Origin of the sequence: Staphylococcus sp. FSL W8-1270 (assembly GCF_038007165.1) — a bacterium.
GTDB classification, from domain to species: Bacteria; Bacillota; Bacilli; order Staphylococcales; family Staphylococcaceae; genus Staphylococcus; species Staphylococcus hominis.
In genome coordinates, this window is record NZ_JBBOWQ010000001.1 from 57,672 (window position 1) to 173,014 (window position 115,343).

Below are 115,343 nucleotides of genomic sequence, written 5' to 3' on the forward strand. Positions count from 1 at the left end.
GTTTATAATGGCTTATCAGGATTATTATATATAGAAGATAGTAAAAAGAATAATTATCCTAGTAATTATGGAAAAAATGATTTGCCTATAATAATCCAAGATAAAACATTTGTATCTAAAAAATTAAATTATTCAAAAACGAAAGACGAAGATGGCACTCAAGGTGATACTGTTCTTGTGAACGGAATAGTAAACCCCAAACTGACAGCAAAAGAAGAGAAAATACGTTTGAGACTTTTAAATGGTTCTAATGCTCGAGATTTAAATCTTAAGCTAAGTAATAATCAAAGTTTTGAGTATATTGCTTCAGATGGCGGTCAATTAAAAAACGCTAAAAAATTAAAAGAAATTAATTTAGCTCCTTCAGAGAGAAAAGAAATAGTAATAGATTTATCTAAAATGAAAGGCGAGAAAATCAGTCTGGTCGATAATGATAAAACTGTAATTTTACCGATTAGTAACAAAGAGAAAAGTTCTAACAAAGGTAATACACCAAAAGTAAGTAAAAAAATAAAATTAGAAGGTATGAATGATCATGTTACCATTAATGGTAATAAATTCGATCCTAACAGAATAGATTTTACACAAAAGTTAAACCAGAAAGAAGTATGGGAAATTGAAAATGTCAAAGATAAAATGGGTGGTATGAAACATCCTTTCCACATCCATGGAACGCAATTTAAAGTTTTATCTGTGGATGGTGAGAAACCTCCAAAAGATATGAGGGGTAAAAAGGATGTTATATCTTTGGAACCTGGACAAAAAGCTAAAATAGAGGTTGTATTTAAAAATACTGGAACATACATGTTTCACTGTCATATACTTGAGCATGAAGATAATGGAATGATGGGTCAAATAAAAGTAACAAACTAATCAATAGGGAGATTTTAATATGATGAAAAAAGATAAAGACACTAATGACCAAAAAAGTGAGAATCATATGAAGCATAATGATGAAAGTAAAGTTCCTGAAGATATGACATCGACTAATGAGGGTGAATTTAAAGTAGGAGATAAAGTAACCATTACAGCAGGGCATATGCCAGGTATGAAAGGTGCAGAAGCTACTGTAAAAGGTACGTATAAAACATATGCCTATGTTGTAAGTTATAAACCCACAAATGGAAATGAAAAAGTAAACAATCATAAATGGGTCGTAAACGAAGAGATCAAAGATGCACCTAAAGATGGATTTAGTAAAGGCGATACTGTTAAATTAGAAGCAAGTCATATGTCTGGTATGAAAGGTGCTACAGCCAATATAGATAACGTGAAAAAGACGACTGTTTACGTAGTTGATTACAAATCCAAAGATAATGGTAAAATCATTAAAAATCATAAATGGATGACAGGAAATGAACTGAAAGCACGATAAAAATCTAGTTCTAGATTGAGAAATAAATAGATATAAAGATATCCTCCTTAATCAATAATTTAAATAACTTATTATTGTTAAGGAGGATATCTTTTAGTGTGTAAATTAAAAAGAATTTTAGAAGAATAACATTTATCAAAAAACTGTTCATTACCTTATTAAATGAAATTATATAATTAAAAACCGCATCATTAACCGATACGCAGACGCTTATCATAAGTGATGCGGTTTTTCAGCAAGTTTAGAACAAATGAGACAAGAATTAGAAGAAAAATATATCATATTACTTAAAATATGTTACTTCATATCAGATTGATTAGCTTTCAATTCACATATATGATTAAGCAACAACCCCCTAAGCTATAATAAGTTTAGGGGGTTATACAATCATAAAAATGTATCAAAAGAGTAAACAATTTTTCAATCATTTACCAAAGTGATCTAGTTCGTTTCATATTACTTAATATTCATTTATATTTAACTTCATTTCTAATTGATGAATGAGATGAGTAATCAGTTCATTATTAGGAGTTTCGATACCTAATGATTTACCATAGTCCACAATTTGACCATTTAAGTAATCTATTTCAGTTAAACGACCATGATTATAATCTTGATGCATTGAAGGATAGTGTAAACCTTGTGCATGATCAGGATAAGCTGCTTCAATTTTCGAGATTAAGTCGTTAATATGAATATCTACATTTTTAGCATGTGCTACGTCGACAATTTCTTCAATGATTGGGCGTATCATTGCTCTAGAATGATCATAAGCGCCCAATTCACCGATTGTTTTATCTAATATCGTGCACAATGGATTTAAAACACTGTTAAGCGTAGCTTTAGACCATATCGCTTTAAATACATCATTACTGATAGTGGCATTTAAATGGGCTTGATTTAAGATATCTGCAATTTCTTGAGTACGTGGGTCTTTTTTACCATCAGCACGTTGAAAGTCAATTGAACCTTCACCTTCTAATAGCAATTGACCTGGACCACGTAATCCAGCTGTCCACATTGTTACGGCTAAGAAAATTTGTGATTTTGGAACAAATTGTGATAGACGTTCGTCATGGCCTAAACCATTCATCATACATAAGATGGCAGTATCCTCGCTAATTGCTCCCTGATTTTTTAAAGTTTGCATCATTTGTTCAGATTGCATTGATTTTGTCAAAAGTACAATAATATCATAGGTTTGATTGACCTCTTCAGGGAATGTGGCATGCATTTCAACAGTATAAGTATCATGTTCAGTTTGAACTTCTATTCCTTTTTCATTTATTCGATGAACATGATCTTTCCAGTAATCTATTAATGTAACATCTTGTCCACTTTGTTTTAGGTAAGTACCAATACGGCTTCCCATTGCACCCGCACCAGCAATTGCAATTTTATTAGCCATACTTAACACTCCTTATTTTCTTTATATAGTATGTATTTTCACACAGACAATTTTTTTAAACTTTTTTTACCTCGTGTTCATTTATTTTGGAATACAAATATGCATCAAGTAAAAATATATGTTCTATTAAATCAATAGTGATAAGGATAATTTTCAAATCATTACGTGTATAGTTTATTGAAAGAAGAATATAAATGTAATAAAAATAAATCCTGATACTTAGTTTCATTTAAATACGTTAGTATCAGGATTATAATTAGCACGAAAGTTATATTAGACTTTTAGATATCGTTTTAAGCCAATCATATTCATCGTAGTAAATATGATAATGAAAACAAACAGTCTTAATTTTTCACAACATACTATTCGCAATCATAATACGCAAATATCTTCTCGTAAACTATAAATGATGACCCTTAAATTATTCGTCGTGTTTAAGCACACGAGTCATTTCTTCAATCTTGCCGGCATGTAATGGAACATGGAAGGCATTTAGTACTAATAATTCATTGAGTGTTTGGCAACCAGCAACGGGTTCGTTAAGTTCTTGTGATAATTGTTCATCCGTTAGTTTGCGCGCACGTTCAGGAAGTGTTTTTAAGTTTTCTTTAATCGTTTCGATTGATGGAACATCTTGTCCTTCCCAGTTAGCAGGGCTAGATCCGTAACCAAATAGTTTAGTATATTTAGCGATATCTACGGCATTTTGACCACCTATTGATAAAGCAGAATCGAAAATCGTTAAAACGTGTCCAAATTGCCAATGTAACGTATTTGGAAAAACATCATTTTCTTTATCTAATACGTGTTCAACATTCCAATTATCATATACAGATAGTAAATGATTTACACCTATATCAATTACATCATAAACTGTTTTATCATTCATTTAAGTTTCCTCCTATATTTAAAAAGTGTATTACTAAAAGCCTACCCGTTAAAAATTAGTCACAAACACTATGATTAGAAGTACCCGTTTTATTTACTGTATAGCACAAATGGATGTAAAGAAGATGAAGACTAGACAAGTATCGAAGCTATATTACTGAAAAAATGTTATTAAAACTACAATAATAAATATTTATAGCAGAGAGACCGACAACATCATCTCTTCAATTTCTTAGAAGGTAACTTAAACTAGTCATCCTTAGCTCGTTTTGTTCTCTCGTCTTCTATTCTTAAAATGGAGAAATTTCTTAATCATAGCATCAAAATAATGTAAAAAAAGAGTGGAATAGAATGTATTTTAAATTCATCGTCCCACTTCACTAAGTTTAGTAAGAAGAACTGGGATTGAAAAAAGCTTAGCACAAGCGCATTTTCAACTCAGTCATCGACTGTTAACATATTAAAAATGCCCAAGACACTTAATAATGTCCTGGGCTTTTTTATCTATTTGTTCAAGAAGTTACGTATATATTTCTTGTTTATTTATATAGTCATTATTGTGGTTTTAAAATAACTTTAATATTGTTATCTTTTTTCTGATCGAAAATATCATACGCTTGTTTTGCTTCTTCTAAAGGCATAGTATGCGTTATAATTTCTGTTGGATCAAACACTTCATTTTTAATCATTTCATATAATTTTGGCATTTGATGAATAACTGGTGCTTGACCACTTTTTACTTGAACATCTCTATTAAAAATTAAATCTACTGGAAAATTATCTGCAGGTGTAGCATAAATACCAGTTAATTGAATGGTACCAAATTTTCTTACTGATTCTGCTGCTGTAATAATTGGACTAATATTACCGCGTTGTGCTGAATTTGAACTCATCTCTAAATCATCTTGAGCGACTTGTCCATCCATTCCCACACAATCTATCACAACATCTGCACCGCCACGTGTAGTTTCACGAAGTAATTTTCCAATATTATCTTCTTTAGAAAAATTATACACTTCAACACCATTGAATTTTTTCGCATGGTTTAGTCTATGTTCCACATTATCAATGGCAATCACACGTTCAGCACCTTTTAATTTAGCAAATTTTTGTGCCATTAAACCGATTGGACCACAACCTAGAACAATAACAGTATCACCAGATTTTACGCCCGCATGTTCTACACTCCAATAAGCTGTTGGGACAACATCAGATAAAAATAATACTTGTTCGTCTTTCAAATCACTATCTGGAACTTTGAAAGAAGAGAAGTCAGCAAATGGAACTCTTAAATACTCTGCTTGTCCTCCCCAGTGGTTCCCGTGCATGGCACCAAAACCGAAAAGTCCACCATTGTCCATTTTCCAATTGGCAGGGGATGGGTTAGAGTTGTCGCATTGAGACTCCATATGGTTATTACAATAAAAGCAGTCACCACAACCGATGTTAAAAGGTATAACCACTCTATCCCCTTTTTTTAAAGTCTTAACGTCTTTTCCCACTTCTTCTACAATTCCCATTGGCTCATGTCCAATAACAAAGCCAGGATCCATAAATAAATCGCCTTGATGATAAAGATGTAAATCAGAACCACATATACCTGAAGCGGTTATTTTAATAATTGCATCTGTTGATTCTTCTATCGTTGGATCGTTTACTTCACGAACTTCCATATTTTTATGACCTTGATAAGTAACTGCTTTCATTAATATCGCCCTCCTCCTGCCAATCTACCCCTTGTAACACATTATAAACTCTGAAGAGTCATATATTATGTTTAGATTAGGTAGATATGTTCGAATTAGAGGTTATTTTAGTAGAAAGGATATAGACGCATCGATGCTGCATTAATTTATGGAAATGAAGAAAAAGTAGGGAAAAGTCTTATAATAACAGGACTTAAACTTGAAGACGTATTGATCACTACTAGACGATGTTGATCGAGACAATGTGGAAAAAAAGATCATTAATCATTAGACGATCTTGATTTAGATTATTTGGAGTTATATGTAGTACACTAACCAGATACAAATGAGGTGGTAATGATTGATACATGAAAAAGGATAAAAGATTGATATCAATTAGGAAAAATTAAAATATTGGAGTCAGTCACTTTAATAGAGAAATTTTGCTTTAGAAAATGTACATAATGATTAGCAATACTATTGAAGAAGATAAAAAAAGAGATTATACCATCCGTATAATCCCCGTAGATACATAATATATAATTGAACTCCCAACTCATACATAGTCTTTCTCCTAAGGCCATTATGCGACTATTCGTTTTATTTGTCTATGTTCAAATATATTAATAATAAAAAATGAGTATAACATTTATATAAACGTGTGCATTGTTTTTATACTATCTGCCTAGTTAGACCATGAGAAATGACATACTTAATCAAGGCCATAAGCAAATTTGATTTTATATAGTTCATGGTCACTTAAATGAAATTCATTAGTATGGAATACATATTTGCCAAATATATTTTTAGCTTCTTTAGGTGAGATAATATATTCATTTTTTAATTTTTCTAACTCTTGAGCTACACTTGTTGCAAAATTATATTGATCATCACGTGTGTGATAATCATTAAAACCGTTTTCTGATTGTTTTATTAAGTTTTCTACTTGAGTTGAATATTTATTATTTCTTGATAATCTAGATTTTCTAAGTCTCTCTAACGTTCTTATCGCTTTAGCGTATTTATCTTCGATTGCTTTGACTCTATTTAATGTTTTTAATGAAGTTCTATTTGGTGTAACGCGAGGTGATGAATCATAAGCATATTTATCTTCAATTGCTTTTAAAGTTTCATTAAATTTATCTGTAGCTTGATCTTCATTGTTTTGACTTGCTCTATTTAATTCACTATATGCATTTTGTATCTCTAATTGCTTGGCGACTTCTTTTAAATATTGTGTTAATTCATTCATCTAGATAAACTCCTTTATTTAATTTTCTTTATTAAACATTTTCTTCATTTGTATATATATATCACTTAATACATATAATAAAACATTATGATTTAATTATAAATTGTTTAACAAGATATAATTATTTAGTATTAAGACCATTATATATATTAAATGTAAAAAAACGATAACAATAAATATTAAATATTGTAAAAAGTATAGTTGGAATCTATAACTGATGAACCATTTATCTTAAATAGTGAGAGAAAGACTAACAAAGACTTAATATAATAGTTAAGTAATAAAAAATGCCCACATCTCATGAGCATTTTCATTATTACATTGTACTGATATCAATAACAAAACGATATTTAACTTTAGATGCCAACACTCTTTCGTAAGCATCATCAATATCATCTGCTGTAATTAATTCAATTTGTGGGACGATATGATGTTCAGAACAGAAATCTAACATTTCTTGAGTTTCTTTAATACCACCGATAGCAGATCCAGCAAATGAACGGCGATGACCAATTAAATTAAATACTTGTAAGGATACTGGCTCAGCTGGAGCACCAACATTAACGAGTGTACCATCTAAGGCTAATAATTTAAGATAGTCATCTATGTCTAATTTTGCACTTACAGTATTAATAATTAAGTCAAATGAACCAGCAAGTTCTTTAAAGGTTGATTCGTCACTTGTTGCATAATAAGCTGAAGCACCAAATTTTAAACCATCTTCTTTTTTATTTAATGTACGTGATAACACAGTCACGTTAGCACCCATCGCATGTGCAATTTGAACTGCCATATGTCCAAGACCACCCATACCAATGATTGCTACATTCTTTTTACCTTCATAGGCTTTCCAATGGTTTAAAGGTGAGTAAGTTGTAATCCCCGCACATAGTAAAGGAGCAGCAACCTCTAAACTGATATTGTCAGGAATACGTAATACGAAATCTTCTTGTACAACAATATGTGTTGAGTAACCACCTTGTGTTTTCTCACCGTATTTGTCAGTACTTGCATAAGTACCTACATTTCCATTTAAACAGTATTGTTCTTCGTCATTTTTACAGTTTTCACATTCACCACAAGAATCCACCATACATCCAACGCCTACACGGTCGCCCACTTTATATTTAGTGACGTCAGGACCGACCTCTTTAACAATACCTGCAATTTCATGACCTGGTACGAGTGGATAATCGACAGGGCCCCATTCTTCTCGAGCAGTATGGATATCAGAGTGACAGATACCTGCATATTTAATCTCTATTAATACATCATGTTTATCTAAATCACGACGTTTAATTTCAGTAGCGAAAAATTCAGAATCTGGGCCATTTACAGCTCTTGCTTTTACATTCATCATAGTCATTTCCCCTTATACATATAAGATAGAATATACGCGTTTGTATTATTCTTCATATTGACAATAGAGATCTAGATTAATTAAGTCAACATATTGAGCTCAATATGTATAGCACAAGGTGATTTTAAACTAATCGTTGTCAGTCATATTTCAATGACTTCATATTAGAAAGGAAAATAAAAACAGATAAATAGACTTTTAATAAAAATGTAATTATATTGATAACATATTGAGGGACATCCAAGAGACAGCTCTGATAAATATAGAAGTGGAAGAACAAACGATGAACATTGGTATTATTGGGGCAACAGGTAAATTAGGAATTAAAGTATTAGATGAAGCACAACAACGTGGACATGAAGTAACTGCGATTGTAAGAAATGTTGCTAAATTAGATGCTGCTAAAGATGTTAAAGTGATTGAAAAAGATGTATTTGATTTAACTTCAGACGATATTAAAGATTTAGACGTGGTAGTCAATGCATTTGGCGCGCCATTAGGTGAAGAAGAAGTGCACGTTGAAGTAGGACGCATATTGATTAACATATTAAAAGATGTAGATACAAGAGCCATTATTGTAGGGGGTGCTGGTAGTCTATTTGCAGATGATACGCATACTATACGTGTTATGGATACACCAGATTTCCCAGAAATAGTGAAACCAACAGCTAAAGGATCAAGTCGTAACTTACAAGACTTACAACATGCTGAAGGAATGATTTGGACTTTTATTAGTCCATCAGCGGAATTTGACTTTGAAGGAAAACATACAGGCACCTATATGTTAGGAAAAGATCAATTATTATTTAATAGTAAAGGTAATAGTTATATCAGTTATGCAGATTTTGCTATTGCTATAGTAGATGAAGCTGAAAATAAAGCGCATATTAATGAACGTTTCACAGTTGTTGGTGAAGAAGAATAATAGTGACTCTAGATGACCTTTAGGAGAAATAATTAAAAAGGTCAATCTAAATTAAAAGTAATTAGCCAAAATATAATGGTAGCCATAAAAACATTAAATGAACTGTTTAAAGAATGTCCTCCTATGTATCTACATGATGGTATTTAGGAGGATATTTTAGTGTGTGTCTACATTATTTTGTTTTTTAATAATAGATTCATAACTTATTAATTATAGAAAAAGTAGGGTATTAAATATAGGAAGACTTTAAAGGAGAGAATGATGATTAATATTAAAAAAGTTACAAGAATTGTATTACCTTTAGCAGGTGGAATGGTTATTGGGAGATTAACAGCTAAAGCTCAAAATGATTATAAACATTATGAAAAACCACCTTTTTCACCTCCAGCTAAAGTATTTCCAATTGTATGGCCACTACTTTATACCTCAATGGGAGTAGCTTATCAATTATCATATGCGCATGCAGCTCATAAAAGAGAGAAACAGTCTATAACACGTGCTCATTATGCACAATTAGGATTGAATTATGCGTGGACGATACTTTATTTCAATTTAAAACTGAGAAAGACATCTTTAATTGAAAGTTATGTATTACTTGCAGCTGGTAATATTACTGCACATCGTTTTTATGCATCTAATAAGTATGCTGGTTTATTAATGTTACCTTATGTCATTTGGTTAAGTTACGCAAGTTATTTAAATGGAGGTAATTTAATCTTAAATGAAGATCAACCAGGTTATACTAGAGATTAACACTGAGTGACATGTATGACAGAATATATAGTAGGATATATTAAGTGACAGTAGGAGATTAATTTTAAGTATTATTCTTTTATAAATTATGTAAAAAAAGCACAAGCACGTATACATACATGCTTATGCTAAAATTTATGTTTAAACAGGGACAACATTTGTTGCTTGTTCGCCACGTTGACCTTCAGTGATGTCAAACTCTACTTTTTGACCTTCTTCTAAAGTTTTATATCCATCAGTAGCGATACCTGAGAAGTGAACAAACACATCGTCACCGTCTTCTCTTTCGATAAATCCAAACCCTTTTTCTGCGTTAAACCATTTAACTGTACCGTTATTCATATAGAATACCTCCAAGTGCTTTTGCACATCATATTTGTAACAAATTCATAAATTAAAAGAGAATATTCTATAAAAATATACTACAATCCAAAATACGAGCTTTTATTACGTGAAACCAACTATACACCTTTTGAATGAATAAGTACAGCATTATTTTGAAATTTAGCATAATTTCTTTTGGAATTATAAAAATACATAGATAACAAGACTAAGATTTATAATTTATTAAGATCGTTATTTTACATATATCGAATAAATATATGTAAAATGAATGCTACGGTGGCGAAACATCTAAGATTTTAATTACTTTTTAATATATCCTAAATTGCCACCAACAGTTTCATAAAAATCAAAACGCATGCCTGATTTGATAACTGAGCCATTTAAATCTTTATCTAAAACTGTAAGAGCTAATTTTCCATCAGGTAAATTCTTTGTTATAAATTGAACAGTATATTCTTCAGATTTAAAACGATGTTTCTTAATATCTAATACGATGAATTGAGTTGGATCTTTTCGATGTTTTACTTCTAGATACTTTAACTCAGAGTTTTTAGAAAGTATTTTTAAGAACACCTTATCATTCTCTTGAGAGATTTTTAGTAATGTAGGATGCATTCTTTTTTTGTAATGTGTTCCTTTAAACGAATAGTAATATATATCGTTTTTCTCATGAAGCGGCTTATCATCTTTTTTAAGATAGAATTTAACAAAACTGATAATGTCTTCTTTATTCCCCTCACGTATTAGTTTGATGGCTTGTCGGTTTAAATCATCATCTGCATAGTCTAAAGCATCGAAATGTTCATCTACCATATGAATGATATTTTGAAAAATAGGAAGTAACTCATTTATGTTTTTAATAAAGCCTTTTTTATAGAATTTAGCTTCTAAAACATCTTTATTAATAATACGATATAGTAAATTAGGCATTAATTTATTATTTTTATATTTACTCATTAAGTGACGATAGGCTTCACCTTGCCATTTCATACGATTAATATGTGTTGATTTTTCTGATTTTACTAAAGAAATATTATCGTCGTAACGGTTAGCACAATAAACCACATCTTGTGTTGTACTAATACGTTTAGTATTGAAAAAGACTTCTGCGAAAAATTGTAAATCTTCTCCAAAAATCATTTCTGGAAATTGAATATGATTCTTTTTAATGACGCTAGCTTTAATCATACGACCAGCAGGTGCTAAATGATAAAATGATTTTCTAAAGTGTTTTAAATCTACTTTATTATATGCAATTTTAGATAGAGCAACGCCACTTCTAGCTATGCGATCACTATGCACATATTTTGTTAAGCCTGTAGCATAGTCTGTATTGTTTGTTTTTAAAAGTGTATATAACTTTTCTAGAGCATCTTCAGGTAACCAATCATCACCGTCTATAAACATGATGTACTTTCCCTTACTTAAATCAATAGATAAATTTCGTGGTTTCGCAGGTGTACCCGAATTTTGATCTAATTGAATAAATTTGTAATTAGAAAAACTGTCTATTTTTTTAGAAACAATATCAACGGTTTGGTCAGTAGAACAGTCATCCACCACGATTAATTCAAAATCTCTCATATCCATCGATTGTTTTAAGACACTATCTAATGTTTTATTAATAAATTTTTCTTTGTTATACGTACTAATTAATACACTTACTTTAGGCCTATGATTGATTTCTTTACTCTTTATAACCTTCATTTTTATACTCCTTTAATTAGTAATCTTTTTGATAATCTAATGTATTTTAAAAAGTAGTTAAAATACAAATAATAATCTAATTATATTTAATATAATCAATTTTTTCTATCGTTATTTATTGTAATAATCTAATTATAGATTATGTTATATATTTTGTTTTTAAGTATTAATATATCTATTATCATCACAATAATCTTTAATTATCTATAAAAATACCTAAATTAGGTAATTATGATATATATGAGATTAGAAAATAAAATGAACTCTGATTTATTTATAGGAAATGCGAGCGTTCTCAAAGAAACTCAAAAATGTTATAATTACAGTTGAAAACGATTCCAACAAATTGTTATTTGATATAGCTATTTAATTATTGAATTAAATGACTATATCAAGTAATAAATAGGAGAGATAGAAATGAAAGATACAGATCAAATACATACTAAAAATACTGAAGAACAAGGTATTACGCTACCCTATTTAAAAAAAGCAGTTATTTTTTCTATTACATTTGGTTTCTTCGGAGTAAACATGGCATTTGCACTTCAATCAGCAATGATGGGAAGAATATTTCAAACGCTCGGCGCCGATCCTAATAATTTAGGTTGGTTTTTTATTTTGCCGCCATTAGCAGGAATGATTGTACAACCACTTATTGGATACTATTCTGATAGAACTTGGACTAGATTTGGACGTCGGATGCCGTATCTTTTAATTGCTGGTCCCATTGGAGCGATCGTATTAGTCCTACTACCTAATGCAGGTTCGTTTGGATTTGGATATGCATCACTTATGGCGTTGTCATTTGGTGCAATCATGACGTTACTTATGGATTTGACGTCAAATGCGTGTATGCAGCCCTATAAAATGATTATTGGAGATATGGTAAACGAAAAACAAAGAGATATGGCCTGGTCATGGCAACAAATCTTCTCAAATTTAGGTGGTATTATTGCTACACTATTACCATTTTTACTAACAATTATGGGAATGAGTAATGTAGCGCCTAAAGGGGAAGTACCGATGACAGTAAAAATAGCTTATTATATTGCAGCAGCGGTATTACTCATTGCTTCTATTTGGACGGTTCTTTCCGTTAAAGAATATGAACCTAAAACATATAACTATTATCACGGCATTTCAGATGACAATAGGAATGAGAAATTAAATTTATGGCAACTGTTAAAAACTGCGCCTAAACAATTTTGGCAAATTAGTGTAGTTCAATTTTTTAACTGGTTTGCATTAATGTATCTCTGGACGTATTCAACAGGTGCAATAGCAAAAAATGTATGGAATGCGACAGACCCTTCTTCAGCAGGATATCAAGCAGCAGGGAACTGGTATGGTGTGTTATACTGTATACAATTTTTAAGTTCAGTTATTTTTGGTTTTGTCATTGCAAAATCTAAACCCTCTCAAAGAAAATTTTGGTATAGTTTTGGATTAATTTTTGGTGGGTTAGGTCTTATTTCAATGTTCTTTATTCATAACCAATGGTTACTCATTATTTCATTTATATTTATTGGTATTAATAACTTAACGATGAATACTCAACCATTTACACTATTAACCGAAGCAATTGATGGAGAAAATTCAGGTGCTTATCTAGGTTTATTTAATACAAGTATTTGTCTACCACAAATTGTCGCTTCTGTAGTAAGCTTTGCACTTTTCCCACTATTAGGAAGTTCAATGCCTGCGATGTTATTATTTGCAGGAATCATGATGCTTCTGGGTGCAATCTCAGTTAAATTTATTAACGCAAAATTTGAATGAAATACTAAAAAATTTATTTATAATGTGTAAGAGCGAAAAATAATTTTTCGCTCTTTTTTTATAAAAAACTATCAGCAATGTTTCATAAACAATATAATGATGTCATTAAAAGTGTAATACCTTTAAGGAATATCAAACCTTGAAGTATAGGTGAGGACATACGCGGTAAATCACTCGCCATAGAAAAGTTATATCATACATCATTCATTTAATTCATATTGACAATCTTAAATATCCCTGTACAATTTAAATCGTAATAGTTACGATTTAAAAAGGAGAGATACAAATGAGTAAGATACCTGTAACTGTATTAAGTGGTTATTTAGGCTCAGGGAAGACAACGTTACTAACCATATTTTAAATCATCGAGAAGGTCGTCGTATTGCAGTCATTGTAAATGATATGAGTGAGGTCAATATTGATAAAGATTTAGTTGCTGATGGTGGTGGAATGTCTAGAACAGATGAAAAATTAGTTGAACTATCTAATGGATGTATTTGTTGCACGTTACGTGACGATTTATTAAAAGAAGTTGAACGACTCGTACATAAAGGCAATATTGATTATATCGTTATTGAATCTACAGGCATTTCTGAACCAGTACCTGTAGCGCAAACGTTCTCGTATATCGATGAAGCGATGGGAATAGATCTCACTTCGATTTGTCGTTTAGATACGATGGTTACGGTCGTTGATGCGAATCGATTTGTTAATGATATTCATTCTGAAGATTTACTTGTGGATCGTAATCAAGGTGCGGATGTGACAGATGAACGTTCAATTGCGGATTTATTAATAGACCAAGTTGAATTCTGTGATGTACTTGTATTGAATAAAACAGATTTAGTTACAAATGAAGCGCTAGATAAATTAGAACATATACTTAGAACATTACAACCAGATGCAAAAATAATTAAAACAACGCAGTCTCAAGTAGATATTAATGATGTCTTAGATACAGGACGATTTGATTTTGAAAAAGCTAGCAATTCTGCAGGATGGATTAAGGAGCTAACAGAAGGCGGCCATGAGGCACATACACCGGAAACTGAAGAATATGGTATGAGTTCGTTTGTCTATTCAAGACGATTACCGTTTCACGCGAAACGTTTCAATGATTGGTTAGAACAAATGCCTCAAAACATTGTTCGTTCAAAAGGTATTGTATGGCTTGCGCAATATAACGAGGTTGCGTGTTTACTGTCACAAGCAGGATCGTCATGTAATATCAGCCCAGTTACATATTGGGTTGCATCAATGCCTAAAGAAAAACGTGAAGAGATACTTGCTCAACGTCGTGACGTAGCGGAAAGCTGGGATATTGAATATGGGGATAGAAATACACAATTTGTCATTATTGGTACCGACTTAGATCAAGAAAAAATCGAAAAAAAACTCGATGAATGCCTGCTAAATAGTAGCGAAATGAATTCTGATTGGTATCAACTTGAAGATCCTTATCATTGGAAAATAAGAAAACCTTAAGAAATAATGGATATTAAACAAGTTATGATGATAAAAATATGTATTACAATTTTCATATAAACATCATATTACTTTTCGTAATATAGTATTGCAAGCGCAATCTAATACTAAAACGACCAAACCTTATTATAATTACAGTAGACAATCATAATGGAATAAAAGTATATATATAATTCTCACAAACAACATTATAGTATTGCTTTTTATACTGAAAACGATAAAGTTTAAAATATTTGATTGGTCATTTTTTAGTTTCATACAACAAGAGATTAATAAAATTAAAGAGGAAACGACGAGATTATCGTCACTTCCTCTTTTTTTTATGGCATCATTAATTTAATACCTCTAATGATATTTTTTAAAAATAGCACAAGTGCCCATATAAAGAAAAGAACTGCGATGAGGATTGCAATGATCCAACCGATACCGCGTTCACTATTTACAAAAGCCGGGGAAATAGATAGGGTTACTAATCCTAATACCACCATAACCCAACTCATGATGTGATTGAATAACGCATTTCTAGCATGGGTCGAAGCTGGTGGTTGTGCGACGATCCATACAATAAGTGGAAATAATACTGGTGCAAAGAAGACACTTAAATAGCTAATGCCTCCTAAAATATCATTTTCTCTATAGTTTTCATTTGGCATATCATGATCACCTCAATTCTATAAAAACATATAATAAAATAAATAGTAAGTAAGATATTCTAAAATTACAACACTGTAAGTTAGTATAAGGTTGATGTTGAAAATAGTTAATTAAATATTTTGATGAATATAGCATATAAATGTATTAAATTGTACAATATTAATATATTAACTTTTAAAAGGTGGATATTATGCGGGAATTTTTAAATCTGTTAGGGGCATTACTAACAATGATCATTACATTTAGCATTTCAATTTTATTTAGTTTCTTAATACCTTTAATGGTCGAAGGAAATATTTTAAACATGGAGAAATTAAATCATCCGACATTTATTATGTTGTGGATTATTTTTAGTGTTATATTCAATATTATTATTCTTATTTTAGCTTTTTCAATGATTCAGTTTAGTAGTGACTTTGTAAATAAAATGAAATTAATGGCGATGTTAACTTTTTTTGTAATTATTAGTTATGCAAGCTTTAGTCATATAGATATGCAAGCTTTAACTGATCATTTAACATTAACGAGTTCTAAACATACCCGAGAGTTATCAATCAAACTTTTACCATTTGTTTTAACGATATCATTAGGATGTTATAGCGCTATTTTATCCTACTTACAGTATCAAATTGATAGCGAAGAACGTATGATATAAATTTTGAAAGCGCTTTACATATTAATACTAATTTTTTTGAAATAGTGCTAAAATAAAGATGAGAACAGATAAGGGGGAGATTAAAATGTTATCATACAAAAACATTTTAATTGCAGTTGATGGATCAAACGAAGCAGAATGGGCCTTTAATAAAGCCGTTGATGTAGCAAAACGTAATGATGCAAAGCTCACAATTGTGCATGTGATTGATACGAGAACGTATACCGCGTATGAAGTGTATGCATCTCAATTCGATCCGTCTAAAGAGTATTCTGAGAAGTTACTTGAAGGCTATAAAGAACTCGCTGTTAAAGAAGGCGTGACAAATGTAGAAACACGACTTGAACTTGGCCCACCGAAATTACTCATTCCTAAAAATTTAGCAAATGAATTGAATGTTGATTTAATTATGTGTGGTGCTTCAGGATTAAATGCAGTCGAACGTTTTATGATTGGTTCGGTATCAGAAGCGATTGTACGTCATGCCCCATGTGATGTATTAGTTGTACGTACTGAAGAAATTCCAGAAGACTTTGAATCAAAAGTAGCAACCCCAGCATTTAGAAGACGATATTTTGAAAGTTCAGAGCATAAGTAATGACGACTTAATATATGACTTCATTCTCACGAAGCAGTGAGAATGAAGTTTTTTATTCTGGAATAAAGCAAATGATTATTTCAGATAATATATAAAATATGGTATCATTTTTATTTAAGTGTCGTGTTCTAAATAATAGCACGCAATCATTTAAAAATCTAAGTATAAAAGGAGTATTATATCAACATGAGTCAAATGAAACAACTGTTTATTAAATTTATTGAACCATTGACGAAGATAGAATTTTATCAAAATTTACTAGCCAATATTTTAATTATTGTTGCTTATATCTTATTAGGTATGATTGTTATTGCAATTTCTAGAAAAGTAGTAACGAAATTTTTTAAAGTCAATGAGAAGAAGAAGACACGCTATAAAATTAAAAGAAGTGAGACACTTTCAACACTTGTTCAAAACTTAATTAGTTATGTTGTTTGGTTTATTGTTCTTACATCGGTTCTCTCTCGTTTTGGAATTAGCGTCTCAGCTATTTTAGCTGGGGCTGGTGTTGTTGGTTTAGCAGTTGGTTTTGGTGCCCAGACTGTTGTAAAAGATATCATTACCGGCTTTTTCGTTATTTTTGAAGGACAATTCGACGTCAGCGATTATGTTCAAATTAATTCGTCAGGTGTAACGATTGCAGAAGGGACAGTACAAACAATAGGTTTACGATCTACACGTATTCAATCTGATACTGGAGAAGTGTATACCTTACCTAATGGAACAATTAGTGAAATTGTAAACTATTCTAAGACAGATGTATCGCCCCTTATTACAATTCCGATTTCTCCAAATGAAGATTATGACGTTATTGAAAAAGAATTAAAAGCTTTCTTACCAACATTAAAAGATAAATACGATATGTTCGTTGCTGCACCTGATTTACTTGGTTTAGATAGTATTGATGGTAATGAAATGGTAATTAAATTATTAGCTCATGTTAAACCAGGCATGCATTTTCCAGGCCAACGTTTATTAAGAAAAGAAATTATAAGTTACTTTAACGATGTAGGCATTCATACGCCTAAACCAACACTTGTGAAATTAGAAGATGAAGAAAAATAAACAAATGTTTATCATCATAGGTTTTTAAAATTTTTTCATAAGTTTTTTATAACAACTTTTAATGATCAAAAAGTTATTTAATTATCATCATATAAACGGATAAATAATTAATGATTTCTAATTATTTAAGATTTGCCTACATTACACTTTAGGTGTAATATCAAACTGTAATAAATAGAAAGGGATGATAAGTAATGTGGGTGAAAGACTTTTATTATGATGGTAATGCGTACATCAATAAAAATGTATGGGAGTACATGTGTAAAGATAATGTGACGTTTGATAAAGCCGTTGAGGCACTTAATTTAAATTATAAAGATGCGGTTGCGAATGAGAGGGACATTCCAAATTTAGACATCGAGAGAAAAAATATTGTAACAAGTGACTTTTGGTAAGCATGACTATATCAATAAACAGCAGTTACTACGTCAAATACGTAGTAACTGCTGTTTTATTATGTTCTATACTTAAATTGTTCAATCGCATTTTTAATGTCATCTAGAACACGTTGGAATTCTGACCCATCTTTTCCGGCTGGGTCATCGAAGCTCCAATGTTCTTTTTTAACACCTGATGGCATAGTAGGACAATGCGCATCAGCATGACTGCATAATGTGACTACTAAGTCTGATTGTTTTAAAATAGTATCATTAATTAAATCCGAGGTATGATTTGAAATGTCGATACCACTTCTTTCATTGCTTTAATGGCTTTAGGATTAACACCTTGTGTTTCAAGACCTCCGGAATATACATTCCATTCATCACCTAAAATTGCTTTTCCAAAACCCTCAGCCATTTGGCTACGACAAGAATTCACTGTACAAATAAATGGTTTTTTTGGTCATGATAAACCTCTCTATCTATAAAATGAATCTGACTTCATTTTACACTAAACCTAACCATTTCCAATACGTTAAGCTAAATAAAATCACAAGAATATAACCTATAATAGTGAGAGGAATACCTGATTTTAAGAAATCTTTAACCGTAAATGTATCCGTACCGTAGGCTAACATATTTTGTGGTGCACTCACTGGTAATAAGAATCCAAAGCTAATTACAAATTGTTGTATTAAAACAAAGCCGATAGAATGATCGCCTAACTCTAATGTTGATGTTAATGAAATAAATACGGGTATCAATGCAGAGGATAAGCTTGTTGCACTCGCAAAACCTAAATGAATTAAAATATTGAATAATGTAATGAGTGCAATCGTTGCGATAATTGGTAACCCTTTTAGTCCCATTAACCCAAATGTTTTATCACTGAGCCATTGGGCAGCGCCTGTTTTAAGTAAGACGTTACCAAGTGAGATGCCTACACCAAAGACGATAATTGTCCCCCATGGAATTTTCTTTTCAACGCCTTTCCAAGTAATCACACCGATTTTAGGCATTAGCATCATACCTAATGCGATTAGCGTAACACTTGCTGAATCGATAGGGTGAAGCACTTTCTCGGTAGACCAAAAGATCAGTAATAAGATAGAAATGACAATGAGTCGCCATTCTCTAGCACTCATTGGACCTAGTTCGTTTAAGTCATGTTTAATCAATTCTTTACCACCTTCGATGGCATCTCGTTCAGGTGGCATCACTTTCATCATAATGAAATATAAAGCAATGGACATCAGTATAGACCATGGTGCAGCGTATAAAAACCATTCACCCCAAGACACATTATAACCTAAGTTTTGATTAATGAAATTGATAGCGACGATATTTTGCGCAGCGGCAGTTTTAATACCGATATTCCAAATCGATACAGCTTGTACGGATGTAATAATAAGAAGTGATGCTAGTTTACTATCTTTACTCACTTTAAAGGCTGCAATCATTCCAAGTAAAATGGGTACGACAGCACCAGCACGAGCCGTAGCAGAAGGTACAAAAAAGGCTAATACAATTGATACTAAAATTGCACCGATAACAATATGTTTTGTTTTATTTCCTACAATTGAAAGGACATAAAGTGCTAGTCGTTTATGAAGATTGGTTTCTTGCATGGCAACTGCTAAGAATAAAGCGGCGGTCACAAGTGCCACTGCAGAAGTAGAAAAACCACTAAATGCGAGACTCAGAGCATTGTTTGTTCCTAATAATTCGCTTCCCTTAAGAATGGTGTCTCCACTTTTAGGATGACCAAGTTGTTCTGATAGATGTTGAACAGGACTAAAGCCAAGTAACAATATAATAAGCCCTAAAATTAAAGTCGCTGAAACTGGATAAGATACTGCTTCAGTAACCCACATGATTACGGCAAAAGCAAGAATGGCAAGTGCTGCTTTAGCCATGACCGGTAAGCTACTTGAAGTAGGTAGTAATAAAATCATTACTAATACGATAAAACTAATCACAATCCATAATGGTTTATATCCTTTATTTGATTTCTCTTTGTTAGATTGATTAGTGATTTGATTCCCCTTTGTCATTATTATCGTCTCCCTTAAAATAGTTACATTATTATTTTAACAAGAAAACGCTTTATTTTAGGAGTTACATTTTAAAATACACAAAATTTTCAAAAAACTATTATTTACAGTTAATAATCATAGAAATATTGAGATGAAAAAGAGCGAAACACTGAATTCAATGGGAATTCTGTTTCATTCTGTTACTTATATATTAAAGCCGTCCGAAACCATTTTCCTTAATATTGTTAACTTGATCTAAACTAATAGTTTGTTCTTGAGGTTCAGTAATATGGATATGTTGATCATCTTTAATTTTATCTATAGCAATATATTCTCCACTCATTGTTTCAGGCATTACTTTACTTTTGCTATTAAATGTTTCAATAATGCCTTATTTATCTAGAAGAAATTTTTTCATAATAAAAATCCTTTTATAACTTTCGGTCCTTTTTCTGACTGTAGTAAAACAACAATTATAATTATTTAGTAATTTTTATTTTTTAATCGCCCATTGACAATTTCGGTATGAAATGCGATTATTAAAACGTAATAATTGCGATTTAGGAGAGAAGAAAATGATTAAGAAAAGTTTAATGTTAGTCTTCATCAGTATTTTAACGTTGTCACTTGTAGCTTGTGGAACATCCAATAGTGGTAGTGATAAAGATAAAAAATCAGAGAACAATGAAAAGCTTGAGGTAAAAACGACAGTATATCCACTGAAATCTTTTGCTCAACAAATTGGTGGTAAATACGTTCATGTTGAATCAGTCTATCCGAATGGAATGGATCCACATACATATGAGCCGAGTCAAAAACAAATGGTCGATATTGGTAAATCAGATTTATTTGTATATACAGGGGATAATCTAGACCCAGTCGCTAAAAAAATTGCAAATGCGATGAATGATAAAAATAAAACATTATCATTAGAATCATCTTTAAATAAAGCCGATTTGTTAAAAGGCGAAGAGGATGAACATGAACACGGTGAACACGAAGAACATGGCGAGCACGAAGAACATGAGCATCATCATGGTAAATATGATCCTCATGTTTGGTTAGATCCTGTATTAAGTCAACAATTTGCGAAAGATATAAAGGATGAATTAGTTAAAAAAGATGCTAAACATAAAGATGACTATGAAAAGAATTATAAAAAATTAGTTAGTGATTTGAAGGATTTAGATAAAGATATGAAATGTGCTGTTAAAGGTCAAGAAGGTAAAACAGTATATATTTCACATGATTCTATTGGTTATTTAGCTGATCGCTATGGTTTTAAGCAAGAAGGAATCGAAAATATGAATGCTGAAGAACCAAGTCAAAAAGATCTTACAACTATTGTAAAACAAATTAAAGAGGATAAGGTAAACTATATCCTAGCTGAAGAAAATGTGTCGAATAAAGTTGCAGACACGGTTAGAAAAGAAACACATGCAAAAACAATTTCATTTTATAATATGGGTTCTCATACTAAACAACAAGATAATGACAGTAATACGTATCAATCATTTATGAAGAAAAATATTAAAGCTATTGAAAAAGCTTTAAAAAATGAATCTTAAAATTAAAGTATATTAAAGTAAAGAAGTAAGATATGAAGATCAAGTAAATTCTATCTTACTTCTTTTTTATAGGCTTCCTTTTTCAAAAAAAAGTGGTATATTAAATTTAAATAATATGTAGGGCATTATTTATTATTTTTATGAAGTAAGGGTTTATCACTAATAGATTGGAAGGAGACAGCGTCATGAATATTTATAGACTACGTTACCAACACCATAAAGACATTGTAGATGACAATATTTTAACGGTATTTGTATTGGCCAAAAATGAAGAAGATGTAAGGAAATTTGCGAAAACGGTAAATTACAAAGTTGAAGATGTTAAACATACAACATATGAAGCTTATGAAGAAGCTAAAGCAAAAGGTGAAACATATCGCCTTGAACATGCAGATACATATATTAGCTAAGTCTGTATAACTAAAAATTATATAATTAAGGATAAATATCGATGAGTATAAGGTTACACTTAAAACTTCTTTTTGCATAAAAAATGAATGTAATCATGCAAAGAGAAGTTTTTTTATATATTATTATCTAACTTTTTTAAAAATTCTAAAGAAATTGATTTTAAAAAAATGTATAATATCTATTATGACTTTAAGAGGGAAACGAGGAAAGACAATGAAACAGAAACTTACATTTAAAGAGAATCTCTTTATTGGGTCGATGCTTTTTGGTTTGTTCTTTGGAGCAGGAAACTTAATTTTTCCACTTCATCTAGGGCAAATGGCAGGCGCAAACGTATTACTTGCGAATTTAGGATTTTTAATTACAGCAATCGGTTTACCATTTTTAGGAATTATTGCGATTGGTATTTCTAAGACGAATGGTGTATTTGCAATTTCTTCACGCGTAAGTAAAATTTATGCATACATATTTACGATTGGTCTTTATCTTGTTATTGGACCCTTCTTTGCTTTACCAAGACTTGCAACAACATCATATGAAATTGCTTTTTCACCATTTGTTTCTCCAAGCAGTGGAAAATGGATTTTACCTGTCTTTAGTATGTTGTTCTTTATCGTAGCTTGGTTTTTTGCACGTAAACCCTCTAAAATCTTAGACTATATTGGCAAGTTCTTAAATCCAGTCTTTTTGATTTTATTAGGTATCGTGGTCGTACTTGCATTGATTCACCCAATGGGCAGTATAAGTCATGCACCAATAAGTCCTGACTACAATAAGAGTGTATTATTAAAAGGTTTTATCGATGGGTATAATACATTGGATGCACTGGCATCACTAGCATTTGGCATCATTATTGTAACGACTATTAAAAAATTAGGTATTACAAATCCTAATGATATTGCTAAAGAAACAGTGAAATCGGGGGCCATTAGCATTATTGGCATGGGTGTCATCTATACACTTCTTGCAGTAATGGGAACAATGAGTCTTGGAGAATTTAAAGTAAGTGAAAATGGGGGCATTGCCCTTGCACAAATTGCCCAACATTATTTAGGTGATTTCGGAATTATTGTTTTATCACTTATTATTATTGTGGCGTGTTTAAAAACGGCAATTGGTTTAATTACAGCTTTTTCAGAAACATTTACAGAACTATTTCCTAAAACGAACTACATTGTATTAGCCACTATGGTTAGTGTATTGGCGTTTATATTTGCGAATGTCGGATTAACAAAAATTATTATGTACTCATTACCCGTATTAATGTTTATTTATCCATTAGCCATTACACTGATTTTACTAACCTTAGTAAGTCATTTATTTAATAATTCGCCAATTGTGTACCGCTTTACTACATTATTTACAGTGATTGCTGCATTTTTTGATGGTATTAAAGCGAGTCCAGAACCTTTTGTGAAAACGAACTTCGCACAATCATTAATCGGTTTTGCTGAGAATTATTTACCATTCTTTGATATTGGTATGGGATGGATTGTCCCAGCATTAATTGGATTTATTATCGGACTTATTGTCTATAAAGTTCGTGGCAACAAACACGAAGTTCAAGCATAATTAAGCCATTTACTATAAGCTATAAGAAGTTGAAATCATACGATCTTATAGCTTATTTTTTTATATATTTAAAGGTATAAATATATTTATAAAATGCATTAAAATGAAGATAATAATAATTTTGAGGAGAAATAAAGATGGACTATAAAATAGATAAAACATGGGCAATCTTTTATAAAGCCTTAGCTCATAAATTGTTAGAATATCAAAATTGTCGTGATCAATTGATTGAGAAAATACAAGAACTTTATATTAACACTCAAATCAATATGCCTAAATTAGAAATTAATAATGAAATGATAGATATGGATCCATTTACTGTGTTTGGATTATTTAATAAGAGTTCTATGACTAAAAAAAATAGAATTAAAATTATAGAAGAAATGGCCAAACTATTTGATGTGAAAGCAGATATACCACAAAATTTTGATGGTATTCCGACAGTGATGAATTTACGTGCTACATTTTATAATTTTAAGAATGATCGTGAAGCACAAGATATTGAAAATTTATGGTCGTTGTTTGAAATTGCTTTATTGTATTCAGCAGATAAAAGTGAAGATAATGAAAATAACTTTAAGAGAAAATTTAATCAAGTGATGGCTCAGCCTGGAATCGGTATGGGTAAGTTAACCAGTGGATTATTTTGGATTGATTCTGACACATTTGCCAATTTAGATTCTCGAGCGATTTGGTATATTTTTGAAGAAAGCGAAATCAGTACAAAGTATATCAATTTTGAGGTTAACTTAAAACAATCATTAACTGCGACCACGTATTTAATGATGATTGAAAAATTAAAATTATTTTTAAAAGAGGATAACTATTTGAATGATTTTATTGATTTAAGTTATGAAGCATGGCGCAAATCAAAGGAAGTCAAGCAAAGTTCAAAAGTAAAAGATATCGATGCAGATAAGGATTTAGAAGTCGTGAATTATTGGATTTATTCTCCAAAACCACAAGATGTTGATTTTGCTTCTTTTATTGAGAATGGAGAAATGTCTATTGGATATAACGAGTTAGAAGATTTCTCGAAATATGCATCTAAAGAAGAGATTAATCAAAAATTACAACAATTGAACCATAATCAGCATCATTATATTCATACGGTTAATGCCATATGGGAATTTAGTAAAGAAATGAAACGTGGGGATATTGTTTATGTGAAAAAAGGACAGACTGATATTGTAGGATGGGGCGTTGTTTCATCCAATCATCAATATAAAAATGATAAAAATATCATTCAGCTTGTTTGGAAGGAGAAAGGAAACTGGAAGATTCCAATCAAAACATTAAATAAGACGCTCACTAAAATTACGCCATATAGTGAAACGATTCGGAAATTTAATGAGTTATTTTCAGTTGAACATTCTGATGGAGTGGTTGCTACACAAACGACTTATCCCATTTATACAGCAGAACAATTCTTAGACGACGTATTTATGAATGAAGAAGACTATGACACGCTTGTGCAATTAATTAGAAGAAAAAAGAATGTCATCTTACAAGGGCCACCAGGCGTAGGTAAAACGTATGCAGCGAAACGATTGGCTTATTCAATGATAGGTGTTAAAGATAAAGAACGTGTGAAACTTGTACAATTCCATCAAAGCTATTCATATGAAGATTTTGTGATGGGTTATCGTCCTACTGAAACTGGCTTTGAATTGCGTACCGGTGCGTTTTACAATTTTTGTAAGCAAGCAGAAGAAGATAATGAGAAAGACCATTTCTTTATTATCGATGAAATTAATCGTGGCAATTTAAGTAAGATATTTGGTGAGTTGTTTATGTTAATTGAAAATGATAAGAGGGGAATGGAAATAGAATTACTCTATGCAGATGAGAAATTCTGTGTTCCAGATAATGTTTATATTATTGGTATGATGAATACAGCAGATCGAAGCTTAGCCATGCTTGATTATGCACTACGACGTCGATTTGCATTTTTTGATATGAATCCTGCCTTTGAAACCATACAATTTAAACATTATCAAGAAAATTTAAAAAATCCACAATTTGATGCATTAATTGATACAATTCAAGCACTGAATGTCGACATTCGAGATGAGGATATGTTAGGTGAGGGGTTCGTTATTGGCCATAGTTATTTCAGTAATATGGTTGATGTCACAGAGTCTGAATTATCAAATATTATTGAATTCGAAATGATACCATTATTAAAAGAATATTGGTTTGACGACCCTTCAAAAGTGGATAGTTGGAAGGTACGTTTAAGGGAAGCGATTCAATGATTAACATTCATAATATTTATTATATGTTGTCTTACGCGTTTACAGTTTTGAATAAGAAAGGCTATCAACATATAGCAACAGAATCATTTAATAATGTGGCAGATTTATATAGTGCGCTCTTGATTAAAGGCGTATCGAGTCAATTAAAATATGGTCTTCAACATGACTATTTAGAACACAATGACTCGCTTAATGTGATACGAGGAAAGATTAATGTCACAGCATCCATACAACAAGGAACAATGATGCATAAACAGTTAAATTGCACGTATGATGAATTTTCAATTAATACGTATATGAATCAAATTTTAAAAACAACAATGCTTAATGTTCTAAAATTAGATATTTCGCGCACACGTAAAAAAGCGTTAAAACGACTGCTGATATATTTTGAACAAGTAGATATATTAGATTATCGACATATTGATTGGCAGTTACGATTTGATCGTCATCACGAAACATATCGTATGTTAATGGCTATTTGTTACCTTGTTACGCAAGGACGAATTCAGTCAGAAAGAAGCGGTTCAAGAGAAACGATGATGTTCGAAGATGAACAACAGATGGCGCGTTTATATGAACGGTTTGTTAGGGCTTATTATAAAAAGGAATTTCCACAGTTAAAAGTCACCGCGTCTCATATTCCATGGGCCACTGATGATGATTATCGTCACATGTTACCGACAATGAGAAGTGATGTCATGCTCACTTATGGGAAACAATGTTTAATTATTGATACAAAGTATTATACGTCGACGTTACAACAGTATTTTGATACAAGAACGATTCATTCTGGAAATTTATATCAAATATTTGCGTATGTAAAAAATGAAGCATTTCACTTAAAATCGAAACAGATAAATGTTGCGGGGATGTTACTGTATGCGAAAACGGATGAACAACTTGTACCTGATAATACGTTTCAGATGAGTGGCAATACGATTAGTGTCAAAACATTGGATTTAAATCAAGATTTTATTCATATTGCTAAACAACTAGATGATATTGTATATAATTATTTTAAGATATAAAATAGTTAGTAGATATTGTAAAATTTCAACAATTCATATACGATATATGCAAATTAAAATGACAATTTTGACTTATAACAAAGGGGTTAATGACAATGAAACACATGCATTTATCTGTTTTAGCTTATAGTACAGGTCTACATCCTGCTTCTTGGAGACTACCACATTCATATGTTGAAGAAGTTGGAGATATTGATTTTCAAATTAAGTTAGCAAAATTAGCTGAAAAAGGTAAACTGGATGCTTTCTTCTTAGGTGATGGTCAATATATTTCTGGAGAAGAAACGGGACATATTTCTTATTATTTCGAACCACTAACGGCGCTTGCTGCAATTTCACGTGAAACACATTCAATTGGTTTGATAGGTACCATTTCTTCTTCTTTTTATGAACCTTATCTTGCAGCACGTATGCTTTCAAGTTTACATCAAATATCTCATGGGCGTATTGGGGCAAATATTGTAACATCTCAATTTGATTTAGAAGCACAAAACTATTCGATGCAAGCTTTACCACATCTTGAAAAACGATATGAACGAGCAGATGAATTTATCAATGTAATGAAAAAATTATGGGAGTCATTTACGGTAGAGGCTATCGTTAATCACAAAGACTCAGGGATTGGCTTAAATCATCAGTATATTCATCCACTTCATTATCAAGGAAAGTATTTTCAAGTTGCCGGAGCTATTAACATTCCAACACCAAAATATGGTCGACCACGTTTATTTCAAGCAGGAACTTCCATTCCAGGGCGTGATTTAGCAGTACGACACGTGGATGCTATTTTTTCAATTGCATGGAATTTACAAGATGGCCAACAATTCAGACAAGACATTCATCAACGTGCCATGGAAGCAAATCGTCAACCACCTCTTGTATTACCAGGTCTCACCGTTTATGTTGATGAGAATGAAGAGGATGCTTATAAACTTAAGCAACAATTAGATGATATGATTCCACTTGAAAAACGCAAAAAACAATTATCTAAAGCCATTGGTCTAGATATAAGTGAATGGAAACTAGATGAAGTCGTACCATCATTACCACCTTATGATGCGTTAGAGAAAAAAGTTGTAAAATCTGTGTATGAAGCTGTACAGCGTGCTGTTATGACCGAACACCTTACCTTACGCGATGTATTAGATCGATTTGGTACTTGGGTAGGACATAAAACGATAGTGGGAACACCGGAACAAGTAGCGGATGAAATGATTGAATGGTTTGAAAAAGAAGCGTGCGATGGTTTTATGTTAATGTCACCAACATATCCAAATGCATTTGAAAAATTTATCGATTTAGTCATTCCAGTTCTTCAAGCGCGTGGCGTGTTTAGAAAAGAATATGAAAGCCATATGTTAAAAGACCATTTAAATATAAATACAGAGAAACTATAATTAAGCTTCTCTTTTATTTAATAGATATCATGAAAAAAGACTTCCTCCATTAGGGGGAAGTCTAAAATGTTCTTTATATTATTCCATTTTAACTTTCGCTTTGTCTGATTCTTTTTTATATTTTTGATACATAATCCAAAGAATAATTGCCCATACGGGTATAAATAATACTCCAATTCTAGTTGAACTGTTAATTAATAAGATAATAAAGATAAATGCGAAGAAAGCTAGAATCGCAAATGCCATATATTTTCCGCCAGGCATTTTGAACTTACTATCTTTGTGTAATTCAGGATTACGTTTGACATAATTTAGATAGGCAATCATGATAAGTGTCCAAATTAAAATATTCAATACTGTTGAAAATATCGTAATTTGAACGAACACTTTTGTTGCATCTTTAAATACTGCATTTAAAATAACTGAAATACTTAATAAGCCGCATGTAACTAAAATAGCATAGTGAGGTACACCATGTTTATTTGTTTTATGCAAGAATGGTGGGCCTTGTTTACGACCTGCTAAACCGTACATTGTACGACTATTTGCGAAAATACCACTATTACATGATGAAGCAGCTGCTGTTAAAACGACAAAGTTAATAATACCGGCAGCAAATGGAATACCAATCAGGCCGAATAATTTTACGTAAGGACTGTCTGCTGGGTTTAGTTTATCCCAAGGTACTACAGACATGATCACTGCTAATGAGCCAATATAGAAAATTAAAATACGCGCAGGTACATTGTTAATTGCTTGAGGAATCGTTTTGTGTGGGTTCTTAGTTTCCCCAGCTGTAATTCCAATTAACTCAATACCAATAAATGAAAAGATAGCCATTTGAAATGCCATCAAGAAACCTTGAATACCATTCGGGAAAAATCCACCTCTAGACCAAAGGTTCGTTACGCTTGCTTGTCCATATGATGTTTTCATTCCAAGCACAATCATCACAATACCAACAATGATTAAGGCTACAATTGTTATCACTTTAATAATTGACAGCCAGAATTCTAACTCTCCAAATAGCTTTGCACTGAATAAGTTCAAAGCGACTAATACTAAGATAGTAAATGCAGCTGTTAGCCAGTTTGGTACTGTAGGATACCAATACCCTACATATTTCGCTACTGCAGTTACCTCAGCCATACCTGAGATAATCCAAGTTAACCAATACGTCCATCCGACCATAAATCCAGCAATTGGTCCAATATAATGATGGGCGATATCGCCAAATGATTTAAATCCTAAGTTTGATAACAATATTTCACCCATTGCTCTCATAAACATAAATAATACAAAACCGACAATAACATAAGTCAATAAAATAGACGGTCCGGCTAAATGTACAGATTCACCTGATCCAAGGAACAGTCCTGTACCAATTGCGCCACCAATAGCGATAAGTTGAATATGTCTATTACTCAACTCTCTTTGCAGTTTATCTTCTGCCATAATTTTCTTCCCTTTCATGAGTAACCTTATGACTGAAACTTTATGACTGAATCCAATACCCTTTGTTATAACATAAATAATTTTTCTAAATTTCAAATTATTTATTTGTTAAGGTTAAGGATACCCTATTTAGTTATTGTTAATCAAATAATAGTCTAATAGATAAATGTTAATACATTATTAACTATAATTAATAATGTATTAAATTGAGTGTTTTTTTAAATCTATAAGCAAATTACTTCTATTTATTTTCAATTTATTTAATAATCTAGGTTACGTAATTAAAATATGAAAGTAGGAAAATGAATGAACGATTTTAACGAAATATTGGAAAGTAGAAAATCTGTGAAAGGATTTGATCCAAATTATAAAATTCCACATGAAGAAATGAATGAAATCATTAGCAAGGCAACAAAAGCACCTTCATCAGTGAATATGCAGCCGTGGCGTTTTGTTGTTGTAGAAAGTGATGAAGCGAAAGCAAAATTACGTCCATTAATTCGTTTTAATACGTCACAAAATGATACATCATCAGCGATGATTGTTATTTTCGGTGATTTACAATGTTATGAGGAAGGCGAGTTTATCTATAACAAAGCGGTTGAGGAAGGACATATGCCTCAAGAAGTAAAAGACCAAATGTTACCTTTTGTAATGGATACTTACAAAAATAGTTCACGTGAAGTTATGAGTGACATCGTAAAAGTGGATAGTAGTTTAGCTGCGATGCAATTAATGTTAGTTGCAAAACAATATGGCTATGATACGAACCCTATCGGTGGTTTTGAGCATGACAAAATTGGCGAAGCATTCGGATATGATTTAGAACGTTACGTTCCAGTGTTAATCGTTGCGATTGGTAAGAAAGAAAAAGAACCTCATACATCATATAGAATGCCAGTTGATAAGGTAGTAGATTACCAATAATTAAAGTTTAATATAAAATATCAAAAAATATATTTTCATAAACGATTATAAAAGAAAGTTCTTTAAATAAAAATTTATGGGAATATATTTTTTCTTTAAAATGATTAATTCTTTTATAAATGGGAATAACTAACTGTATCCCGTAATAAGGAAACAATGTACATAACAATGTATTTACGATACCAATCTATATCTAGGAGAGATAAGTATGGATCAATCAAATGAAAACAAAAAACAACAACAATTAGATGCTCTAAGAAAAAATAATGATGGTACAGCAATGACTACAAATAGTGGTATGAAAGTAAGTGAAGATGAACATTCACTGACAGTAGGGGATAGAGGTCCGACTTTACTAGAAGACTTCCACTTCCGTGAAAAAATGATGCACTTTGACCATGAACGTATTCCTGAACGTGTGGTACACGCACGTGGATTCGGTGCACATGGTGAATTCCAAGTGTATGAAGATTTAAGTGAATATACAAGTGCTGACTTCTTAACACACCCTGAAAAAACAACACCTGTATTTGTGCGTTTCTCTACTGTACAAGGTTCTAAAGGATCTCCAGATACAGTACGTGACATTCGTGGTTTTGCTACTAAATTCTATACTGATGAAGGTAACTTCGATTTAGTGGGTAACAACGCACCTGTATTCTTTATTCAAGATGCAATTAAATTCCCTGACTTCGTACATGCGTTAAAACCAGAGCCACATAATGAAATGCCACAAGGTGGTTCAGCGCACGATACATTCTGGGATTTCATTGGTCAAAACCCTGAATCTATGCACGCAGTATTCTGGGCAATGAGTGATAGAGGGATTCCTAAAAACTTCCGTCAACAAGAAGGTTTTGGTGTACACACATTTAGACTTGTAAATAAAGAAGGTCAATCTTACTTTGTTAAATTCCACTGGAAACCTAAACAAGGTTTAGAAAGCTTAGTATGGGATGAAGCACAAATCTTACATGGTAAAGACATTGATTTCCATCGTAAAGATTTATATGAATCAATTGATAAAGGCGACTATCCTGAATGGGAATTAGGCTTACAAATTATCAAACCTGAACAAGAATTTGACTTTGATTTTGATATTTTAGATCCAACTAAATTATGGCCAGAAGATCAAGTACCTGTGAAAATTGTTGGTAAAATGACGTTGAACCGTAATGTAGATAACGTCTTTGCAGAAACTGAACAAGTTGCGTTCCACCCTGCACATATTGTTCCAGGTATTGATTTCTCTAATGACCCATTATTACAAGGTCGTTTATTCTCTTACACAGATACACAAATTTCTCGTCTTGGCGGACCAAACTTTAACCAAATTCCTATTAACCGCCCAGTTGCAGACGTTCATAATAATCAACGCGATGCAATGCATCAATCATATATTCATCAAGGTCAAACAGCCTACCATAAAAATGGCTTGAACAATAATGACCCTCATACGACACCTAAAGAACAAGGTGGTTTCGAGCATTATCATGAAAAAGTAGAAGGTTATAAAGTACGTCAACGTAGTGATAGTTTCAAAGATTACTATACTCAAGCTAAATTATATAAAAACAGCTTAACTGAAGCAGAACAACAACATTTAGCTGATGCATTTTCATTTGAAATTGGTAAATGTAAATCAACAGAAGTAAAACAAAATGCTGTTAATCAAATTAATAAAGTTGATCGTAAATTAGCTGAATACGTAGCAAATAATGTAGGTGTAGAAGTTCCGGCAGAAAACGAAGAAGTGCAATCAGATGCTAAAGATAGCCAATTAACATTAGAAAAATTTGATATCCCACTAAAAGGACACTCTGTAGCAGTGCTTGTAAATGGTGATATTAGCGCTGAAACATTAAAATCATATGCAGAAGTATTTGTTAACAACGACTTAAACTATGCATTTGTTGGACAAACAGCTAAAAACCTTAATGATGACGAAATTGGTATTACTGAAACTTATAGCACAGCAAGTTCAACAGTATTTGATAGTGTAATCGTTCTTTCAGACGGTAAAGAAATGTTACCGACTGCGATTGACTTTGTTGAAATGAGCTATAATCATAAAAAACCTGTTGTAATCACTGAAGAAGCGAAAAATGTATTACAAAGTAATCGTATTGATTTAGATGCGCCTGGTGTTGTAGTATCTAGCGAACCACAAGCTATCCTTGACGCATTCAAACGTTACAGATATTTCGATAGAAAATAATGAATGATTTTTTGAAAAAGCCTGAGACATAATGTGTTGTCTTAGGCTTTTTTAATATATTGGCAGTCGATGATTGAATTGAACATGCGTTTGTTCCAAATTCTTTTCAATCAACACAAGTTGGAGATACGTTACTGGAGTGGACGATAAATTCAAAATGAATGCTGTCTTGCACTCTTTTGAGTAAGGAGGAGATATGATGAATCGAGGTATTAATCATATTGGTCTTACGGTTCCTAGTATTGAAAAAGCCACTGCTTTTTTTAAACAGGGACTAGATGGAAAAATTGCATATGATAGTCAAACTAAAAATGATGAACCAAGAGGTGGCGAATATGTCGAGCATATCTTAGGGCTAGAAAAAGGAACTTCAATTATTCATAAACGCATGATGGTGTTTGGTTGTGGTCCTAATATTGAAATGTTTGAATTCCAACACGCTCAACAACATGAACCACAATCACTACAAGATATAGGTTTTACACATATTTCTTTTTATATTGAAAGTGACGAATTTGAACATGTATTAGAACGTGTCAAACAGGCAGGAGGAGAGCCACTATCTGAACCACATTCTAATACAAAATATGAGAATACAGAGAATAATAAAACCGTTTATATTCGAGCGCCATGGGGAAGCTTAATCGAACTTCAAACTGTACCTAATGGTTTTTATTATCCAAAAGATAGTGAAGCGAAGGTATTTATTCCTAAAAGTAACGATGAGTAATAAAATGGACGCAGTAGTGCATTACATTTTTCGACAGTGACGATTTTGTGTACATTTTCTAGAAACAGGGTAATAAACTAGAAAGCCTATCAAATGGCTTAATGACAGTTTAAGGGAGTAGAACAAATGATTGATATTCAAATTCAAAAATGTGACTTAATTGAAGTCATTGGATCAATAATCAATGAAAAAGTCGAAGTTGACAATCAAGATGCATGTGAATATTTAGCGACTGAAATTGTGAATGGATTAGAAAGCTACAATAGTGAAGAAACTCAAGCAAATAATTTATTAGGATTGAATAGTGCATTACGTCATGAAGTCAAAGCTTCTAACCACTCTAAAAAGATCACACTTTCAGCAAATGAAGAAGCATTCTCGTCAAACGATAATAATGTAGATGTACGTTCATCTAACTAGACTGAAAAACTTACAGCACTTTATGACATCATGTTCTTACAAATCTTACATAATAAAAAGCACTTCCTAACGAGTGAAAATGTCTTCATCTCATTCGGAGGTGCTTTTATTTATATGAAATTAGAAAAATAATGCTTTAACTATTCTGAAGAAAGAACCAAGTAATTGAAAGACATCACCAGACATTAGACAACCACCTTTCCGCAAAAAATTATATTAAGCTTCGTTAGTTGAAGTTAGCGCTTCTGTTTGAACTAAATCATCTGCTAAATCATACCAAAACTGTTGTAGTTCTTCTCTTGAACGTTTTGTATCTGTACTGTCTTGACCTACAAAATCGACATGATCCCAGTCGTGTTTAGTAGGTGTTACTTGCCAAATACCTTTTTGATTTGTATCAGTTGCTTCTGTATAAGCTTGATTGAAAGGATGTTGAGATGAAATCACAGATACAAGACCATCATTTTCTCTCCATTCTTTTTCAGTAGCTTTACCAATCACATTTCCTGTCACTGTGAATGGTAAGAACATATTATAGTCTGCTTTTTGTTTTCCTATTAAAGTCGGATGCGTTGCCTCAGCTGTATACGTTTTATAAACGATATTTGGATTAAGTGATGTTTTGCGGTTAAGATCTGTCGCGCCATCACGTGTTAAATCATAAAAACCATTATCTTTAGATTGCCATAATTTAGAGTTTTTAACGCGTAAAAGGTAAGAGATGTAGCTTTCACCAGGTTGTTGTTTTAGACCCCATTGAGACAAACCGAAGTCTACACGTGAATTTTTATTACCTAATCGTTTACCTAAATCAAAAACCACTTGACGAACAAGTGCTTCATTTCCTAATTCATCTGCAGCGTGGGTACCATTATGCGGTGTGCCTAATGTTGTAATTGAAGAAACCATATTATCGTGTCCACCTTGTAGTAAAGGAGAAATGTCACCACCATGTGTTTTTTGGTATTCAATTTCTTCTTGACTACCATTTCTTAATAATTCTTCTAATTGACGAACAGTTTGTCCTCCCATACTATGACCAACTAGATGCACTTTTTGACCAGGTTGCCAATCTTTATAAACGCCTTCGTATGTTTTACCATAGCGTTCATGTCCATATCTTTCTGCATGTGCAGCACCATAATCTACAGTACCACCTTTAATATAGTAATAAAGTTCAACGGCACGGTCATAGTTACTACCAAATGCACTGATACTTGCTTCATAAGCGTTATAACCATTTTGTTCTAAATCTTGACGAATGTTTAATTTATCGCCGCCCCAATAATGTGATAAAACATTAGGATTGATATCATCAGTAAATCCATTAAAACCATGAACAAGAATGATTGGATCTTGGTTTTTGTATTGACCTTGTTTAGCAACTTTATTGGTTTGATCTTTTGTTTCTGTCGTACCTTGCTGTTGAGATGTATTATTTGTTGTTGCTACTGCATTATTAGCTAATGTCTCTAAGCCAGCCTGTGAATTTTTTTGATCTTTAGCATCTTTATGTCCAACAGTTTCATTTGTTGTACCGTCAATTGAGATCGCTTCATCTTTAGTGTTTAAAGTATTCACTGTAGGTGCAGCAGGATCTGTAGGTTGTTTAGCTGTCACTGTTTGTTTTGTTTCAGTTGTGTCTACAGTATCGTTTGTTTTTCCAGTAGATGGTGCCTCTACGTCATTATTTTTTATTGCATCCTGATTTACATTTGAATCTTGTTGAGTTTTTGATGGTGTTAATTCTTTACTCTCTGTTAGAGGTGTTGACTGAGATGTTTTTGTTGAATGACTGTCAGTTGTTTTTGAAGTATTGTCTTTTGTAGATGATGTGTTGGTTTCAGCAGTCGTTGTTTGAGTTGTTGTTTTCTCTTCTGTCGGACTTTCATTTGTCACGTTTTCTGAAGAGTGAGCTTGATTTTTAGTAGTTGATGTTTCAGTTGTGTTATCTTTTTTATCTGAGGCTAGTGTGTCTTTTTGAATTGTGTTTTTAGTCGATTCTTGTGTTTCAAGAGAAGGTTGCTCCTCTTTAGTTGAAACTGATTCAGGGTCATCAGAAGATGTTTTTGTAGTTGATGCTTCTTCAGTTTCAGCTACTGAATGTTTTGTAGATTGATGAGTTACAATGTTGTCAGTTGTTCCTTCATTAGTATTTAATTGATCAGTGCTATCTTTAACTTGAGTTGAAGCTTTGTTTTCATTATGTAAGCGTTGTGCTTCATTTTCATTAGTTACTGATTGAGATGTAGAAGTAGCTTGTTCGTCAGATTGAACATTGTCTTGTTGTGTTTCTTGATTATCAGATTGTTTTTTATTATCCCCAATAGATTGTGCTACAGCTGATTCAGGATTTCCCTCTTCCTGATGTGTTTCTGCTGCCTGTGCAGCACCGCCTCCCATAAATAGCAATGTTGCTACTAAAATGGATGATGCACCCACACTGAATTTACGAATACTGTATCTGTTTTCACTTTTTTTCATAAATAGCACCTCTATTAATTGTTTTTTGTTATAAAATATATAGATTAAATAAAAATATTAATTATTGAACGTGGAATAAATCCAAAAAGTTTACTAAATATCGCTTTAATATTTTCCAAAGTAACCATCCTTTCTTAACCGACAATTTAGAAAGCGTTTACAAATGTGATGAAAAATTGTCGTATGTAGAACAGAGCTACATACGAGATTTAATCATCAACGTTGTCTATTGAATGTAAATAGATAGTAACGCTATATGAAAGCATTGTCAATAATCTGTCACAATTACATAGAGTAAATATACATTTTAAGAGTATATGAAATTGAAATGTGTAATAACATCGTAAACTAAGGAGCGAAACCCTAATAAAGTAAACTGTTCCTTAAAAATCATTACTTGTGTGTATTCAAATGTAACTCGGGGTTTTTAGGCGAACGAGGTGGTGTAATACGTCTCCCTTTTCCAAGAGACATTTGAATAATCGATGATACTAACATAATCGAATTGAAAATAATCATTAGTAGAAATACTTTATGATCAGCATCAATAGCAATATCTTTTATACGCTTAATATAAATTGAAGTGTTTGTAATATTTTCTGTATAAACAGATTGTGTTCCTTTTTGAATATTATATTTAATCAGATAGGCAATCACTGGAACAAGAAATGCTGCCGCGTAGTTACGTATTGTGTGCATCGTTTGAGAACGCTGACCAGCTTGAAGTAAATCGCCATCTAATAATGTTGCCATAGCACCACTTACAAGTGTCATACTTGCACCAAAACCAAGTAGGAAACCTTGAATGTAAAGTAAATGAATATTTACGATATCATGTAAAATCATCCAATGAACACTGACATAAAGTAACGCTGATGAGCCTAATGTGCCTAAAACACCAGCTCCTACTGCACTATAGATAAACATTTTAATCAATCCTGTCACAATGACACCTATGAAAAAGAATAAATAAAAGTGTAAAGATATAGTGAAAGGTAATTTTAAGATTCTAATTATATACACATTAATTCCTGCAATACCACATAATAAGGCTAAATGTGAAGATATAGCCATTGTTGCACCAACAAGTGGTTTCTTTGTTAATAACGTTTTAAAGTGAACAAATGGATGTTTTGCTTCATGATTAAAGACTACAAAATTTACAATGAATAAAATTGCTATAATTAGGATAGGCCAGACCCAGAGAGACCCGTACCCTTTTTGTGTAAGCATCCCCATCGGTAGCGTAAGAGCAATCGTACTAAGAACTAATGAAATAATCATAGGACGACTAATATGAATAGGTTCAGAATGTTGATATTCTTCTTTTGTTAAGAATATTGAACCTAAAATAAGACATAAGATAGCTGAAATAATATTAATAATAAAGATCCAATGCCAACGATCTAATTCTAAAGATAGACTACCTGATAGACCTCCCAATGCATTTGCGCCAAATAAACCTACAATAACCATTAATAAGAATACATTGCGGTATTGTTTAGGGAAATTGAGAAAGAGTTTTGGTAAAAGTGTGAAGAATAAAACGCCGGTACTTAAACTTTGTAACCCTTTAGCAATAGATAAAATAATTAAGTCGAAGGAAAAAAGCCCAATAATCGAGCCGATTAAAAATAGAGTTACAAAGAATAAAAAATTACGTCTAAACCCGAATTTGTGTGTCAATGTATGTCCAAGTGGCACGCCAAGTGCAAAGGCAAAGTTAGCAATCACAGAAGGTATAATGAGATATTGAGAACCTATACCAAATGATGTTTGTAAAATACCTTGATTTAAACTATAAGCCAAATTTGAAAAATATTGTGAACCAATGCCGAAGATAGTTAGTATGCCAAGTATTGATATTTCTAGCATTTTTCCTTTTTTAGATGACCAAAAGTCCATTTTTTTCACTCCGATATATGAATATGGTGTATCGTCATTTCGCAACTTAACTATTGTACTCTTATAAATGGGAAAAATAAATAAGAGTGTCTTATATATAAAATATGAAATAAAAAGAAACCTAAGAATTTAATCTTAGGTTTCTTAGATAGCGGAGGGAGAAGGATTTGAACCAACGCGAGCTAAAAGCTCCTACTAACCATAAAATGGTTAGCCTCTTAAGCCAGGCTTGAGTATCCCTCCATGATTTTACTTTAATACTATACTATATATTTTGAAGTTTGTAAAGAAAAATATTTTTTATGTAAATAATTTATAAATGTACATTAAAGTTAAAAATAAATTGTTTTATAAAAAAGACGCATACTGTCCTTTGTTTGTTTTATAATATTGATGTACATATTTTATTTTAAACATAAAACCAATTCATTTTTAAATGAAAGAAAGCAGGGGACAAATTAATGCTAAAATCTAAATTTGGTAAATCATTAGTAGCGAGTGTCGTTATTGGTGCCAGTGTACTAGGATATTCTGCCCAACATCAAGAGGCTAAAGCTGTAGAAACCAACTATTATTATGACGGGATACAAAGAGGATCATATCAAGCGTATTTAAAAGCGAAAAAAATTAGTAACAGCAGTATTTCAATCCAACGCTATCCAAATGCCTCACAAAATAATTTAAAGGCGATTGGCCGTGTATCTAATTTAAATGGCTGGAAAAAAGGCTCTCGCGATGCATCTGTAAGAAAGCAAGATTCTATGGGAACAGGAACAGTGATTGGGGCACATACATTTGTAACCAATGCACATGTTATCGATGATCAATATGGTCGTGCAGCGGCTCCGAAATATATTAAATTTCAAATGAATCGTGATGGAAGTCGTATGCCATATGTTTTCCAAGCAACAGAAGTGATTAAAGTACCACAATATGATATTGCAGTGGTTCACACAAAACAAAATATGTCTAAATATGTGAAACCAGTTAAAATTGCAACGGATTCAGAGATTAAACAATTGAAATTCAATTCGCCACTTTATTCATTAGGATATCCATGGCAATATAACGACAACACAAAAGCGTATTTTAATAAACTTCGTGTAACTCAATTCTCAACAAATGGTACAGAGATTCAAACGAAAGATATTTTTAGATCAGGTGCTTCAGGCTCACCAATGTTAAATAGTACATTTACAAAAATGTATGGCTTAAGAACATATGGATATAACTTAATGGGTGGTTCAACGGATGCTTATGCTAAACAAGAAATGTCTGGTGGCGAATCGTTTAAAGGATATGCTGGTCGTTTCGTACGTCAACATATTAAGTAATTAATATAAAAAGTACATGCTTTAGATAATGAAGTGTGTACTTTTTCATAACGACATACAGTGTCTGTTTAATATTGTAAGTTAAGGTATATATTTTTTTATTTTAAAAGGAGCGAAACAAATGAAGAAACATTACTTAGCTATCGGCGCTATAACGGCGACAACTTTACTTGCAGGTTGTGATTTAGGAGATATGATTGGGCTCAATAATTCTAGTGAAAAATCAGAACATACGACATCACAAAGTAACCAATCATCAAATAAAAACACTTCAGATAATGATAACAATAATACCCAACAAGATAGTAATAAAAGTTCAAATGATAACAATCAACAAGAAAATAAAACAAATAGTAATGTCGACAACTTATCTCAAGCTGAAAAAGTAGCGTTAGCTTTAAATGATCCTTCAGTGTCAGATTATGCTATTAACGCAAATGAATTAAGAAATCATAGTTATCTTGAACAAGGAAATGTGAGTAAAATTCATAAAAATATTGATACATACAAACTAGCTTCTATGGATTATCCTATTAATGGTTCACCATCTGGAATGGTATTTTACAGCGCATCTCCTTCGAGAGGAGCTTTTGTAACAGTTATTGGAGTAAGTAACGATAAAGTACTCGTGGCAGGTACACAATACGATGCAAACTATCAACAATTAAGAGATAACGGTAAAGAATTGGATGTAAGTACATTATATGATAAATATAATAATTCTGATTATGAAGAAATAGCAAAACAAATAGTATTTGCAGGAAGTCAAAGATCGTTAAATACTGATTCTGACGAATCTTCATCTACTGAAAAGGTAACACGTGCAAATGTCATTGATAAGGTAGAAGATTATGAAGGTCATCAATTAGATACAGAGACGTACACATATAAAGAACCAGAACAAGATGAAAACGGAGATTGGGGATTCTCAATTTTAGATAAAAATGGAGATTTAGTTGGCTCATATATCGTTACTTCTGACGGCATAGTGACAAAATATGATGAACATGGAGATCCAATTGATTAATAAAAAGCAACAGCTGATTTTAATGGTCAGCTGTTGTTTTCTGTGTAAGTACGTTTAATTTCATCTAAACGCTCAATAAAACTATCGATATATGATTCCGGAGCAATAATTTTTGCTAAAGGAGCAAGTTGATAAGCAATGTAATAAGCATCAAACCGTGTGCAATTTACCCATGCCAAAATGGTGTCTTCATTACGTGAAACAATCTCTTTAATTGAAAATTGTTGTTTAAATTGATTCCAAATGGTTGTACTCATTTCAAATAATACTGCATTATTCGCGAAGTCTTTAGAAAATTTTGTATCTAGAACGTGTAAGGATTGTATCGATTTCAAAGAAACGGTATGTATTTTATGTTGAAATTCGTAAGTAAACCAATAATCATAATGCATATACAAAATAGATAATGGTTTAATAGTCATTTTGTTATGATCTACTTCAATACGCACCCTATGTTTATTGACGATGGCTTTTTGAAGGTCCATTAATATTTTTCCAGGAAGTAAATCATCACGTACTTTGAATTGATGTAACATCGTCATCAAAATATGTTTATCTTCTATTCTGACAGACGACATCGCATGTAGGAAAAATTTGTAAATATCGTAATGAAGAATAGGTGTGAGACTTTGTAACTTAATGAGTAAACTTAGTACACCAAGACTTTGTTTGTTCGTAGTATCATGGGTGAGTTCATAACCACCTAATTGATAATTATAGACAATTTTAGTATGATTGCTTCTCCAAAAATGACTTTCATAAAAAAATGTATTAATTGTATTAATATCACGTTGAATAGATTTTTTGCTGACATTTGTAAAGCGATCTAAGTCTTCTTGAGTGACAACATGACCATTTAATAATAATGTCAAAATATTAAGTATACGTGTTGCTTTATCCAAAGATATATCTCCCTTTTATTAAAGTGAAAAAATTTTCAAAAATAATGATATAGCTTGTAATAGAGTTTGTTACTATATAATTTGACAAAATATTAATAGTTAAACATTGATTTTAACATTAATATTGAATGGATAAAGAATGGTGAGACCGTAATAATGCATAAACTGTATCTAACGATGGCGTAGAGAGGTGATGTGTTCTAGCCTTACGGTAAATAAAACCTTGAATTGCTTCTACTTCAAGGGGCTGATGATTTATAACATCATAATACATACTTGTCCCCATATGATCTGGATAACCAGCATAGATATGCATAATATCTTCAACAATCGTGTCGGGTAATGTAATACCTTCTGCCATAGCGACTTGTTTACCTTCTTCTAATAAGCGTGTGCATAATTGATAGACTTCTGAAATTTTTAAAATTTGTGCAGTGTTGCCACCTAAAGCAGTAATCGAATTAATACCAAGATTGACAAGTAATTTATACCAAATCGTTGTTTCTATGTGATCTTCTAATATAAGTTCTATTTTAGTATATTCTAAATAGCGTTTAAGTTGTTCAGTCCGATGATCATGCTGAATATGCAAACGGGAATCTCTGAAATGGGTCACTTCATCGTCTTTTTTCTGTCCACTAATATAGACCACAGCTTGGTAGACATGTTTAAATGGTAAAGTTGAACGCAAACCATATCCATTTTGAGCTAAGATAATCGTTGTCTCATCATGAGTAAGACGGTTTAAGTCTGGAACTAAAGATTCAAGTTGATGCGTTTTGACTGCCACGATAATCACATCGAAGGAGTTAGTCATAGACTTAATATCTTTAACAATGACATGTTGATTTGCAGGTTGAAAGTGAATGGACTTATTTGTTCTTCCAAGTAATGTGATATGAGGTAATACTTGTTGTAATTCGTAGGCAATCGTCGTACCTACAGCGCCTGGTCCAATAATCGCAATACGCATTTATAACTTTCCTTTCTTTAAAATATTACATATAATTATACGTGATATTATTGAGATAATGTTATAGGAGATCGATAAAATAATGAAAAATTTGTCAAAACTTATGGAAATGAAGCAAAATGGTACAAAAATTTCAATGGTTACAGCATACGATTATCCCAGTGCAAAACAAGCGCAACAAGCCAATATTGATATGATTCTAGTTGGTGATTCGCTAGGAATGACAGTTTTAGGTTATGATACAACCATTCAAGTTACTTTAGATGATATGATTCATCATGGTAAAGCTGTTCGTCGAGGCGCCGATGATACATTTATCGTTGTAGACTTACCTATCGGAGCGGTAGGCGTAAGTGCGGAACATGATTTAAATCATGCGATAACGTTATATCAACAAACCAATGCGAATGCATTAAAAGCAGAAGGTGCCCATTTAACTGACTTCATTAAAAAATCGACACAAATGGGTATTCCAATTGTTGCACATCTTGGTTTAATGCCACAAAGTGTCGGTGTTATGGGTTACAAGTTACAAGGTGGTACAAAAGACGCAGCAGAACAACTTATTCGTGATGCACATGCCGTTCAAGAAGCAGGTGCAGTGGCGTTAGTATTAGAAGCTATTCCAAGTGACTTAGCTGGATTAATTAGTAAACAATTAGACATTCCAGTTATTGGTATTGGGGCAGGTAAAGATACAGACGGACAAGTATTGGTGTATCACGATATGTTAAATTATGGCGTAGAACGTTATGCTAAATTCGTAAAACAGTTTGCAGATTTATCTGTAGGCATTGATGGTATGAAGCAATATGATAAAGAAGTGAAAGCAGGAGCATTTCCTGCAGAAGCACATACGTATAAGAAAAAAGTATTAGATGAGGTTAATAAAAATGACACAAGTAATTAATACTGTAAAAGAGATGCAAACAATCGCACAACGCATAAAAGCGTCTGGTCAATCAATAGGTTTCATTCCAACAATGGGTGCGCTTCATGAAGGACATTTAAGTATGATGCGACGTTCAGTTGAAGAAAACGATGTGACAGTCATTAGTGTATTTGTAAATCCATTACAATTTGGACCTAATGAAGATTATGATGCATATCCTCGCCAAATTGATAAGGATGTTTCTTTAGTTAAAGCTATTCATGTCGATTATGTATTCCATCCTTCCGTTGAAGAGATGTATCCAGATGAATTAGGCATCACATTAAAGGTGGGACGTCTAGGGGAAGTCTTAGAAGGCCCACAACGTCCTGGACATTTTGATGGTGTCGTTACAGTAGTTAATAAATTATTTAATATCGTAAGTCCTAATAAAGCCTATTTTGGTAAAAAAGATGCACAACAATTAGCAATTATTGAGAAAATGGTAAAAGATTTTAATCATCCTATTGAAATTGTCGGCGTCGATATAGTACGTGAAGACGATGGACTGGCGCGTAGTTCTCGTAATGTGTATTTGACTGATGAAGAACGTAAAGAAGCGGTTCATCTAAGTAAAAGTTTAAAATTAGCCAAAGACATGTATGCAGAAGGTGAACGTCGAAGTCATATACTTGTAGGTGCAATAAAAACATACTTACAAGAACATACAAGCGGTCATATCGACGAAGTCGCAATTTATAGTTATCCTGAACTTGAAGTTGTTAATGAAATAAATGGTCAAATTTTTATTGCTTTAGCTGTCAAATTTTCTAAAGCACGTTTAATAGATAATATTATTTTAGGGAGTAAATAGAGAAAATGATTAGAACAATGATGAATAGTAAAATTCATAGAGCACGTGTCACAGAATCCAATTTAAATTATGTAGGAAGTATCACGATCGATGCCGATATTTTAGATGCGGTTGATATTCTTCCAAATGAAAAGGTTGCTATTGTAAACAATAATAATGGAGCACGTTTCGAAACATATGTGATTGCGGGTGAACGTGGTAGTGGAAAAATTTGTCTCAATGGTGCTGCATCTCGCTTAGTAGAAGTAGATGATATTGTTATTATTATGACTTATGTACAGTTGGACGAACGTGAATTAATCGATCATGCACCTAAAGTAGCGATTATGAACGAAAATAATGAAATAATTCAAATGATTCATGAAAAAGAAAATACAATAATTAAATAATGAAGTGAGCGTGCAGTCTTAAAGAGATTATTTTGGAAAGACTAGCACGCTTTTTATATATTAAGAGTATAGAGTTATGAGTTTTTTAGAAAGTTTTGATGCATAGTGATGTTATTATGGGAAAAATAAGAGGAAAACCATCAAACGAAATAAGAATATTAAGAGGTTTTATATGTGTTTATTCTAATTAACGAAGGGTAGATACGAGTAAAGGTAAATAAAAGGGATGATAAAAATGAATTATATAAAATATTTAGAATCAAAAGATGGAACTAAACTCTATACAAAAGTTAATGAAGTTAAAGAAAGTAAAGCAAATATTATAATTGCACATGGTCTTGCAGAGCATCTAGACCGTTATGATGAATTGGTCGCGTTTTTAAATGAGCATCATTATAATGTCGTTCGTTTTGATCAACGTGGTCATGGGCGTTCTGAAGGTAAGAGAGTATTTTATAGTCATGTGGATGAAATCATTGATGACTTGGATAGGATAATTAACTACACTAAGGAGAATTATAGTGGAAGAGTATTTTTAATCGGACATAGTATGGGAGGTTACGCGGTAACTTTATTTGGTACCAAATACCCTAATAAAGTAGATGGCATTATTACTTCTGGCGCACTAACGCGCTATAATAAAAGTACATTCGGAGAGCCAGATAAAAATATTTCAGCAGATACATATGTCAAAAATGAACTGGAAGACGGTGTTTGTTCTGACGAAGAAATTATCCAAAAATATAGAGATGATGATTTAGTCGCTAAAGAGATTTCTATAGGCCTCATATTTACCCTGATGGATGGTATTGCCTATCTAAAAGAACATCCAAGCCATTTTATAGATCCAGTACTCATCTTACATGGTAAAGAAGATGGTCTCGTAAGCTATAAAGATTCTATCGATTTATATAATGAAATTGCTTCTAAGAAAAAGTCTCTGTATATTTATGAAAATTTACAACATGAAATTTTCAATGAGTCGTCATATAATCAAAGTATTTTTAGAGATATCATTGATTGGTTGGATAGTAAAAATAGATAAAATATGATGTTTGACGTGAAACAATGAAGTTAATATTAAAACAACCATGAGTAGGAGTATTCTCACTCATGGTTTTTAATTGACTAATAATATGTGTGGCGAAGTTATTTTAATCCTACATATTCTTCTAAAGTTTTACCAGATTGATATACTTTGGTTGCAGTATCTTTTCCTAAATAACGTAAATGCCATGGTTCGTATTGATAACCAGTAATTTTTTCTTTTCCTTTAGGATATCTCACGATAAAGCCGTATTTATGTGCGTTTTTCGCAATCCATTGCCCTTCTTTTGTTTTTCCGAAACTTGCATATAAGTTTTTATCTGAATTAACGCCACCGATGTCAAATGTAAGACCTGTTTGATGTTCTGAGTAGCCAGGACGTGCGCTATATTTATCTGCAGCTTTTTTACCATCGCGTGCAGCATAACGATTGTATAGTTGAACTTGAGTAGGATAACTTCTGTAGCCACTCATTTTGTATAAGTTAATACCCTCTTTTTGTGCAGCACTAAATAATTGTTGTAAGGCTTGTTGGGCTTTTGGATCTTCACCAGGATTATAATTTGAAGGAAGACCTATATTTTTATTTACAATTAAAATACCATCGATATATGTACGACCCTCTTTAATAACTTTTTTATGTTTTTGTTGATTGTCATCACTTTTATTAGTTTGAGATGTTTGTTTAGTATTATTTTCATTTTCATCATTACTATGTGAGCAAGCTGAAAGTAATAAAGCGCTTGTCATTAGGACTGCAGAGAATTTTTTCATGCTTAAACTCCTTTAAATTTTAATTACTATAAACAATAATGAAACATTGTACACAGTGTAACATAGTTTTTTAATTATATAAGATACAACTTTTATGAAAAAATGGTATTTTAACAAAATTTATATTTATCTTCCTCTTCAAATAATGTATAAATAATGTATAGTATATTAGTAAAATAAGAAGAATGTATGAGGGGCCAATAGATGAAAAAATTTTTATTTTTGGGTAGTATCATGATGATGTTATTAGCTGCTTGTAGTACGCATGAATCTTCAAAAGAAGATAATAAATCAAAATCAAATCAAAATAACGTTCAAAAAGCTAAAAAGAACGAATCAGATAAAAAAGATGAAACGTCATTAACCAATACGTCTAAATTATCAACGAAAGAACGATTAGCATTAGCATTCTGTATTGATGGTGTCGATCAATATACATTGACTAAAAATGAAATTCTAACTGGAATTTATGAATATAGATTACCTACGGGCAAACATAATTATAAATTAGTTGATTTTACATTGGTTAAAGTGAAACAACCAGTAAAACATGCACCAAAACATATGCAGTTCTTTACGGTTTATCCAGATAAAAGTACCTATCAAGCGCTAATTGGAGTTAATAAAGATACAGTTTATGTAGGACGTATGCAAAAAGGTACATTGGATTATAACGATTTACTTGATAAAGGAAAAGAAGCTAGTTTAGAAGAAGTATATAAACATAATAAAGATAATAAAGCTTTACCAGAACTTATAAGTAAAATGCATATTTCAAACTCGTTACCTGATAGTGCTAATGATAATGGGAATCCGTTAGCTTCAAATGATTTAGAAAAATCTGGTAGTGTCAATACGCGTTATCGTAACGAAGTGTATCAATTAATTTCTGATTTTGATGACGTAGAATTAAAAAAATCAGGTTATTTATGGGATGATGTCAAAATGACAGATCATAATGGTAACTGGATTGTGAACTATCGTAACAAAAAAGGCGAGATTCTAGGTACATATAGAATGAAACACGGAAAAATTCAAAAATTAGATGAAAATGGCAAAATGGTAAAAGAAGAAAAATAAATGAATTGTTAATAAAACGTTGTGAGATGTTTAAATTAAGACATTTTACAACGTTTTTCTGTTTATTATGATACGATGAATAAGATTGTAGGAGGTTCGGAGCAAATGAAATATAAAAATACAACATTTCATTTTTCAAGGAATACATGGCAGTATTTAAAGTATAAAAGTGGTGATGATAGATGATGACTTTTTTAGCCATTACCATTTTTGTACTCACATTAATTTTTGTAATTTGGCAACCCAAAGGATTAGATATTTCGATTACTGCTGTTATTGGTGCAGTTGTAGCACTTCTGACGGGCGTAGTAGGATGGTCAGATGTTATGGAAGTGACGAGTATAGTATGGAATGCAACGCTAACATTTGTGGCTATTATTCTTATTTCACTTATTTTAGATGAAATTGGCTTTTTTGAATGGGCAGCACTTCATATGGTAAAGGCATCTCAAGGCGATGGACGAAAGATGTTTATTTTCATTATGATACTTGGAGCGATAGTAGCAGCATTTTTTGCGAATGATGGGGCAGCACTTATTCTCACTCCTATAGTATTAGCAATGGTACGTCACTTAGGTTTCAAAGAAAAGATGGTATTTCCATTTATTATCGCCAGTGGCTTTATTGCGGATACTACATCCTTACCGTTTACAGTGAGTAATTTAGTAAATATTGTTTCAGCAGATTATTTTAATATTGGATTTATAGAATATTTAAGTCGTATGATACTTCCAAATATATTTTCATTAATCGCAAGTATTGTTGTATTGTGGCTTTATTTTAAAAAGGCAATGCCAAAGCAAGTGGATATAACAAAAATGAAGGCACCTCAATTAGTTATTAAAGATGCTTCATTATTCCGTATATCGTGGTTCGTATTAGTTTTATTACTTATAGGTTATATGATGAGTGAGTTTGTTCGTGTGCCTGTCTCTATTATTGCAGGTAGTATTGCTTTTATTTTTCTTATTTTAGCGGCGAAATCGAATGCCGTTCCAGTTAGAAAAGTTGTAAAAGGCGCACCATGGAATATTGTTATATTTTCACTGGGAATGTACTTAGTTGTCTTTGGTTTGAAAAACGTGGGAATCACTCATGTGTTAGGTCATATATTTTCAAATATCGCGCATCAAGGTTTATTTACTAGTATTATGGGTGTTGGTTTTATCTCAGCTATACTCTCTTCAATAATGAATAATTTACCTACCGTACTCATTGATGCGATTGCCATTCATCAATCAGCAGTTACTGATGTACTCAAAGAGGGAATGATATATGCTAACGTAATAGGTTCAGATTTAGGACCTAAAATTACACCGATTGGTTCTTTAGCTACATTGTTATGGCTTCATGTTTTAGCTCAAAAAGGAATTAAAATATCATGGGGCACCTATTTTAAAACAGGTATCGTTATTACCCTTCCAGTTTTATTCATGACCTTACTAGGTTTATATTTAACATTAAAATTGATATAGACAGACTTATTAAAAAGAAGCCAAAAATGATATGATTTTTGGCTTTTGTTATATAAAACAAAAAGTTTAAAATTATTAAAAATGTAATATTATCATTTTTGTTTAAATAGGTTATGATAAATTATATATATTTTGATTTTTGATTCATATGTAATGAATAACAAGGGGATGACATAAATGAAAAAGAATAAAACTGGAAAGTTTAAACTAGAAATGCCGCACACCTATGCAATATTAATGTTGATTATAGTAATTTCCTGGTTACTTACTTATATTATTCCTGCTGGAGAATATGCGAGAGAAAAGAAAAACGGACAAACCATAGTTATTCCTGGTACCTATCACACAGTATCTTCAGAACATCTAAATTTTTTGAATATATTTAGAGCTGTCCCAGAAGGATTGATTAGTGGGGGAGAAATTGTTTTTTATGTATTTTTAGTGGGTGGCGCTTTTGGAATTGTCCACAAAACAGGTGCTTTTGAAAATGGTGTAAATAAAGCTATGAGAGTTTTGGGAAAAGCCAACTTTTTAATGATCCCACTAACGATGATCATCTTTTCAATATTAGGTTTTACAATAGGTTTAGCTGAAGAAACTATTATATTTGTTCCCATTGGTATTATTATTGCTCGTACCTTAGGTTATGATGCATTAACCGGTGCTGCCATGGTTATTTTGGGGGCAGCTAGTGGTTTTAGTGGGGGCATGTTAAATCCTTTTACAGTTGGGGTGGCTCAAACAGTTGCTGAACTTCCAATGTTTTCAGGTTGGGGCCTTCGAACTATCATATATCTTTTTATATTAGCAACGGCCATTTCAACTGTAATGTTATATGCTAGTAAAGTTAAAAAAGATAAAACTAAAAGTATTGTGTATCATTTAGAAAAAGAAGAAGGACAAGTTGATCAAGATCTCGATTATCAACATTTTAGTAAAAAACAAGCATTTAGTTTAATGATTATTATGGCAACTATCCTCTTCAATATATTTGGTATTTTTAAATTTGGATGGAGTTTCAATGAAATGAGCGCTAATTTCTTATTTGCAGGAATTTTAGCGGGCTTAGTAGGTGGCTTAGGGTTTAATGGTACGTTTGATGCTTTAGTAGATGGAATGAAAAATATTCTATTTGGAGCAATGATTGTTGGTGTCGCAAAAGGAATTATCGTACTGTTAGAAAATGGGAAAATCATAGATACCATTGTTCATGCATTGACGACCTTATTATCAGATGTACCAACGTCATTAGTGATTATAGCTATGTTTATTTTACAATTCATTCTTAATTTCTTTATTCCATCAGGTTCGGGTCAAGCATTAACGACGATGCCTTTAATGGTTCCTATCTCTGATTTGTTACATATTAATCGTCAGCTTACTGTCTTAGCCTTCCAATATGGTGATGCAATAAGTAATATTCTATTTCCTACATCAGCAATTTTAATGGGAGCTCTAGCTGTAGGTAAAATTTCTTATACTGAATGGTTGAAGTTTGTATGGAAACCTATATTAATATGGATAATTATATGTAGCGTTGCTATGTCTATTGCTTTAGTAATAGGATACTAAAAAAATAAGGTAAGACTGACGGTTGTCTGAAGTTAGTGAGATGGATGTCTTGAAAATCTTGTGAAAATAACGAAAGAGCGTGTGTTCATGTTAAATGAGCGCACGCTTTTTTTTATACATTAACCTTTTGATGAAGTACTGTTTTGATAACGACCATGTACAAAGAAATATAAAATCATTGCAATAATAATTAGACCTGCCATTGCAAGATATAAATAGCGATAGCCCATAAATGGAATGAGTAGACCTAAAATGAAAGGACCCATGCCTGCACCAAAGTCCACAAAGATATAGAACGTTGATGTAGCTAATCCCATCTTACTAGTGGGTGATTGTTGAATGGCAATGGCTTGTGCAGTTGGAACGATGGTTCCATAACCAAAGCCAATAAATGCTGCAGATAGTAATAGTAAAAATGGAGAACTTACTATACTTAAAATAGCTAATCCTATTGCAAAACTTAGAAGTACAGGATACATGACTTTATTTTCGCCAAAATGATCATAAATCTTTCCAGTGAATGGACGTGTCACAAAGGTCACAACTGCAAATACAATAAAGAAGAAACTAGATGCAGTAACTAAATGTAACATTTCACTGTATATTGATAAGAATGAAAGTACACTTGCATAAGCAATTCCTACTAAGATGACGACACATGAAATAGGCAATGCTTCTTTTTGTAAGAAAGCACTGAGACCTTTAGGACGTGATTGTTCTTCAGTAACTATGTCATGATTCATCGGTAATTTTTTAATTAATAAAGTAAAACTAAATGAAACGACAATGCTAATCAAACTGATGCCAAAAATTGAAGAAAATCCTAAATTATTATTTAATACTAGTCCTAAGAATGGGCCAAAAGCGGAAGCAAGCGTTACGCTTAAACCGTAGTAACCGATACCCTCACCTTTACGTTCTTCTGGAATTAATCTAGAAGAAATCGTACCCGTTGCTGTTGAAGAGAAACCAAAGGCAATTCCATGAATAAAACGAACGAACATCAAAATAAGAATACTATGAATTGTAAAATATAAAGCGATAGCTATAATAGAGCCAATGACACCGCCAATGAGCACATTCTTAGGTTGCAGATGATCGATGATTCTTCCAGCGCCTAATCTTCCAGCTAGCATGCCAATGATAAATACACCAGCTGCTAATCCGCCAATACTTTCTGAAGCATGGTACGTTTCGATTGTGAATTGTGTAATTGTCACAATAAGCATGTAGTGAATTAAATACATAAATAAATTCACAATCGTTACAAAGATAAAGTCTTTTGACCATAAACGTTGCGACATGTTTAACCTCCTCTATTTAATCCTATTTATCTTAATTTATACTTAATTATTATAATATTAGCTAGACTTAATGTATAATTAGAATAATTTAATTTAATATAAGTAAAACTAATATAAGGGAGGAGAACATATGAATTTTGAACAGCTAATATATGTTAAATCAGTATACGAACAAGAATCAATGATTCGTGCAAGTGAACTGATGCATATTAGTCAATCTGCCATGAGTCAATCGATTGCTAATCTGGAAACAGAATTAGGATATTCATTATTTTATCGCTCCAGAAAAGGGACAGTACCGACAGAAATTGGCAAACGATTGATTCCAAAAATATTGGAAATTTTGGAAGCGAAAGAACATCTCATGCTAGAAGTAGAACGTTTACAAACACATATAACAGGAAAATTAACCATAGCCACTATACCAACGTTATTTCACAAACTACTTCCTAAAGTCATTTCTCAATTTAAAGTGGATTATCCAAACGTAGATATTGAAGTTATAGAATCTGACCGTGAAAATATTATAAAAATGTTGAGAAATAATGAGATAGATTTAGGATTAATTGGTAAAAAAGAATCAGATAAAACAATGTCATTAATTCATGAATTTCCTCTTAATTTATCGACGAATTTTAAACTTATTGTACCTGCTAAATCTAAACTTACGTTTAAAGATACTGTTAATTTAGAGGATATTAAAGACTATCCTTTTATTCTCTATGATCGTAGCTTTTACCATCATCATTTGAAAAAATTCGAAGAAGAAAATGGGGAATTAAAAATTGTATTTCGTACGCATAATCCCATCGTTTTATTAAGAACTGTTGCAGAAGGCTTAGGTGTAGGTATGATTTCTAGTTACATGATCGAAGACGAACCCATTTTAAATGACGAATACATTGAGGCCATACCTCTAGGCCATCCTTTTGATTATTCAGTGTATTTTACAGCGATAGTCAATGACAACAGAAAAAATGAAACCTCTTTATTACGATTTATTGATTATTTAAAGAAGTAATCATTAACAAAACTTTGTTCAAAAGTTCACAAACTTTTCATAGTATTTTACATACAAAGTGCTAACATAATAATTGAAAGTTATATTACTTTAAGAGGTGTAGTAAATGGACAATTCTAAAAAAGTAGCACTTGTTACAGGTGCAGCACAAGGTATTGGTTTCAAAATAGCAGAACGTTTATTTAATGACGGTTTTAACGTTGCTATTGTCGATTTTAATGAAGAAGGCGCAAAAAAAGCTGCTGAAGCACTTTCAAAAGAAGGTCAAGAAGCAGTAGCATTTAGAGCTGACGTATCCGACCGTGAAAATGTTTTTGATGTGACACGTAAAGTTGTAGAACATTTTGGAGAGTTAAATGTAGTTGTAAATAATGCTGGTTTAGGACCAACAACACCTATTCATACAGTAACACCTGAACAATTTAGTCAAGTTATCGGAGTAAATGTTGGAGGCGTATTCTGGGGCATTCAAGCAGCTTTAGAACAATTTGAAAAATTAGGTCATGGCGGTAAAATTATAAACGCAACATCTCAAGCAGGTGTTGAAGGTAATGCGGGATTATCTTTATACAGTAGTACTAAATTCGCAGTTCGTGGATTAACTCAAGTTGCTGCACGTGATTTAGCTGACAAAGGTATTACAGTAAATGCATTTGCACCAGGTATCGTTGAAACACCTATGATGGAAGGTATTGCTAAAAAATTAGCCGAAGAAAATAATCAACCAGAAGAATGGGGTTGGAAACAATTCACTGATCAAATCACATTAAAACGTTTATCTAAACCAGAAGATGTAGCCAATGTGGTTGGTTTCTTAGCTAGCAGTGATTCTGATTACATTACTGGTCAAACTATTATTGTTGATGGCGGTATGAGATTCCACTAATTTAAACAACAAATATATATTATTATTTTTAAAACTGATACGCACCCCAAAAGTTGGACTTAAAATCTAACTTTTGGGGTGCATTTTTATATTCTTTTAGTAGATACTATCTGCATATTGATGAAATACTTAACCTTATTGTTTTTTTATGTACTAGTCTAATTGATGACAACGTTACCTTTCCTATAAATATAGACCAATAATGATTGGACTCATCGCAATTGTATAACTCATTAAAAATGAGTAATTAGCAAAAATAATAAGCAATAAAAGCTAATACACCTACAAGTAACAAAAAGATTTAGAGACGCAATCAAAGATAAAATACGCTTACTTAGATATTTATTAATGAGAGTGTTTTATATTTTTAAAAAATAATGATATATAGTAAATTTAAATGTAAATATAGTATATAATGTTATTAATATCTTACAGAAAGGAAGACATCAATGAGAATAAACAATATGAATATAGTTTCTGGTATCTTATGTGTATTATCATTTCTACTTGCAGTTTCGATTACATTTACAGATATGTTTTGGTATTTACCTGGCTTTTTTGTCATGCTATTGTCAGTGGTTTCAAGTGTTGTAGGTCTAATGAGTAGCAGCAAAGTATTTAATGGTATCACGTTATTTTTAACAATTATTTTCTTTCTTATTTTTTCAAGTCCATTATTACTTGCTTAGAAAAGAAAACGATTTTATATAATATTAATATGAATGGTAATATTTACAGCTATTGGTGTACTCGCGATGTTCTTTGTGATTAAGTATCTTTCAGAAACACGGGGGCGCAGTTTAGCTAAAATTGAACATGATTTATGATGACGAACAAATGTTAAATCTGAATAACGTAATGTATATCGCTACTTCAATGATTTGGAGTAGTGATTTTTTATTTTTTTAAAAAAGGGTAAACATAAAAAAGCAATGTTATGAACGGAGGAATTAAGATGAAACAGTCAAAAGATTTAGAACGATTACTTAAATCTTTAGACGGACAAAAATATGGCGCTTATAAACGAATGAAAGGGATATATCAATTTGATCAATTCCGTCTAGCTATCGATCATGTCCAAGTCGATCCTTTTGCGCCACCTTCAAAAATGCGTGTCATTATTGGGAAACAAGAGACTGAAATTCCTAATGAATTATTAGACACTAAAGATAAACGTATAGCGACTTCAGACTTTTTAACTCGAACAGTGGATACCCAGTTAAAACATTTCAATCGTACAGTGAAAGGCTCGGGTAAAAATGGAAAAATCTTTATCGATCATCCAGGACAAGAGATACTCGAACGTACATCTGTAGTGATTAATGATAAAGAGATTGAAATACGTATTGAAGTTGGACTACCGGCAGCTGGACGTAAGATTCTAGGAAAAGCAGCAGCATATACGATAATACAGGGCATTCCTCAAATGGTAGAAAAAGCGATACGATACGAAAATTTAAATCAACAAGCATTGAAAGAACAAGTCGCATTAAAACTAGACCAGATCTATATTAGACAACAACTTGAAACAGAACATTTAGTCGCATTTGTGGCAAATGGTTCAATCTTGCCAAGAAAAAGTGGTGTGTCAGACGCTCCAATGAAAGGTGCCATTCAATTCACAAGTCCTAAGAAATTTGAACATACATTCAATCTTCCAAGTGGTCGGTCAGTCACAGGGATGGCTATTCCACAAGGGATTACACTTATTGTCGGTGGAGGTTACCATGGTAAATCGACACTATTAGAAGCGCTTGAGCGTAGTGTATATGATCACATTCAACATGACGGTCGAGAATTTGTGGTGACTCAACATGATGCGATGAAAATATGTGCTGAGGATGGTCGAAACGTTGAAAATGTCGATATTAGTCCATTTATTGATAACCTGCCAGGAAAGAAAGATACGACACACTTTTCTACAGAAAACGCAAGTGGTAGTACATCTCAAGCCACAAATGTAATCGAAGCTTTAGAAGCAGAAAGTTCATTATTATTAGTTGATGAAGATACATCAGCTACCAATTTTATGATTCGTGATGGTCGTATGCAACAACTGATCGCTCCAGAAAAAGAGCCGATTACTCCATTTTCTAATAAAGTAAAATCATTATATGAAGATTATAGTGTTTCTACTATTCTTATTGTTGGCGGTTCAGGAGATTACTTTGATGTTGCTGACCAAGTGTTAATGATGGATGAATATCATTTAAAAGATGTAACAGAAGAAGCAAAAGAAATTGCGAATACTGACGGCTATAAGCGAGAAATTGATGGTGATCAGTCATTCGGAGTGCTATCTCACCGCATACCGTTAACAGATTCTTTCTCTAAAAAAGGAAAAGAAAAACGTTTTAAAGCAAAAGGATTACATTCTATTATGTATGGTCATGAGCCTATTAACCTAACAGGATTAGAACAACTTGTGGATGATAGTCAGACCAATGCTATTACGGTGATGTTAGATTACTTTAGACGTCATGGTATCAATAATCAAAATTCCATAATTCAAGCAACAAATGAGATGTATCACTTAATTGAGCATGAAGGATTAGAAGCGCTCTCTCATTTTAATGGACATCCAGGAAATCTTGCCTTACCTCGTAAACAAGAATTTATCGGTACCTTAAATCGATATAGAGGATTGAAAGTTAAATAAAAAGAGTATATCTTATCTTTTTTAGTAGGCAGGTAGTCTTACTTTTAAAAAATTAAAAGTCTGATTAATAGTGAAGCATCTGAATTAATAACGGAAGAATACGAAAAATCACGAAAAAAAGATTAAAAAATAAATATTTACCGATTGGATATAAGTAAACCATGGACTCATTTTCTTTTATTAAAGGAAAGTGAGTCTTTTCTAATTAAACTAGCAAAAGTGTTAGGGGAGTGGAACAGTAAATTTAAAATAAATTCTATTCTACACCTTCAATATTTTAGAAATATTTGGATATTTATCATTTGATTAATCGCGCACGATTGTTTATACTAAAATCAATCGTGAACGATAGAAAAGAGGTGCTGTGTTGAAAAAGGATGGAATGACATTAGCGAATCAATTATGTTTTTCTGCATATAATGTGAGCCGCTTATTTGCTCAATTTTATGAACAACAATTAAGGCCATTTGGATTAACGTATTCTCAATATTTAGTGTTACTGGCTTTATGGGAAGAAGATAATCGAACATTACATGAGATTGGTAGACAACTTGATTTATCAAGTAATACGTTGACACCACTTTTAAAAAGATTAGAACAATCAGGATGGGTCATAAGAGAACGTTCTGAAACTGATAAACGTCAACTGATGGTGACACTTACTGAAAAAGCACATCAACAACAAGAAGCAGTTTTTGAAGCGGTAGCCGAATGTTTACCTTCAAATTTTGATAAAACGAAATATAACCAAGCAAAAGACGTATTAGAACAATTAGAACATGGTTTGAAACAACTCAATAAAAAATAAAGAAGAGGATGAGTTAAATGAAAACATACGACGTTACATTTATTGGTAGTGGACATGCAGCTTGGCACGCAGCTTTAACATTAAAACATGCAGGTAAAGAAGTAGCAATTATCGAAAAAGAGCGTATTGCGGGAACATGCACAAACTGGGGCTGTAATGCTAAAATCTTACTTGAAAATCCATTTGAAGTGTTAGAAGAAGCAACACACTATCCTGGTATTGTTGAATCACAAAATCTTAAAGTAAATTGGTCAAACTTAATGGATTATAAACATAAAGTGATTAATCCAATGGCTGGTCAGTTAAAATCATTATTTGAACAACAAGGTATTGATGTATATGATGGTACAGGTGTAATTAAAAATGAACATACAGTTGAAGTAAATGGTGAATCGATTGAAACTGAAAATATCGTCGTTGCGACAGGTCAACATAGCAATAAATTACCTATCGAAGGTAAAGAATATACACATGATAGCCGTGACTTCTTATCGATGGAAGACACACCAAAAAGTATCACATTCATTGGTGGCGGAATTATCAGTATCGAATTTGCATCTATCATGATTAAAACTGGCGCTGACGTTCATGTGGTTCATAATACAGATGAGATTTTACCAGGATTTAACCGTAATCATGTAGATAAATTAGTTAAAAAATTAGAAGATGAAGGCGTTAAATTCTATCTAAACGAAAATACTACTGCAGTTAAAAAAGAAGGCGACGCGTTTACACTAACAACTGAATCTGGATTATCAATCCATACAGAATATGTACTAGATGCAACAGGAAGAGTTCCAAATGTTGAAGGTATTGGATTAGAAAATGTTGGCATTCATTACAGTAAAAAAGGTATTGAAGTAGATGAGTACTTAAGAACAAATGTTAAAAATATTTATGCAAGTGGTGACGTTTTAGATAAAACGATTCCTAAATTAACACCAACAGCAACATTTGAGTCAAATTATATTGCTACACATATTTTAGGTACAGTACAAGATAAAATTAAATATCCAGCTATTCCTTCGGTACTTTATTCACTTCCACGTTTATCACAAATTGGTGTAACTGTAGAAGAAGCGAAAGAAAATAATCAATATACAGTAAAACACGTGCCATTCGGTAAACAAATGGTATTCGAATATAAAAATGAAACAGAAGCTGAAATGTATATTGTACTAGATGAACATAAACACTTAGTAGGTGCTGAAATCTATGCAGATGCTGCCAATGATTTAGTAAACTTACTTGTATTTATCATTAATCAACGTTTAACAGCCAAAGAATTAAGTCAATTGATTTTTGCTTTCCCAGGCGCTTCAACAGGCGTGATCGATTTATTAAGATTAAACATGCTATAGGTAATAATAAAACGGTTAGTCCTTGTGACTAATCGTTTTTATTACGGAAGAATGAAATGTTTAAATTTCTCTAAAATGTAAATAACTATATTGTATGAAAAATGAAACGTCATCTCATTTGGAGGGATTTATATTATGGTTAAAGAATTTGAATCAAATGGTGTTAACGTAGAAATACCAGATGAATTAGAATCAGTTGTTGCGTTAGAATATTCTTTTGTAGAAGCATTAGCTAAATTAGAATTGAATGTCACAGGTATTGCTGATGACAAAGATAAAAATAACTTAGAAGATTCTATTAAACGATTAGTAGGTAACTACACATCTGTTGGTTCACGTTTAGAGCCTGATACAGAATTAATTAAAAAAGCAGAACCACAATTAATACTAGCAGATAAAACAAGACATGAATCAATATTTGAAAAATTAAATACGGCAGCACCAACAGTATTATTAGAAAGCTTTGATGCTAATTATGACCAAAGTATTGAAACATTTAAACAAATTGCAGAACTCGTATCTAAAGAAGATAAAGGCCGTGAACTTGTTGTTCAACACAATGAAAAAGTTGAAGACTTAAGCAAAGATATTAAACTTGATAAAGACTTATCAACTATTGCTGCTGTACCAACACATGATGGCTTATATGTTCATGCATCACATTCATATGTTGGACAATTCTTGCAAAAAGTTGGTTTTAATGGTTCTGTTCCTGAAGATATGGAGAACCATCTACCTGAATATATGGGTGCAGATTACTTAAAAGTAGATACAGACCGATTTGCAAGCTTCAATCCAGAACGTATATTGATTATGGTAGATGAAGATAACAAAGCAGATTATGAAAAATTAAAAGAATCAGAAGCGTGGTCAAATATTGAAGCAGTTAGAAATGATCGTGTACACGATGTAAACCGTGAACGTTGGGCAAAATATAGAGGATTAATCGCTTCAGAATTAATCTTAGAAGATTTAACAAACATTGAAGAATAATGATTAAAAAAGCGTGCATTTCAAAATGGTGAAATGCATGCTTTTTATTTTAAATATAAGCATATAACATGTTTACTTATTTAAATATTATAGAAGTAACTAAGAGAGTCACACCAGACAGACAAATTGAAGTTATACATATCACTATGAAAGGTTTAAGTGCCTTTGAAATAACTTCTTTTAAAACGATATTCAATCCTAGAGCAACCATCGCCATTAACATACATACCGTTGTAATAACATTTATAATATTCATAAGTAATGAAGGAATAGGAACAAATGTATTGATACAAGCCATTATGATAAATCCAATGAGAAAGTAAGGAATATCGATTTTTTGTTGTACTTGACTTGAGTGTGACTTATAACGCATATACAAAATTAAGACAATGCTTAATGGAATAAGTAAAAACACACGGCCTAATTTTCCAAGTAAAGCAAATGTCATTGCCTCTGGCCCGCCAATATCTGCTGCTAAGACGACATGAGCGATTTCATGTAGACTGATACCTGTCCAAGCGCCATAAGTTATAGTAGGTATGTTAAAAATAGACTCGATAGCTGTATAAATAAGTGCAAATATAGTTCCAACTAGTGCAATAATACCTACACTTATTGCAATGTCTTTTTCTTTAGATTTTAAGATTGGTGCTGTAGCTGCAATAGCTGCAGCTCCACATACTCCTGTACCAATACCAAGTAGTATAGAGATATCTTGATTTCCTTTAATAATTTGATTCAAAATTAAAGTTAAACTTATTGAAAAGATAATTACGATAATATCAATAAGTAGTAATTTCCAGCCTTTACCTAGAATATCTCCCATATTTAGTTTTAATCCATATAAGATAATCGCAAATTTTAATAAACGTTTCGACGCGAACGTAATACCTGGACGAATGTGTTCTGGATATCCCATCACTTGGCGATATAGCATCGCAAAAATAATAGCAATAGCTAATGCCCCAATCGTATGTAAAATAGGAAATTTAGCTAATATATAACTGATCATTGCGATCATAAATGTAAACATAATACCTTTCATAAATGAAGGCTGCGTGATTGATTTCATAGTACTTTCACCTCGATATGAAATCTTAGCACGTTATTGTTATAACGTTAAATAAATAATAAGTATAGTATATATATCAAAAATGTTATATTAGACTTAAAGGAGAATGATGTATGGATCCGTACAAGGTATTAATTGAAGTAATGAAAACAGAAAGTTTTACTAGAGCAGCAGAAAATTTATATACTTCGCAGCCTTCTGTGAGTCGTGATATTAAACGTTTAGAATTAAAATATAATATTAAAATATTTGAATTTAAATCTCCATATTTAAAACTAACTAGAGATGGCGAAAAGCTATTACAATACGCATTGCAGCGGGAAAGTATTGAACAAGAATTATGGCAAAACTTAACATCGGAATCTGAGATCATCTCAGGCACTTTAACAATTGGAAGCAGTTATACATATGGTGAATATTTATTATCAAAACAGCTTACCAGTCTTATGCAACAATACCCTAAGTTACATATTCATTTACGTGTTAATAATTCAGATTCTGTTATAAATGATATTAAACACAACAGAGTAGATATAGGTATTGTAGAAAAGGAAATTCAAGATAATGCAATAGAATGTAAGAAAATAATGGAAGACGAAATGGTGTATATTTACAAAAAATCGGTTCAACCTAGAATGGATATATGTTTCGTTAGAGAAAAAGGGTCTGGAACAAGGTTTTATCAGGAAGTAGGTCTTTCTGAGTTGAAATTAAATCCATATTTGATAGAAATTAATAATATTAAGATTATCAAACAAATGGTAGAGGATGGAAATGGGTTTGCGATTATTTCAAAATCAGCAATTCATCCCGAAGATTATGAAAAATTAATGATAACAACTTTAAATGTGAAACGTCACTATTACCTTGCTCAACATGTTGATAAATATATCGATAAAAATATTAGAGCTGTCATTGAAATGATTATGAAGTAGAGTAAATAAAAAAGCCGGATCTTTCTAAAGATTGAAAGGTCCAACTTTTTTATTAACACTGCGGGGTGTCTTATTTATTGTTTTTTAATTCTAAGAATTTTTCAGCTACAGCTTTACCAGATTGTGGATTTTGACCTGTAATCACATGACCGTCAATAACAGCGAATTGACTCCAGTTGTCACCTTTTTCGTAATGTGCACCACGATTTTTAAGTTCATCTTCTGTTAAATAAGGAACTTTATCTGCTAAGCCAACTGCTTCTTCTTCAGTATTAGAGAAACCAGTTACAGTTTTACCATTAATAATAGAATTACCTTCACTATCTGTAACATTTAATAGACCAATAGCACCATGACATACAGAAGAAACTGCACCGTTATTTTCATAAATTTTACGTGTTAATTCTTGTAAATCTTTATTATCTTTGAAGTCCCAAATTGTTCCGTGACCACCTGCGTAATAGATAATATCATAATCTTCAGCACGTACGACATCTGGTGTAAGTGTACTACCAAGACGTGTCATGAAGTCTTTATCTTGATAATATTTCCAATCTAATTCAGACATCATATCTTCTTGTAGACTTGCAGGATCAATAGCTGTATAGCCACCTTCTGGACTAATATAGTCGATATCATAACCATTTTTGTATAACACATCTGCAAAGTGAACGACTTCACCCAACCATAATCCAGTTGGACGATTCATATCAGGATATTTTGAAACACTTGTAACAACTACTAATGCTTTACTCATTGTATACCTCCTAAATTTTTTACGTAATTCATAATTACCCATTTTTAAGGAGGAATAACACATACTAGGTATAATTTTTATATTAAAATTATAAATTAATTTGATTGAAAATAATTTTACAAAAGTTGTTTGAAAAATCTTAATGGTGGTACATACTAGTATACAATTTACCAATTCTATGAATTCGTAAAAGTAGCCTCACTAATCAATCGATTAGTGAGGTTTTTTGTATTCCAATAATAGATAAATTATACTTGTAGTGATCTTTAAATATAATTTTAAATATAAAAAGGAGAGATAATAATGGCCCAAGATAGTGGAAAATTAAATTGGTCAAGTTTAATCATTGGTACGCTATTACTGATTATTGCTGTGGTTATATTTAGTAATCCAGTGCAAAACTTTTATACACTTACTTGGCTGATTGGCTTACTCATTATGGTAGGCGGTGTCATTCAACTTTTATTCCGTCGTACGGCAAAAAAACTCGTAGGAGTAAATACAAAATTAATTTTAATTAATGGTATTATCGATTTAATTTTTGGAATTCTTGTTGTATTTAATGTTGGAGCAAGTTCAGTATTCTTTGTATTTATGTTTGCGTTTTGGTTTATTTTCAGTTCGGTTATCGGTCTGTTTACCATATCACAACAACATCAATTACGCGGTTTATCAATTATCGTAAATATCCTAGGTATTATTTTAGGGATAATCTTATTATTTAACCCAATGATGGGTATGATTTTTGTGTCAACATTAATCGCACTTACATTCGCAATCCTAGGTGTGACATACGTGATTGATGGCCTAGCATAATATATGTATTCAAACATATTAAATTTTAAACTCTTCACTACTGTATTAGTGAAGAGTTTTTCGTTTAAAAAGCGTGTCTACTGCGTTGAATGAAAAGTAAAGTTAATATACAGAATATAGCGTAAGTATTAGAATGATAATTGATAAAACACATGAACATGTTTAGGAGGAAATCTTGTGAATTACAATTTTGATGAAATCATTGATCGTCGCTATACAAATGCAATGAATGTGGAAGGCTATAAAGGTTATCTTTTTGGTAATACAGATACGTCAGATTTAAAAGATAATGATGAACTGATTCGTATGTGGGTAGCAGATATGGACTTTAGTACACCAGAAGTCGTATTAAATGCGATTCGTGAACGTTTAAATAAGAAAATTTTAGGCTACACAAACGTCTTCGGTTCTGAATATTATGAAGCTTTTGTTTCTTGGACAAAGAAACGTTATGGTTTCACTTTTCCTCAAGAGCATCTTGTATTCTCTCATGGTATTGTGGCTGGGTTAATTGAACTTGTAGGTTATATTTGTGATAAGGATGATAAAGCATTAATTTTTACGCCGAGTTATGGCCCATTTAAAATGGCATGTGATAAAAATCATATTTCAACAGTATACTCTCCACTAATCAATCATCATGGATATTATGAGATTGATTTTGACGATGTACGTAAAAAAATAGAGACAGAAAATATTAAATTATGCATTTTTGCGAATCCACATAATCCAACGGGACGTGTCTGGTCAGAAAAAGAGTTAGCCACATTGGGTCAAATTATGAAAGACAATGATGTATGGCTCATTTCAGATGAAATCCATTGTGATATCAAACGTTCAGGTCAATCACATATGCCATTTGCCAAAGCTGTCCCAGATTACGACAAAATCATCACTACTATGTCTCAAAGTAAAGCCTTCAACATTGCAGGTTTGATGTTTTCAAATATCATTATTCAAAATGAATCACTTCTAAAAATTTGGAACACCCATCACTTTGGTACAGAAAATCCTCTAAGTGTGGTTGCCACGCAAGCTGCTTATGAAAAAGGCGAAAATTGGTTACAAGCAATGAATCATTATTTAGACGATAACTTTAACTATTTAGCAGATTTCCTAAAAAAAGAACTACCGCATGCAGAATTTAAAATTCCAGAGGCGACGTATTTAGCTTGGGTAGATTTAAGCTATTATATTAAAGAAAAAGATATTGATGAATCAATGGCAAAATTCTTTATTAAAAACGCTGGCGTCATTATTGAAGGCGCAGAGCAATTTGTTCATAACGCAGAGGGTCATATTAGAATTAATATTGCAGTTCCTAGAGAAGTAATGAAAAAAGGACTACAAAAAATAAAAGCGGCTTTAGTCTAAATAGAGGAGAAATATCATGGCTATTATTGAACCCTCACACATAGGTCATACACCATTTCAACAATTATTAGGTCATCATGAGGACATTATGAAGACGTGGACCGCATTGAGTGACACACTAGAAAATACTAGTGCTTTAAACGCAGAACTCAAAGAAGAGATACGCCGTATACTAGCGCAGAAAAATGGATGCCAATATTGTAAAGCAAAAGGCAAGCCTACCGGGAGTCTAACAGATGAAAAATCAGCAATATGCATTGGATTTACAGAAGTCTATATCAAGCTGGGAGATCAAATACCTACAACGTACACAGAAATCTTAAAGTCTCATTTATCAGATAAAGAAATTGTCGAACTTATTACGTTCATCACATTTACAAATGCCCAACAACAATTTGGTGCGATTATGAAATTGCAACCTTAAATAAAAGGACTCTAGCTTAGGTTAGAGTCCTTTTATAGTTTTAATTTAAAATAATATATAAAGTGAATACGAATTCATATTATTTTTATCGAAATTATATTGACTTTCATTATTTATAAAAGTAATATTTTAATATAATTCTGAAAATTCGGACATAAAATAAGGGAGAAATAAATAGCATTTGGGAGGTTATGTATGGGAAACCATTTAGTTTTACAATCAGATTTTGGTTTGGGGGATGGAGCAGTTAGTGCAATGTATGGAGTAGCATACACTGTGAGTGAAGATATAGAAATTAATAATTTGACTCATGATATTCCACCTTATGATATCTGGGTAGCTTCATACCGTTTATATCAAACAGTAAAATATTGGCCAAAAGACACAGTATTTGTTTCTGTAGTTGATCCTGGCGTTGGAAGCGATCGTCGTAGTATTGCTTGTCTTACTAAATCAGGACATTATATTATTACACCAGATAATGGCTCATTAAGTCATATTAATTATTATGAGGGCATTGAAAAGGTTATTGCAATCGATGAAGTAGTCAGTCGACTTCCTCATTCAGAGGAAAGTCATACATTCCATGGAAGAGATGTTTACGCCTATAATGGAGCAAGATTAGCTTCTAAACAAGTAGAATTTGAAGATTTAGGGCAATCAATTAGTTTAAATTCAATTGAAAAATTAGACATTACTGAAGCTATCGAAAGTGAATCTGAACTTTCTGGAAGTATCGATGTACTAGACATTCGTTTTGGATCGCTATGGACTAATATACCGCTCTCTTATTTAAAAAACGCAAATATTTCACATGGTGATGAATTAATTGTAAAAATCTACCATAAAGAAAAAAGAGTATATCAAAATATAATTAAATTTGTTCGTTCATTTGCTGATGTAAATGTAGGAGAACCATTAGTTTATGTCAATTCATTAGTTAATATTGGGGTTGCAGTCAACCAAGATTCTTTTTCAGATTTATACCACATTGGTACAGGTAATGATTGGACAATTAAATTATCAAAAGCACCAAAATTTTAAAGGAGGAAAATGTTTTATGAAAAATGAAGGTATTTCAGTTAAAACCATTGTCGCTATAGGTATTGGCGCAGCTGTATTTGTAATTTTGGGTAGATTTATCGTAATACCAACTGGATTTCCAGATACGAATATTGAAACAACTTATCCATTTTTAGCATTATTATCTGTAGTATTCGGACCAATCACAGGATTACTTACTGGACTAATTGGTCATGCAATTAAAGATTTTACAATGTATGGAAGTGCATGGTGGAGTTGGGTAGTATGTTCTGGTCTTATTGGTTTTTATTATGGATGGATTGGTAAAAAAATTAATTTATCTTCAGGCCAATTTTCATTTAAAAATATTGTTTTCTTTAATGTGGCACAAGTTATTGGAAATATTGTATGTTGGGCAATTATTGCACCAATTTTAGATATTTTAATTTATAGTGAACCTGCTAATAAAGTATTTACACAAGGTATTTTGTCAGCGACACTTGATATTATTGCAGTAGGAATTATTGGGACTATCCTTCTAAAAGCTTATGCAGCTACTCAAATTAAAAAAGGTAGCCTTAAAAAAGATTAATTTGAAAATTTATCGAGAAAACATATTGAAATGTTTTCTCGATTTTCTCTATAATCAGTAAATACTAGATAAGGAGAATTTATGTATATGGCCGAACCGATTATTTCATTTAAAAATGTAAATTTTAAGTATCATAGTCAGGCAGAACCTACACTTCACAGTATAAACATTAATATTTATCCTGGAGAAAAAGTATTGGTAGTTGGCGCATCAGGTAGTGGTAAATCAACATTTATCAATTGTATTAATGGTTTAATTCCAAATAAATATGAAGGTGAATTAACTGGAAAAATAGAGATTAAAAGTAAAAATACTAATGATTACACATTTCATGAACGTTCGAATGTCGTAGGAACAGTACTACAAGATACAGATGGACAATTTGTAGGGCTGACAGCAGCTGAAGATATGGCGTTTATTCTTGAAAATAATAATATTTCAAACAGAGAAATGAAAGATAGCGTAAACCATTGGGCGAAAATCGTGGGTATTCAGCAACATTTATCTAAAAGGCCTCAAGATTTATCTGGAGGTCAAAAACAACGAGTTTCTTTAGGAGGTATATTAATTCATCAAACGCCCATTTTATTATTTGATGAACCATTAGCGAATCTTGATCCCAAGACTGGTCAAGAAACGATACATTTATTAGAAGAAATACATCACAAAACAAATTCTACTATTTTGATGGTTGAACATCGTTTAGAAGAAGCTTTAAATCAAACATTTGATCGAGTCATCTTATTTAATGAAGGTAAGATTATAGCTGATACTACGCCAGATCATTTGCTTAAAACTAATCAACTATTAGAAGCAGGTATTCGTGAACCTTTATATGTTACTGTTATGAAATATGCTAATGTACCATTGAAGAATTTAGATAATATTTCGAATAAAGAAAAAATATTAGAGTTTAAAACTGTTCAAAATTCGATACTGTCATGGTTTAACCATATAAAAATTAAAGAAATAGAAAATAGTAATAATGAAACATTACTAAGTTTGTCTAACATTACATATCAATATAATAAACGAGGCGTCAAAGTATTAAATAATGTTAATTTAGATATTAATAATAAAGAAATGATAAGTATTGTAGGTCATAATGGAGCCGGAAAATCTACACTTGCTAAAGCTATATGTGGATTTTTAAAAACTAAAGGTAAGATGTATTGGGAAGACAAACGGTTTGATAAATTGTCTATTAGCGAACGGTCTAGTTATGTAGGTTATGTTATGCAAAATCCAAATCATATGATATGCGAAAAAATGATTTATGATGAAGTTGCATTAGGATTAAGGCTTCGAAATATTGATGAAGAGAAAATTAAAGAAAAGGTTCATAGTGTTTTAAAAATATGTGGTTTGTATTCATTTAGAAATTGGCCAATTGCGGCACTGAGTTATGGACAGAAAAAACGTGTAACCATTGCATCAATACTTGTATTAGATCCTAAAGTTATAATTTTGGACGAGCCCACTGCAGGGCAAGATTTCTATCATTATACTGAAATGATGGAATTTCTTAGTAAATTAAACCAGCAAGGTAAAACAATTATAATGATTACACATGATATGCACTTATTAGTAGAATACACAGAACGTACAATCGTAGTATCTGAAGGACAAATTATAGCAGATTCAACTCCAATTGACGTTTTGTTAAATAACGAATTGTGCATGCAAGCTTCGCTACATACGACATCTTTATATGATGTAGCAAGAAAGTTAGATATCCAAAAACCTCAAGAATTTGTAAAAAAATTCATAGAATATGATAAAGAGGTGAGATAAATATGTCTGATTTAAATACATTAGGATATCATCCGGGTACAAGTTCTATTCATCATTTAAATGCAACAGCTAAATTAGTATTCTTTTTATTAGTTTCTGTTTCAGCAATGATTACATATGATACAAGATACTTGATTGTAGTAGCTATCATATCCATTTTATTATTTAAAGTGTCTCACCTTAAATGGTACCAAGTAAGTTTCGTGGTGAAATTTATATTTTTCTTTACTATCTTGAATTTATTTGCAGTGTATCTATTTGATCCTGAATATGGAGTTCGTTTATATGATAAAAGAGATATTATTTGGAATGGAGTAGGACGATTTACGATTACATCTCAAGAATTATTTTATTTATCTAATTTACTATTAAAATATATTTGTACTATTCCTTTAGCTCTAGTATTCTTACTTACTACAAATCCAAGTCATTTTGCGGCTAGTCTGAATAAAATAGGAGTTAATTATAAAATTAGTGGTTCTGTTGCAAAGTTAGAAAAATATAGCTAACTACCATTTTATCATGTCGTTGTTCCCTTAACTGGCTAACATATCCCTAATTTCGTGGCATGGCGAAAATCCGTAGATCTGAAGAGATCTGCGGTTCTTTTTATATAGAGCGTAAATACATTCAATACCTTTTAAAGTATTCTTTGCCGTATTGATACTTTGATATCTTGTCTTTCTTACTTTAATATGACGGTGATCTTGCTCAATGAGGTTATTCAGATATTTCGATGTACAATGACAGTCAGGTTTAAGTTTAAAAGCTTTAATTACTTTAGCTATTGCTACTTTCGTTGAAGGTGCCTGATCTGTAATTACCTTTTGAGGTTTACCAAATTGTTTAATGAGACGTTTGATAAACGCATATGCTGAATGATTATCTCGTTGCTTACGCAACCAAATATCTAATGTATGTCCCTCTGCATCAATGGCACGATATAAATAGCTCCATTTTCCTTTTATTTTGATGTACGTCTCATCAATACGCCATTTGTAATAAGCTTTTTTATGCTTTTTCTTCCAAATTTGATACAAAATTGGGGCATATTCTTGAACCCAACGGTAGACTGTTGAATGATGAACGTTTACACCACGTTCCCTTAATATTTCAGATATATCACGATAACTCAATGCATATCTTAGATAGTAGCCAACGGCTACAGTGATAACATCTTTGTTAAATTGTTTATATCTGAAATAGTTCATACAGAAGACTCCTTTTTGTTAAAATTATACTATAAATTCAACTTTGCAACAGAACCTCCTAAAGCTAGGGTTAAATTAAATTCTGACATTAACAATAAATACCCACATTCTTCTATTAATGAAATAAAAATTTCTATGGGGTACTTAGATAACCTCTCGTTAGATTTATCCCCGAATCTTAATACAATTATTGGTGGTAGAGGGGCTGGAAAATCAACATTTATTGAATTAATTCGATATGCATTAGACATAAATCCTATGAGTCAAAATGCAAACACATCTTTTGAAAACATCTGTAAATCTAATTTAGGAATCGGTGGAAAAGTAGAATTAGTTGTAACATCTCATGCACAATACGGTAAACAATTTAAGATAATAAAAAGATATAATGAAGACCCTATAATTAAAGATATAAACAATAATGTGTCTAGTTATACAGTTAAAGACATTCTTCCTAATATAGAGGTTTACAGTCAAAATGAAATTATCGATTTAACTACAGATGAAAATGCAAAATTAAAAATTTTAAATCGTTTTTTAAACAAAAATGATAATAATGACGAAAAAAAAGAAGAAATAAAAAGCAACTTACAATCAAATACAGAATCTTTAATTAAAACTAAAGAGAAACTTGAAAATTTACAAGAGAAAATCAATGAATTGCCTAAATTAAAAGAAAAGTTAAAACATTTCAATGAACTGGGTATTGGAAAGAAATTAGAGGTACAAGGTAAAGTATCTAAAGAAGAGCAATACATAAAAACCACTAAAAAAATTATTGAAGATAATGATATTTCTATAACAAACGTCATTCTACCTTTTAAAGAAAATTACAATCGAGAAATTAAACATATTGATATCTTTGATAATATTCAACGTATTATAAACAATCATAATGAAAAACTAAAAGAAATACAGTCTACTTTTACTGAATTAAAAAATACTACCAAAAACGAAATAAACAAAGTTTATAATGATTGGCATGAAAAGAAAAAGCATGTTGAGAAGGAAATAAATGAAGCTATTAAATCCTTAGATGATATAGAAGGGAAAACCAAAGGAGAAATAGCAGACGAATATACTGAGACTCAAAAACAAATAACTTCTATCGAACCATTAGAAACACAACTTTCTCAAGTCAACATAGAGATTGAAAAACTGAAAAAAGAAAGAATGCAACTTAAAGAAGATTTAAAAGAAATATTCGATGAACAATTGAAAAATCTTAACAAATGCGTCAAAAAAATAAACAATAACTATTTAAAAGGACAAGTAAACATCAAAATTCAACCATATGCAAATGTTAATAATTTAATAGAATTTCTCAAAGAGGAGAACGGATTAGGATATTCATCATTGGAATGGATAAAAAATCATCAAAGTTTTAATTTGCCTAAATTTATTAACTTAATTAAGGATAGAGACAGCGAAGCTATATACGATGAGTATAAGGATAGTGGCTTGAAAAAAAATAAAGCAGATATCCTTTCAAATATGGACTATAAAAGAATTTTACATTTGGAATCAATCGAGCTAGAAAATATTATAGATATACAATTAAATGTTGGAAGTGATGAAAATATAGAATTCCGATCCCTGAATAAATTATCCAAAGGACAACAGTGTACTGCTATTTTAAATCTGTTAACGTTAAGTAATGATGACCCTCTTTTAGTGGATCAACCAGAAGATAATTTAGATAATTCTTTTATAACAAACAATTTAGTTGAAAATACCCGAAAATTAAAAATTAATAGACAATTTATCTTTGCTACACACAACGCTAATATACCTGTATTTGGTGACGCAGAATTAATTGTGACAATGGAAAATGAAAACGGACAAGGAATTATAAATAATGAAAGTTTAGGATCCATAGATAATAATTTAGTAAGAAATTCTGTCATTCAAATTTTAGAAGGTGGAGACATTGCTTTTAAGATGAGAAAAAATAAATATGGACTATAGTAGGTCTTTGCATTCCTCTACTTACCAGTGTTATAATTTAGATAACGAAAATGATTAACAATTAATGCACCAATCCCCACACTACTGCAATAGTGTGGGGATTTTTTCGATGCTGGCTTATAAGTCGCCTATTAATTATTTGTTGCGTTTACTAAGCCAATAAGTATAATACGCAACAGCACAGCCACTGATGACTGGTGCTATGATGTGAACGAAAATGATTAGCAAAGTAATGCACCTCCTCTCTTCGTCAATTGACGCCTGAGAGATAGGCGACTCTATTATTATACCATCTGTGAATATACAAGCATATCTACTTCCGATAAGTTAAATTATGTATTATTTTCTGTTTTTCTCTTTCCTTGTATTTTTTCAAATTCTTCTATATGGTTCAAAATCATTGTTGGAGTAATATTAATATATATACTTTCAAACTTTATTTTGGGGTAAATAATAGAAAAATTATTTACATTGATATTCTGAGATAGTGAGGCGTATAAGAAAATAAATTTGATGGTGAATGAATGGGGAATATCCTCCTTTTGTTATAGATACTATTTTCAAAAAAAGATGATTATATTCAATAAATTCACATGATTTATATGTAAATTATGTATATTTAACACAAAATAATAATTACTTAATTTACTCGTTTGAGTTTGTATTTTAATAACAGGCGCATATTTGCTAAAAGAGGATGATTGTATGAAATCAGTTACTTATCAAGGATATAAAAATATGGAAGTATGTGAAGTAAATAATCCAACAGAAATTATCACTCATACTATGCCGTTAGAAGATGTAAAAGAAGTTTATGACATCTTTGATCAAAAAAAAGATAATACTATTAAAGTTATTTTAAAACCACAATACTATATAGATAAAGACGCCTTACTTTGAATAACTCGTTCAAAGTTGAGGCGTCTTTTACCTATATATTTAAATTTTAACATTTTTCTATTTAGAAATTTCTTCCAGAAATTCATCCCCCCCAATCACAAATTGCATAAACTACTTTATCGAGTGTTTTTCCTATGTTTGTTAACTTATACTCAACTTTTGGTGGAACTACTGGATAGACAATTCTTTCAATATTTCTATATTGAAAGAATCTATGATAAGAAAAGAGTTGAATGAATATAATAAATATAAACTCATCCAACTCTTCTATTTCTACTGATTGATATAGCGTTTCAAGTGTTTAGATGTCAATGTTTCTGAACTATCAATAAAGTTTTTAGGTGTTCCACTAAATTGGACCTTTCCGCCATCCAACCCAGGGCCTGGACCGACATCGATGATCCAATCTGCTTCACACATAATCGATAAATTATGTTCAATCAAAATAACTGTATTGTTTTGATCAATTAAATCATCAAAACACTCCATCAATATAGGGATATCCGATTCATGTAGGCCTGTGGTTGGTTCGTCAAAAATAAAAATACTATTTTTTATCTCTTCATCTAAATGTTGTGCTAGTTTCACGCGTTGAATCTCTCCACCAGACAAAGTGGATAAAGGTTGTCCAAGTGACATATAATTCAAACCTGTTTTACTTACAGATTGTAATTTTGACTTAATATCATTCTTTTTATCAAAGAAAATAATACCTTCGTCAACCGTCAAATCGAGAACATCGGCGATTGAATACCCATCTATGGTAGCATCTAATACTTCTTGTTTATAACGTTTACCATGACAAACTTCACATGTCTGTGAAAAATCACCCATAAAAGCAAGTTCCGTTTTAATGTAGCCCTTTCCACCACAATTTGGACAGGCACCTTTTGAGTTATAACTAAACATAGCTTTATTTAAGCCTGTTTCTTTACTGAAAAAGCTTCTTACGCTATCAAAAACACCTAAATACGTTAACAGATTAGATCTATTAGATCCTTGAACTGCTTTTTGATCAATAAAGATGGTATGGTCATTATTTTCAAAACCTGCTTTAACAAGGGTACTCTTACCTGAACCAGCAACGCCTGTTAAGACTGTTAATACGTGTTTAGGTATAGACGTTTTTACGTTATTTAAATTGTTTTGTGTCACAGGACCGATATTATAAAAATGGTTCGCTTCACGAATATTCTCTTTTAAATTATGTTTGTGACGTAATGCGTTACCTGTCGAAGTATTTGAAGAGAGTAATTCATTATATGTTCCTTCAAATGTGATTTCACCACCATTTTTTCCTGAACCTGGTCCCATATCTATGATATAGTCCCCTTCTTTAATAACATCGGGATCATGTTCAACAATTAACACAGTATTGCCTTTGTCTTTTAAAGATTTTAAAATTTCATTGATTTTAGCTATATCTTCCGGATGCAAACCAACACTTGGTTCATCTATAATGTAAACTAAATCCGATAAAGAACTATTTAAATGACGTATTAATTTAAGACGTTGCGCTTCACCGCCTGATAATGTCGTTGTGACACGGTTAAGCGTTAAATAACTTAATCCAATATATTTTAGTGCTTCTAACTGCTTTTTGAGAGGATCAATAATATATTTAGCTGTTGGATCCTCTAATTTATTAAGAAACTCTAAATTTTCCTTAATTGTCATTTGTGTGAAATCAGAAATATTTTTACTCATAATTTTAGAACTTAATATTTTCGAGTTTAAACGTTGACCTTTACATGTAGGACATATTTTATTATTTACTACATTTTTAAGATGTTTGGCATAGCGTTTTTTATTAAATTCTTTATCGCCTAAAAATATTCTACTGAATCTAGGTATTAGCCCTACATATTTAGCTGACTTTCTCCATTCTTTAGGAGGATTTTTTAACGTCATTGGCTCTTGATATAAAAATAATTCTAATTCATCTTTTGTATAGTCTTTCAATTTTTTATTATTATCAAATAAACCACTATCTCGATAGGCTTTACCACGCTCTTTATCTGGTCCAAAAGAAGGAAAGTCTATGGCACCTTCATTTAAAGACTTATCCCAATCTAGCAATTCATCTAAGTTAATGTCTTCAATATATCCTAATCCTTCACAAGTTTTACACATGCCCTTAGGACTATTGAAGGAATATGCATCTGAATAGCCAACAAACGGTTCGCCTATTCTAGACCACAGTAATCTAACGGAGGCATATATATCCGAAACTGTTCCTACCGTAGAGCGAGAATTCCCATTGAATCTTTTCTGATTAATTGTCATTGCTACAGGAAGATTTTTAATTTTTTTCACTTTCGGTCTAGGTTGTTGATTTAAATGAAATTGGATATAACTGGAATAACTTTCATTTAGTAGCTGTTCAGATTCCGCAGCAATAGTATTAAACACTAAAGATGATTTCCCTGAACCAGAACGTCCTGTAAATACGGTTACTAAGTGTTTTGGGATATTTACATCTATGTTTTTCAAGTTATTTTGTGAAGCACCTGTAATATTAATAAAATCCATTAAGTATCCTCCCTTTATAATCCTTATAACATTGATTATTGCATATTAATCAATGATTAACTACTCATTCAAAAGACGACAACTTTAAGTCTTTTATATTACAAATTATTCCACCAATTCAATCCGTCTTCACTAAGTAATTTTTCACTTTCTTTAGGTCCATAGCTTCCAGAGTCATAATTAGGAAACTGCGGCTGTTCTTGTTTTCATACATTTACAATATCAACGAGTAATATAAAAATGTTTTCAAAATTCAATTACACTATATTTATATCAATAGCGTTAATATTTGTTAATACTGAAATTTTTGTCATCTACGAACATATTAATATAAATAGAATTATAAAATTTAAAATATGACTCATTTGTCAGTATTGTTTAAAAACAGGAGCTATGTAAAAATGAGTTATATCAAATATTAAAAGATAGATGTCAGTACTTCAAATGTTTATAGAACTTTTAAATAAAATACAATTCAACATATAGGACTCTCTATTATAACGTTATTAATTATCGGGATAAGAAAAACTCATGACACTCGTTTCAAAAAACAAAAAGAAAGGGTTAATCATGCTAAATATTAAAGATCAAAATTATTTTAAAAGAGCAATAAAAATCTTTATATTATCAACAATGTTATTACTAGTAACAATTCCAATCGCTTTATTTTTTCATCCTTCAGAAGAATTTATAAAACAATTAGGATCCAATTCACCTGAAAGCGTTAGTAAAACGCAGGGACTAAAAAAAGTTTGGGGGTTTATACAAAACAATGGCTTTCATGTACCAATACAAATGCTTTTGTTAGCTTTAATACCCATACCATTTTTATATACTCTAAATTTAATAGTATCGCTTATTATTCCTGGCATACTATTCGGTTTTTTCATCCATTTTGATACTTACAAAGGTCTAACTAGCTTAATCGCTTATATACCTCATTACACTTTGGAAATGATGAGTTTTTGTATATTTACTAGTGGTCTTTATATGCTAAATAAATCAATTTTAAGAAAAATAACCAATCTATTCAGAAAAGAAAAAAAGCAAAACTACTCTTTCAAACTAAGTTTAATTAATTTATTAAAAGCATATTTATTCGTCTGTTTACCATTGGTCATTTTAGCAGCATTTACTGAAACATATATAGCTGATATGCTCTTAAATTTAATGAATTAAATACAATCAAAAGAATACAAAATCGCAAAAAGTGAGGTCATTTTATGTTTCTTGAAAAATTAAAATGCAGTCATTGTGAAAAAGAAATCGACAAAAACGAAAATATAGCAATACACACAAATTCAAAAAATCTTAATGGCGTAACAAATCTAAAAAGTTGGGCTAAAAGTCAAAAAGTTTTATGTGAAAAATGTTCAAAATAAAAAAGAGCCCGTGTTTAGGCTCTTTTTTATCAGTACATCAAATATGCTTATTAGTATTTCCATGTCTTTGTTTAACTATTAAATAAACACCATTTATTAAACCCAAAATAGTCCAAGCAACTGATAAATAAATATTATCAAGACTATAAATTGGAGCCATAAAAATTAAAAAGAAAATATTCATAATAAACGAAATACGATGAAATGTACTGAGCTTATTAATATCAAACCTGTTATTTTGAATAATAAATCACCTCTTGATATTTATATTATTTCAAAATTTATGCTTTATTCCAATTGCTTTATTGACGTTGAATCTCCGAACCCATAACAAACCCAAAACTTGTCGAATGGTCGACTTAATAGGTCACGCTATGCCAACATTCGTTTGCAAGTTTAGTTAAGGGTTCTTCTCAACACAAAACAAATCTTCTTGTCATAAATGTGCATTTTATTTTTTACTTTTATTTCCTTTTAAAACATAAGTAAATAAAGTCATAAATATTGCAAAAAACAATGCAGAAATAAGACTTGGATATACATCAAAATCAAGGAGGGGTATCACTAAATCAAGTAGCAAATTTAAAATAAAAAAAGAAACAAAGAAATATACGAAATATAAAACAAATTTCAAAATTAATCTTCCTTTTCCAACAAAACGTTATCACAAACATAATTTTAAATATCCCTTTCGCAGAGTATTTTGATTATGGTTTTTATTATTATGTGATTCTTGTGTCTGTTTCTTATCCTCTCGATTTTCATCAACTAATGTTTATCGACCATGCACTTAATAATATAGTACTAATTAATGCTATACTTAATACTTTTTCATCATTAAAATATCCCAACCTTCTAAGATACTTAACTTCTTAGATGATCTCTTTATTTATCATTTCCAATATTTACTTTTAGAATTATAAATTACAGACGCTATTCCAAAACTGGCTATAATAAAAATGAGTATGTATATAGAAAAGTTATCAGTCTGTATGTAAAATTTAAAAAGAAGAAACAATAAGAAAGCCACGATGAAATACACAGGAATAAATGCTTTTTTCCAAAAGATAGAATCTTTCATGAATATCCTCCTTTAATAATATTTTTTTATCCATATATTAAGGTTAACATTTTATATTAATCTATTTCTAAAACTATTTGTATCATTATATTTTATTCTCATATGTAAAAATTTAGAATATAAATAAGTGTCTTAGGTATGTTTAAATTATAGTTTTAACAAATTATATACGTAGCTTTCTAAATATACTTTTAAAATTTCAGCTATAATAAATAATCGTAATGCCTTTTATCATTATTGTAATTGCACGAAAATGATAGTTGATTGTTATTTTAAATCACGTTATGTTTGAAGCAAGAATTCTAGATATACAAGGAGATCATTACATGAAATTTATTAGTATTGTTTTAGGATTGCTAGTTATCATTTCATGGTTGTTTGTTTTACGAGAGTACCAACATGGACATGAGAAAACAGAAAAAGGAAAGTTAGTCATTATCATTGCTTGTATATTAACTTTCATTATGACATTCATCAATATACTTGATTAACACAAAAAACAGCACCTCGCGATGAGGTGCTGTTCTTTTATATCTTTTATTATGACACAGTAACATGATCCACGTAGCCATCCGTAACATGGAATGTAATATGACCTTTGCCTACTGTGTAACCGTATAGTCCATTTGTTTCATCTGTTTGTTTCTCAGTCAGTGATGGTTGATATTGATAATGATCTCCGTAAACATCTTTTACTTGTTCTAAGCTTACTGTTTTAGGTGCGACCTTAAAATCAATCATTGCTGCTGTGTTGCCTTTGACTTGATTAAATGTTTGGTCGTATACTTTTTTTGTTGATGTACCATGTTGATACTGCTCATTCACTTTAATTCCGTTAAATGTCACATTTCCAGCTTTTAACGCATTATAGAACGTGTGATTTAATACGAATTCGCCACCTGACTTTGTATAACCATGATAATCATAATGATAGCCTTGTGATGTTTGCGTTTGTGCCTGTGCTTCATTTGATACCCCGTTATGCTCAGTTACATTAAACCCTAATACTGTTCCTAAAGTAATACCACCAACGACCATTGCTTTTGCAAATTTCTTCATTATGGATCACTCCTCTTATAGAATTATAATGAACTTCCACCTTTAATATATAATATTACACTCAAATATTCAAATTTTTATAAATTAAAATATAAATTTATTGAAATATAATTAATTGAAAATCCAATTAATTATATAATACTTATAATATTAATCTACTTTTTATTCTTTCATTATTTTTAATTTGTATTCAACACATGTTAGCCTTAAATCATACATATTTTAATTGATAAGGAGAGAACTAATGAAAACAATACGTTATTTCCTATACTTTTTTATCGTTTATTTTATAATCTTTTATTTAGCACAACGACTTTTAAAATTAGATCTAGGTATTGTGCGTTGTTTCATTTCATCTGTTGTTTTCGCTATAATGATGAGTTATTTTGCTTACTTTGCGAAGAAACTTAATAGATAATACCTATGTTTATTTGTCATACTTCTGCTTCATTCTATTAACGGTACTTCTTTCTATATCAGTAGTCATCCTATGAAAAGTTAAAAAACGTCATGACATGGTATCAATTGCTAGAAATGTAAATAATAAAAATAATGAAGAATATGTCGTGCAGATTCTTAGATTTAAAGGAGGTATTGTCTATAATGAAGATCATTGATGTAGCTATGTATCTTGTTTACTCTACAATACCTTTATTAAAATTAACGATGGACATGTTTTTTTATTTTGAAAACGGGAATACTTCACTATACGCTTTAACTACGTAAAACTTAATAAATGGAGGTCATATTATGGCTGGATATAAATCACCAGGACGTAAAATTTCTGAATATATTGGCATTATTGCTATCGTAGCAGTATTTGCTGGCGTTTTTTATAAAAACCTTAAAAATGAAAACCAAACTGGTAACGGTTCTTTAGGCTAATTTAAATATTTTTTATAGATGATAAATAGAGCCATCCTTCACTCATCAAGTAGTGAGGGGTGGCTTGTTTTTTATTCTGGTCTAGGACTACGTTTCATTTTAATATATTGAGAGATACTATAAAGCGCAATACCAATCCAAATAAAGATAAATGTAATGAATTGGTGGATATCGAATTTTTCTTTAAATACGAAGATACCTAGTAAAAAGATAATCGTTGGACTAATGTATTGAATAAATCCTGTCAGTGATAGCGGAATGCGACGAGCGCCCGCTGAGAATAAAATAAGTGGGACAGCTGTTACCGCTCCAGAGAATAAGAGTAAAAATGTACTCATATTCAAACCGACTGATGATTGGTGTGCTTGCCATAAATAAATGATATAAATCAGTCCTGCTGGTGCTGTCACAATACATTCAATCGCAATCCCACTCATTGCTTCAACACGTACCAATTTTTTTAGTAAACCGTAAATCCCAAATGAGAATGCCAACATTAAAGAAATAATTGGAAATTCTCCTATCTTCATTGTCATGTAAATGACGCCAATTACGGCTGATACAATCGCTAACGTTTCAAACTTATTGAAACGCTCTTTTAAGAAAATAAATGCGAGTAAGACACTCACTAATGGATTAATATAATAACCTAAACTGGTTTGTAGCACATGACCATTAGACACTGCCCAAATGAACGTTCCCCAGTTAATCGTAATCACATAACCTGCAATGATAATCGCAACCAGTTGAATCGGATGTGCTACGAGTTGATTGATATCATGTTTAAGCGCTTGTGATTTTTTTAATATAAAAATCATTAGAATCATAAAAACCATCGCAAGGATAATGCGATACGCTAAAATTTCAAATGCGCTAATACCGTGAATGAATCTCCAATAAATAGGTAGAATCCCCCATAATAAATGCGCCCCTAACGCAAATAAAATTCCTTTTTTAAATTCTGCATGATTATCCATGCTAAACCCTCCTAGCAATATTACCCTGGAAATATGTATAACTCTATCGTATCAGTAGTTAAACGAAATGGATATATCTAGAAGAATTTTTAAAAAAAAGGTAGCAATTTATATCGCTACCTCTTTACCAATATCATTAATGATATATTCTATTGCCGCCTTCTCTAAATTCTTCGGCTTTCTCTTTCATGCCTTCAAGTTGTTCTTTGTAGGAATCGCGAATATCATGTGATAAGCGCATTGAACAGAATTTTGGTCCGCACATACTACAGAAATGTGCAATTTTCGCTGATTCTGCTGGTAATGTTTCATCGTGAAATTCTCTCGCTCGATCAGGATCTAACGCGAGGTTGAATTGATCAATCCAACGAAACTCAAAGCGCGCTTTACTAATTGCATCGTCGCGTTCTGTTGCCCCTGGTAAGCCTTTAGATAAATCTGCTGCATGTGCTGCAATTTTATAAGTGACCACACCATCACGTACGTCATCTTTATTTGGTAAACCTAAATGTTCTTTAGGTGTCACGTAACATAACATTGCCGTACCATGACTCGCAATTTGAGCAGCACCAATGGCAGATGTAATATGGTCATATGCTGGTGCAATATCTGTTACAAGAGGTCCTAATGTATAAAATGGTGCTTCTTTACAATAAAAATCTGCTAAATCTTGGTTTTCTTTAATTTTATGCATTGGAATATGCCCTGGACCTTCAATCATAACTTGCACATTATGTTTCCAAGCAATATCCGTTAACTCACCTAACGTTTTCAACTCCGCAAATTGACTTTCATCGTTAGCGTCATAAATTGAACCAGGACGCAAACCATCTCCTAGAGAAATAGCAACATCATATTGACTTAAGATTTCACAAATCTCATCGAAGTGTGTATATAAAAAGCTTTCTTCGTGATGTGCAAGACACCATTGTGCAATAATTGAGCCACCACGAGAAACAATCCCAGTTAAACGATCAACAGTTAATGGAATATAGTGAAGACGTAATCCTGCGTGAATAGTAAAATAATCGACCCCTTGTTCAGCTTGTTCAATTAATGTATCTCTATACGCTTCCCATGTTAAATCTTCTGCCACCCCATTTACTTTTTCTAACGCTTGATAGATGGGCACTGTTCCTACTGGTACAGGTGAGTTACGTAAGAGATACTCACGAGTTGTATGGATATTTTTTCCTGTAGATAAATCCATAATCGTATCTGCACCCCAATGTGTGGCCCAAACTAATTTTTCAATTTCTGCTTCAATAGATGAAGACACAATAGAGTTACCAATGTTCGCGTTGATTTTTACAGAGAAGTTTTTACCAATAATCATTGGTTCAGATTCAGGATGATTGATATTATTAGGAATAATCGCGCGTCCTCTCGCAATTTCTTCCCTTACAAATTCTGGTTCCACTTGTTCTCTAATTGCTACAAATTTCATTTCTTTAGTGATAATCCCTTGTTTAGCGTAGTACATTTGTGTAACTGGTGTATCTTTACTGCCACGTCTTGGTTGATATTCGAATGGATGAGCTACATAGTTTTTATGGCCTTCTTTTGAAAAACCGTTATCAATCGATTGAATACGGCGACCTTCATAATGTTCAACGTCTTCACGTGCTTCAATCCATGCATCGCGAACCTTTGGAAGTCCATGATTGATATCAACCTCATAACTGTCATCATGATAAGGACCTGCTGTATCGTACACTACGACAGGTTCATTTTGAAAACTACGTTGTTCTAATTGGGTATCAGAAAGTTCAATTTCTCGAAATGGTACAAAAATATCACTATCATTACCCTCGCCTTTTTTAAAAATACGTTTACTTGCTGGAAAAGTTCTTTTAAAATTGATTTTTTCTTGCTCCATTGACATTGCCTCCTAAATACTAGAAGGGTCTAAATATCACTGATTATATGATTCATAAAAAAAGCATTCAGCTTAATACTGAATGCATAAGAATAAGTGAATATATACGAAAATATATGTAAGTATCATAATGAAGAAAATGATTCATCGTTAAATTGACCTTTTCATCAAATTATGAAAACATCCATATGTCATTGTAAAGTGACTCACTGGCTTCCCTACGCTAGTATTAACTAGATCAGGTTCAAAGGGTTGGAACATGAAGTTCCTTTCAGCAATATAAAGCACCCCTAGCAGAGATTATTAAATTATAGGTTACTTAACCTATACTTATACAATGACTTAAAATCCCATGAATATCAAGTCAATATATTAAATAATTTTTACAACTTTTAGACATCCGAAAGTCTAACTTCACACAACCCGAAGTCTTACCCTTAAATTAAAAAAACAGCAACCATAAGGGTTACTGCTGTTCCATTCTTTTGTCTTATCCTCCAAAGAACAAATCAATAAAGTCTCTACTTCTGTTTCTATCTTGTTTATAAAATTCGGTATATCCACAATTTTTACAAGTTATCGTCTTAAAATTATTATGTTGTACATCTAAAAATTTAGACAATCCTGACCCTGTTGCAGATAATGTACCTTCTTCTACTTCTGTATGACCACATTTTATACAACCTTGATTTTGGTTTTCTGACATAGTGAATCACTCCTCTATCATATTTGTTGTTAGCTTACATAATACAATAACCCCCAAAATTGAGGGTTATTCATTAACTTGATGTTTCATGTTTTTTATAACATCAATAAATATGGATTTTCAATATATTTTGCAAGTACTTTTAAGAAATCAGCTGCGCCTGCGCCATCTAAGATTTGATGATCGAATGTTAAACTTAATGGGATACGAGAGACTTGTTTTACATTATCTCCTTCAAGAACAAGCTCTTTAGCTAAAGCACCGACACCTAAGATACCTGTTTCACCTAAATTTAAAATTGGTGTGAAGTATTCGATACCACTTGCACCCATATTCGTAATTGTAAATGTAGCGCCACTAAGTTGAACGTCACCTGTATTTCCTTCACGTACTGCTTCAGCTGATGTTTTAATTTCTTTTGCTAAAGTGCCAATACTTTTAGTATCTGCATTATCAATAACTGGCACCATAAGACCATCTTCAAGTGATGTCGCAATACCTAAATGTACATCATCGTATTCTGTTAATTCACCGTTTTCATAACGAGCGTTCATTGCGCCATATTCTTTAAGTGCTAGGACTACTGCTTTAGCTAATAAAGCTGTGACTGTCAATTTTACATCTTGATCTGCATCTTTTAATTCTTCAGATAATCGAGCTTTAAAGTCTAATAAGCGATCTGCATTGACTTTGCGATGTAATGTTAATTGAGCAGTATTATTAAGACTTTGACGCATATTTTGAGCAATACGTTGACGCATTGGGTTTAGACCTTCACCAATGCTAGACACATCGAAGTTTTGCGCCGTTGAAGATGCGCTTTGGTCAGACGTACCCGCTTCACCTTCATAATCATAGCCTTCTGATTCTACACGTTGAATATCTAATTTTGTAATACGATCATTTCCACCTGTCCCTTTGATTCTTGTGATATCAAGGTCCTTATCTTCAGCCATATTACGTGCTAATGGAGAGATAAAGATACGTTCTCGTTGTTCAGGCTTCGCTTCTTTTTCTGTATCTTTTTTATCAGATTGTTCTTCATTTGAAGAAGCTTGTTGATCTTCAGAAGTTGTGTCGTTATCTTTATTCTCTTGGGTAGTTTCTTCAGAATCATCGTCATCGCTTCCTACGTCTTCGCCTTCTTCTCCGATGATACCAAGCACTGCTTTTACTTTTGCATCTTCGCCTGCTTGTACTTTGATTTTTAATAACGTACCACTTGCAGGTGCTTCTACATCATTTGTTAATTTTTCAGAGCTAATTGTGACAATGCTTTCGCCTTCTTCTACTGTATCACCTTCTGATTTAAACCACTCTTCTACAGTACCTTCTTTCATTGTCATACCAAGCTTTGGCATAATAATATTTTCACCCATTGTGATACACCTCCCTACGCGTTAGCCTTTTTTAAGTCATCAACTAATTCAGATGCTACGTCTAATACTTTATCTGCATTTGGAATATATGCCGCTTCTAAGTTAGATGCAAATGGTACTGGTGTATCTGGTGCTGTTACTTTTTTGATTGGTCCATCTAAATAATCGAATCCAATATCACCAATGACAGAAGCGACGTCACCAGCAATGTTACATTGTGGACTTGATTCATCAATAACAATTAAGCGTCCTGTTTTTTTCACTGATTCTAAAACTGTATCTTGATCCCATGGAGACACTGAACGTAAATCGATGACTTCTACTGAAACATTATCTTCTTCAAGTCGGTCAGCTGTTTCTTCAGCCACAGCAACCATTTTACCAATTGCGACAATCGTTAAATCATCACCTTCTCGTGTGACATTGGCTTTACCAATCTCAATCGTATAAGGTTCTTCAGGCACATTACTTTTTTGGCCAAGTAATGTTTTATCTTCTGAAAATACAACTAAGTTATCATCTTGAATCGCTGACATTAATAATCCTTTTGCATCATATGGATTTGATGGTACAACTACTTTAACACCTGGAATTGTTGCGAACATATTATATAGAGATTGAGAGTGTTGTGCTGCCGCACTTGCGCCAGCGCCATGAACGGTACGTACTACTAATGGAATTTTAGCTTTACCACCAAACATATATCTCATTTTTGCACCTTGGTTTAAAATTGGATCTAAACCAAATCCGATAAAGTCGTTAAACATAAGTTCTGCGATGGGACGTAATCCTGTTGCAGCAGCCCCTACAGCTGCACTTAATGTAATATGTTCAGAAATAGGTGTATCGATGACACGTTTACGACTATATTTTTTAGCAAGCCCTTTTGTTACTCCGAACACGCCACCAAATGTATCATCATCTTGAATATGTTCTACTTTTGCGCCACCTGAAACGTCTGTACCAATTAAGATGACATTTTCATCTTTCTCCATAGATTGATCAATCGCTTCATTAATCGCGCCCATAAATGTTAGTTTACGTTCTTCACTCATCGTAAAAACCTCCTCGTCTGGTTAGGTGCGTTCTTATCTATTTCTTCGTTTTAGTGCTTTAAAGGTTTGTTATGCAAAGACATCTTTGTATAGTGAATCTTCATCTGGTAATTCACTTTCGTCCGCAAATTTCACAGCATCTTCTACGGCTTGTTCAGCTGTTTTTTCAATATCGTCTGCTTCTTCTTCAGTTAACCAACCTTCTTCAATCGCTTGTTTTCTGAATTCTACAGTGGCATTTTTATCCGCATTACGATCATTTGGTGATTTAACTTTTTGTTCGTCACCTTCAAAGTGACCATATTTACGATACGTATCACATTCGATTAATGTAGGACCTTCCCCTTTTTTAGCACGTTCTACTGCTTCTTGTGTCGCTTGATAGACTTCTAAAACATTCATGCCATCCACACGTACGCCTGGCATATTATATGCAGAAGCACGTTCAGCAATCGTTTCAGATGCACTTGCATAGTCATGTGTCGTACCTTCAGCGAATTGGTTATTTTCACAGACAAAGATAACTGGTAAGTTTAAAATTGAAGCGAAGTTTAAACCTTCGTGGAATGTGCCTTCATTTGCGGCACCATCACCAAAGAAGCATACGGCAACATTGTCTTTACCTTGATTGATAATTGAAATACTTGCACCAATCGCAAGACCAAAGCCACCGCCTACGATACCATTGGCACCGAGCATCCCTTTGTCAATTTCGGCAACATGCATTGAGCCACCTTTACCATGACCTAAACCATCACGTTTACCCATGATTTCTGCCATCATACCGTTTAAATCGCAACCTTTTGCGATAGCATGTCCATGACCACGGTGTGTACTTGTAATATAATCATCGTCAGTTAGTTGTGACATGACACCTGTGGCAACGGCTTCTTCACCGACATATAAATGTACAAATCCTGGGATTTGACCATCACTAAAAATTTTGTGTACCTTCTCTTCAAAAAATCGAATTTCATTCATTGTTTTATAAATCCAACGTGCTTGTTCTTTTTCCATTTTCATTGTCAATTCCTCCTATCTTTCATAGGGCGTAAGTGTAATAACTACATGTGAATTGCAGAACCAAAGTATGCATCCCCACCTTCGCCAATCGCTTCTAATAATGCGGGATGTGGTTGAATTATTTCGGATAATTCATAGATGGTACCTTCTGACGCTTTTACTCCTAGGACTTCGCCAATTAAGTCTGTCGCATGAGGACCTACCATAAAGGCGCCGAGTATTTCCCCATATGTTTGATCAATAACTAATTTTATAATTCCTTCGTTTTCCTCTTTAATGAGCGCCTTCGCATTACCTTGAAACGCTGATTGTGTGACTTTCACATCATATCCCGCTTCTTTTGCTTGTTCTTCTGATAAGCCAATGGATGCCGCTTCAAGTCGTGTATAAATACAACGTGTAATGTTTTCTTGACGAACAAGTGGTGGGTGTTCTCCAGCAAGTGTTTCTGCTACATGAATACCATGTGCACTTGCAGCATGTGCAAGTTGATAACCTTTGACTAAATCACCAATCGCATAGACATGTTTTTGACTTGTTTGATAATGGTCATCCACTTTAAAGAACTTGCCATCCATCTCTAAATTTAAATCTTTAGCCACTTGTGTATTCGGTTGTCTACCTGTCGCGACAAGTAACGTGTCGAAGCTGACGTCATCTTGACCATCGAGTACAATTTTAGTTTTATCTACTGTTTTAATTTTCGCCTTTGTAATAATGTTAATACCTTGATTTTCTAAATGCGCTTTTAATAACTCACGTGTATCATCAATTTCAGTAAGTAAAATATCATCTGCCACTTCAACAATGGTTACTTTCACGCCAAGATCAGCCATTGATGAAGCGAGTTCTGTTGCGATGACACCACCGCCAATCACTGCTAATTGTTTAGGTAGTTGTTTTAAATCGAAAAATGTATCTGTTGTTTCATAATCGACATTATCTAATCCTTTAATAGGTGGTACAAATGGTTTACTACCTGTCGCTAAAATAATATCTTTACCTTGATACGTTTCATTATTTACTTTTACGTTTAAGTCTTTTGAAATGCTTGCTTCTCCCTCAATATAAGCTACTTTATTTTTCTTTAGTAACTGTTTAACGCCACCCGTAAGTGTTTGTACCACTTTCTTTTTACGTTGTACAAATTTAGGAAAATCGATATTTAATTCTTTCGTCGTCATTCCCCAGTCATTCGCAACTTGAATGCTATGTGCTTTTTCCCCGTGTTCTAATAATGTTTTAGATGGAATGCAACCCACATTTAAACAAGTGCCTCCAGCATTGAATTTTTCGATGACTGCCACCTTTTTACCCAATTGTGCGGCACGAATGGCTGATACATACCCTCCAGGTCCTGCACCAATCACAATCAAATCATATGATTCACTCATGAATGAACGCCTCCTTCCGTAAGAGAACTTTTATCATTTTTAATACAAAGAGATATTTGTAAGCGCTTTCTAATCTCTTCACTTTCATTTTACACTTTATATTTTGAATTTTCAAATTATTTAGTATTTATTGTTTTTTATTTTTTCCATGCAAGTAGACATTAAAAATTTGGTGAAAATTTTAAAATAAAATCTATATAATTCTTATTTGAAATGCGTTATACTTTATTCAATATCACTTTTAAAAGGACAGTTAAACTATGATTCAAACTATCATTACTGCTGCGATATTGTATATCGCAACTGCAGTCGACTTACTTGTTATTTTGCTTATTTTTTTCGCGCGAGCACAGACAAAAAAAGAATATAGAAATATTTATATTGGTCAATATGTAGGATCTGTGACATTGATTGTCGTAAGTTTATTCTTTGCCTTTGTCTTAAATTATGTGCCTGAAAAATGGATTTTAGGATTACTTGGTCTTATTCCTATCTATTTAGGATTAAAAGTAGCTATTTTTGATGATTGTGAAGGAGAAAAAAGAGCGAAACAAGAACTAGACAAACACGGATTAACTAAACTAATTGGCACGGTTGCGTTAGTGACGATCGCAAGTTGCGGAGCAGATAACATCGGATTATTTGTCCCTTACTTTGTCACATTAAGCGTCTCTGAACTCATTGTGACATTAATCGTCTTTTTAATTTTAATCTATGTCTTAGTGTTTACTGCACAGAAGCTTGCATCTATTCCTGAAATCGGAGAAACTGTAGAGAAGTTCAGTCGTTGGATAATGGCAGTGGTCTATATTGGACTTGGTTTATTTATTATTATCGAAAACCATACCTTGCAGACGATTTGGAACTTTTTCTTCTAAATTAAATATAAACTCCCCACTAACTCTAACGTTACGGGGAGTTATTTTTAGTTATTTCCAAGGGTTATAGAATCTACCTTCATTTATATAAAATAATGTTATTACTATCACAATAAAAAGTAATGCTATAAAGATTACAATAATATCTTTCTTTTTAAAAGGCTCGCTTACATACCATGTACGCGATTTATGTTGTCCAAATTGGCGTAATTCCATAGCCGTACTTATTATTTCAATCCTATCCAAACTCGAAAAAATTAATGGTAAGACAATTTTAGAAGCCCCTTTAAGTCTATTTAGTAAATTTACTTTTTTAGACATTTCAAATCCTCTCGCTTGTTGTGCCTGAGAAATATTAAAGTACGTTTCTTGTATGTCTGGTATATACCTTAATGCTAAAGCGACTGCATAACTAATTTGGTTCTGTTGCAAAGTTGAATTTATAGTATAATTTTAACAAAAAGGAGTCTTCTGTATGAACTATTTCAGATATAAACAATTTAACAAAGATGTTATCACTGTAGCCGTTGGCTACTATCTAAGATATGCATTGAGTTATCGTGATATATCTGAAATATTAAGGGAACGTGGTGTAAACGTTCATCATTCAACAGTCTACCGTTGGGTTCAAGAATATGCCCCAATTTTGTATCAAATTTGGAAGAAAAAGCATAAAAAAGCTTATTACAAATGGCGTATTGATGAGACGTACATCAAAATAAAAGGAAAATGGAGCTATTTATATCGTGCCATTGATGCAGAGGGACATACATTAGATATTTGGTTGCGTAAGCAACGAGATAATCATTCAGCATATGCGTTTATCAAACGTCTCATTAAACAATTTGGTAAACCTCAAAAGGTAATTACAGATCAGGCACCTTCAACGAAAGTAGCAATAGCTAAAGTAATTAAAGCTTTTAAACTTAAACCTGACTGTCATTGTACATCGAAATATCTGAATAACCTCATTGAGCAAGATCACCGTCATATTAAAGTAAGAAAGACAAGATATCAAAGTATCAATACGGCAAAGAATACTTTAAAAGGTATTGAATGTATTTACGCTCTATATAAAAAGAACCGCAGATCTCTTCAGATCTACGGATTTTCGCCATGCCACGAAATTAGGGATATGTTAGCCAGTTAAGGGAACAACGACATGATAAAATGGTAGTTAGCTATATTTTTCTAACTTTGCAACAGAACCAGAATATTCATTTAACTCCTCCTATATAGTGTTTTGCAATATTTACGTTTTATAGATTATTCCACCATTCAAAGTTATCTTGTTTAAGTAATTGATCGCTTTCTTTAGGTCCAAAACTTCCTGGTTTATACTGTGGTATTGTTACGTTAGATTTTTTCCATTCAGTACTTATATAATCTATAAATTCCCATGATTGTTTAAGTTCTTCCCAATGTACAAAATTAGTTTGATTTCCTATTAAAGCATCACATATAAGTGATTCATAAGCATCCACTACTTGGTTTTTATCTATTGAGTTATAAATTTTCATATTATGACTTCTATTATTTCTATTTGATTTATTTTCATAAATATATAGTGATATTTTGGCATTAGGTTCTATATTTATTACCAGTAAATTACAATCAGTATCCTCATTATTATTTTCATATCTTAATGTATTATTGTTTTTTTTGAATTCTATAACAATCTCTGTTGCTTTTTTACCTAAGCGTTTCCCCGTACGAATATAAAATGGAGTCCCTTCCCATCTTCTATTATTGATAAGTACTTTTCCTGCTACAAATGTTTCTGTTGTTGAATCACTATCAACACCTTTTTCTTCATGATATGACATTATCGGAGTTTCATTAATAATACCATTAATATATTGTCCTCTAACAAAATATTTGTGTACATCAGCCCCTTTCAAAAATTTTATATTGTTTAAAAGTTCGATTTTTTTTAGTCTAATATCTTTACTATTTCTGCTTTCGGGTTTCTCCATAGCAATAAGAGTAAGTATTTGTAGTGCATGATTTTGCACCATATCTTTAAGCGCTCCTGTAGAATCATAGTATTGGCCTCTATCTTCAATGCCTAAAGTTTCCGATAGAGTTATTTGAACATTTGATATATACTTGTTGTTCCACAATGGTTCAAATATTGTATTACCAAAACGTAAAGATTCAATATTTTGCACCATCTCTTTACCTAGATAATGATCTATTCTAAATATTTCTTCTTCTTTAAAATACTGTCTTATGTGTTTATTTAAGTCTTCAGCAGATTTCAAATCTTTTCCAAATGGTTTTTCGATTATTAATCTTGAAAATCCATTTGTATCAGAAAGACCTGATTGGCTTATGCTTTGAGTTATAATTTTAAAAAATTGAGGATTCATTGCTAAGTAAAATAATCTATTGCCATCCAAACAATATTTTTTATCAATATCATTGGAAAGTTCCTTTAATTTATTCCAACTTGTTTTATCTTCAACATTTTGTTGAAAGTAAAATATGTTATCTAAAAATAAGTTCACCATTTCAAAATTTTCTCGGCTTAATAAAATTTGTTTTACTTTACTTCTATATTCTTCATCACTTATATCCTCTAAACCCGTAGAAATGATAACTAATTTCTTAAAGTGACCCTTTTTATAAAGATTAAAAATAGAAGGTAGCAATTTCCTGTAACTTAAATCTCCTGTTCCGCCAAATATTGTTATTAATGATGATAAATTTTTATCCAAAGCAGTTCCCCCCTTTTACTTGATTAGCTAGTTTCTGGTTTTCATTCCGTAACAGTAATTATATTACTCTTCATCCCATTGTGTGTGGAACACACCTTCATGATCTTTACGTTCATAAGTATGTGCACCAAAATAGTCACGTTGTGCTTGGATAAGATTAGCAGGTAAATCTTCAGAACGATAACTATCATAGTAGTTCACACTTGCAGAGAATCCTGGTGTTGGTACACCGTTTTTAACGCCTGTTGCTACGACGTCTCTTAATGCCTCTTGGTAATCTGTAACAATATTTTTGAAGTATGGATCTAATAATAAGTTTTCAAGTTCTGGATTATTATCGTAAGCATCTTTAATTTTTTGTAAGAATTGTGCACGAATGATACAACCCTCACGCCAAATCATTGCAAGATCACCTAATTTTAAGTTCCATTCGTGATCTTCGCTCGCTTTTCTCATTTGCGCAAAGCCTTGAGCGTAAGAACAAATCTTACTCATATATAATGCTTTTCTGATTTTTTCTAAGAATTCTTCTTTATTACCATCAAATGAAGCTTGTGGTCCATTTAATGATTTAGACGCGTTAACACGTTCTTCTTTAATGGATGAAATGAAACGAGCAAATACTGATTCAGTGATAATTGTTAATGGAATTCCTAATTCTAATGCATTAATAGAAGTCCACTTACCTGTACCTTTTTGACCAGCAGTATCTAATATTTTTTCTACTAAAGGTTCATTATTTTCATCTAATTCAGTGAAAATATCACCAGTAATTTCTATTAAGTAACTTTCGAGTTCTCCAGCATTCCAATCTTTGAATGTTTGAGAAATTTCAGTATGACTCATACCTAATAAGTCTTTCATCATTGCATAACTTTCAGCGATTAATTGCATATCTGCATATTCAATACCGTTATGGACCATTTTCACATAATGACCTGCACCATTTGGGCCAATGTATGTTACGCAAGATGCGCCATCTTGCGCTTTAGCTGAAATGGCATCTAAGATATCACTGACTTTATTATAAGCGGCTTCTTGACCGCCAGGCATTAATGAAGGACCAGTTAAAGCGCCTACTTCACCACCTGAAACGCCCATACCGATGAAATTAACGCCACTTTCAGCTAATGCTTTATTTCGACGAATTGTATCTTGATAGTTTGTATTACCACCATCAATTAAAATATCATCATCATCTAACAGCGGAAGTAGTGTATTTATCATATTATCCGTAGGACTCCCGGCCTTAATCATCAACAAAATTTTACGGGGTTTTTCTAATGAATCTACAAATTCTTTCAAGTTATACGCAGGATATATCTTTTGATAATGAGACTTTTGAATAGTATCATTAATTTCATTATTATCTCTACTATGAATACTCACAGAATATTTCTTATCCTCGATGTTCCACGCAAGATTTTTCCCCATAACACCTAAACCTAAAATTCCAATATTACTAGACATTGTATCCTCTCATTTCTTTATAGTTTATAACCTACAATCTTGCTTCAAGATCTTTTTTCATATCTTCAAATCCTGGTTTACCAAGTAAAGCAAACATATTTTGTTTATACGCTTCTACACCAGGTTGATTGAATGGATTGACGCCTAATTGATAACCACTCATAGCACATACGAGTTCAAAGAAGTACACGACATAGCCAAATGTTTCTTCATCTAATTGTGGAATATTAACAACGATATTAGGTACGCCACCATCAGTATGTGCTAATAATGTACCTTCAAATGCTTTTGTATTAACTTCATCAATTGTTTTACCAGCAAGATAATTTAATCCATCTAAATCGTCACTATCTTCTTCAATAGTAAGATCATGTTTTGGATGATTCACTTTAACAACTGTTTCAAATAAGAAACGACGACCTTCTTGAACGTATTGTCCTAATGAATGTAAATCAGTAGTGTAGTTAGCACTTGAAGGATAAATACCTTTAAAGTCTTTACCTTCTGATTCACCAAATAATTGTTTCCACCATTCATTGAAATATTGCATTGACGGTTCATAGTTGATAAGCATTTCAGTTGTATAACCTTTGCTATATAGAAGGTTACGGATTGTTGCATATTGATAAGCAATATTTTCTTCTAATTTGTCAGAAGATAATTCTTTACGTGCTTTTGCTGCACCAATCATCATCGCTTCAATATTAATACCTGCAGCTGCGATTGGTAATAAACCTACAGCAGTTAACACTGAATAACGGCCACCTACATCATCAGGAACTACAAATGTTTCATAACCTTCATTTGTAGCTAATTGTTTTAATGCACCTTTTTGTTTATCTGTTGTAGCAAAGATACGTTTTTTAGCTTCTTCTTTGCCATATTTACTCTCAACTAATTGTTTGAATAAACGGAATGCAACTGCTGGTTCTGTAGTTGTACCAGATTTAGAAATGACGTTTACAGAGAAATCTTTGTCAGCTAAATAATCTACTAATTCTTTTGTATAGCTTGATGATAAATGGTTACCTACAAAAACAATTTCAGGATAGTCATTATTTGTTCTAAATGAAGATGTTAGCATTTCAATAGCAGCACGTGCACCAAGGTATGAGCCACCAATACCAATAACAACTAACACGTCAGAATTTGCTTTAATACGTTTAGAAGCTTCTACAATTCTTGAAAACTCTTCTTTATCATAATCAACTGGAAGGTCTACCCAACCCAAGAAATCATTTCCTGCACCAGTTCCTCCATGTATCGTTTTGTGTAATGTCTTCACGATATCTTTTTGTTGTTCTAATTCATGTTCTCCAAAAAATTCTAAAGTCTTACCATAATCTAATTGAATATGAGTCATCTAAAAAGCCTCCAAATTTGTAATTATTAGTCTTATATTTACAATTCCAACTGTACACTACAGTGTAATATTATTCATACTGAAAAAATAGTCACCCCCTTTAGATAAGCTGACATTCCCTATATGCCAATTTTGTCAGTATTGATTTATTGATAATTATGTCAAAATAAAGGTATAAATTAATGAAAGGATGAATTATCGTGGAATTACAATTAGCTATTGATTTATTAAATAAAGAAGAAGCAGCAGAATTAGCGAAAAAAGTAGAAGAATATGTTGATATTGTAGAAATTGGTACACCAATTGTGATTAACGAAGGTTTACCTGCCGTTCAACATTTAAATGAAAATATAAGCAATGCTAAAGTATTAGCAGACTTAAAAATCATGGATGCAGCAGACTATGAAGTAAGCCAAGCTGTTAAATTCGGCGCTGATGTTGTAACAATTTTAGGTGTAGCAGAAGATGCGTCAATTAAAGCAGCAGTTGAAGAAGCACATAAAAATAACAAACAATTATTAGTAGATATGATTGCTGTTCAAGATTTAGAAAAACGTGCGAAAGAATTAGATGAAATGGGTGCTGACTATATTGCAGTGCACACTGGTTATGATTTACAAGCTGAAGGACAATCTCCATTAGATAGCTTACGTAAAGTTAAATCAGTAATTAAAAATTCTAAAGTCGCAGTTGCTGGTGGTATTAAACCAGATACAATTAAAGAAATTGTTGCAGAAGAACCTGACTTAGTAATTGTTGGTGGCGGTATCGCAAATGCTGATGACCCTGTAGAAGCAGCTAAACAATGTCGTGACGCTATTGAAGGTAAATAATGATGACAACTTTTAATCATTATCAATTAATTTTAGATGAGTTAAAGGGCACTTTATCTCATGTTAAAGATGAAGAATTTGATGGGTTTGTATCAGAAGTAACTGAAGCATCACGCATATTTATTGCAGGTAAGGGGCGTTCTGGATTCGTTGCAAACAGTTTTGCAATGAGACTCAATCAATTAGGAAAGCAAGCATTTGTCATTGGCGAATCAACAACACCATCAATTCAAAAAGATGATTTATTTATTGTAATTTCTGGTTCAGGCTCAACAGAACATCTTCGCTTATTAGCAGAAAAAGCGAAATCAGTTGATGCAAAAGTGGTATTACTAACAACTAAACTAGATTCTGCAATTGGTGAAATTGCAGACACAGTAGTTGAATTACCAGCAGGTACAAAACACGATGCTACTGGGTCTGATCAACCGTTAGGTAGTTTGTTTGAACAATCATCACAAATCTTTTTAGATAGTGTAGTCATTGGACTAATGACACAATTAGATGTTGAGGAAACAACTATGCAAAATAATCATGCCAATTTAGAATAGATATAAATAAGCAGTTAATGCGGAAGATTATATAATCTTCCGCATTAACAATGTAAATTCTAATATATAGAAGAAAGAAGGATGAAAATTGTATTATAAAGGAAAAGAATTTTTCACTTCTAAAGATTTAGCTTTATGTGTTATCGGAGGAAAGTGGAAGATCCCTATAATTTTTCATTTACTTCAAGACAAAGTATTGAGATTAAGTGAGCTACAAAAAAAGTTGCCGCATGTCAATCAAAGGATGCTAATAAGACAACTTAGAGAATTAGAAGAGGACCAAATTATTGAAAGACATACTTATTCTGTAGTTCCCCCAAAAGTGGAGTATAAGCTGACATCTATAGGCTACAAGCTAGATAAGGTGGTTTATGCAATATGTGAATGGGGTGATTTATTCAAGGATGAAATAATACATTAAAAAGTTCTGGTGCAAATTAAAAATAAAGTTAACTACTCTCTTATAATGTAAGTATTCAATTAGCTGACTAACATGTATTAATTTCGCCGTTCTATGAAATTAAGGGTTCTGTTGCAAAGTTAGAAAAATATAGCTAATCACCATTTTATTGTGTCAGTCTTCGCCTAACCAGCTAACATATAACTAATTTCGTGGCATGGTGAAAATCCGTAGATCTGAAGAGACCTACGGTTTTTTTATATAATCCGTAAATACATTCAATGCCTTTGAGTGTATTTTTTGCCGTATTGACACTTTGATATCTTGTCTTTCTCACCTTAATGTGACGATGATCTTGTTCAATGAAGTTATTGAGATATTTAGATGTGCAATGACAGTTAGGTTTCAACTTAAACACTTTAATTATTTTAGCCATGGCTACCTTCGTTGAAGGTGCTTGATCTGTAATTATCATTTGAGGTTTACCGAATTGTTTAATAAGGCGCTTAATAAACGCATATGCTGATTGATGATCTCGTTTTTTGCGTAACCAAATATCTAATGTATGTCCATCTGCATCAATCGCGCGATACAGATAACACCACTGTCCTTTAATTTTGATATATGTCTCATCAACACGCCACTTATAATACGCTTTTTTATGTTTTTTCTTCCAAATTTGATACAAAACGGGAGCATATTCTTGAACCCAACGGTAGACCGTTGAATGATGAACGTTGACACCACGTTCTCTTAGTATTTCAGATATATCACGATAACTAAGCGCATATCTTAGATAGTAGCCAACGGCTACAGTGATGACGTCCTTGTTAAATTGTTTATATCTGAAATAGTTCATATAGCATACTCCTTTTTGTTAAAATTATACTACAAAATCAACTTTGCAACAGAACCAGATCACTTATCAGAAGCTACCTATCATCGTATATTCGTAGATGATATAATATACAAGTCGTCTATCTCTCAGGCGTCAATTCCGACGCAGAGAGGAGGTGCTAATCTATGCTAGAAATCCTTGTTCACATCACGACCACAGTCATCAGTGGTTGTATTATTGCGTTATTTACGCATTGGCTACGTAATCGCAATAATAAATAGGCGACCATAGCCACACCTAAAAAATCCCCTCACTATTGCCGTAGTGAGGGGATTGGTGCATCTATGCTAGTTTCCTTGTTAACTAAATTATAACATCGGTGAGTGGAGAAATGCAAAGTCCTCATTCATTTCTCTTTTGAATATTATTTCTATCTATAATCTAACTCGTCTTTACGGATAAAAACATTGTAACTTGGCATAACATTGTTTAACTTATGGTTACTTTTTTGTAAATCTATACCACACTTATTAAGTATAGCTTTCATGATAATTCGATCTGATTCTTTAATATCCATATAATCTTCAGACATATTTTTATAAGGTGAATTGACTTTAAAAGTGATTTGTGAAATTAAACATGCATTTTCAATACTGTCCATATGAGGATAGACGTTGCATTTTATAGCAGTTCCTTTTACTACACTCTTTTGGAGCAGTAACCAATAGTTACGTAAAGATTGTAGTAAAGTGTCTTCAAATGGAATTAGTATAATCGATGATAAAAAAACTCCGATAATAAACCAAAATCCGTTTACTATTTAGTTGCAAATTGCTAGATTCATAAGTCACTTCGCTTCCTCAAGAATTATGATTTTATTATATCATTTTTACGCTTTCAGTTTATTTAATATTTATAACTTTAATTGTATGATTGGCGTACACCCTAATCGTACATATGTAGTTATTGAATTTATAGTAACTAAAACGTATGATTAGGGTGTATAATTAATTGTGAGGTGAAAATCAATGATTGTTGGTTATGCGAGAGTATCATCAATCGAACAAAATTTAGAAAGACAACTCGAAAATTTAAAGACGTTTGGTGCTGAAAAAATATTTATAGAAAAACAATCTGGGAAATCTATTGAAAATAGACCAATACTTCAAGAAGCACTTAACTTTGTAAGAATGGGGGATCGGTTTATAGTAGAATCTATTGATCGTTTAGGTCGTAATTACGATGAAGTGATTCATACCGTTAATTATTTAAAAGACAAAGAAGTTCAATTGATGATTACTAGCTTACCTATGATGAACGAAGTCATTGGCAATCCATTATTAGATAAATTTATGAAAGACTTAATCATTCAAATATTAGCAATGGTTTCAGAACAAGAACGAAATGAAAGTAAACGTAGACAAGCGCAAGGGATTAAAATTGCGAAAGAAAAAGGTGTGTATAAAGGACGCCCTTTACTATATTCACCTAATGCTAAAAATCCTCACAAGAGAATTGTTTACCATCGTGTTATTGAGCTACTAAATAAAGGAGAATCTATTAGTAAGATAGCCAAAGACGTGGGTATTACACGTCAAACAATTTATAGAATCAAAAGGGAAAGAACAGAACATTAATTTTATAAAACAAAAAGCCTTTTATGTATAGTTATTTGAAATTTAGAAATTTTTTGTGCTAAATCTTCCCCTGCTACGCTCTCAAGTGCTAATAGAAAAGGTTTTTCACTCACATCCAACGTTTTAAAATCTACGCTATTTTCTTCTCGAATCGATAACAATACTTTATAGACTATATCTTGTAACAACGTTCATCACCTCTTATTTATCTAGATGACGATACAAAGTTGCCCTACTTATGTTTGTCTGTTCTTTTATCTCATCTAAAGTGTATTTTTTGCTCATATACATTTCAATAGCATCTCTAAGATTTTTATCATCTCGCTTTGGTCTTCCTAAAGTTTTTCCATCTTTTGAATAATTCTCTAATCCTACACGAGTTCTAAATTTAACAATATCACTTTGAAAGTCTGTGATATCATGTAATATCTCTATAAATTCACCTTTGATGTCTTTATAAATGTAACGATTTAAATTAATAACATATAAAGATATATCCTCCTGAGAAAGATAATCTAATATATCTACTAAATGTTTCGTAGAATCTGCAAGAATACATAAATCCGTAACGTATAACATATCTCCAGGAACTAATTTTTCATTTAAAAGAACATCTAATATATTCCTCTTCTTATTATTAGCATGAATTTCTTCAACAATTTCATTTGTATGAGTTTCTATTTTCTTTTTTTGTTCATTTAAATCGTCGTTTATTGTAACGGGTCTAATATAACCGTATTTCATTTAATTGCACCACCCTGTAGCTAAAGTTTAACACAAAGTTTCATTAAGGGGTATACATATGAAACTTTTCTGATATACTTTACAATATAATTAAATAAAAAGGAGAGTAAGTTATGGTTGAAAAATTAAAAAATGAATGGCTTAACCAGCCAGGCAAAAATATACTTGCAGGTATTGTAGTTGCCTTAGCTTTAATCCCTGAAGCTATCGCATTCTCCATCATTGCTGGTGTAGATCCTATGGTTGGTTTATATACTTCGTTCATTATTGCTGTCGTCACTGCTATTGTAGGTGGTAGAGCGGCGATGATATCAGGTGCAACAGGGGCTATTGCCTTATTAATTGTGCCACTTGTGAAAGATTACGGTGTAGAGTATCTTCTAGCTGCTACTATACTGATGGGGTTAATTCAATTAATTTTAGGACTTCTTAAAGTAGGTCGTCTAATGAAATTTATACCTCGTTCTGTCATGATAGGTTTTGTGAATGCTCTAGGAATCATGATTTTTATGTCTCAAATAGAACATATCTTTGGGATATCAATTTCAACTTATATATATGTAATTGTAACGTTACTCATCGTATATATAATTCCAAGATTTTTTAAAGCTATACCTGCACCATTAATAGCTATTATCGTATTGACTGCCCTTTATATGTATACAGGTTCTGACGTTAGAACTGTGGGAGATTTAGGTAATATCAAACAAGCTTTCCCTCACTTTTTAATCCCTAATGTTCCCTTTAATTTAGAAACTCTTCAAATTATTTTCCCTTACTCTTTATCTATGGCTATTGTAGGTTTAGTTGAGAGCTTACTTACAGCTAAAATTGTAGACGATGCTACAGACACTTATAGTAGTAAAAATAGAGAGTCCTGTGGTCAAGGTATCGCTAACATGATTACCGGATTATTCGGTGGCATGGGAGGTTGTGCCATGATTGGTCAATCCGTCATCAATGTTAAATCAGGTGCAAACAGTAGATTGTCTACATTTACAGCGGGTATTGTACTTATATTTATGATTATTGTACTTGGAGGACTTGTAGTTCAAGTTCCAATGCCAATTTTAGCAGGTATTATGGTTATGGTTTCTATTGGTACATTTGATTGGAATTCCTTTAAATATATTAAGAAAGCACCAAAAACGGATGCAGTCGTTATGCTTATTACAGTGATTATTGTTTTAATGACGCATAATTTAGCTTTAGGTGTTGTTGCAGGCGTTGTTTTCAGTGCTTTATTCTTTGCTACTAAAATTTCAAAAGTAGAAGTTATTTCTGAAGAGTTCGGTAAAATAAACCGATTATCTTTTAAAGGACAAATCTTTTTTGTTTCTATTGATTCTATGATGGAGCAAATAAACTTTGAGATTGAAAATAGTACCATAGAATTAAACTTCAATAATGCACACTTATGGGATGATTCTGCAGTAGATGCAATTGACACGATAGTACGAAAATTCGAAGAAAAAAATAATATTGTTCGTATAGAAAAATTAAATTCAGATAGTCATAAAGTTGTTTCAGAGTTAAGCCAACTAAATGAAAATCATTTAAACTAAAGGAGCGTTATTTATGTATAAATCAATTTTATTAGCAGCAGATGGATCAGAGAATAGTTTGCGTTCAGCAAAAGAGGTTTTAAATTTTATAGATGATAATACGATTGTTACTATTCTTACAGTTGTAGATGTTGAGGAATCGAAAACAGATGTTTTACATGGTAAACAAAGTTCCAGTTTGACGAATGAAAGAGAAGACAAACTCTCTCATATCACTGAGTTATTTGTAGAGCATAATGTAAAATATGAAATGAAAATTGCACATGGTGTTCCTGCGGACACAGTTGTTTCAGTTGCCAATAGTGGAGAATTTCAAGCTATTGTTTTAGGAACACGTGGATTAAATAGTTTGCAAGAAATGGTGTTAGGTAGCGTCAGTCACAAAGTAGCAAAACGTTCAGAAATTCCCGTTGTTATTGTAAAATAGTCTGTCTAACTTAATCCTTTCACGGATTGAGTTTTATTTTAGAGGTGAATAATAGATGAAAACCAAAAATTTCTATTATGGTTGGGTTATTGTATTTAACGAGTCCATATTGTGAAACTTTGGAAGACTTACAACACGATATAACCACAAATCAACACTCTACGATTTTTTCAGAAGAAAATATAGTTGGCGCATTTGAAATTAAAGAAAACATAATAGTCAACATTTATATAAAATTTTCATTTCTCAAAATGAACAGAATAATGGAATTAGTAAATTAACTATGAAAATGATTTTCGAAAAATTTACTAATAAAAATAAATAGACCGTTTATACTCCTCATAAAAATTGTAGAAATTACCACTTCTATGAATCTTTAGGGTTTGAAAAGTATGGTGAGGCTATTTTATCAGATAAATTAACATTATTTAAATATGCTAAATATAACTAAAAATAATATCTCCATTATATATAGTTATGTATATCTCCTGGAGTTTATTCAACTAATATCTGACAGTAATTAACATAATAGATGATTATGGGTAGTATCTTTGTATAACTTATTCATTTCTTTGATATAGTGTTTCTTCAATTTCAGCTATTTTTTCTAATATATTTTTAATATCGATTTTTGAAAATTCATCAATATGATTACCTTTTTTAAATTAATTACTTCAAATACTTTTTATATTCTGTATAACTATAAGGATCTTTCAATTTTTTACCGTTTACATAAACAGTTGGCGCCTCTTTAACTTTTTTATCTTTATAAAGTTTTATATCTTTCTGAGCATCTTTCCAAGATTGACTATTTTTATTTTTATAGTCTTTTTTAATTTTTTTTGCTTTTTTATCACTAATATTGAGTTTATCAATTTGTCGGTCAATTAATTGTTCAGTTAACCATTCATTTTCATGATTAGGTTGTTTTGAAAAAATTAATTTTTGAAATTCTAAATAACGGTTAGGGGCAATATTTTGAACTACATGACTAGCTCTAGATCCTTTGATTGCATCTTTACCTAAGAATGCCATATTTACAAATTTATAATCAGCCTTATCTTTATCAAGATAATCTTTTTGTAATTTAAGCACAATATTAGTTTCTACTTTTTTACAATAAGGGCACTTGTAGTATCCATAAATAATTATTTTCTTTTTGAGCATCCTACTAAAATAAAAACAAGACATATTATTAAAATTACGTTACTCTTTTTCATATTTTTTCTCCCACAAAATATATAGCACATCAAATATTTTAATATTTGATGTGCTATAGTTTAATCTTATATATTCATTATAATATTAAAGTATAAATATAAAGAATATAAGAACAACTACTATATTAATAGGTAACAATGTGAAGCACATTTTTTTTGCTTTTTCCTGTAGTGAGTATTCTTTACTTAAATCACGTTCAATAAAAAATGTACTTCCAATTAAGATAATAAATAATAAAATATAAAGTAAAAGACTTTTAATCACTAAGTTTGTCATTGGAATTGCAAAAATAAATAAGATAGTTGCTTGACTTATAGTGAAAAAATATTTATCTATTAATTTTTTCATCTTTTCACCTACGCATGATTACAAGCAATAGATTCTCCAGCATATAACGCTCCCATTCCTGCTGCGACTCCCCAGCCAACAGGTCCGCTAACTCCTAATGTTACCATTGCTCTTGATGTAGCTGTAGTATGAGCAAAACCAGTTACAGTTATAGCATCGCAAGCATCTCTATTACTCGTACTTGTACTATTTTTTTGTTGTTTTTCAACTTCTTTTTTAAAAGCTACTAAATTTTCTTTCGCTTTTTTACCATTTTTTCCTTGCATAGTTTTATTATATTGATTCACATAGTTCTCAACATCATTAACTGTAACATCTAAACTAGAATTGCTTAGTTCATTCTTTAAATATTCTTTATCAATAATTTGTAATTCACCATTATCATTTCTTTCGAGATTATCATAAATAATATTGGCTATATTTTGATTGATTTTGTAATCTTCTTGATTAGCCTCCTAATATTTTTATATTTAAACCTTAACAAAAAATCATATTCTATTTAAACATCTAATTTACATTTTTTATTATTTATTTATAAAATTTTATAATGGTGGCTAGCAATTAGCCACTATTTTTTCGTGAGAAAAAATCCTAAGGGACTTGGAGATGTTCCCCCAACAAGCCGGAGACACTACCATGTATGTGGCTAGAAAAGCCAGTACTCCAAACCACTATATTACTTAAATAACCTTTGCATGTTTTATATGCTTAGGTTACGTTAAGTAATAACTTTCGAAGAAAGCGTGGTGAGAATGAATGAGTGAACGAGATACATTTGTGGTTAGCGACGATACTCTTAGGAAAAACCGAAAACCTAACCGCAAGGAGCCACAAGGGAGAAGTCGAGAGAAAACGCCTAATTGATTAAATAAAAGTAGAGATATGAGAGAAGTTCAAAGTGAAAAGTACGATCAAGATTTAGAATATAATCGAAAAGAATTTTTAAAACAACTTGAAAAAGATTGGTAAGAATAAAGAAAAGCTTAAAAAAGGAGAATTTTAAATGAATTTAAAGAAATTTTTTGTGTTAATAATGGTTTCTCTTTTATTTTTTTCATTAACTGCTTGTGGTAACTCTACAGAAAAATCAAAAAATCAAACTTCTAATAAAAATGAACTACCAGCAATACCTAAACAAGTATTTTCATCTAGTAAAATTAATGAAAATATCAGTAAAAAAGAAATTAAAAAGAGTGTTTCAAAATATTTAGATATAAATCATGCTTTAATTGAAAATATTGAAAGTTTAAGTAATAAAGATAACTTAAATAAAAATGAGTTAAAAAAATTAAATTCATTAACTGAAATGAATGATAAAAATGATAGTAATTTTTCTAACTTTATTCAAAACACTAATTTACCAAATGGATATAAAGATGGAGTGTTTAAAACTAAAGATTATATAACAACTGCTAATCAGTACTTAAAAAAATTGAATACACAAATACAAAAAGTAAATAAAAATTCTAATTCAGATAATCTATCTATAAAAGATATTGATGAAATAAATTCAATTAATGAACAATATAAAAAAGACGTAAATGGAAAAAAACAAAAAGAAGTAGAAACATTTTTAAAAGATAAAAATATAAAAACTAAAGCATTTAACTAATAAAATACTTAGTTGATTTTTGAGTGATTAAAATTTTATACACGAATGTGATCATAAAGTTTTAGAACGAATTTGCGTCCACCTTTTATTTTTTATATAAATAGTCACCAATAAATTCTACTAAAAAATGAATAATTGTACCTAAAATAATAGCTAATAAACAAAGTAAGATAATACTATATTTGTCGCTTAGTGAAAATAAAGAATACAATAAAATCAAAATTACAACTAATGTTGTTTTAAAAGTGTTTTTGAAAGTCTTTTTATTTATTTTCCTCATCTCCTTCTCTAAATTTAAATTAACAAAAAATAATATTTACATAAATGAATTTTTTTTATTATCAGTCTATAAAAGTTCTATATTCAATAAAAAGAAGAATCAAAAACCAACCATTAGTATTATTCTAATGGCTATTATCTTGGTCATTTAGGCTATTTAATGTTTATTTTACTAACAGAATAAATCTATATAATATTAACTAATAAAAATAGATAATAAAGTGTCAGATCAATGGTATATAAAGGAGGAATAAACAGTAGTAAAGAAAAGACTTAAACGCTGTTAAATCAATGTTTAAACCTTTTAATTTGTTTGACATAATCAGTGATTTATAGGAAGTTATTTCGTATATTATATATATTTTAAGCCTGTTGTTGAGACATTTATTGAAAATATTGCTTATAATGAAACCAAATTAATAAACATTAATAGCTATATTTTTATTTATTAATTTGATGATTTGAAACTATGAGTGGCTAGTAAAGATGAAAAAGTACTCTTAAACTTTGATGTTATAGGTTTTTTACGTTTTTTATGCTTTTTTGTTTCTGTGGGAATGATAGCGCTCAACCGGCATGGTTGACCACTTTTCATACTAACTTTTAAGTTTGTATATAAATGGACAGTGTCTAAAAAATTATTCACTGGTTTTGTTCAAATTTTAGTTGGTGTACTTAAAATACAGTTATTTGACTCATATTTGCGTTTTAAGAGCTTATATAAAATTACCTCTAAATCTTTGAAATACCCCTTAAATTTAAAAATAAAGGTATTTAAAAATGAAAAAAGCTACTAGTGAAATCAAGCAAATCGTGAAGAATTGGAAAAAGAAAAGAAGGTTAATCAAACTCGCCACATTAAAGAAATGTATCTCTAAATAAAGTAAGAATCGATGAGTGGGTATGCAGACTTATCGATTCTTTTATATGCTTTCAAAGGGTTGGAGTCTCTTTGAAATAGTATTAAGCTCATTAAAAAGGTGCATCTCCCTGAGGAGAGACGCACCTTTTTTTGTCCGTAAGGGTTTAGAAGAGTTGTTTGTCTTTAGGGAAGACATCGTCGCCTAGTGCGCGTTGTGCTAGGATGTTCAAGTAGTTCCATGGACGGTTAAAGTCTGGTTGGAAGAAGAAGTCGACTAATGCGAGTTCTTCTAATGTCCAGCCTGCATTGACTGCAACCGATAGTGTGTTGATAGATTCTACTAAGTCTTCCGTACTCATAATTTGTCCGCCCAGAATGCGATGTGTATCTTCATCGAACATGATTTTAAGATGAACTGTTGTATCGTCTTGACGGAATTTAGGACGCACAGGTACTTCGATATATTTTGCTCCTAAGTTGCCGTCGTAACTGTCTTTTTCTGTTTCATGTACGCCTGTTTGACCGAATTTGTAATCGAATAAAGAAAGACCAGATGTGCCTGAAACGCGTGGCATCTTCATGTCTTTGCCTGCCATGTTGCGTGCTGCTACGTAACCTTGACGACGAGAGTTAGTTGCAAGTGCAATATAGCGGTCTTCGTTGATAGGCGCAAATGGAATAAGCGTTGCGTCGCCACTTGCATAAACGTCTTTTTCTGATGTTTCTAAGCGGTCGTTGATTTTGATAATGCCTTTTTTACCGAGTTCAACTTTGCCGTCTAACCATTCTGTTGCAGGTTTAACGCCGACAGCAAATAATACTGTATCTGCTTCGTATTCGCCGTCATCTGTGACTACGGCTGTGACATTGTTGTTATCGTCTGCTTTCAAGGCTTTAACGCTCGCATTTCCTTTGAATTTTAAGCCGTGTTCGGCAATGTTTTTCTCTAAAATATCTGTAAATTCTTTATCTAAATAAGTGTTGATAATACGATCGTGGTCATCCATAAGTGTTGTATCGATGCCGGCTTTGGTAAAGGCTTCGGCTGCTTCGATACCGATATAACCGCCGCCGACTACAATGGCTTTCTTCGCATGTTGAATGCGTTCTTTGATTTTGCCGGCCCATTCTTCACCACGCATAAATAAGACATTATTGTACTCGTTGATGCCATTGATTGGTAGTTCGTTTGGTACAGCGCCTGGGCTTAAGAATAATTTATCATAAGAGACTTCTGAAGTGTTGCCATCTTTTTTAATAGTCACGGTTTTATTTTGAGTATCTAAATCCGTTACCGTTGTTTGAAGATGCAAGTTCACGCCTTGTTCTTTTAACGATTCTGCATCTGCATAATGCAAGGATTGTAATGATGGTGCAACATCTTCTAAATAACTTTGAATACCACAAGATAAGAATGAAGGTGTCTCGGCACTTTCAAATACTTCGATTTCCGCCTCTGGATCTGATATTAATAATGTTTCTATTGCAGCATAGCCTGCATGTGATGTTCCGACTACTACGTATTTCATAATAGTGAAGTCCTCCTTTGGTTGAGCATTTCCGCTCTTCTTTATCTATTTTAAAAGTTGATTTAATTTTCTTCACATTTGTATTTACCCTTCAGAAGGCGTTTTATTCAGTAGAGTAGGGTAATATAGGCAGTGTTAATAAAATTGTTATAATTGTGATCGTTTTAGGATATTTGTTGTTTATTTTATTAACAGAATAAAGATACAAATTGAGAATATTCGTTTTAATATAGATAATACAAATAAGATTAATCAAATAACAACTAACGATTTTACTTTATTATTCTAATCACTTATTTGAGAAATAGGAGTTTTTTTAATGAAGAAAAACAAAAAAGTAACCATTAATACTACTTTTCATGTAATTAACTGTATAATGATCTTTATCGTAGCCGCATTGTTAAAAAAATATGTTTTATCAAACACCATGATATTTTAGGTACGATACTTTATACAATAATTATGCTAATAAGCACAGTAGTAATATACAATGTTCATTTATACTTTTTAAAAAAATTAAAAAAATAATTCATGAAGAATGCTCTTTTTTGTTAATTTATACTGTAAAATTAACTTTGAAAGTATGTACAGGTATACAAAATTATCATAAAAGTCTAAAAAAATAGACGAATTAAATTGCCCGTTTTTTATGCATGTAAGACTAAATAAAGATACAAAATGTACGTCAATGAGAATAAATAAAAACTTATAATCAAGATAAGAAGAAACTCGTTTCACTTGTTTTAAAAAACAAGAGAAAAAGGAGTAGATCATGTTAAAAATCAAAGACGAAAATTATTTCAAAAGATCACTAAAAATATTCATAATAGCAACAAGTCTTTTATTACTAAGTTTCACTCTATCAATTATATTCAATCCATCATTTGAAACATTTAAAAATATATCAAATAAAGTACCTTCTAGTCTTGATAATGCACAAGGTTTAAATAAACTATGGCAATATATATTAAATAATGCCATCCGAGTCCCATTTCAAATGTTTATCTTTTCTTTAATCCCAATACCATTTCTATATTTTTTAAATATAGTTTCCACAAGTATAATTACAGGAATTGCATTTGGTTTCGCAATCCATTTTGATTTTAATAAAGGTCTTCTTATGGTTTTATCTTCTATACCACATGCAATAATTGAAACATTCGCAATGTGTTTTGTTATCAGTGGTTTATATAAATTAAATAAAACAATCATTAGAAAAATAAGTAATCTTTTTAGAAAGAATAAAAAACAGAATTTTTCGTTTGTATTAGCTTTTAGTAATTTACTTAAAATATATTTTCTAATTGCTTTGCCTTTATACATACTCGCAGCATTTTTAGAGACATACTTTACAGATTTTATTTATAACTTATTTACCTAACATCAATGTTGCTTTATTCCAATTGTTTTATTTTGGAGGCTAGTAAATGATACCTGTCATAAGACAATTTATTTCATTTTTTTTAATTTTAGTAACCTATGGATTAATACACAGAGGCTACATGAATATTAGTTGGGATATTCTAATAATCATGTGTGGGATATTTTTCGGTTTTCTCGTTATGTTTTATTTTTCAGTTTATAAAAGTTCAGAATTCAGTAAAAGAAAAATAAAAATAATAGCCTATATCAGTTCTATGTTAACGATTATTATTATTTTTATCCTGGGACATTTAACATGGATCTTATTAACAAAATAAATTTCAGTAAAATAGCTCACACTATGCCGACATTCGTCTACAAGTTTAGTTAAGGGTTCTTCTCAACTTCAATAAATTTTCTCGGCATAAATGCGTGTCTAATCTTTTTTAGAACGACTAATCAAAAAATAATCTAAAAAATCACAAACCAAAATTAAAAAAATAAAAAAGCCTAAATACTCTCTCGATTTGTGAGAAAGTATTTAGGCTTTTTGAATTAATAAATTTCTTACTTCTTATGTTTATTTAACAATTAGTACTGGGACAGAACTTCTTTTAGCAATCTTATGTGTAACATCTCCTAAAACATGTTTAATATTCAAATCGACTCTATGATTACTCATAATTACTAAATCAAATTCACCATTATTTATATCTTTAGAAGTAATTTTTTCTAAGATTGTATCTTTAATATGCCCAAAATCTACATCTATTTTATATTGAATATCTCTTTTTTCTAATTCACGTAAAAATGGAGTGAGTTTTTTTTCTTTTTCTCTAATAATATCTTCTTTATGCTTATTATAATACTTGACACTAATTGCAAGATCATTTTCTGTTACAACGTGATAAATTACAACAACTGAATCTTCATCGGTGACTTTTTCTAAATAGTCAGGGATAGCACTAAAATCATTTTCGAAATCATAGGGTAATAATATATTTTTGAACATCTACACCAGCCTCCTATTACTTATTATTTAGATGTCTATTACTTATATATACCCTAAATATATATACTTATTCTGGTTCTGTTGCAAAGTAAAAAATATAGCTAACTACTATTTGAAATTTTAAGATACTTTTTTAGAGCATTTAGAGAGATTTATAGAATAATAAACAGGTTAAAAAGTAATAGGAAAATAGGAATTTGGATAAAAAAATCAATCCTATTTATAGAATTGACGTCGACTGAAGACTATGAAATCAACTAAAATAATAGTATTCAGACAATTTAAAGTGGTCTTGTAACAATTGTAAATAGTATGCAATATTAGAGGTTATAGTATCGATCAATTCTTATTCAATATTAACTATAAGTATTGTTATATCAGCGTTTATGATAATTTTAAAAAGAGCACTTAATTAAAAGAAAATAGAGATATAGATGTATTCTAATATTGATTGGACCATTTCAATTAATATTATTAAATAAGCAGTTAACATAAGTGATAATTATCAGAAGTTCCGTCACTATAAAACTAATTATTATCCATTTTTATCCTTTCTTTAAGATTGAGAGATAGTAAAAAAGTTAACTACACTTGTAGCTAACTTTTTTTGTTCGAAGAAAATAAAAATGCACCTAAGAATAATAAAGGAAAAATAACGAATAAACGAGTAATAAAAAGGTTTTTGCCAATAATGATAGGTAAAAATATATAAATAATAAAAGATAATATGAAACAAAGAAAATATATTTTTTTATTTGTACTCATGTCATCACATCTCCAGTATTATTGTATTATAACTTTTTTAATTGTTCTTTAGGTTGCCAATCTCCGCTATTAGTTCAGAACATTATCTAAAGATTGCTACCAATCTAAAAATATAATACTAATGTAGGAGGCTAATAGATAAATGATAACTTTTATATACCAACTTATTTTATTTTTTATAATTATAGGAACGTATGCTTTAATGCGTGGAGGATACATGGATATTGAATGGAATTTTTTATTATCTATGTATGGCATGTTCGTTGGATACTTGGTAATGTTCTATTTTTCGATTTATGCTAATACTGACTTTAGTAGAAGAACAATAAAAATAATAACAACAATCAGTATTATTTTAATGACTATTATCTTAGTTATTTTAGGACATTTGTTGTTTATTTTACTAACAGAATAAATATACAAAAGGAGAATATTCTTTTTAATATAGCTAATACGGATAAGATTAATCAAATAACAACTAACGATTTTACTTTATTATTCTAATCACTTATTTGAGAAATGAGAGTTTTTTTAATGAAGAAAAACAAAAAAGTAACCATTAATACTACCTTTCATGTAATTAACTGTATAATAATCTTTATCGTAGCCGTAGTGTTAAAAAAATATGTTTTATCAAACACCATGATATTTTAGGTACGATACTTTATATAATAATTATGCTAATAAGCGCAGTAGTGATATACAATGTTCATTTATACTTTTTAAAAAAATTAAAAAAATAATTCATGGAGAAAGCTCTTTTTTGTTAAATTTATACCATTGTATAAATATCATTTGAAATAAAAAACGCTTGAATTCTTTTCATCGTCTCTTTCCAATAATATGGATGAATAGAAAATTCCATTTTGCTATATAAGACCTTATCAATACGTCTATTTTCATTATTACTTTCTTGTTATTGTTTTTTATTTGTTTTTTGTCTCTGTGTACACGCGACCATACAGTAAATAATAAATAGTTACTAAAAAATTGCAGGCAAAAATATACAATATTGACATTAAAAATACAAAATGGGAATCGGCTATGTTTGGAATTATTATATATTCTATAATTTTTTGTATATATATCAACGAAGCAATAGCCTTCAAAATAATAATGACGATTCTTTTATCATATTTTAACCACTTGGGAGAGAATCTCATTAGTAATACACTTAATATATGCATAGTTGTACAAACAAGTAATGTTATAAAACCGATATACCAATATTTATCCAAATAATATTGATGTTCAGCGGCTACAAAAAAATATAAATTATAAAAAGTTAGATACGAGACATAGAGACTTAATATATTTACTATTAAATATCGCTTCGCTTTATTTATGGGATTATCAATTTTCTTTTCAAAAAATTGGAATAGTGCAAGCAAATTAATAACTAATGCAAAACCTGTAGTAATGATTAGATAATTAGGTGTTCTTTCAAGTGTAAGATCAAATTGATATTGTATATATGAGAAAAATATAAACAATAATGAGAATATATTTACTACTTGTATTGCTGGTTTTCTTAAACGATTTAATGATTCTTCCAATTTATTTAGCCACCTTTATGAAAATATTGAACTGATGGATGTCCCAAAATGTTTTACATTATTAATGCTATCAGACATTAAATTTTTGAAACTCTTCAACATAACAAAATTTCTTATGACGCTCACTTTTTCATTAGCTTTATCCTTAACAATATCAGTAGCAGATTTACCACTGAAAAATTTCTATTCAGACAAGAGTAATATGCCTGTAACGACTACTAAATCTAATCCCGCTCCTATTGGTCTAGCAATATTTGCTCCTATAGAAGTTGAGAACTATGTTGATACATTTGAGAATCTTTTAATTAATATATGTAACATTTTGATAATATGAATTTATGAATAATTAAAAAGGAGCATTTTAGGTATGAAGCAATATATGTTATCAAAAGTATTGTTAAGTGTATCTATTGTAACAGAGTCTGTTGTAGCTCCAATAGTAGTATCTAATGCTAATCAAATTCATGCAGCTGACAAACAAGATGGTATTAGTAACTTAACTCAAAAAAATAAAAGTGTTCTACATTTATCTATTACCGATAGTAATATTACTGGTAAAATAAATGATAATGAAATCTTAACACTATCAGATGGTAAGACGACAAAACAAATTGGTATAAATGTACTTTAGGTACAGCTACTGATGCTGTTATTGACGGCATATCTGGTGGCGTTACTGGTGCTACAGCTTACATGTTCTTTCTCAATTAAGGAAAAATGAAGTAGTTCAGTTCTAGGTAGCGGCAATGCTAAAAATGAAGAAATATATTTAGATATTGAAGAGAATGGCAATATTTTAGAAGTAAAAGAGTCTCTTACAATTTAAAAATTGTAGAGACTCTGAATATAAACTTGAGTTTAGTTAGCATATCTACTAAATAGTAATTGATTTGTGAAATATTCTTTAGGTTCGATTGTTTTTTTAATTTTACCTGTTTCTTTTAACCATAATTGTAAATCATTGTAAAAGTCAGAACTCATTGATAAATCGTTAGTGAAACATTTTGCTGTGGCTTGTATTGTGGATTTGTTTAAATCTTCACTTACGTCTGTATTCGTATATGAAGAATAGATATTAATTGCTTCTTCAAGGTTAGTCTTAATGTATTGAATTGCTTTTTGTATAACTTTAATAAATGTTTTGATTTTTTCTTCTTCAGAGTGTAACTTATCAGGGGTAGTGATAAAAATTAATTGGCAAAAGTCAGGAACATTGTAATCTTTTAATGCGAAATAATCGACATTTAATCCTTTACTTTTTGCTTCTAAAATTTCAAAGTTTTCAAAGATAAGTGTTGCTGCATCTGCTTTATCATTTAACAACGCATCAGTATGATAAAAACTATTATTTATTGGTATAATATCACCATCTGTATATTGAGCACCATCAGTTTCAATCATGGTTTTTGCAATAGCAATACCACCAAGACCTGGAGCTCCTGGGTACTGAAGACGTTTGCCAATTAAATCTTTTGGTGTTTTAATACCTTTATCTTTTTTATACATTATACCGCCGTTGGTGTGTAAGAATCTTGCGAAGCCTACAACATTTTGGTTGGATGCTTTATCTTCTACTAAATGGATAGGTTCTGTAATTGCGATATCCATTGTACCTTTTTCGATTTCATCTAAAGCATCAAAATGTTCTTCAGGTTCAATCATCTCAATCTCTAAATCTTGTTCCTTAAACCATCCTTTTTCTATACCTAAAATTAATGGCATGTGATCAGGATTTAAAAACCATTCTAAACCAACTCTTAATTTCTCCATAAAAAAATCCTCCAATAACTCAATTTTCTACGCAAAAAAGTGAATACTGAAAGACGTCAAGTAATATGTAAGTCACTTTCCTACGATGGTACTAACCAACAGGTTTAAGGGTTGAAAGTAAGTACTTTCTCTCAGCAATCAATCGCACCCCTAGTGAATATGTTGTTATATACATTAACATAACATATATTCTAGGTTAATTAAATCTGATATTTTGTTTACATTTACTTTATCAGATTATTTCATTTGTATATTTATATCATTTTGTCGATCATTTCATAATGTGTAAGATAGATATATTTTGAAGTAATTAAGTAAAAAATAAACGGAATTTTCAATTTAATTTAAAAAATTAAAAAATTCCGTGAAATATATTTCGTTTTTTAGTAAACTGTCTACTAAGGAAGAAAGTAAGTAGTGAGATATTGTCTGATTTGAAGCCATACCTCACATCTAAATTAAATATAAGGGGATGACAGTAGACTATGGATTTATTAATTGGTACGTTGTTTTTAGTTTTAGTCTTAGTGATTTTTACGTTATTTACATATAAAGCACCTAGTGGTATGCGTGCGATGGGAGCTTTAGCTAATGCAGCCATTGCGACATTTTTAGTAGAAGCTTTTAACAAATATGTAGGTGGAGAAGTATTTGGTATTAAATTTTTAGAACAACTAGGTGACGCTGCGGGAGGTCTTGGTGGTGTCGCTGCTGCTGGGTTAACTGCCTTAGCTATTGGTGTTTCACCTGTGTATGCATTAGTTATCGGAGCTGCTTGTGGTGGTTTAGACTTACTTCCAGGGTTCTTTGCTGGGTATATTGTAGGTTATCTTATGAAATATACAGAAAAATATGTTCCAGATGGTGTAGATCTTATTGGTTCAATCGTTCTTCTTGCACCACTTGCACGTTTAATTGCGACGGGTTTAACGCCAGTAGTGAATAATACATTACTAAAAATTGGTGACATTATTAAAAGTAGTACGGACACAAATCCAATTATTATGGGGATTATTCTTGGAGGCATTATTACTGTTGTAGGTACAGCGCCGTTAAGTTCAATGGCTTTAACCGCCTTACTTGGTTTAACTGGCGTGCCAATGGCCATTGGTGCTATGGCTGCATTTAGTTCGGCATTTATGAATGGTACGCTGTTCCATCGTTTAAAATTAGGAGATCGTAAGTCAACGATTTCAGTAAGTATTGAACCGTTATCTCAAGCTGATATTGTCTCTGCGAACCCGATACCAGTGTATGTGACAAACTTCTTTGGAGGAGCTGTTGCAGGTTTAATTATTGCTTTATCT

The 115,343-nt window shown here is 31.5% G+C and carries 105 protein-coding genes, 1 tRNA gene, 8 pseudogenes and 2 riboswitches (2 of these 116 cut by a window edge); of the genes and pseudogenes, 63 read left to right on the plus strand and 51 right to left on the minus strand.

What is annotated here, in order from left to right; translation table 11 throughout:
* Nucleotides 1-873: the 3' portion of a multicopper oxidase family protein gene (locus tag NSU06_RS00245; RefSeq protein ID WP_049382181.1), read on the plus strand. It extends 561 nt beyond the left edge of the window; the window shows 873 of its 1,434 coding nt (coding positions 562-1,434); its start codon lies off the left edge, out of view; it ends in the stop codon at nt 871-873.
* Nucleotides 874-892: 19 nt separating this feature from the next.
* Nucleotides 893-1,375 (plus strand): YdhK family protein, encoded by a 483-nt coding sequence (locus NSU06_RS00250; protein WP_049419870.1) that lies wholly within the window; start codon nt 893-895, stop codon nt 1,373-1,375.
* A 460-nt stretch (nt 1,376-1,835) separates the two neighbouring features.
* Here NSU06_RS00250 and NSU06_RS00255 read toward each other — a convergent pair whose 3' ends face one another.
* The 5 genes from NSU06_RS00255 to NSU06_RS00275 form a co-directional block, all read right to left on the minus strand.
* Nucleotides 1,836-2,783 (minus strand): ketopantoate reductase family protein, encoded by a 948-nt coding sequence (locus NSU06_RS00255; RefSeq protein WP_049419871.1) that lies wholly within the window; start codon nt 2,781-2,783, stop codon nt 1,836-1,838.
* A 421-nt stretch (nt 2,784-3,204) separates the two neighbouring features.
* Entirely contained in the window at nt 3,205-3,672 is a 468-nt protein-coding gene (locus NSU06_RS00260) for a DinB family protein (RefSeq protein ID WP_061544396.1), read from the minus strand.
* 553 nt (nt 3,673-4,225) lie between these two features.
* Nucleotides 4,226-5,377 (minus strand): zinc-dependent alcohol dehydrogenase, encoded by a 1,152-nt coding sequence (locus tag NSU06_RS00265; RefSeq protein ID WP_019835051.1) that lies wholly within the window; start codon nt 5,375-5,377, stop codon nt 4,226-4,228.
* 691 nt (nt 5,378-6,068) lie between these two features.
* Nucleotides 6,069-6,608, minus strand: coding sequence for a hypothetical protein (locus NSU06_RS00270; RefSeq protein ID WP_061544164.1), 540 nt, complete (start codon nt 6,606-6,608; stop codon nt 6,069-6,071).
* A 316-nt stretch (nt 6,609-6,924) separates the two neighbouring features.
* Nucleotides 6,925-7,968: an NAD(P)-dependent alcohol dehydrogenase gene (locus NSU06_RS00275; protein ID WP_167805773.1), complete on the minus strand. Its 1,044-nt coding sequence runs from the start codon at nt 7,966-7,968 to the stop codon at nt 6,925-6,927.
* A gap of 283 nt (nt 7,969-8,251) precedes the next feature.
* Here NSU06_RS00275 and NSU06_RS00280 point away from each other — a divergent pair, with 283 nt between their 5' ends.
* Both NSU06_RS00280 and NSU06_RS00285 read left to right on the plus strand, forming a co-directional pair.
* On the plus strand, nt 8,252-8,893 hold the full coding sequence (locus NSU06_RS00280) for an NAD(P)-dependent oxidoreductase (RefSeq protein ID WP_167805774.1): 642 nt from the start codon (nt 8,252-8,254) through the stop codon (nt 8,891-8,893).
* 261 nt (nt 8,894-9,154) lie between these two features.
* Nucleotides 9,155-9,646: a TspO/MBR family protein gene (locus tag NSU06_RS00285; RefSeq protein ID WP_054105688.1), complete on the plus strand. Its 492-nt coding sequence runs from the start codon at nt 9,155-9,157 to the stop codon at nt 9,644-9,646.
* A 141-nt stretch (nt 9,647-9,787) separates the two neighbouring features.
* Here NSU06_RS00285 and NSU06_RS00290 read toward each other — a convergent pair whose 3' ends face one another.
* Together NSU06_RS00290 and NSU06_RS00295 are read right to left on the minus strand one after the other, a co-directional pair.
* Complete coding sequence (locus tag NSU06_RS00290; protein WP_017174716.1) at nt 9,788-9,988, minus strand: cold-shock protein; 201 nt, start codon at nt 9,986-9,988, stop codon at nt 9,788-9,790.
* Between the two features lie 303 nt (nt 9,989-10,291).
* Complete coding sequence (locus NSU06_RS00295) at nt 10,292-11,698, minus strand: glycosyltransferase family 2 protein (protein ID WP_167805775.1); 1,407 nt, start codon at nt 11,696-11,698, stop codon at nt 10,292-10,294.
* Nucleotides 11,699-12,115: 417 nt separating this feature from the next.
* Between NSU06_RS00295 and NSU06_RS00300 the strand changes: the two genes are divergently transcribed.
* On the plus strand, nt 12,116-13,477 hold the full coding sequence (locus tag NSU06_RS00300; protein WP_037541663.1) for an SLC45 family MFS transporter: 1,362 nt from the start codon (nt 12,116-12,118) through the stop codon (nt 13,475-13,477).
* Between the two features lie 286 nt (nt 13,478-13,763).
* Nucleotides 13,764-14,962, plus strand: a pseudogene (locus NSU06_RS00305) (GTP-binding protein).
* A 320-nt stretch (nt 14,963-15,282) separates the two neighbouring features.
* Here NSU06_RS00305 and NSU06_RS00310 read toward each other — a convergent pair.
* Entirely contained in the window at nt 15,283-15,615 is a 333-nt protein-coding gene (locus tag NSU06_RS00310) for a membrane protein (protein ID WP_017174720.1), read from the minus strand.
* Nucleotides 15,616-15,806: 191 nt separating this feature from the next.
* Between NSU06_RS00310 and NSU06_RS00315 the strand changes: the two genes are divergently transcribed.
* From NSU06_RS00315 to NSU06_RS00330, 4 genes are all read left to right on the plus strand, one after another.
* Complete coding sequence (locus NSU06_RS00315) at nt 15,807-16,271, plus strand: hypothetical protein (protein WP_049379049.1); 465 nt, start codon at nt 15,807-15,809, stop codon at nt 16,269-16,271.
* 85 nt (nt 16,272-16,356) lie between these two features.
* Nucleotides 16,357-16,869 carry a universal stress protein gene (locus NSU06_RS00320; protein ID WP_049379047.1) on the plus strand — a complete coding sequence of 171 codons (513 nt, stop codon included), beginning with the start codon at nt 16,357-16,359 and terminating at the stop codon, nt 16,867-16,869.
* Nucleotides 16,870-17,055: 186 nt separating this feature from the next.
* Nucleotides 17,056-17,934 carry a mechanosensitive ion channel family protein gene (locus tag NSU06_RS00325; RefSeq protein WP_049379046.1) on the plus strand — a complete coding sequence of 293 codons (879 nt, stop codon included), beginning with the start codon at nt 17,056-17,058 and terminating at the stop codon, nt 17,932-17,934.
* A 194-nt stretch (nt 17,935-18,128) separates the two neighbouring features.
* Nucleotides 18,129-18,329 (plus strand): hypothetical protein, encoded by a 201-nt coding sequence (locus NSU06_RS00330; protein ID WP_049379045.1) that lies wholly within the window; start codon nt 18,129-18,131, stop codon nt 18,327-18,329.
* Between the two features lie 59 nt (nt 18,330-18,388).
* On the opposite strand, the pseudogene NSU06_RS00335 reads toward NSU06_RS00330, so the two are convergent.
* The 3 genes and pseudogenes from NSU06_RS00335 to NSU06_RS00345 all read right to left on the minus strand — a co-directional run bounded on the left by NSU06_RS00335 (nt 18,389) and on the right by NSU06_RS00345 (nt 20,705).
* Nucleotides 18,389-18,732, minus strand: a pseudogene (locus NSU06_RS00335) (arsenate reductase/protein-tyrosine-phosphatase family protein).
* 88 nt (nt 18,733-18,820) lie between these two features.
* Nucleotides 18,821-20,368: an SLC13 family permease gene (locus tag NSU06_RS00340; protein ID WP_049419874.1), complete on the minus strand. Its 1,548-nt coding sequence runs from the start codon at nt 20,366-20,368 to the stop codon at nt 18,821-18,823.
* A gap of 193 nt (nt 20,369-20,561) precedes the next feature.
* Entirely contained in the window at nt 20,562-20,705 is a 144-nt protein-coding gene (locus NSU06_RS00345) for a hypothetical protein (protein WP_161800737.1), read from the minus strand.
* A 220-nt stretch (nt 20,706-20,925) separates the two neighbouring features.
* On the opposite strand from NSU06_RS00345, the gene NSU06_RS00350 reads away from it, so the two are divergent.
* The 6 genes from NSU06_RS00350 (at nt 20,926) to NSU06_RS00375 (ending at nt 28,587) form a co-directional block, all read left to right on the plus strand.
* On the plus strand, nt 20,926-21,918 hold the full coding sequence (locus tag NSU06_RS00350; protein WP_070548117.1) for a metal ABC transporter solute-binding protein, Zn/Mn family: 993 nt from the start codon (nt 20,926-20,928) through the stop codon (nt 21,916-21,918).
* A gap of 185 nt (nt 21,919-22,103) precedes the next feature.
* Nucleotides 22,104-22,328, plus strand: a complete 225-nt coding sequence (locus NSU06_RS00355; RefSeq protein ID WP_002449204.1) for a hypothetical protein — start codon at nt 22,104-22,106, stop codon at nt 22,326-22,328.
* A gap of 214 nt (nt 22,329-22,542) precedes the next feature.
* Entirely contained in the window at nt 22,543-23,901 is a 1,359-nt protein-coding gene (gene brnQ / locus NSU06_RS00360) for a branched-chain amino acid transport system II carrier protein (protein ID WP_017174728.1), read from the plus strand.
* Between the two features lie 137 nt (nt 23,902-24,038).
* Nucleotides 24,039-26,159: an AAA family ATPase gene (locus tag NSU06_RS00365; protein WP_048761050.1), complete on the plus strand. Its 2,121-nt coding sequence runs from the start codon at nt 24,039-24,041 to the stop codon at nt 26,157-26,159.
* The gene (gene mcrC / locus NSU06_RS00370; RefSeq protein WP_048761052.1) at nt 26,156-27,190 is read left to right on the plus strand and encodes a 5-methylcytosine-specific restriction endonuclease system specificity protein McrC; all 1,035 of its coding nucleotides are present in this window, start codon (nt 26,156-26,158) and stop codon (nt 27,188-27,190) included. The genes NSU06_RS00365 and mcrC overlap by 4 nt, the downstream gene beginning before the upstream one ends.
* 95 nt (nt 27,191-27,285) lie before the next feature.
* Nucleotides 27,286-28,587 carry an NtaA/DmoA family FMN-dependent monooxygenase gene (locus tag NSU06_RS00375; protein ID WP_019835031.1) on the plus strand — a complete coding sequence of 434 codons (1,302 nt, stop codon included), beginning with the start codon at nt 27,286-27,288 and terminating at the stop codon, nt 28,585-28,587.
* Between the two features lie 78 nt (nt 28,588-28,665).
* Here the strand turns inward: NSU06_RS00375 and NSU06_RS00380 are convergent, their stop codons facing one another.
* Complete coding sequence (locus tag NSU06_RS00380) at nt 28,666-30,042, minus strand: amino acid permease (RefSeq protein WP_002488489.1); 1,377 nt, start codon at nt 30,040-30,042, stop codon at nt 28,666-28,668.
* Between the two features lie 306 nt (nt 30,043-30,348).
* Between NSU06_RS00380 and NSU06_RS00385 the strand changes: the two genes are divergently transcribed.
* From NSU06_RS00385 to NSU06_RS00400, 4 genes are all read left to right on the plus strand, one after another.
* A complete protein-coding gene (locus NSU06_RS00385; RefSeq protein WP_048787699.1) occupies nt 30,349-30,969 on the plus strand; it encodes a nitroreductase family protein in 621 nt (206 codons plus the stop codon).
* Between the two features lie 208 nt (nt 30,970-31,177).
* Nucleotides 31,178-33,187: a catalase gene (locus tag NSU06_RS00390; RefSeq protein ID WP_048761058.1), complete on the plus strand. Its 2,010-nt coding sequence runs from the start codon at nt 31,178-31,180 to the stop codon at nt 33,185-33,187.
* Between the two features lie 196 nt (nt 33,188-33,383).
* The gene (locus tag NSU06_RS00395; RefSeq protein WP_002449191.1) at nt 33,384-33,917 is read left to right on the plus strand and encodes a VOC family protein; all 534 of its coding nucleotides are present in this window, start codon (nt 33,384-33,386) and stop codon (nt 33,915-33,917) included.
* Between the two features lie 126 nt (nt 33,918-34,043).
* Nucleotides 34,044-34,337: a hypothetical protein gene (locus NSU06_RS00400; protein ID WP_048761062.1), complete on the plus strand. Its 294-nt coding sequence runs from the start codon at nt 34,044-34,046 to the stop codon at nt 34,335-34,337.
* A 216-nt stretch (nt 34,338-34,553) separates the two neighbouring features.
* On the opposite strand, the gene lip is transcribed toward NSU06_RS00400, so the two are convergent.
* From lip to NSU06_RS00415, 3 genes are all read right to left on the minus strand, one after another.
* Nucleotides 34,554-36,821, minus strand: a complete 2,268-nt coding sequence (gene lip / locus NSU06_RS00405; RefSeq protein ID WP_131566630.1) for a YSIRK-targeted triacylglycerol lipase — start codon at nt 36,819-36,821, stop codon at nt 34,554-34,556.
* A gap of 393 nt (nt 36,822-37,214) precedes the next feature.
* A complete protein-coding gene (locus tag NSU06_RS00410; RefSeq protein ID WP_048761068.1) occupies nt 37,215-38,726 on the minus strand; it encodes an MFS transporter in 1,512 nt (503 codons plus the stop codon).
* Nucleotides 38,727-38,878: 152 nt separating this feature from the next.
* Nucleotides 38,879-38,969, minus strand: a tRNA-Lys gene (locus NSU06_RS00415).
* Between the two features lie 218 nt (nt 38,970-39,187).
* On the opposite strand from NSU06_RS00415, the gene NSU06_RS00420 reads away from it, so the two are divergent.
* Both NSU06_RS00420 and NSU06_RS00425 read left to right on the plus strand, forming a co-directional pair.
* On the plus strand, nt 39,188-40,060 hold the full coding sequence (locus NSU06_RS00420) for a trypsin-like serine peptidase (protein ID WP_048761071.1): 873 nt from the start codon (nt 39,188-39,190) through the stop codon (nt 40,058-40,060).
* Nucleotides 40,061-40,181: 121 nt separating this feature from the next.
* The gene (locus NSU06_RS00425; protein WP_017174738.1) at nt 40,182-41,087 is read left to right on the plus strand and encodes a hypothetical protein; all 906 of its coding nucleotides are present in this window, start codon (nt 40,182-40,184) and stop codon (nt 41,085-41,087) included.
* Nucleotides 41,088-41,113: 26 nt separating this feature from the next.
* On the opposite strand, the gene NSU06_RS00430 is transcribed toward NSU06_RS00425, so the two are convergent.
* A complete protein-coding gene (locus tag NSU06_RS00430) occupies nt 41,114-41,989 on the minus strand; it encodes an HTH domain-containing protein (RefSeq protein WP_061544154.1) in 876 nt (291 codons plus the stop codon).
* 118 nt (nt 41,990-42,107) lie between these two features.
* Complete coding sequence (locus tag NSU06_RS00435; RefSeq protein ID WP_131566633.1) at nt 42,108-42,962, minus strand: oxidoreductase; 855 nt, start codon at nt 42,960-42,962, stop codon at nt 42,108-42,110.
* Nucleotides 42,963-43,044: 82 nt separating this feature from the next.
* Between NSU06_RS00435 and panB the strand changes: the two genes are divergently transcribed.
* The 4 genes from panB to NSU06_RS00455 all read left to right on the plus strand — a co-directional run bounded on the left by panB (nt 43,045) and on the right by NSU06_RS00455 (nt 46,141).
* Nucleotides 43,045-43,872 (plus strand): 3-methyl-2-oxobutanoate hydroxymethyltransferase, encoded by an 828-nt coding sequence (gene panB, locus NSU06_RS00440; RefSeq protein ID WP_131566636.1) that lies wholly within the window; start codon nt 43,045-43,047, stop codon nt 43,870-43,872.
* Entirely contained in the window at nt 43,856-44,707 is an 852-nt protein-coding gene (gene panC, locus NSU06_RS00445) for a pantoate--beta-alanine ligase (RefSeq protein ID WP_017174742.1), read from the plus strand. The genes panB and panC overlap by 17 nt, the downstream gene beginning before the upstream one ends.
* A gap of 5 nt (nt 44,708-44,712) precedes the next feature.
* Nucleotides 44,713-45,096: an aspartate 1-decarboxylase gene (panD, locus tag NSU06_RS00450; protein WP_002449536.1), complete on the plus strand. Its 384-nt coding sequence runs from the start codon at nt 44,713-44,715 to the stop codon at nt 45,094-45,096.
* Between the two features lie 235 nt (nt 45,097-45,331).
* A complete protein-coding gene (locus NSU06_RS00455; RefSeq protein WP_017174743.1) occupies nt 45,332-46,141 on the plus strand; it encodes an alpha/beta hydrolase in 810 nt (269 codons plus the stop codon).
* A gap of 104 nt (nt 46,142-46,245) precedes the next feature.
* Here the strand turns inward: NSU06_RS00455 and NSU06_RS00460 are convergent, their stop codons facing one another.
* Nucleotides 46,246-46,917, minus strand: coding sequence for a M15 family metallopeptidase (locus tag NSU06_RS00460; protein ID WP_017174744.1), 672 nt, complete (start codon nt 46,915-46,917; stop codon nt 46,246-46,248).
* A 204-nt stretch (nt 46,918-47,121) separates the two neighbouring features.
* Here NSU06_RS00460 and NSU06_RS00465 point away from each other — a divergent pair, with 204 nt between their 5' ends.
* The 3 genes from NSU06_RS00465 (at nt 47,122) to NSU06_RS00475 (ending at nt 51,044) form a co-directional block, all read left to right on the plus strand.
* Nucleotides 47,122-47,997 (plus strand): hypothetical protein, encoded by an 876-nt coding sequence (locus tag NSU06_RS00465; protein ID WP_017174745.1) that lies wholly within the window; start codon nt 47,122-47,124, stop codon nt 47,995-47,997.
* A gap of 185 nt (nt 47,998-48,182) precedes the next feature.
* The gene (gene arsB / locus NSU06_RS00470; protein ID WP_025987165.1) at nt 48,183-49,472 is read left to right on the plus strand and encodes an arsenite efflux transporter membrane subunit ArsB; all 1,290 of its coding nucleotides are present in this window, start codon (nt 48,183-48,185) and stop codon (nt 49,470-49,472) included.
* Nucleotides 49,473-49,649: 177 nt separating this feature from the next.
* Complete coding sequence (locus NSU06_RS00475) at nt 49,650-51,044, plus strand: YfcC family protein (RefSeq protein WP_049420671.1); 1,395 nt, start codon at nt 49,650-49,652, stop codon at nt 51,042-51,044.
* 119 nt (nt 51,045-51,163) lie between these two features.
* Here the strand turns inward: NSU06_RS00475 and NSU06_RS00480 are convergent, their stop codons facing one another.
* Nucleotides 51,164-52,348: an MFS transporter gene (locus NSU06_RS00480; RefSeq protein WP_017174748.1), complete on the minus strand. Its 1,185-nt coding sequence runs from the start codon at nt 52,346-52,348 to the stop codon at nt 51,164-51,166.
* Nucleotides 52,349-52,478: 130 nt separating this feature from the next.
* On the opposite strand from NSU06_RS00480, the gene NSU06_RS00485 reads away from it, so the two are divergent.
* The 7 genes from NSU06_RS00485 to NSU06_RS00515 all read left to right on the plus strand — a co-directional run bounded on the left by NSU06_RS00485 (nt 52,479) and on the right by NSU06_RS00515 (nt 60,076).
* On the plus strand, nt 52,479-53,369 hold the full coding sequence (locus NSU06_RS00485) for a LysR family transcriptional regulator (RefSeq protein WP_017174749.1): 891 nt from the start codon (nt 52,479-52,481) through the stop codon (nt 53,367-53,369).
* A gap of 106 nt (nt 53,370-53,475) precedes the next feature.
* A complete protein-coding gene (locus NSU06_RS00490; RefSeq protein ID WP_019835038.1) occupies nt 53,476-54,255 on the plus strand; it encodes a (S)-acetoin forming diacetyl reductase in 780 nt (259 codons plus the stop codon).
* 449 nt (nt 54,256-54,704) lie between these two features.
* The gene (locus tag NSU06_RS00495; protein ID WP_017174751.1) at nt 54,705-54,944 is read left to right on the plus strand and encodes a hypothetical protein; all 240 of its coding nucleotides are present in this window, start codon (nt 54,705-54,707) and stop codon (nt 54,942-54,944) included.
* Between the two features lie 266 nt (nt 54,945-55,210).
* Nucleotides 55,211-56,914 (plus strand): ABC-ATPase domain-containing protein, encoded by a 1,704-nt coding sequence (locus NSU06_RS00500; protein WP_019835040.1) that lies wholly within the window; start codon nt 55,211-55,213, stop codon nt 56,912-56,914.
* 367 nt (nt 56,915-57,281) lie between these two features.
* Nucleotides 57,282-57,722, plus strand: a complete 441-nt coding sequence (locus tag NSU06_RS00505; RefSeq protein ID WP_019835041.1) for a MarR family winged helix-turn-helix transcriptional regulator — start codon at nt 57,282-57,284, stop codon at nt 57,720-57,722.
* 17 nt (nt 57,723-57,739) lie between these two features.
* Nucleotides 57,740-59,083, plus strand: coding sequence for a dihydrolipoyl dehydrogenase family protein (locus tag NSU06_RS00510; protein ID WP_131566225.1), 1,344 nt, complete (start codon nt 57,740-57,742; stop codon nt 59,081-59,083).
* Nucleotides 59,084-59,218: 135 nt separating this feature from the next.
* Nucleotides 59,219-60,076, plus strand: coding sequence for an ABC transporter substrate-binding protein (locus tag NSU06_RS00515; protein WP_131566222.1), 858 nt, complete (start codon nt 59,219-59,221; stop codon nt 60,074-60,076).
* Between the two features lie 76 nt (nt 60,077-60,152).
* Here NSU06_RS00515 and NSU06_RS00520 read toward each other — a convergent pair whose 3' ends face one another.
* Nucleotides 60,153-61,148, minus strand: coding sequence for a YeiH family protein (locus NSU06_RS00520; RefSeq protein ID WP_054105528.1), 996 nt, complete (start codon nt 61,146-61,148; stop codon nt 60,153-60,155).
* 113 nt (nt 61,149-61,261) lie between these two features.
* On the opposite strand from NSU06_RS00520, the gene NSU06_RS00525 reads away from it, so the two are divergent.
* A complete protein-coding gene (locus NSU06_RS00525; protein WP_049382211.1) occupies nt 61,262-62,083 on the plus strand; it encodes a LysR family transcriptional regulator in 822 nt (273 codons plus the stop codon).
* Nucleotides 62,084-62,153: 70 nt separating this feature from the next.
* On the opposite strand, the gene NSU06_RS00530 is transcribed toward NSU06_RS00525, so the two are convergent.
* Nucleotides 62,154-62,840 (minus strand): type 1 glutamine amidotransferase domain-containing protein, encoded by a 687-nt coding sequence (locus tag NSU06_RS00530; protein ID WP_049382212.1) that lies wholly within the window; start codon nt 62,838-62,840, stop codon nt 62,154-62,156.
* A 303-nt stretch (nt 62,841-63,143) separates the two neighbouring features.
* Between NSU06_RS00530 and NSU06_RS00535 the strand changes: the two genes are divergently transcribed.
* The 7 genes and pseudogenes from NSU06_RS00535 to NSU06_RS00565 all read left to right on the plus strand — a co-directional run.
* Nucleotides 63,144-63,656 carry a DUF308 domain-containing protein gene (locus NSU06_RS00535; RefSeq protein WP_049382213.1) on the plus strand — a complete coding sequence of 171 codons (513 nt, stop codon included), beginning with the start codon at nt 63,144-63,146 and terminating at the stop codon, nt 63,654-63,656.
* 177 nt (nt 63,657-63,833) lie between these two features.
* Nucleotides 63,834-65,030, plus strand: coding sequence for a 3M3SH-releasing C-S lyase (locus NSU06_RS00540; protein ID WP_131566219.1), 1,197 nt, complete (start codon nt 63,834-63,836; stop codon nt 65,028-65,030).
* A 16-nt stretch (nt 65,031-65,046) separates the two neighbouring features.
* Entirely contained in the window at nt 65,047-65,454 is a 408-nt protein-coding gene (locus NSU06_RS00545) for a carboxymuconolactone decarboxylase family protein (RefSeq protein ID WP_131566216.1), read from the plus strand.
* Nucleotides 65,455-65,649: 195 nt separating this feature from the next.
* Nucleotides 65,650-66,498: an SAM hydrolase/SAM-dependent halogenase family protein gene (locus tag NSU06_RS00550; protein ID WP_049419895.1), complete on the plus strand. Its 849-nt coding sequence runs from the start codon at nt 65,650-65,652 to the stop codon at nt 66,496-66,498.
* Between the two features lie 16 nt (nt 66,499-66,514).
* Nucleotides 66,515-67,069 carry an ECF-type riboflavin transporter substrate-binding protein gene (locus NSU06_RS00555; RefSeq protein WP_049419896.1) on the plus strand — a complete coding sequence of 185 codons (555 nt, stop codon included), beginning with the start codon at nt 66,515-66,517 and terminating at the stop codon, nt 67,067-67,069.
* An 87-nt stretch (nt 67,070-67,156) separates the two neighbouring features.
* The gene (locus NSU06_RS00560; RefSeq protein ID WP_131566213.1) at nt 67,157-68,863 is read left to right on the plus strand and encodes an ABC transporter ATP-binding protein; all 1,707 of its coding nucleotides are present in this window, start codon (nt 67,157-67,159) and stop codon (nt 68,861-68,863) included.
* Between the two features lie 2 nt (nt 68,864-68,865).
* Nucleotides 68,866-69,366, plus strand: a pseudogene (locus tag NSU06_RS00565) (energy-coupling factor transporter transmembrane component T family protein); the annotation flags it as partial.
* 33 nt (nt 69,367-69,399) lie between these two features.
* On the opposite strand, the gene NSU06_RS00570 reads toward NSU06_RS00565, so the two are convergent.
* Nucleotides 69,400-70,074 carry an IS6-like element IS257 family transposase gene (locus tag NSU06_RS00570; protein ID WP_001105984.1) on the minus strand — a complete coding sequence of 225 codons (675 nt, stop codon included), beginning with the start codon at nt 70,072-70,074 and terminating at the stop codon, nt 69,400-69,402.
* 54 nt (nt 70,075-70,128) lie between these two features.
* Between NSU06_RS00570 and NSU06_RS00575 the strand changes: the two are divergent.
* A pseudogene (locus tag NSU06_RS00575) lies at nt 70,129-72,042 on the plus strand (TrlF family AAA-like ATPase); the annotation flags it as partial.
* A 135-nt stretch (nt 72,043-72,177) separates the two neighbouring features.
* On the opposite strand, the gene NSU06_RS00580 reads toward NSU06_RS00575, so the two are convergent.
* The gene (locus NSU06_RS00580) at nt 72,178-72,270 is read right to left on the minus strand and encodes a type I toxin-antitoxin system Fst family toxin (RefSeq protein ID WP_001791613.1); all 93 of its coding nucleotides are present in this window, start codon (nt 72,268-72,270) and stop codon (nt 72,178-72,180) included.
* Between the two features lie 522 nt (nt 72,271-72,792).
* Between NSU06_RS00580 and NSU06_RS00585 the strand changes: the two are divergent.
* A pseudogene (locus tag NSU06_RS00585) lies at nt 72,793-72,942 on the plus strand (alcohol dehydrogenase); the annotation flags it as partial.
* A gap of 82 nt (nt 72,943-73,024) precedes the next feature.
* On the opposite strand, the pseudogene NSU06_RS00590 reads toward NSU06_RS00585, so the two are convergent.
* Together NSU06_RS00590 and NSU06_RS00595 are read right to left on the minus strand one after the other, a co-directional pair.
* Nucleotides 73,025-73,135: pseudogene (locus NSU06_RS00590) on the minus strand (winged helix-turn-helix transcriptional regulator); the annotation flags it as partial.
* Nucleotides 73,136-73,215: 80 nt separating this feature from the next.
* A complete protein-coding gene (locus NSU06_RS00595) occupies nt 73,216-75,474 on the minus strand; it encodes an ATP-binding cassette domain-containing protein (protein WP_049382223.1) in 2,259 nt (752 codons plus the stop codon).
* A 570-nt stretch (nt 75,475-76,044) separates the two neighbouring features.
* Here NSU06_RS00595 and NSU06_RS00600 point away from each other — a divergent pair.
* On the plus strand, nt 76,045-76,653 hold the full coding sequence (locus NSU06_RS00600) for a stage II sporulation protein M (protein WP_029376753.1): 609 nt from the start codon (nt 76,045-76,047) through the stop codon (nt 76,651-76,653).
* Nucleotides 76,654-77,307: 654 nt separating this feature from the next.
* On the opposite strand, the gene NSU06_RS00605 is transcribed toward NSU06_RS00600, so the two are convergent.
* Together NSU06_RS00605 and NSU06_RS00610 are read right to left on the minus strand one after the other, a co-directional pair.
* A complete protein-coding gene (locus NSU06_RS00605) occupies nt 77,308-77,490 on the minus strand; it encodes a hypothetical protein (RefSeq protein ID WP_019835089.1) in 183 nt (60 codons plus the stop codon).
* Between the two features lie 258 nt (nt 77,491-77,748).
* A complete protein-coding gene (locus tag NSU06_RS00610; protein WP_002454655.1) occupies nt 77,749-77,937 on the minus strand; it encodes a hypothetical protein in 189 nt (62 codons plus the stop codon).
* A 326-nt stretch (nt 77,938-78,263) separates the two neighbouring features.
* Here NSU06_RS00610 and NSU06_RS00615 point away from each other — a divergent pair, with 326 nt between their 5' ends.
* Entirely contained in the window at nt 78,264-78,428 is a 165-nt protein-coding gene (locus NSU06_RS00615) for a hypothetical protein (protein WP_017174774.1), read from the plus strand.
* 49 nt (nt 78,429-78,477) lie between these two features.
* On the opposite strand, the gene isaB is transcribed toward NSU06_RS00615, so the two are convergent.
* The gene (gene isaB, locus NSU06_RS00620) at nt 78,478-78,996 is read right to left on the minus strand and encodes an immunodominant staphylococcal antigen IsaB family protein (RefSeq protein ID WP_049416107.1); all 519 of its coding nucleotides are present in this window, start codon (nt 78,994-78,996) and stop codon (nt 78,478-78,480) included.
* Between the two features lie 750 nt (nt 78,997-79,746).
* Here isaB and NSU06_RS00625 point away from each other — a divergent pair.
* Nucleotides 79,747-79,881, plus strand: coding sequence for a hypothetical protein (locus NSU06_RS00625; protein WP_002449300.1), 135 nt, complete (start codon nt 79,747-79,749; stop codon nt 79,879-79,881).
* A 71-nt stretch (nt 79,882-79,952) separates the two neighbouring features.
* Here the strand turns inward: NSU06_RS00625 and rarD are convergent, their stop codons facing one another.
* The 7 genes from rarD to lpdA form a co-directional block, all read right to left on the minus strand.
* Nucleotides 79,953-80,858: an EamA family transporter RarD gene (rarD, locus tag NSU06_RS00630; protein ID WP_049416104.1), complete on the minus strand. Its 906-nt coding sequence runs from the start codon at nt 80,856-80,858 to the stop codon at nt 79,953-79,955.
* Between the two features lie 136 nt (nt 80,859-80,994).
* The gene (gene thiC / locus NSU06_RS00635; protein ID WP_017174770.1) at nt 80,995-82,737 is read right to left on the minus strand and encodes a phosphomethylpyrimidine synthase ThiC; all 1,743 of its coding nucleotides are present in this window, start codon (nt 82,735-82,737) and stop codon (nt 80,995-80,997) included.
* 198 nt (nt 82,738-82,935) lie between these two features.
* Nucleotides 82,936-83,039, minus strand: a riboswitch (TPP riboswitch).
* A 188-nt stretch (nt 83,040-83,227) separates the two neighbouring features.
* On the minus strand, nt 83,228-83,443 hold the full coding sequence (locus NSU06_RS00640; RefSeq protein ID WP_017174769.1) for a zinc ribbon domain-containing protein: 216 nt from the start codon (nt 83,441-83,443) through the stop codon (nt 83,228-83,230).
* Between the two features lie 95 nt (nt 83,444-83,538).
* A complete protein-coding gene (locus NSU06_RS00645; protein WP_131566204.1) occupies nt 83,539-84,822 on the minus strand; it encodes a dihydrolipoamide acetyltransferase family protein in 1,284 nt (427 codons plus the stop codon).
* 14 nt (nt 84,823-84,836) lie between these two features.
* A complete protein-coding gene (locus tag NSU06_RS00650; protein WP_049416093.1) occupies nt 84,837-85,877 on the minus strand; it encodes an alpha-ketoacid dehydrogenase subunit beta in 1,041 nt (346 codons plus the stop codon).
* A 69-nt stretch (nt 85,878-85,946) separates the two neighbouring features.
* On the minus strand, nt 85,947-86,900 hold the full coding sequence (locus tag NSU06_RS00655) for a thiamine pyrophosphate-dependent dehydrogenase E1 component subunit alpha (RefSeq protein WP_017174766.1): 954 nt from the start codon (nt 86,898-86,900) through the stop codon (nt 85,947-85,949).
* A 41-nt stretch (nt 86,901-86,941) separates the two neighbouring features.
* A complete protein-coding gene (gene lpdA, locus NSU06_RS00660; RefSeq protein WP_131566207.1) occupies nt 86,942-88,294 on the minus strand; it encodes a dihydrolipoyl dehydrogenase in 1,353 nt (450 codons plus the stop codon).
* Nucleotides 88,295-88,554: 260 nt separating this feature from the next.
* On the opposite strand from lpdA, the gene NSU06_RS00665 reads away from it, so the two are divergent.
* Entirely contained in the window at nt 88,555-89,172 is a 618-nt protein-coding gene (locus NSU06_RS00665; protein ID WP_049419899.1) for a CadD family cadmium resistance transporter, read from the plus strand.
* 51 nt (nt 89,173-89,223) lie between these two features.
* Here the strand turns inward: NSU06_RS00665 and NSU06_RS00670 are convergent.
* Nucleotides 89,224-89,592: pseudogene (locus NSU06_RS00670) on the minus strand (energy-coupling factor transporter transmembrane component T family protein); the annotation flags it as partial.
* 55 nt (nt 89,593-89,647) lie between these two features.
* On the opposite strand from NSU06_RS00670, the gene NSU06_RS00675 reads away from it, so the two are divergent.
* Entirely contained in the window at nt 89,648-90,322 is a 675-nt protein-coding gene (locus NSU06_RS00675) for an IS6-like element IS257 family transposase (protein WP_001105984.1), read from the plus strand.
* A 109-nt stretch (nt 90,323-90,431) separates the two neighbouring features.
* Here NSU06_RS00675 and zwf read toward each other — a convergent pair whose 3' ends face one another.
* The 3 genes from zwf to NSU06_RS00690 form a co-directional block, all read right to left on the minus strand.
* On the minus strand, nt 90,432-91,892 hold the full coding sequence (gene zwf / locus NSU06_RS00680) for a glucose-6-phosphate dehydrogenase (protein ID WP_000360133.1): 1,461 nt from the start codon (nt 91,890-91,892) through the stop codon (nt 90,432-90,434).
* Between the two features lie 63 nt (nt 91,893-91,955).
* Entirely contained in the window at nt 91,956-93,362 is a 1,407-nt protein-coding gene (gndA, locus tag NSU06_RS00685; RefSeq protein WP_000097595.1) for an NADP-dependent phosphogluconate dehydrogenase, read from the minus strand.
* 31 nt (nt 93,363-93,393) lie between these two features.
* Nucleotides 93,394-94,725, minus strand: a complete 1,332-nt coding sequence (locus NSU06_RS00690) for a glucose-6-phosphate isomerase (RefSeq protein WP_000148861.1) — start codon at nt 94,723-94,725, stop codon at nt 93,394-93,396.
* Between the two features lie 200 nt (nt 94,726-94,925).
* On the opposite strand from NSU06_RS00690, the gene hxlA reads away from it, so the two are divergent.
* The 3 genes from hxlA to NSU06_RS00705 all read left to right on the plus strand — a co-directional run bounded on the left by hxlA (nt 94,926) and on the right by NSU06_RS00705 (nt 96,530).
* Complete coding sequence (gene hxlA / locus NSU06_RS00695; protein ID WP_000422872.1) at nt 94,926-95,558, plus strand: 3-hexulose-6-phosphate synthase; 633 nt, start codon at nt 94,926-94,928, stop codon at nt 95,556-95,558.
* A gap of 2 nt (nt 95,559-95,560) precedes the next feature.
* The gene (gene hxlB, locus NSU06_RS00700) at nt 95,561-96,109 is read left to right on the plus strand and encodes a 6-phospho-3-hexuloisomerase (protein WP_001826328.1); all 549 of its coding nucleotides are present in this window, start codon (nt 95,561-95,563) and stop codon (nt 96,107-96,109) included.
* A gap of 88 nt (nt 96,110-96,197) precedes the next feature.
* Nucleotides 96,198-96,530 (plus strand): winged helix-turn-helix transcriptional regulator, encoded by a 333-nt coding sequence (locus tag NSU06_RS00705; protein WP_000291486.1) that lies wholly within the window; start codon nt 96,198-96,200, stop codon nt 96,528-96,530.
* Nucleotides 96,531-96,694: 164 nt separating this feature from the next.
* On the opposite strand, the gene NSU06_RS00710 is transcribed toward NSU06_RS00705, so the two are convergent.
* Nucleotides 96,695-97,368 (minus strand): IS6 family transposase gene (locus tag NSU06_RS00710; protein ID WP_223200496.1). Its coding sequence is split into 2 segments (ribosomal slippage): nt 96,695-96,768 and nt 96,768-97,368, totalling 675 coding nucleotides; the frame shifts between segments, so codons are not numbered across the junction.
* 164 nt (nt 97,369-97,532) lie between these two features.
* Between NSU06_RS00710 and NSU06_RS00715 the strand changes: the two genes are divergently transcribed.
* Nucleotides 97,533-97,628, plus strand: coding sequence for a type I toxin-antitoxin system Fst family toxin (locus NSU06_RS00715; protein ID WP_000889978.1), 96 nt, complete (start codon nt 97,533-97,535; stop codon nt 97,626-97,628).
* Between the two features lie 149 nt (nt 97,629-97,777).
* Here the strand turns inward: NSU06_RS00715 and NSU06_RS00720 are convergent, their stop codons facing one another.
* Nucleotides 97,778-98,008: a hypothetical protein gene (locus NSU06_RS00720; RefSeq protein WP_002471858.1), complete on the minus strand. Its 231-nt coding sequence runs from the start codon at nt 98,006-98,008 to the stop codon at nt 97,778-97,780.
* Between the two features lie 367 nt (nt 98,009-98,375).
* Here NSU06_RS00720 and NSU06_RS00725 point away from each other — a divergent pair, with 367 nt between their 5' ends.
* Nucleotides 98,376-98,984 (plus strand): recombinase family protein, encoded by a 609-nt coding sequence (locus NSU06_RS00725; protein ID WP_000635273.1) that lies wholly within the window; start codon nt 98,376-98,378, stop codon nt 98,982-98,984.
* A 2-nt stretch (nt 98,985-98,986) separates the two neighbouring features.
* On the opposite strand, the gene NSU06_RS00730 is transcribed toward NSU06_RS00725, so the two are convergent.
* Nucleotides 98,987-99,172 carry a hypothetical protein gene (locus NSU06_RS00730; RefSeq protein ID WP_000938699.1) on the minus strand — a complete coding sequence of 62 codons (186 nt, stop codon included), beginning with the start codon at nt 99,170-99,172 and terminating at the stop codon, nt 98,987-98,989.
* 13 nt (nt 99,173-99,185) lie between these two features.
* The gene (locus NSU06_RS00735) at nt 99,186-99,728 is read right to left on the minus strand and encodes a recombinase family protein (protein ID WP_000873696.1); all 543 of its coding nucleotides are present in this window, start codon (nt 99,726-99,728) and stop codon (nt 99,186-99,188) included.
* Nucleotides 99,729-99,841: 113 nt separating this feature from the next.
* Between NSU06_RS00735 and NSU06_RS00740 the strand changes: the two genes are divergently transcribed.
* Together NSU06_RS00740 and NSU06_RS00745 are read left to right on the plus strand one after the other, a co-directional pair.
* Nucleotides 99,842-101,293: a SulP family inorganic anion transporter gene (locus NSU06_RS00740; RefSeq protein WP_000229534.1), complete on the plus strand. Its 1,452-nt coding sequence runs from the start codon at nt 99,842-99,844 to the stop codon at nt 101,291-101,293.
* A gap of 13 nt (nt 101,294-101,306) precedes the next feature.
* Nucleotides 101,307-101,720 (plus strand): universal stress protein, encoded by a 414-nt coding sequence (locus tag NSU06_RS00745; RefSeq protein ID WP_000278297.1) that lies wholly within the window; start codon nt 101,307-101,309, stop codon nt 101,718-101,720.
* Nucleotides 101,721-102,389: 669 nt separating this feature from the next.
* Here NSU06_RS00745 and NSU06_RS00750 read toward each other — a convergent pair.
* From NSU06_RS00750 to NSU06_RS00760, 3 genes are all read right to left on the minus strand, one after another.
* Nucleotides 102,390-102,911: a DsbA family protein gene (locus tag NSU06_RS00750; protein WP_080982415.1), complete on the minus strand. Its 522-nt coding sequence runs from the start codon at nt 102,909-102,911 to the stop codon at nt 102,390-102,392.
* A 114-nt stretch (nt 102,912-103,025) separates the two neighbouring features.
* Nucleotides 103,026-103,289, minus strand: a complete 264-nt coding sequence (locus tag NSU06_RS00755; protein WP_048679959.1) for a hypothetical protein — start codon at nt 103,287-103,289, stop codon at nt 103,026-103,028.
* A gap of 8 nt (nt 103,290-103,297) precedes the next feature.
* Nucleotides 103,298-103,576, minus strand: coding sequence for a hypothetical protein (locus tag NSU06_RS00760; protein WP_231098523.1), 279 nt, complete (start codon nt 103,574-103,576; stop codon nt 103,298-103,300).
* 716 nt (nt 103,577-104,292) lie between these two features.
* Here NSU06_RS00760 and NSU06_RS00765 point away from each other — a divergent pair.
* Nucleotides 104,293-104,901 carry an NDxxF motif lipoprotein gene (locus NSU06_RS00765; protein ID WP_048679962.1) on the plus strand — a complete coding sequence of 203 codons (609 nt, stop codon included), beginning with the start codon at nt 104,293-104,295 and terminating at the stop codon, nt 104,899-104,901.
* 1,305 nt (nt 104,902-106,206) lie between these two features.
* Here the strand turns inward: NSU06_RS00765 and NSU06_RS00770 are convergent.
* Nucleotides 106,207-107,571 carry an FAD-dependent oxidoreductase gene (locus NSU06_RS00770; protein ID WP_048681262.1) on the minus strand — a complete coding sequence of 455 codons (1,365 nt, stop codon included), beginning with the start codon at nt 107,569-107,571 and terminating at the stop codon, nt 106,207-106,209.
* Nucleotides 107,572-108,343: 772 nt separating this feature from the next.
* Here NSU06_RS00770 and NSU06_RS00775 point away from each other — a divergent pair.
* Nucleotides 108,344-108,952, plus strand: a complete 609-nt coding sequence (locus NSU06_RS00775; RefSeq protein WP_049415249.1) for a stage II sporulation protein M — start codon at nt 108,344-108,346, stop codon at nt 108,950-108,952.
* Between the two features lie 561 nt (nt 108,953-109,513).
* Here the strand turns inward: NSU06_RS00775 and NSU06_RS00780 are convergent.
* Nucleotides 109,514-109,945: a universal stress protein gene (locus NSU06_RS00780; protein WP_048680008.1), complete on the minus strand. Its 432-nt coding sequence runs from the start codon at nt 109,943-109,945 to the stop codon at nt 109,514-109,516.
* 907 nt (nt 109,946-110,852) lie between these two features.
* On the opposite strand from NSU06_RS00780, the gene NSU06_RS00785 reads away from it, so the two are divergent.
* Entirely contained in the window at nt 110,853-111,125 is a 273-nt protein-coding gene (locus NSU06_RS00785) for a hypothetical protein (protein WP_049415701.1), read from the plus strand.
* A gap of 511 nt (nt 111,126-111,636) precedes the next feature.
* On the opposite strand, the gene NSU06_RS00790 is transcribed toward NSU06_RS00785, so the two are convergent.
* Complete coding sequence (locus NSU06_RS00790) at nt 111,637-112,266, minus strand: DUF5079 family protein (protein WP_048680339.1); 630 nt, start codon at nt 112,264-112,266, stop codon at nt 111,637-111,639.
* 367 nt (nt 112,267-112,633) lie between these two features.
* Here NSU06_RS00790 and NSU06_RS00795 point away from each other — a divergent pair, with 367 nt between their 5' ends.
* Nucleotides 112,634-112,897 (plus strand): hypothetical protein, encoded by a 264-nt coding sequence (locus NSU06_RS00795; RefSeq protein WP_048680341.1) that lies wholly within the window; start codon nt 112,634-112,636, stop codon nt 112,895-112,897.
* A 227-nt stretch (nt 112,898-113,124) separates the two neighbouring features.
* Here the strand turns inward: NSU06_RS00795 and NSU06_RS00800 are convergent, their stop codons facing one another.
* Together NSU06_RS00800 and NSU06_RS00805 are read right to left on the minus strand one after the other, a co-directional pair.
* A complete protein-coding gene (locus NSU06_RS00800) occupies nt 113,125-114,036 on the minus strand; it encodes an ABC transporter substrate-binding protein (RefSeq protein WP_167805812.1) in 912 nt (303 codons plus the stop codon).
* A 60-nt stretch (nt 114,037-114,096) separates the two neighbouring features.
* Nucleotides 114,097-114,198: riboswitch (TPP riboswitch) on the minus strand.
* A 322-nt stretch (nt 114,199-114,520) separates the two neighbouring features.
* Nucleotides 114,521-114,604, minus strand: a pseudogene (locus tag NSU06_RS00805) (hypothetical protein); the annotation flags it as partial.
* Here NSU06_RS00805 and NSU06_RS00810 point away from each other — a divergent pair.
* Nucleotides 114,564-115,343, plus strand: partial view of a PTS sugar transporter subunit IIC gene (locus NSU06_RS00810; protein WP_233654757.1) — the 5' portion only. 222 nt of this gene lie beyond the right edge of the window; the window shows 780 of its 1,002 coding nt (coding positions 1-780); the start codon lies at nt 114,564-114,566; its stop codon lies beyond the right edge, outside the window. The pseudogene NSU06_RS00805 and the gene NSU06_RS00810 sit on opposite strands and share 41 nt — an antisense overlap.

Excerpts from the sequence above, each read along its gene's own strand:
- NSU06_RS00250 (WP_049419870.1), top strand. The coding sequence starts at position 893 with ATGATGAAAAAAGATAAAGACACTAATGACCAAAAAAGTGAGAATCAT.
- NSU06_RS00255 (WP_049419871.1), bottom strand. The coding sequence starts at position 2,783 with ATGGCTAATAAAATTGCAATTGCTGGTGCGGGTGCAATGGGAAGCCGT.
- NSU06_RS00260 (WP_061544396.1), bottom strand. The coding sequence starts at position 3,672 with ATGAATGATAAAACAGTTTATGATGTAATTGATATAGGTGTAAATCAT.
- NSU06_RS00265 (WP_019835051.1), bottom strand. The coding sequence starts at position 5,377 with ATGAAAGCAGTTACTTATCAAGGTCATAAAAATATGGAAGTTCGTGAA.
- NSU06_RS00270 (WP_061544164.1), bottom strand. The coding sequence starts at position 6,608 with ATGAATGAATTAACACAATATTTAAAAGAAGTCGCCAAGCAATTAGAG.
- NSU06_RS00275 (WP_167805773.1), bottom strand. The coding sequence starts at position 7,968 with ATGATGAATGTAAAAGCAAGAGCTGTAAATGGCCCAGATTCTGAATTT.
- NSU06_RS00280 (WP_167805774.1), top strand. The coding sequence starts at position 8,252 with ATGAACATTGGTATTATTGGGGCAACAGGTAAATTAGGAATTAAAGTA.
- NSU06_RS00285 (WP_054105688.1), top strand. The coding sequence starts at position 9,155 with ATGATTAATATTAAAAAAGTTACAAGAATTGTATTACCTTTAGCAGGT.
- NSU06_RS00290 (WP_017174716.1), bottom strand. The coding sequence starts at position 9,988 with ATGAATAACGGTACAGTTAAATGGTTTAACGCAGAAAAAGGGTTTGGA.
- NSU06_RS00295 (WP_167805775.1), bottom strand. The coding sequence starts at position 11,698 with ATGAAGGTTATAAAGAGTAAAGAAATCAATCATAGGCCTAAAGTAAGT.
- NSU06_RS00300 (WP_037541663.1), top strand. The coding sequence starts at position 12,116 with ATGAAAGATACAGATCAAATACATACTAAAAATACTGAAGAACAAGGT.
- NSU06_RS00310 (WP_017174720.1), bottom strand. The coding sequence starts at position 15,615 with ATGCCAAATGAAAACTATAGAGAAAATGATATTTTAGGAGGCATTAGC.
- NSU06_RS00315 (WP_049379049.1), top strand. The coding sequence starts at position 15,807 with ATGCGGGAATTTTTAAATCTGTTAGGGGCATTACTAACAATGATCATT.
- NSU06_RS00320 (WP_049379047.1), top strand. The coding sequence starts at position 16,357 with ATGTTATCATACAAAAACATTTTAATTGCAGTTGATGGATCAAACGAA.
- NSU06_RS00325 (WP_049379046.1), top strand. The coding sequence starts at position 17,056 with ATGAGTCAAATGAAACAACTGTTTATTAAATTTATTGAACCATTGACG.
- NSU06_RS00330 (WP_049379045.1), top strand. The coding sequence starts at position 18,129 with ATGTGGGTGAAAGACTTTTATTATGATGGTAATGCGTACATCAATAAA.
- NSU06_RS00340 (WP_049419874.1), bottom strand. The coding sequence starts at position 20,368 with ATGACAAAGGGGAATCAAATCACTAATCAATCTAACAAAGAGAAATCA.
- NSU06_RS00345 (WP_161800737.1), bottom strand. The coding sequence starts at position 20,705 with ATGCCTGAAACAATGAGTGGAGAATATATTGCTATAGATAAAATTAAA.
- NSU06_RS00350 (WP_070548117.1), top strand. The coding sequence starts at position 20,926 with ATGATTAAGAAAAGTTTAATGTTAGTCTTCATCAGTATTTTAACGTTG.
- NSU06_RS00355 (WP_002449204.1), top strand. The coding sequence starts at position 22,104 with ATGAATATTTATAGACTACGTTACCAACACCATAAAGACATTGTAGAT.
- brnQ (WP_017174728.1), top strand. The coding sequence starts at position 22,543 with ATGAAACAGAAACTTACATTTAAAGAGAATCTCTTTATTGGGTCGATG.
- NSU06_RS00365 (WP_048761050.1), top strand. The coding sequence starts at position 24,039 with ATGGACTATAAAATAGATAAAACATGGGCAATCTTTTATAAAGCCTTA.
- mcrC (WP_048761052.1), top strand. The coding sequence starts at position 26,156 with ATGATTAACATTCATAATATTTATTATATGTTGTCTTACGCGTTTACA.
- NSU06_RS00375 (WP_019835031.1), top strand. The coding sequence starts at position 27,286 with ATGAAACACATGCATTTATCTGTTTTAGCTTATAGTACAGGTCTACAT.
- NSU06_RS00380 (WP_002488489.1), bottom strand. The coding sequence starts at position 30,042 with ATGGCAGAAGATAAACTGCAAAGAGAGTTGAGTAATAGACATATTCAA.
- NSU06_RS00385 (WP_048787699.1), top strand. The coding sequence starts at position 30,349 with ATGAACGATTTTAACGAAATATTGGAAAGTAGAAAATCTGTGAAAGGA.
- NSU06_RS00390 (WP_048761058.1), top strand. The coding sequence starts at position 31,178 with ATGGATCAATCAAATGAAAACAAAAAACAACAACAATTAGATGCTCTA.
- NSU06_RS00395 (WP_002449191.1), top strand. The coding sequence starts at position 33,384 with ATGATGAATCGAGGTATTAATCATATTGGTCTTACGGTTCCTAGTATT.
- NSU06_RS00400 (WP_048761062.1), top strand. The coding sequence starts at position 34,044 with ATGATTGATATTCAAATTCAAAAATGTGACTTAATTGAAGTCATTGGA.
- lip (WP_131566630.1), bottom strand. The coding sequence starts at position 36,821 with ATGAAAAAAAGTGAAAACAGATACAGTATTCGTAAATTCAGTGTGGGT.
- NSU06_RS00410 (WP_048761068.1), bottom strand. The coding sequence starts at position 38,726 with ATGGACTTTTGGTCATCTAAAAAAGGAAAAATGCTAGAAATATCAATA.
- NSU06_RS00420 (WP_048761071.1), top strand. The coding sequence starts at position 39,188 with ATGCTAAAATCTAAATTTGGTAAATCATTAGTAGCGAGTGTCGTTATT.
- NSU06_RS00425 (WP_017174738.1), top strand. The coding sequence starts at position 40,182 with ATGAAGAAACATTACTTAGCTATCGGCGCTATAACGGCGACAACTTTA.
- NSU06_RS00435 (WP_131566633.1), bottom strand. The coding sequence starts at position 42,962 with ATGCGTATTGCGATTATTGGACCAGGCGCTGTAGGTACGACGATTGCC.
- panB (WP_131566636.1), top strand. The coding sequence starts at position 43,045 with ATGAAAAATTTGTCAAAACTTATGGAAATGAAGCAAAATGGTACAAAA.
- panC (WP_017174742.1), top strand. The coding sequence starts at position 43,856 with ATGACACAAGTAATTAATACTGTAAAAGAGATGCAAACAATCGCACAA.
- panD (WP_002449536.1), top strand. The coding sequence starts at position 44,713 with ATGATTAGAACAATGATGAATAGTAAAATTCATAGAGCACGTGTCACA.
- NSU06_RS00455 (WP_017174743.1), top strand. The coding sequence starts at position 45,332 with ATGAATTATATAAAATATTTAGAATCAAAAGATGGAACTAAACTCTAT.
- NSU06_RS00460 (WP_017174744.1), bottom strand. The coding sequence starts at position 46,917 with ATGAAAAAATTCTCTGCAGTCCTAATGACAAGCGCTTTATTACTTTCA.
- NSU06_RS00465 (WP_017174745.1), top strand. The coding sequence starts at position 47,122 with ATGAAAAAATTTTTATTTTTGGGTAGTATCATGATGATGTTATTAGCT.
- arsB (WP_025987165.1), top strand. The coding sequence starts at position 48,183 with ATGACTTTTTTAGCCATTACCATTTTTGTACTCACATTAATTTTTGTA.
- NSU06_RS00475 (WP_049420671.1), top strand. The coding sequence starts at position 49,650 with ATGAAAAAGAATAAAACTGGAAAGTTTAAACTAGAAATGCCGCACACC.
- NSU06_RS00480 (WP_017174748.1), bottom strand. The coding sequence starts at position 52,348 with ATGTCGCAACGTTTATGGTCAAAAGACTTTATCTTTGTAACGATTGTG.
- NSU06_RS00485 (WP_017174749.1), top strand. The coding sequence starts at position 52,479 with ATGAATTTTGAACAGCTAATATATGTTAAATCAGTATACGAACAAGAA.
- NSU06_RS00490 (WP_019835038.1), top strand. The coding sequence starts at position 53,476 with ATGGACAATTCTAAAAAAGTAGCACTTGTTACAGGTGCAGCACAAGGT.
- NSU06_RS00495 (WP_017174751.1), top strand. The coding sequence starts at position 54,705 with ATGAGAATAAACAATATGAATATAGTTTCTGGTATCTTATGTGTATTA.
- NSU06_RS00500 (WP_019835040.1), top strand. The coding sequence starts at position 55,211 with ATGAAACAGTCAAAAGATTTAGAACGATTACTTAAATCTTTAGACGGA.
- NSU06_RS00510 (WP_131566225.1), top strand. The coding sequence starts at position 57,740 with ATGAAAACATACGACGTTACATTTATTGGTAGTGGACATGCAGCTTGG.
- NSU06_RS00515 (WP_131566222.1), top strand. The coding sequence starts at position 59,219 with ATGGTTAAAGAATTTGAATCAAATGGTGTTAACGTAGAAATACCAGAT.
- NSU06_RS00520 (WP_054105528.1), bottom strand. The coding sequence starts at position 61,148 with ATGAAATCAATCACGCAGCCTTCATTTATGAAAGGTATTATGTTTACA.
- NSU06_RS00525 (WP_049382211.1), top strand. The coding sequence starts at position 61,262 with ATGGATCCGTACAAGGTATTAATTGAAGTAATGAAAACAGAAAGTTTT.
- NSU06_RS00530 (WP_049382212.1), bottom strand. The coding sequence starts at position 62,840 with ATGAGTAAAGCATTAGTAGTTGTTACAAGTGTTTCAAAATATCCTGAT.
- NSU06_RS00535 (WP_049382213.1), top strand. The coding sequence starts at position 63,144 with ATGGCCCAAGATAGTGGAAAATTAAATTGGTCAAGTTTAATCATTGGT.
- NSU06_RS00545 (WP_131566216.1), top strand. The coding sequence starts at position 65,047 with ATGGCTATTATTGAACCCTCACACATAGGTCATACACCATTTCAACAA.
- NSU06_RS00550 (WP_049419895.1), top strand. The coding sequence starts at position 65,650 with ATGGGAAACCATTTAGTTTTACAATCAGATTTTGGTTTGGGGGATGGA.
- NSU06_RS00555 (WP_049419896.1), top strand. The coding sequence starts at position 66,515 with ATGAAAAATGAAGGTATTTCAGTTAAAACCATTGTCGCTATAGGTATT.
- NSU06_RS00560 (WP_131566213.1), top strand. The coding sequence starts at position 67,157 with ATGGCCGAACCGATTATTTCATTTAAAAATGTAAATTTTAAGTATCAT.
- NSU06_RS00570 (WP_001105984.1), bottom strand. The coding sequence starts at position 70,074 with ATGAACTATTTCAGATATAAACAATTTAACAAAGATGTTATCACTGTA.
- NSU06_RS00595 (WP_049382223.1), bottom strand. The coding sequence starts at position 75,474 with ATGGATTTTATTAATATTACAGGTGCTTCACAAAATAACTTGAAAAAC.
- NSU06_RS00600 (WP_029376753.1), top strand. The coding sequence starts at position 76,045 with ATGCTAAATATTAAAGATCAAAATTATTTTAAAAGAGCAATAAAAATC.
- NSU06_RS00610 (WP_002454655.1), bottom strand. The coding sequence starts at position 77,937 with ATGAAAGATTCTATCTTTTGGAAAAAAGCATTTATTCCTGTGTATTTC.
- NSU06_RS00615 (WP_017174774.1), top strand. The coding sequence starts at position 78,264 with ATGAAATTTATTAGTATTGTTTTAGGATTGCTAGTTATCATTTCATGG.
- isaB (WP_049416107.1), bottom strand. The coding sequence starts at position 78,996 with ATGAAGAAATTTGCAAAAGCAATGGTCGTTGGTGGTATTACTTTAGGA.
- NSU06_RS00625 (WP_002449300.1), top strand. The coding sequence starts at position 79,747 with ATGGCTGGATATAAATCACCAGGACGTAAAATTTCTGAATATATTGGC.
- rarD (WP_049416104.1), bottom strand. The coding sequence starts at position 80,858 with ATGGATAATCATGCAGAATTTAAAAAAGGAATTTTATTTGCGTTAGGG.
- thiC (WP_017174770.1), bottom strand. The coding sequence starts at position 82,737 with ATGGAGCAAGAAAAAATCAATTTTAAAAGAACTTTTCCAGCAAGTAAA.
- NSU06_RS00640 (WP_017174769.1), bottom strand. The coding sequence starts at position 83,443 with ATGTCAGAAAACCAAAATCAAGGTTGTATAAAATGTGGTCATACAGAA.
- NSU06_RS00645 (WP_131566204.1), bottom strand. The coding sequence starts at position 84,822 with ATGGGTGAAAATATTATTATGCCAAAGCTTGGTATGACAATGAAAGAA.
- NSU06_RS00650 (WP_049416093.1), bottom strand. The coding sequence starts at position 85,877 with ATGAGTGAAGAACGTAAACTAACATTTATGGGCGCGATTAATGAAGCG.
- NSU06_RS00655 (WP_017174766.1), bottom strand. The coding sequence starts at position 86,900 with ATGAAAATGGAAAAAGAACAAGCACGTTGGATTTATAAAACAATGAAT.
- lpdA (WP_131566207.1), bottom strand. The coding sequence starts at position 88,294 with ATGAGTGAATCATATGATTTGATTGTGATTGGTGCAGGACCTGGAGGG.
- NSU06_RS00665 (WP_049419899.1), top strand. The coding sequence starts at position 88,555 with ATGATTCAAACTATCATTACTGCTGCGATATTGTATATCGCAACTGCA.
- NSU06_RS00675 (WP_001105984.1), top strand. The coding sequence starts at position 89,648 with ATGAACTATTTCAGATATAAACAATTTAACAAAGATGTTATCACTGTA.
- gndA (WP_000097595.1), bottom strand. The coding sequence starts at position 93,362 with ATGTCTAGTAATATTGGAATTTTAGGTTTAGGTGTTATGGGGAAAAAT.
- NSU06_RS00690 (WP_000148861.1), bottom strand. The coding sequence starts at position 94,725 with ATGACTCATATTCAATTAGATTATGGTAAGACTTTAGAATTTTTTGGA.
- hxlB (WP_001826328.1), top strand. The coding sequence starts at position 95,561 with ATGACAACTTTTAATCATTATCAATTAATTTTAGATGAGTTAAAGGGC.
- NSU06_RS00715 (WP_000889978.1), top strand. The coding sequence starts at position 97,533 with ATGCTAGAAATCCTTGTTCACATCACGACCACAGTCATCAGTGGTTGT.
- NSU06_RS00720 (WP_002471858.1), bottom strand. The coding sequence starts at position 98,008 with ATGGACAGTATTGAAAATGCATGTTTAATTTCACAAATCACTTTTAAA.
- NSU06_RS00725 (WP_000635273.1), top strand. The coding sequence starts at position 98,376 with ATGATTGTTGGTTATGCGAGAGTATCATCAATCGAACAAAATTTAGAA.
- NSU06_RS00735 (WP_000873696.1), bottom strand. The coding sequence starts at position 99,728 with ATGAAATACGGTTATATTAGACCCGTTACAATAAACGACGATTTAAAT.
- NSU06_RS00740 (WP_000229534.1), top strand. The coding sequence starts at position 99,842 with ATGGTTGAAAAATTAAAAAATGAATGGCTTAACCAGCCAGGCAAAAAT.
- NSU06_RS00745 (WP_000278297.1), top strand. The coding sequence starts at position 101,307 with ATGTATAAATCAATTTTATTAGCAGCAGATGGATCAGAGAATAGTTTG.
- NSU06_RS00750 (WP_080982415.1), bottom strand. The coding sequence starts at position 102,911 with ATGTCTTGTTTTTATTTTAGTAGGATGCTCAAAAAGAAAATAATTATT.
- NSU06_RS00755 (WP_048679959.1), bottom strand. The coding sequence starts at position 103,289 with ATGAAAAAATTAATAGATAAATATTTTTTCACTATAAGTCAAGCAACT.
- NSU06_RS00765 (WP_048679962.1), top strand. The coding sequence starts at position 104,293 with ATGAATTTAAAGAAATTTTTTGTGTTAATAATGGTTTCTCTTTTATTT.
- NSU06_RS00770 (WP_048681262.1), bottom strand. The coding sequence starts at position 107,571 with ATGAAATACGTAGTAGTCGGAACATCACATGCAGGCTATGCTGCAATA.
- NSU06_RS00775 (WP_049415249.1), top strand. The coding sequence starts at position 108,344 with ATGTTAAAAATCAAAGACGAAAATTATTTCAAAAGATCACTAAAAATA.
- NSU06_RS00780 (WP_048680008.1), bottom strand. The coding sequence starts at position 109,945 with ATGTTCAAAAATATATTATTACCCTATGATTTCGAAAATGATTTTAGT.
- NSU06_RS00785 (WP_049415701.1), top strand. The coding sequence starts at position 110,853 with ATGATAACTTTTATATACCAACTTATTTTATTTTTTATAATTATAGGA.
- NSU06_RS00795 (WP_048680341.1), top strand. The coding sequence starts at position 112,634 with ATGAAGCAATATATGTTATCAAAAGTATTGTTAAGTGTATCTATTGTA.
- NSU06_RS00800 (WP_167805812.1), bottom strand. The coding sequence starts at position 114,036 with ATGGAGAAATTAAGAGTTGGTTTAGAATGGTTTTTAAATCCTGATCAC.